Origin of the sequence: Shewanella carassii (assembly GCF_002777975.1) — a bacterium.
Classification (GTDB): Bacteria; Pseudomonadota; Gammaproteobacteria; order Enterobacterales; family Shewanellaceae; genus Shewanella; species Shewanella carassii.
This window is the reverse complement of record NZ_NGVS01000006.1, coordinates 1-115,343: the sequence shown is the minus strand read 5'-3', so window position 1 is coordinate 115,343 and position 115,343 is coordinate 1. Positions and strand designations below refer to the sequence as shown.

The window sequence follows — 115,343 nt, the reverse complement described above, 5'->3', positions numbered from 1 at the left end:
TGACGTGCCAGACTTGGCAATGGTACCCAGATGCTCGATAACGCCGTCACGGGTCATACCAATACCATTATCTTCAATGGTAATAGTGCCCTTTTCCTTATCGGTACTGATACGTACCCTGAGCTCGCCATCACCCTCATAAAGCGCATCGTTGGTAAGCGCCAGATAACGCAGTTTGTCGGCGGCATCGGCGGCATTGGATACCAATTCACGCAAGAAAATCTCTTTGTTGGAGTACAAAGAGTGGATCATCAAATGCAAAAGTTGTTTGACTTCAGTTTGAAAACCATGAGTTTCTTGATGTGACATGAATAGCTTCCCTTGTTTATCGCAATAGGTTAAACCAACTTGAGTTGCTTAACTAAATGGGGATGCGATTTTCAAATTCAAGGGCAAAAATAGACAGACTGATCATAGTCGTAGAAAAAATAGCCCCGCATAAGCGGGGCCGGTATTCACAGAAGGCTTATTCAACCTAGCTTCAGAGCGGCATTCGCCCATTGAACGACAATGCCAGGGTAGTGCTGTCGACATATTCCAGCTCACCGCCTACCGGAACCCCATGAGCGATACGGCTCACCTTGACTTGGTAGCGATGGGCGATATCGGCAATAAAATGCGCCGTAGCATCGCCTTCCACTGTCGGGTTGGTGGCCAAGATAAGCTCAGCAATCTCACCTTTGGCCAGATGCTCTTCCAGTAGCGCCAGTCCCAGCTCCTCAGGTCCGACACCATCGAGCGGCGATAGATGCCCCAGCAGCACAAAGTAACGACCACTGTAATGCCCACCGGCTTCGATAGCCAACACATCGGCCGGCGTTTCAACCACGCAGATGGTATCGGCATTGCCGCGCCGCGGACTAGCGCAGATGGGACAAAGCGTTTCCTCGGTGAAGGTGCGGCAAGACTGACAATGCCCCACCTCTTTCATGGCCCGCTCCAACGCTTCAGCCAACTTGAGCCCGGCTTTACGCTCGCGCTCAAGCAGTTGAAACGCCATCCGCTGTGCCGACTTAGGGCCGACACCGGGCAAACAGCGCAGCGACTGGATCAATTCATCAACCAATGGGCTGAATTTCATCTGTTATTCCGACTCAGAATGGCATCTTCATGCCAGGAGGCAATTGCATGCCACCTGTCACTTCGGCCATCTTGGACTTTTGGTTCTCTTCAACACGACGGGCCGCATCGTTACAGGCCGCGGCGATCAGATCTTCCAGCATCTCTTTGTCGTCTTCCAGCAGGCTGGGATCTATCTCGACTTTGCGAACATTGTGGCTGCCGGTCATGGTGACTTTCACCAAGCCTGCGCCTGACTCACCTGTGACTTCCATGCGGGCGATCTCTTCCTGCATTTTGGCCATTTTTTCTTGCATCATCTGGGCTTGCTTCATCAGGTTGCCCATACCGCCTTTTCCAAACATAACTTTATCTCTTCAATTCAAGTTGTGAGTAACAGGTCAAAGTTGGCTAATGTTACTGAAATAAACCCGCTTGGCAATCCAAGAGTCGCATTGAACGGCAATCTTATGAAGCGGGTAACATCCACCGGCCCTAGGGCGCCTTGTCTGCAATCAAATTAGCCCGTTGACTGAGCAGCTCAGGGGGATAGCCGAGAGTATCCTGATCCAGTTCGGCCCCCATATGACTAACAAGCCATTGAATATTTTCGTCATTCATCAATGAAGCATGAGCCCCGCTCAGGAGTTCCTGATGAAAACGATGACGAATTTCCAACGGCGTTTCCCTTTGGTCATCTACTCCTACGACAATCTCTGTGCGGCAAGGTTTCCCAAACAGTTTGGAAAGCGCCTCTTCGAGCTGTTTGATGGCCGAGTCTGCCGCCAAGTGCTTCTGATCCGGCTTGAGCAGCAAGGGCAGCGGTTCAGCTATCCGCTCACAGACTGAGTTTACCGCCAGTTGCCGCACCCGGCCGCCAATCTCCAGCGCGGACATCAATTTATACCAATAGAGATCCTGTGGATGGCCGCTGGGCAGAGCATGGGCAAAGACATCCGCGGCCCCTGGGTCTAGTGCTAAGCCCGGTTCGGGAGCGGGCCGAGCCTCGGCGTTTGCCACAATGTTTTGACTTGGCGGTTGCCTAATCGCTTTTGCAGGTTCTTGTACCGGCTCTTCTATCGTCTGTGGTGCAGCGTCCTGTACTGTCTGCGGCGCGGGATGTTGTGCTTGTGGCTCAGGCACAGACTCAGGTTCAGCTTGTGAGAAAGCCGCATTTTGAACCGTTTCACTGTCTTCCATCACCTCGCGACCCGCTGCAACCGCACCCTCTGGGGCCTCTTCCCATGGCGGCCTATCTTCCTTGAGCGCCGCGACATGACTTGGGCCAGATCCAAAAGGCATTTCCCCGGCGACAGGAGTTTGCGTTTCTGCTTGGGAGGGCTCAGAGCTGTTTCCTTGCTCAAGACCATTATGCCGCTCAGGGTTGTTTTCTGACTCTGCTTCCGCTTCAGGCTGAGTAGCCGCTACAGCATCGGACTCAGGAGCTGCGGCCGCGCTGCGGCGCTCCAGCAAAGGCTTTTTTTCTTCACCGTCCTTGGGGCTGGCCGCCTCTATATCGCTGAGCAGCAAATCCCGGGTGGCAAGCACCTGATCGAGCAGATCATCACCCAAGATGTCATCGCTGGCAGATTCTATGTTGGCATCGGCAGGCACTGACTCGCTTGATGGCTTACTTGGCAGCGATACTTCGGAGGCACTCTTGTCGGCAGCGGATGGCATCTGACCGTCCATCGACATCTGCTGCTGATAAAAATCCAGGCTGCTATCCTGCCCTTCACCTTGTTGTGAGTAGCTCATGGCAGCGTAGAAGTCATCCTGGGACTGCTGCTCATCGCTAATAACCGAGGTTTCAGCTTGTGACACTGGCTGGTGAGGCTGAGCTGCAGCCGGTTGCTCTGCTGGCTGAGACTCGGCCACTTTAACAGGCTCAGAGGCCTCATTCCCAAAGCCCATGCTACCGGCCTGGGATAACAGCAGCGCTTGTTCGGCCAATAAGGCCTGTTCGTCTGCATCTTCGCCCTCATCGGCAGCCATCTGTGAGTCAACACTGCTCGCCTGCGTCTCAGCCACCGAGCTTACCTGTGTTGGCATCTTGGCAGCTTGCGGCTTCTCGACTTGCGCTTCGACAACCCGGCTTGTAACAGATTGAGCAGAGGCGGCTTGAGGTTTTATCTCATCGGCGTTATTGCTTGCCACAGCTTGATTCATCGCCCCTGCAGCTGCGGGGGCACTATTGCTGTGTTCCAAGGTGGATAGATCGGCGACTTCGCCCCTTTGCCAACGTTTGGGTGGTGTTTCCGGCACAAAGGCAACGGCTCTGAGTAACGCCATCTCCAGCCCTGACTTGGGATCCGGTGCATAAGGCAGCTCTTTACGACCGCTGAGCAGCAACTGGTAATAGAGCTGCACCTGCTCGGGGGCGAGGTTTTCAGCATAATGGGTAATTTGGGGGCCGAACAGCGACAGATTGGCCGCCGCCGGTGCAAACTGACTCAGGGTTATCTGATGCAAGAGCTCCAGCAGGCTGCGCAGCACTTCGGCAGCATCGGCGCCAAATGCCAGCACCTTGGCCACCTCCTGCATCATTTTGGCGATATCACCTGTAAGGAGCGCATCAAACAGCGCCAGCACCTGGCGCTCATCTATGGCGCCGAGCATGGTTTGGACCTGCTCCAGCATCACCTGCCCGGCCCCAAAGGCGATGGCCTGATCGGTCAGACTCAGGGCATCACGCATACTGCCGTTGGCGGCTCGCGCCAGAAGCGTCAGCGCAGAGGTTTCAAACTTGAGGCCTTCGCTTTGCAAAATATGCTGCAGCTGACCAGCCATCTCAGTCTGATCCAGGCTCTTTAGGTTAAATTGCAAGCAGCGGGAAAGCACTGTCACCGGCAGCTTTTGCGGATCTGTGGTGGCCAGCAGGAATTTGACGTGCTCTGGAGGTTCTTCCAGTGTCTTGAGCAGCGCATTGAAACTGCTGCGGGACAACATGTGCACTTCGTCTATCAGGTAAACCTTGAACCGCCCCCGGGTCGGACGATACTGAACATTGTCAAGCAGTTCGCGGGTATCGTCTACCTTGGTACGGGAAGCGGCATCAACTTCGATAAGGTCGACAAATCGCCCCTGGGCAATTTCCTGACAGGCGCTGCATTGGCCACATGGCTTGGCGGTGATCCCGGTTTCACAATTGAGCCCTTTGGCGAACAGGCGCGCCAAACTGGTCTTGCCGACGCCGCGGGTACCGGTAAACAGATAAGCATGGTGCAGTCGTTGCTGACTCAGGGCATTGGTCAATGCATGCAATACATGTGATTGGCCGACTACCTGATCAAAACTGGCAGGCCGCCATTTCCTGGCTAGTACCTGATAGGACATGAAACTCCCCAAAATCCATAAAAATATCTTTGCGGGAGCAAGCTCCGCGGATCGTAAAACAATAACATGAGGTATGACTTCATGCTACCGAGATGACCCGCAAAGCGGCAGGGCTGAGCTTTTATTCGCCTTCAAACTCGCACAGTTTGACTAACTCAAGCCCATGTTCGGTCAGGCGTTGTTCACCACCCAGATCAGGCAGAGAAATGATAAACGCTGCATGTTTGGCCTCGCCTCCCAAACGACGGATAAGCTTAACCGTAGCTTCAATGGTGCCACCGGTTGCCAGCAAGTCATCAATAACCAGTACCTTGTCACCCGGTACTATGGCATCGACATGCATTTCCAGGGTGTCGTGACCATATTCCAGCTCATAGCTCTCGGCTATGGTTTCTCTTGGCAGTTTGCCGGGCTTACGCACAGGAACAAAGCCCACACCTAGTTCCAGCGCCAGAGGGGCCCCAAAGAGGAAACCACGGGCTTCGGTACCGACAACCTTGGTAAAACCATGATCTTTATAATGATCCACCAGCAAGCGAATGCTCAATTGGTAGGCAACCGGGTCTTCAAGCAGACTGGTCACATCGCGGAACAGGATCCCGGCTTTTGGATAATCCGGAATGGTTTTAATGCTTTGCTTAATCAGGCTTAAGCTGTCGGAGTTCATTGCCATAGTCTCAATACTTAGTTTCCAGACACTGGGCCCGGCTCTTTACAACAAAAAAGTCCACGCAAAGGTGGACTGCATTTCAAAAATCCGGCTAAAGCTTAAGCCGCTTTAATCCGCCATGCAACAATCTCTGTTGATAAGTGATCCAGGAGTTGTTGCTTTGTGTCACAGTTCAACGGTTTTCTCCAAAAGCCGCTGACTTGTGACATATCCATACTGGCGGCGACCTTCTCTTGGCTATGGGTACTGAGTACCACCACAGGCAGCTTGGCATAACCATCGAGTTGCCTGAGCAGCGGGATGAAGTGCGGCCCGTCGAGCAAAGGCATGTAAAAACCGCTGATCACGGCATCAAAAGTTTGCCGTTCGGCGCAGACCAGCCCCTGCATGCCATTGGTGGCCAGCGTACAGTGCCAACCTTGGCTCTGGAACAATTCCGCCAAAGCCTGTTGGCTGATGTTATTATCATCAACAAGCAAAATATTGAAACTCATGAAGTTTCCCTGGTAGTTTCAAGGCGCGCCAAGGCTACCCCAACTGAATGACAAAATCACGACAAGTCGGCGTTTTTGTCTACAGGATCACTCACTATCTTCCAGCTCAGGAATTTGCCACAGAAATAACAACAAGCAGATGCCGCAAACGGCCAGCAAGAGCTTAACCCACCCAAGCGGCACTAAGGCAATACTGAGGGAAAAACTGGCGCCCGTTATCAATAAAGCCTTTCTTTTTAATTTCTTACGCATGGCCTTTCGAGCATGCCAGTCGCTGAGAGGCTGGGCGAACCAAGGATGGCGATGCAGCCAGTCGTGCAATCTTTCACTGGAGCGGGCAAAGCAGAAGGCGGCCAATAAAATAAAGGGAACTGTCGGCAACACAGGTAAGACGATGCCGAGCAACCCCATGCACAAGCTCAGGATCCCCGAGATTAAAAAGAAGCCCCTTTTGATAACCATCCGCTTTCCTTTGGAAAATCGATCGCTCCTAAACAAAAGCCACCGCTGAGGGTGGCCATTGTAGCAAAAGCGGGATCTTACTGCTTCAGATCAATCCCACATGCTTCAGCCAAGAAAGACTGGCGGGCAATGTAGGTAACAGCATTACCAGAATAAAACCAAGAAAATACAATATGTTGAATGGGTCTTTAAACGGCTGACTCATGACAGCTCCTCTACTTCCAGGGCTAGTTTGGCAGTGATCTTAATCACAAAACCGCGCCATTCTAGCCCTTTATCACGCCGATAAAAACCATGTTTTTTCAATGGGATTAGCCAAAAAACCACAACCTGGCGTTTTACAGGCACTTTGCCCCATACCTGAACCCCAGGAATAACATCATGAGTCCTCCCCTGCTCGGGCTATAGTCGACACATATAATAGGCCTCAAGGTGGGTATTCAGTGTCTGGTTATATAGCCGCAGCCACTCGTTTACGAATAATACCCAGCGCCGCCAATTCCATTAGCGTCGTGAGCGCCCCTTGATAAAGCTGCTGCCCAGGGAATGAGGGAAATGTCTCTACGAGCCAGGAAAGCAACCGGCTAAAACTCATTGGCGTTTGCTGCAATTTGGCCAGCAACTGCGCCGTCATGGGGTTGAGCCTTAAAAAGCACACCTCCTCTTCCCGATCACGATAAACACAGAAAAATACCGGGGTGGCCACCACCGAATCCGGGCGGAAATCAGGGCTAATTCTATCTACCTCAAACTGATATTGCGCCACTCTGGCGGTGGCTGCCAGCTGCAATTTTGTGGTTAGCTGTTCAAGCGCCTGAATGTCAGCCTGCTTGAGCCAAGGCGCCGAATCATCTTCGGCCACAGAGACCTGCAGTTCCAAGAGCTCGTAGTGTGCCAATTCCAGCATAAAAGGCATGACATCCAATGCACTTGCCTGCTCACGGCACAGATAGTCGAGAAACTCGGCGGCGATATCGATAAACAGCGGACTTTGACATTCATGGCGGGCAAAAAAATCCTTTACCAACGCCAACCACTGCGCCTCAGTGTGCAGCGACTTGAGAACCGGATAAGCATTGGAGACAAAGCCATTGACATTATTGAAAAAAAGCTCGCGATATACCTGCATATGCCGTTCATCGGTGCCGGCCGGCAAAGGCATATCTTCCTGCCGCAAATAGGCCACAAAAGCCTGCTGTAACTGGGCCAAGGCCATTAAGCTCTCCTCTGTTGCGCAAAAGCATCCAAGGCCTGACGTTGTAGCGAGTCTATCTGCCTCAACTCCTGGCACAAGACTCGGGTTTCGGGAATATTAAAGTCCCGCTCCAGCAAGGTAGGATGCACCCCGTGCAATCGATAACACTCTGCCAGCAGTTGCCAGACAGGATCGATAATATCGGCGCCATGGGTATCGATAATCAGATCTCTATCCTGTTGATAATGGCCGGCAATATGCAGGTAAGCGATGCGCTCACTGGGCATCGCCGCCAGAAAAGCTGCAGGATCATAGCCATGATTAACCGAGTTGACATAGATATTATTAACATCCAGCAACAGACGACAATCCGCCTCTTCCAACACGGCGCAGACAAACTCTTGCTCTGTCATCTCGGCGCCCGGCGCGGCATAAAAGGACACGTTTTCCAGAATCAATGGCCGCTCTAGAATCGTTTCAACCTGTTTGACCCTGGCACTAACATGTCGCACAGCTTCATAGGTAAAAGGGATTGGCATCAAATCGTACATATGCCCATCGGCGGAGCAATAACTTAAGTGCTCTGAATAGACATCTATCTGGTGCAAATCGAGAAACCGCTTAATCTCCTCGATAAACGCCAAATCCAGCGGATCCGGGCTACCGATGGAGAGACTGAGCCCATGGCAATAAAAGGAATGCTTTTCGGTCAATTGTCGAAACTGTTTGCCAAACTTACCGCCAAGACGCATCCAGTTTTCCGGCGCGACTTCAAAAAAGTCGGCCTCCCTCGGTGCTGCCTGACAAAACTCGGCCAACATCTCCCGCCTAAGCCCCAAACCGACACTGTTATTCATAAATAATTACCGCCTTGTGGTTTCAGACAGGGCGCAATGCGCCCTGCACTATTCAGCTTCAGTGGTTACTACCGCACTTGCCTTCCTTGACTTTGTTGGCTTCTGCCTTGGCTTTATTCTCTTCGGCTTTAGCTTTGCCTTCGGCTGAGTGCATCATGCCTTCACCGCACTTACCTTCACCGCACTTACCCTCAACGGCCTTATTCACGCCCTCACCACACTTGCCTTCGGCAGCCTTATTCATCCCCTCACCACACTTGCCTTCACCGCATTTGCCCTCACGGCTTTTTTGTTCGGCTTCTTTGACTTTCTTATCGCCACATTTGCCTTCGCCACACTTACCTTCATTACCAACCAATTGATAACCGGCTTCCATAGCCTGAAAACCAAAAGGATTGGCTTGAGCTTCTGCCGCGACGGCGCTGCCGGCGATAACCATACCCAAAGCGGCTGCTACTGTCGTTGTCTTGACTGTCTTCATTATCTTTCCTGCCTTTGCTCATAGAGTTGTTACGAGTGACCGGCCTCAATGACCGGCTTGCACTATCAGACCCGAGGACAGCAGAATCTATTTCACATTTTCAATCACGGATCACAGTTTTTATCCAAACGCCTTGATAGGACGAGATTCAGTAAAATAGTAAATCAAGATAAAATCAAGCGGTTAACCGGAACAAATCTCAAACAGGTCTTGGCCTTTCAAGCCATGGATTGGTGACGAATGGGATTTAAGGTAGAATGCGCCACTTTCTATTTCAGTCAGGCCTTAAACACGTGCGTATTATTCTCGCCCCTATGGAGGGGGTTGTTGACAATCTGATGCGGGAGCTACTCTCGGCGATCAACCCATATGATCTGATGGTCACTGAGTTTGTACGTGTAGTCGATCAGCTGTTGCCAGATAAAGTCTTCCATCGCCTTTGTCCCGAACTATTGCAAGGCGGCATGACCCTCAGCGGTACGCCGGTCAGGGTACAACTTTTAGGGCAAGAGCCTGGTTGGATGGCCGAAAACGCCTTGAGGGCCATTGAACTGGGCTCCCAAGGGGTAGATGCCAACTTTGGTTGTCCGGCCAAGATGGTTAACCGCAGCAAGGGCGGTGCCGTATTGCTGCAATACCCGGAACAAATTCACAAGATAGTCAAAGCCATGCGCCAGGCGGTTCCTGCGCCCCATGAGGTCACAGCCAAAATTCGTTTGGGATTTGAAGACAAGAGTCTGTTTATGGAAAATGCGCTGGCGATTTATGAAGCCGGCGCCACTGAGTTAGCCGTCCATGCCCGCAGTAAAAAAGACGGTTACCGTCCACCGGCTTACTGGGAATATATCACTGAAATTAGAGAAAAATTACCCATCCCGGTGATCGCTAACGGCGAAATATGGAACCGGGAAGATGCCCTGCGCTGCATGGAAGTAACGGGTTGCGACAGTATCATGGTGGGCCGCGGTGCCATCTCTCTGCCCAATTTGGCGGATCACATCAAAAACGATGCCCCACAATATAGCTGGCAGCAAACTCTGGCTCTGCTGATGAGTTATAGCCAAAAAGAGCTCAGCGGTCGCAAGAGTTGTTACTATCCAGCACGAATAAAGCAGTGGTTCAGTTATCTTAATCGCCAGTATCCACAAGCCGATGCTTTATTCAGAGAACTGAGGGTACACAAGCAAACCGATGACATAGTGGCCACGCTAAGTCAGGCTTACCGGGAAATAGATGACAAGATGTGAGCGATTCTGACAATTTTGTCGCTGAAGACAGAAAATGTCGCCCTGAATTGATCTTTATCATAGTGACATTGACTCGGCTGTTTAGACTGAATGACCGTAGACTCTATCTTTTACAGGCAATTATCAGTGAGTAGCTCCCATATCAGACAAGCATTGTCGGCGTTAGAAATCGATCTCAGGAAAGAGATAATGGCGCTCGGACCTCATTGGGATCCTGAAATATCTCTCAGTGATCTGATTGAAACCATGACCCAAGCCGATCTTTGCAAACACCCACTCTATCACAAGCTGTTGCGACTGGATGCCGCGTTGTGCCAACTGGATTTAGGACTTTACGGTCTTTGCGCAGACTGTGAAGCAGAAATCGAGTCACATCGACTCGTTAAAGATCCGACCGAGCAGCGCTGTGAACGTTGCCACGAGCAATATAAACATGAACACAGACAAGAGTTGAGATTGAACCACTGATTGACATCAGGCGTAATGAAGGCAACCCAAGAGGTTGCTTTTTTGTGTTTGTGTGTTTTTTACTGCCCCATTAAAGCACTGCGGCCCCATCGGCCCACGGTGAAGCATAAAAATGCCCCGCCAAAATGGCGGGGCTAAGCCGTAAGGGAGGATCGGCGTTTTATCAGAACTTCTGATTGATGGTCACAAACCAGGTGCGGCCCAGTACGTCGTACAAACCTGTGTTAACGTCACGGAAACCATCATAGCTATACCAGGTGGGTGCCTCTTCATCGAACAGATTGTTGACACCCAGGGTAATAGAGCCATTCCAGTCGTGGGCATAACTTACCTGGAGGTTGTGCTTAAAGTAACTTGAGATATCAACAAGATCAGGATTCTTATAGATCTCTGCGCCCGAGTCTTGACTACCTATGTAATAGACGGCCCAGGCAGCTCCCCACTTGTCATAGCTCCAGTTGACAGATGCACTGCCTCGCCATTGAGGAAGATCCTGCAAACCCGCTTCATCAAAGAAGTCCGAGGTAGCATCGGCCTTGGTCTTGTACTCCAATACATGAGTCATTTCCAGCTTCATGCGGAAGTCACCCACACCAGTGGCCAAATTGTAATTGGTAACAAAATCAACCCCTGAGGTTTCCAGCGCACTCAGATTACGGTATTGAGTATGAATGGTCTCAATCTTGCCGTCACTGCCACGAACTATGTACTGAGAACCACCGTTGGCGATTTCTTCACGGATGAGATCATCAACGTCCACCACTTCAATCTTGTTGTCATAACTGATGTCGTAGTAGGAGGTTTCGATACTCCAATCGTCGGTCACGTTCCAGACAAAGCCCAGTGTCAGAGATTCACCCTCTTCCGCTTCCAAGTTGGGGTTACCACCGTAGAAGGTTTTATGCTGCTGGTTATTGGCACAGTAGTTTTCATCTGAATTTTCGGCGCACCACAGGGTATCTAAAGCATATTCAAAACTCAGTGCTTCACCAGCAAACATTTCACCCATGTTAGGAGCACGGAAAGACTCACCCCAGCTGGCACGCAGCAACAGAGAGTCTATCGGACGCCAACTGGCAGAAAGCTTGGGCACGACAGAATCAAAAGTCGAAGACACATGGCCAGAAGCTATGTTGCCTTCCTGCTCATAACGCTCATAACGCAGCGCGGCAGACAAGTCGATATTGTAAGGCAATGAAGATTGCAGCTCTACGTAACCCGAACTACGGTCACGAGTAGCATCCACATCATCGCCACCCGAACCACCAGAGATAATACCGGCGGCAGATTGCGGATCGCTCAGCTGCGTAAACTCGATCATTTCATACTCGGCACCGACAACGGCCGCCAGCGTAATGCCATTGCTGTCATACAACATGCCGGATAACAAACCATCAAATTGAGTGCTGTTGAACTGGGCCTGATATACACCGGTATGAGCGGCTTGACGATAGAGATCTGACATCTGCGCATTCCAAGCTTCATAACTCATGCCTGTCGTATTGAAGATATCGTACTCACCTGTATCGATCAGATCTTGAACTATGTTGTCGTTGATCAGATTGTAATTAAACGAGTCTGTAGTAGAACGAGTATGCTGAGCATTGATTTCCCAATCGATACCATTACCCACATCCCAGTACCCCACCAAGCCGGCCAGGAAGTCGATAGAATTGGTTTCGGTAGTGGTATCTCGCGGCCCTATCTGCGCAGAACGCATATAAACCGTCAGATCCTTATCTACCGGATTCATCACGTTATCGGCTGCCATCACGGGCAGATTGGTTGAGACCGGTGTACCAGCATAACGGGTATTGGTTTCACTAAAACTGGCAGAGGCGCGACCACGGAACTGGATATCTTCACTCAACTGATAGTTGAAGTTAGACAAGATACTGTTACGGTTAACGTTACCAAATAGCTTGGTCACTGAACCAGGATCATACAGACAACGTGAAGCGGCTTCCTGAGTCGCCCCGACCTGAGCGCAAGTTTCCGAGTTATAGTAAAAGTCGTAAATCTCCTCCCCTTTCTCATCCAACAAGCCGGTGTTGTATAAACCGTTTGGTGAAGGACTGAAAGTACTGCCGTTGTTCAAGAACCAATCGGCACCACCTTCATCCCACAGATCACTGTCATATACGGAAGTGGTGTCATAGTGCTCAAATGTCACCGTAATATTGCCTTTTTCGGTGCTGTAACCCGCCGCTACCGAAAAGCGTGAAGCATCGCCGCCTTCTACATCCGGGGATTCACCAGTGTAGTTAAGCTCGACCCCTTCAAAGTCTTTCTTGGTAATAATGTTTATTACCCCGGCAACCGCATCTGAGCCGTAAACCGCAGAGGCTCCGTCGCGCAGGATCTCGATTCGCTCAACAATGGCCATTGGAATGCTGGAAGTATCGGCAACGGTTCCAGAGCTTGAACTGGTGCCAGGCATACGGCGACCATCAAGCAGAATAAGCGTGGCCTGAGAACCCAGACCACGCAGGTTAACATCGCTGGTTGCACTGGCACCGGCACCATAACCGGACATACCACGCCACGAACCAAAACTGTTGATACTGGCGTTATTCAATACGTCGGCAACAGAGGTCTCACCGGTGACTTTAAGATCGGCGGCAGTAATAACGGTCACAGGTGAAGCCGTTTCCATATCCACTTGCTTGATACGCGAACCCGTCACTTCAATACGTTCGACCTTTTTACTATCGACCTCTTCGGCAACTGCATAATTACTGAATGCAACTCCCGTAACTGCCGCAGCAAGTAAACCGCGACGAACTGCCTTCGCAGTTAGACTAATGGAATTCATATTTGTCTCCCGGATGTTTCCTTCACATGAAATATCTGATTATTTTTGTTTTGAAAGTCGTAAACAATCACAACTCTATTAACAATATTCCGTAAACAAAACATTTAGGTCAACACTATTTATAAACAAATTCCCAACAAGTTACCATTTGATACACAAGCACCAACAGAGGAACACGGTGAAATCAATAATACGAATAAAATCAGCTGGATATATCAACAGTAGACACCGGATACAAAGAGATAATACATGTATAAAAATAGTTAAATATATTTCAAATAGTAAACAGTAAAATAAATTTAACCCAAAAAAACCAATAAAAACTTTCTAGATAAAAATGTATCGATATGCATCCATCTACAGATTCCAAAAAATCAATCTAAATCCATACGTAAAGCACAAAAAAAGCCGGCTTATTAGCCGGCTTTGAAACACAACACAAATACTATTTAATTCGAACAAACATAGTTCCGCACTGATGTAGTCTTAAACTACATCAAGACGCCAAAATTAGAACTTTTGATTATACCGAATATAATATTCTCTACCCATTGGGTCATACAAATCAGTGTTATAACCTGGGAAGCCCATGCGCTCAGTAAAGGCAGGCTCTTCATCAAACAGGTTGCGAATACCGAGACTAACCTTACCATTCCAAGGTAAATGGTAACCGGCCTGAGCATCAACTATCCATTGGCTATCGGTTTTGCCATATGAAGAGTCTTCTTGACCATCTGTGTACCTTGCAAACAGTGACGCATCCCACTCGTTGTATGTCCAGGTGTTGCTTAAATTGACTCGGAATTCTGGCTGACCAGTTTCTCCAACAACATCTTTCATTGGAGCCGATGGTCCCTCTTTCTCTTCCCATTTGAGAACGTAATTGGTCTCAGCCTTGAAAACAAAGTCACCCACTCCAGTCTCGAGTAAGTACCTGATATTGAAGTCAAGGCCTGAAGTTTTCAAGGTGCCCAAGTTCATCTTCTTCAGAACCATGTAATCGATTTCACCGTTGGCATTCCGATACAGCATACCGCTTACATCATAGCCGTCACGTTCGAGGTTCAGTACATCTTGAGAAGACATAGTTGTGATAACGTCATCTATTTCGATGTCATAATATGAAAGCTCAAAATCCAGTGAGTCGGTGACATTCCATACGACGCCAAGAGATAAAGAGGTGGACTCTTCAGGATCCAACTCCTCATTTCCTTGGTATTGTGCACGATATTGAGCTTCACCACACTCAGCGACACCAGCACTACATCCCACCCAGTCGGTTGCCCAAAGATAAGTTTCAGATGCAGTCGCATACATGTCATCAAAGGTAGGTGCTCTAAAGCCAGTGCCGTAGGACGCACGAAGCAACAGAGAGTCAACAGGACGATAACTCAGTCCAACTTTTGGATTAAAAGTACTGCCAAAGTCACTGTAGTCATCGAATCTTGCCGATAACTCCAGATCCATATTGTCCATCAGCGGCAACATAGACTCCATGGAAATTGAGGTTACTTCACGACTCTTTCCACGAATGTTATCGCCCCCAGAAGTACCGATAATATTGCCTAAATTAGAGCCAGCATCATTGAACTTATCATATTCAGTTCGCATGAACTCTACGCCAAGAGCCAAAGGAACTGTCCCCGCGGGCATGTCAAAAAGATCAAAGCTGATACTACCGTCTACACCATAGGTTTGGACTCGGCCGGTAAAAATACCGGTATGAGCAGCCTGCTGTAATGCCTTCTCATTATCACCTTCCTGGTAACCGGCTCCCGCAGCAAAATAATCCAAAGTACCATTGTCGAGCATTTCTTGGATCATCTTGGCATTGGCCAATCCGGTTTGGACAGTGTTTACATCAGAGCGAATCCATTGAGCACCTAGGCTCCAATTCATTCCGTCTAAAACATCACTATAACCTTCCAAAGAAGTCAGTACGTTAATATCTGTATCTTCAATTTTAGTAATACGGGGACCGAGTGGCACAGTTCTCATCCGGAGGCTAATATCATCACCACCGATCAACTTACCATCAGCATCGTACTTTAACTGTCCTTTCAGGTAATCATTACCATATTGATTTACGGTAGCTTCGTAGATATCACTATTAGCCTCGGTCCACTTCAACACCGGGTTATAACTGTTGGGTGCAGCAGCATATTGGCCTTCAGTCCAAACTCTGCTCATCATCACTCGACTAATCCAGTTGATATCTTCGGCAACTTGATGGTCAACTTTCAAGAACGTAGAAAAACGCTCCTGCGATGCCATAGTTGCAGATTCTGCAGCAGCATTATAAGCGCAGACGTCACCAACTAAAGCCGAGTTACCTTCTCCACATCGACTATCGGCAAAACTCACACGTTCATAGGCACCAGTAGGCTTGCCATCATCATCGAGTATTGGCTTGGTCTTATCGATATAAGAACCTGTGCCTGGCCAACCATAAGGACTATATAGAGTTTCTGAATAGCTGCGATCAGCATCGTACAAAGGGGAACGGTTAAAATATTCGACTGATGCTACGATGTTGGTTTTTTCGCCAGAAGCCCCAAAAGTCATACGAACACTTGAGTTATCTGCACCACCGTGTTCAGTTGTACCAAATTCGGTGTCAACCTCGACCCCTTCATATTCTTTTTTCGTGATGATATTGATTACACCAGCAACAGCATCTGAACCATAAACGGCCGATGCTCCATCACGTAAAACTTCGATTCGCTCGACTGCGGCCATGGGAACCACGTTGAGGTTTTGAGTTCCGCCACCAAAAGCGACCGAAGACCCCATTCTACGCCCATCGATCAAAACCAGAGTTCTGGATGCACCTAACCCCCGCATACTCACTGTTGACTGAGATGACTGACCAGAGCCGAAACCGGACGCATCTCGAAATGAACCAAAGCTATTCTGAGAGAGATTGCGAACGAAATCTGAAACCGTTGCCATACCGGAAGCATCAATGTCAGCCTTACTGATCACGGTAACAGGTGAAGAAGTTTCCATATCGGTACGCTGAATCCGAGATCCAGTGATCTCAATACGCTCTACTTTCTCAGTAACCTGGGCATCATCGGCGGCGTAAGCCATTGTAGGGATTGATGTGGAAACAAAAGCAAACAGACTAAAGCGGATAGCCTTAGCGACTGCAGTCTGCGTTGACATATTCTCATTCCTTTTACAAAGCACGGTGGCAGGGAGGGAACACCGTGTTCTTATTCTATGTAATACTCAGCCCCCCAAACGAGAAACATACCAATAACAGCAACATTATCAATAACTTAAATGATAACAGAGTGTTAACCACCGGTTTGAATTGTAAAACACAATCCACTTATCAAGCCTGCGCTAATAATTTATTTACCGTACAGATGCGGATAGTAGAGAACATGTATCACCATGTATCATAACGCATTGTTTACAATGCATTTTTTTTTAATCGATAACCAAGGCGGCAGTTTTAACTGAAAATGTGATCCGGATAAAATTTCACTTCTCACAAAAGCCAAACAAAAAAGGAGCCATAAGGCTCCTTTTTATCTATTGACTGTTAATTAGCGAGTGCGAGGGCACAGCTCATCGGCAGCAAAGAAGTAAGCGATTTCGCGCTCGGCAGATGCCAGAGCATCAGAGCCGTGAACAGCGTTCTCATCGATGCTGTCAGCGAAGTCAGCGCGCAGAGTACCACGGGCAGCTTCAGCTGGGTTGGTCGCACCCATGATTTCGCGGTTAGCCAGAACGGCGTTTTCACCTTCCAGAACTTGAACCATGATAGGACCAGAAGTCATGAAAGAAACCAGAGCACCAAAGAAAGGACGCTCGCTGTGCTCAGCGTAGAAACCTTCGGCTTGTTCTTTGGTCAGGTGAACCATTTTGGCGGCAACAATTTTCAGGCCGGCAGTTTCAAAACGGTTGTAGATAGCACCGATGTGGTTCTTGGCTACCGCATCAGGCTTAATGATAGAAAAAGTACGTTCGATCGCCATGACTAGATTCCTTAATCAGCGAGTTTAAAAATTCGCGCGGATTATACGAAATAATCGCGTCAAATCCTAATCTTATCTCATAAGCCCGTCAGTAAAAGCTGTGATACAAGCCAAGTGATTCTCGGTTCAGTGCCTATGCTTGAGCCACAAATAGCCGGCGCCAAGACAAATAAATAACAGCAACAAAGGCATAAATGGCGGGAAATGATGGAAAAGACCTATGCCACCGTGTCCTGAATGCGCAAGCACGGCCGGGGCAAATAATCCAAAACTACAGGCGAAAATACGTGTCATGACTCACCTCCAGAAAATCAGGGATCAACAATTTATTAACCGGATAAATATAGTTGACTCCTGATGGTGATAATTTGACCGAGATCAGCTTTCAGCCAGCGGGCGCTACTTTTCCTCTATCCAACATTGCTGCACGGCTTCGAGGATTTTTTCGCTGCAGTGTTTGGGATCATCATCGAAGGCTTCCAACGCCAAGATCCACTCGTAAAGCTCAGGAAAATGCAGTTGCTGTGGATCCACATCAGGATGTGCTTCCAGCAGCTCCAAAGCCAAGTCCAATGAATCTATCCACTTGAGTCCCATGGTTACTCCTGCATCAGATAAGAATTGACTTTGAGTATAGCGCTGCAGAAGAAGGCTTTATAGCATTGATTAACACTTTTCTATTGGCAAAATCAGGCTTCACTGGGCGCCTTTCCCTTGTGCCTCTGCTTGGCAATAAACTCTATGATGGCACCGGCAACATCTTTGCCGGTAGCGGCTTCAATCCCTTCGAGTCCAGGGGATGAATTGACCTCCATCACCACGGGGCCGTGGTTGGAGCGTAAAATATCCACACCGGCAACATTCAACCCCATGGTTTTGGCGGCGCGCACCGCGATTGAACGCTCCTCCGGAGACAACTTTACCAGGGTTGCCGTGCCGCCCCTGTGCAGGTTGGAGCGAAATTCTCCCGGCAGAGCCTGGCGTTTCATGGCAGCAATCACCTTGTCACCAAGCACAAAACAGCGGATATCGGCTCCTTGAGCCTCTTTGATATATTCCTGCACCATGATGTTGGCTTTGAGGCCCATAAAGGCCTCAATCACGCTCTCGGCCGCCTTACGGGTTTCGGCCAGTACCACACCTATACCTTGAGTACCTTCCAAGAGTTTAATCACTAAGGGAGCGCCACCGACCATATCGATAAGATCCGGAATATCGCTGGGCTTATTGGCAAAACCTGTCACTGGCAGTCCTATGCCTTTGCGGGACAGTAACTGCATGGAACGCAGCTTATCCCTCGAGCGAGAGATCCCCATGGAGCTATTGAGTGTATAGGTCGACATCATTTCGAACTGACGCACTACAGCCGTGCCGTAGAAGGTAATGCCAGCGCCTATCCTCGGGATCACCGCATCGAAGGGCGGCAATTCAACGCCCCCTATATGGATACTGGACTGCTGCATGCTGATATTCATGTAACATTCCAGCGGATTGATCACCTGCACCTGATAACCCCGTTCTTGGGCGGCCTCCACCAAGCGGCGTGTGGAATATAAGGTTTTGTTCTGTGACAAAATTGCAATCTGCATTCCGGTCAGTATCCCGAAGAGTGAAAAAGACAGCGCATCATACGCCTGCCGTGTTGGAAATCAATCTCTGCATGCCAAGCATAGCAATAAAAAAACCGGCCTCTTGGGACCGGTTTTCAAAAGATGTCAGCACTTAGGGAAGGTGCCTTGAACGCCCATTGCTGTGCCAGCTACTCTCTACAAAAGAGAAGGCCACAAGGACTTGTTCTAACCTTCTCTAGCCTTCACTGACCATGTTGACCGTGTATTTAGGGATTTCCACCACCATATCGGTTTCAACCACCTTGGCCTGACAAGACAGACGGCTTTCTGGTTCCAGGCCCCAGGCCTTGTCCAGCATGTCGTCTTCCAGATCATCGCTGGGCTCGAGATCATCGAAACCTTCACGCACTATCACATGGCAGGTGGTACAGGCACAGGATTTCTCGCAGGCATGCTCTATGTTGATGCCGTTTTTCAGCGCGACATCCAAAATGGATTCACCCACCTCTGCCTCCACCACGGCGCCTTCTGGACACAGTTCTTCATGGGGCAAAAATACTATCTGTGGCATAGTCTCACCTATATGTTATCGACCGACTGACCCTTCAGTGCGGCCCGAATCGAATTGTCCATGCGTCTGGCGGCAAACTCCTGGGTCTGCGCATCCACCGCTTCTATCGCCGCCTTGATGGCATCAACATCACCATTGGCAGCAGTTTCATTCAAGTCAGCCATGGCGCGGTCAACCAGAGCGCGTTCCTCCTGGCTGAGCAGTTCGCCATCTTTCGCCAGCGCCGAGTGCAGCGATTCCAGTACTCTGGCCGCTTCCACTCGTTGCTCGGTGAGCATTCTCAGCTCAATATCCTCTTTGGCATTCTGCATCGAGTCTTTAAGCATTCCAGCAATTTCAGTATCACTCAGGCCGAAGGAAGGTTTAACCTGGATGCTGGATTGCACCCCAGTAGACTTCTCCATAGCAGTGACACTGAGCAAGCCATCGGCATCGACCTGGAAGGTCACCCGAATATGCGCAGCGCCGGCGGCCAATGGTGGAATGCCCTTGAGGGTAAAGCGCGCCAGAGAGCGGCAATCGGCCACCAGCTCGCGTTCACCTTGCACCACATGAAACGCCATGGCGCTCTGACCGTCTTTGAAGGTGGTGAATTCCTGGGCTCTGGCCACCGGAATGGTGGTATTGCGCGGGATCACCTTCTCCACCAAACCGCCCATGGTTTCAATGCCGAGCGACAGCGGGATCACATCCAGCAGCAAGAGATCCGAGTCAGGCTTGTTACCCACCAGGATATCGGCCTGTACCGCAGCACCTATGGCGACCACGCGATCCGGGTCAATCGATGTCAGCGGCGTCTTACCAAAGAAATCACCAACCATTTCCCGCACCAGAGGCACCCGGGTGGAGCCTCCAACCATCACGGTTTCCAGTACCTCGCCGGCATCCACTCCGGCGTCACGCAAAGCCTTGCGGCAACCTTGAATGGTTTTCTTCACCAGTGTGTTGATCAACTGGTCAAACTCACTGCGACTCACCTCGGCTTCACGCTCACTGCCGTCTTGCAGTGTCAGCTTAGCAATAGTGCTGTCGCTATCGGTCAACGCCTCTTTTACCCGCCGGGCTTCCATCAGCAACTGCCGCGCTTCCTGGCTGGAAAGCGACTCCAGCGCCATGCGTTCACGCAGTAAGCCTTGCAGCAGTTCATCAAAGTCATCACCACCCAGGCGCGAGTCGCCGCCGGTCGCCAAGACTTCAAATACGCCGCGGTTGAGACGCAAAATAGAAATATCAAAGGTGCCGCCACCCAAATCATAGACGGCAATAACGCCTTCCTGACCCGAGTCCAGGCCATAGGCGATGGCGGCCGCCGTCGGCTCATTGAGCAGGCGTAAGACCTTGATACCAAGTAAGGCTGCCGCATCTTTGGTTCCCTGACGCTGGGCATCATCAAAATAAGCTGGCACTGTGATAACCACGCCTTCCAATGGTCCACCCAGAGTGGACTCGGCGCGGGCAATCAAGGGGCGCAAAACCTCGGCAGACACCTGAACCGGATTTATTTTACCGGCGCGGGTCACAAACAATGGCAGGCCGTTTTCACTGGCCTCAAACTGATAGGGAAAAGCTTGCTCGCCGCTTTGTACATCGGCTAAAGAGCGGCCCATGAAACGCTTCACCGACACTATGGTGTTTTCAGGATCCTTGGCCGAATCGGCCAGGGCATCGTGACCTACTCGGACGCCCTGCTCGCCATAGTGCACCACAGATGGCAATGAATGCCGACCTTGCTCGTCGGCCAGTGTGCTGGTCTCGCCGCTGCGAACCGCTGCAACCAGGGAGTTGGTGGTACCCAAGTCTATCCCGGCGGCTAATCTGTGTTGATGAGGAGCGGCCATTTGGCCGGGTTCAGCAATCTGCAAAAGTGCCATAGTCTTCCATCTTGTGTTTAAAAAGTTGGCCCAATCAGAAATTGAGCCAACCGTAGGAATATGCTTGAAGGCCGAAAACGGATTTAGTCGAACAGCGCATCCTGGGCCCGCTGCAGTTCATCCTGCAATTTTGCCATAAACTTCAACTTACGGACTTGATCTGCCGCGGCAATTACATCGGCCTCTGTGGAACTGTGAAGTTGGTTGCGCAGCAACTCTGTCACCTGCTTACGATAAGCCACGAATGAAACATCGAGTTCATCGATATCACTCTGGGCATCGCCACTCTGGCCTATCTCCTCCAGCGCTTCACGCCATTCCATCTGCTGCATCAAAAAGGCGGTGTCTTTGACCGTAGTGGTCTCGTGACTGATATCCACACCTTTGAGCGCCAACATATGTTCGGCTCGACGGATAGGATCTTTCAGGGTCTGAAAGGCGTCGTTGATCTGAGCAGTGCGGGAAATGGCCAACAGCTTTTGCTGTTCACTGGCGTTGGCAAACTTGTCGGGATGCACCGCCCGCTGCAGATCGCGATAGCGACTGGCAAGCTCGGCGGTGTCCACATCAAAGGAGGGAGTTAAATCAAACAGCTCGAAATAATTCATATACTCTCAAGGCGGCGGTGAAACTTAAACCGTGAAGCTCTCACCGCAACCACACTCACCTTTGGCATTAGGGTTATTGAATTTAAAGCCTTCGTTGAGTCCTTCCTTGACAAAGTCCAGCTCGATCCCCTGAAGATAGATGAAGCTCTTGGCATCTATGATGATGTTGACACCATCAATGGTGTAAACCTCATCATCTTCATTGAGTTCGTCGACAAATTCCAGAACGTAAGCCATCCCGCTACAGCCTGAAGTCTTGAGCCCCAAACGCAAACCTATGCCCTTTCCTCTGTTGCTCAGGAAAGCACGAACACGCTCGGCAGCTGCAGGCGTCATAGTAATAGCCATCTTAACTCCTGGCGTTATTTAGCTTGCTTGGACTTGTACTCTTCCAGAGCCGCCTTGATGGCGTCTTCGGCCAGAATCGAACAGTGGATCTTCACAGGTGGCAAAGCCAGCTCTTCTGCAATATCCGTGTTCTTGATGGCGGCCGCTTCCTCGATGGACTTGCCTTTAACCCATTCGGTCACCAAAGAGCTAGAGGCGATAGCGCTGCCACAGCCGTAAGTCTTAAAGCGAGCGTCTTCAATGATGCCCTGCTCGTCAATCTTGAGTTGCAGTTTCATCACGTCACCACAGGCGGGCGCCCCCACCATACCGGTTACTACGGATGGGTCGTTCTTGTCGAAAGAACCTACGTTACGCGGGTTCTCGTAATGATCTATCACTTTTTCACTGTAAGCCATGATACTGCTCCAAATTCATCTATCCGCGGGGATCAGTGGTGTGCCCACTGCACCTGGTTGAGGTCCACACCATCTTTGAACATTTCCCAAAGTGGTGACATTTCTCTCAGTTTGCCAATAGAGTTTTTAATGGTTTCGATTGCGTAGTCGATCTCTTCCTCGGAAGTGAAACGACCGATGGAGAAACGGATTGAGCTGTGCGCCATCTCGTCATTCAGTCCCAAGGCACGCAGCACATAGCTGGGCTCAAGACTGGCAGAAGTACAGGCCGAGCCGGAAGATACGGCCAAGTCCTTGAGCGCCATCATCAGCGACTCGCCTTCTACATAGTTAAAGCTGACGTTCAAGCTGCCGCAGGCACGCTGCTCCATATCGCCATTGAGATAGGTTTCTTCGATATCTTTGATACCGTTCCACAGCTTGTCGCGTAGATAGCGAATACGCTCGTTATCTTTTTCCATATCGGCTTTGGCAATGGCTGCCGCTTCACCCATACCCACAATTTGGTGTGTCGCCAGGGTGCCGCTGCGCATACCACGCTCATGACCACCGCCATGCATCTGGGCTTCCAGACGAATACGAGGCTTACGGCGTACATACAGGGCACCAATGCCTTTGGGGCCATACATCTTGTGACCCGAGATAGACATGAGGTCGACCTTGGTCTTTTGAATATCGATAGGCAGTTTACCGGCACTCTGGGCAGCATCCACGTGGAAGATGATGCCTTTGCTGCGGCAAAGTTCGCCGATGGCATCGATATCGTGGATCACACCTATCTCGTTGTTGACATGCATAATGCTGACAAGAATGGTGTCGTCGCGCATAGCCGCTTCCAGGCGTTCCATGGGGATAATACCGTTGGCCGAAGGCTCCAGGTAAGTGACCTCGAAACCTTCACGCTCCAGCTGACGGCAGGTATCCAGTACGGCCTTGTGCTCAGTCTTGCTGGTGATGATGTGCTTGCCCTTCTTCTGGTAGAAGTGGGCAACACCTTTAATAGCCAGGTTGTCGGACTCGGTGGCGCCTGAGGTAAACACAATTTCACGGGGATCGGCATTGATCAGTTCCGCGACTTGGTTACGGGCGATATCCACCGCTTCTTCGGCCTGCCAGCCGTAGCGGTGTGAACGGGATGCGGGGTTACCGAATACACCGTCCATTGTCATGTACTGTACCATTTTGTCTGCAACCCGGGGGTCTACAGGCGTTGTTGCGGCATAATCCAAATAGATAGGAAGCTTCATTACACACTCCGTACTTCGCAGTCTCGGCCGAGGCTACATACAACGTACATTATTCGTTTTTATATCCACCAGAGGATCAGCTCACGCACTGACTCTCTGCTCCTGCTGCATCTGGTCTTGCTTTACCGAGATGAACTGTACATCCCGTTTCTGCATGAGTGCAGCAAGACTGATACCGTTTAAAAAATCAGAAATCTGTTTGCTCAGGTCACCCCAGAGCGAATGCGTCAGACAACGGGTACCGCTCTGACAGTTTCCATGTCCCTGGCAACGAGTGGCATCGACGGATTCATCCACCGCATGTACCACCATGCCCACCGAGATATCACTGGCTTCCAGTCCGAGGCGATAGCCACCACCTGGACCGCGCACACTCGCGACGAGGCCCTGCTTTCTCAGTTTGGCAAAGAGTTGTTCTAGGTAGGAAAGGGAAATCCCCTGGCGCTCGGAAATATCTGCCAGCGGTACCGGCCCCTGCGCCGAATGTATGGCCACGTCGAGCATGGCTGTCACTGCGTAGCGACCCTTGGATGTTAGTTTCATAAAAGCGACCACGGCTCCCAAACAGGTATGTGGGAATTTCAACATACCCGAGCAATTCAGTCAAGTATAAATCCTACTTATTTACTCGGGTATTAGTAGCTCTGAAATCAGGTTGAATACCCAGCCTGCTTAGTGGGGTATTTAACCTTTTTCACCACTATTATTCAATGGCAAAAGCCCACAAATAAGCCATCAAGTATCAGATAATGGGATCAAACTCATCCATTGCTTGTTGGCGCTTTTCCGCCGCTGCAGTTTCAGCATCACTGAACTCGCCCACATCCAATTCGGGCAGACGTTCAGTGCAGACGTTACCACCCATTTTTTCTATAGCCTGACAGACTTCCTGTACTTTGGAGTCCATCAGATGCATATGATCCAACATCTGGCCTATGGCATTGGCTACTGGATCTGGGTTATCCGGTGACACGGCGTAGGCATCAAAACCGTACTTCTTGGCCATGGCACTGCGGCGGGCACTGGTTTCTTTGGATTGAGCCGATGCAACGGTGACGGCCCGGCCAGGGATCCCCACAACCGTGGTATCTTTGGGCACATCTTTAACCACTACAGAGTTGGAACCCACTCGGGCACCATCATGCATAGTAATAGGACCCAGCACCTTGGCACCGGCACCGATCACCACATGATTACCCAAGGTCGGGTGACGCTTCCCGGCTTGCCAGGTGGTCCCCCCCAGAGTCACGCCGTGATAAAGAGTGCAATCGTCACCAATCTCGGCCGTTTCACCGATCACAACCCCCATGCCATGGTCGATAAAGAAACGCCGACCTATGGTTGCGCCCGGATGTATTTCCACTCCGGTAAACCAGCGGGAAAAGGTCGAAAGACAGCGCGCCAAAAAACACCATTTGGCCTTCCACAGTCTATGGCTGATGCGGTGCATCCAAATGGCTTGCATTCCCGGGTAATTGAGTAATATCTCCAGCGCACTTCGTGCAGCAGGATCCCTGTGGTAAATGGACTCTATATCCTCTTTCAACCTGGCTATCACACCCATCTTGATTCCTCAGATTACTCTTCTTTACTGTCGACCTTTTTTTCTATCGATGTCAGGATCCCGCGCAGTATATTCATCTCCTGCGTTTCGATTCTGGCCCGAGTAAACAGGCGCCGCAGCTTGATCATCACTTGTCCCGGATGATTCTTGATAATAAAGCCGGTCTTTTGCAACGTCCGTTCCAAATGTTCAAAGAAACGCTCGTGGTCTTCACTCGAAGGGTACTCAACCAGCTCCTGTTCGGTTTGCTGATGTTTTTCCAGCCATGCCACTCGCGTCTCATAACAGATTAGCTGCACCGCCTGAGCCAGGTTGAGTGAGCTGTATTCAGGGTTGGCGGGGATACACACATGATAGTGGCATTTCTGTAACTCTTCGTTACTCAAGCCATGACTTTCACGGCCAAAGACAATGGCGACTGGCCCTTGGCCGCTCTCGAGTGCTAATTTGCTGCCTGCTTCACGGGGTTCGAGCACAGGCCAGTCGAGAGTGCGACTGCGGGCACTGGTGGCAATCACCAGACTGCAGTCTTTAATCGCCTCTTCCAGGCTATCGACTTTGACCAGATGTTTAAGAATGTCGGAGGCGCCGGCGGCGAGTGCAATAGATTGGCCGTCCGGCTCAACTTTAGGCTCCGCCAGATAAAGGTTAGACAATCCCATTGTTTTCATGGCCCTGGCCACAGAACCTATATTTCCGGGATGAGTAGTCCCAACCAGAACGACACGAATATTGGAAAGCATGGAACAACTTAAAAAAGTAAAAAACAGGGGAAGGATGGTACCACAGGCATATATTTTTGCTTATAGAAAAATCGCCATTTGATATCAGCGTCAACTCGGGTATAATCTGCGCCGAATTTTTCATCCGTTCTTTAACATCCAGGGGATTGCAATGCATCCGATGCTGACTATTGCCGTGCGCGCTGCTCGCGCTGCGGGCCAAACTATTATGCGTGCCTACACCGAACTCGACCGTATTGAAGTCGATGCCAAAGGTGTCAACGATTTTGTGACCAGTGTAGACAAGGAAGCAGAAGCAGCAATTATCTATCAGATCCGCAAATCCTATCCTGACCACAGCATAGTGGGAGAGGAAAATGGTGAAAACCGCGGTACCAACAAAGATTATCTGTGGATTGTTGATCCTCTGGATGGCACCAATAACTTCGTTAAAGGCCTCCCTCACTTCGCCGTATCCATCGCCATGCAGTACAAGGGCAAGACTGAAGTTGCCGTTGTTTATGATCCCGTTCGCGATGAACTGTTCAGTGCCGTTCGTGGTAAAGGGGCCAAGTTGAATGACTTCCGTATCCGGGTAAACAATGTCAATGACTTGAATAGCAGCCTGGTGGCCACAGGTTTCCCCTTCAAGGCTCGTCAGCATACTGAAACCTATATGAAGCTGTTCACAGAAACCTTCTCTGTCTGTGCCGATTTACGCCGTGCAGGCTCTGCTGCACTGGATCTGGCCTATGTGGCCGCCGGTCGTGTAGACGCCTTCTTCGAACTGGGCCTCAAGCCTTGGGATATCGCCGCCGGCGATCTGATTGTTCGTGAAGCCGGTGGTACAGTGACCGACTTCAGTGGTGGCCACAACTACCTGCTCTCTGGCCATATCGTTGCCGGTGCGCCTAAAGCCACCAGCCTTTTGGTCAAGCGCTTTCGCCCTCTATTGAGTGAAGCACTGAAATAAGTTATTAAGCAAGGTGCTTAAATAAATAGAGAAAACCGCCAAATGGCGGTTTTTTTATGCCTGGTGCTCGTGCAGATAAAACCACTCTCCCTCCGGTAATGTCTATCGAGTTAAGCCCGAGTATTCAAGAATGCCCCAGTTGATCCCTATCAGCTCAAACAGATAACTCTTTGGATATATTTACATGCATTAATATTGCACCTTAAAATACCCGAGTATTTTGTTTGGGTATTAAGGCAAGACTATGAGCAAATCCGGCACTCGTCCCCCCCGGGGCGGCATCCTCAACATCGATGAACCGGCCAACAAGCAGTTTCCGTTGGCGCTCTTTCGTTTGGGCTTCAGGCCGTTTTTTCTCGGCGCCAGCCTGTTTGGCTTGTTGTCACTCTTACTCTGGGGAGCCTTGCTCAGTGGTCAACTACCACTGACGCCCCACGCCAATCCTCTGTGGTGGCATGGTCACGAAATGCTGTTCGGCTTCACCGGTGCCGTTATCGCGGGCTTTTTGTTAACAGCAGTGCAAAACTGGACCGGTATCCCAGGTGTCAAAGGCTGGCCATTGCTACTGCTCTGGTGTCTATGGTTGGCTCCCAGACTACTCTTGCTCGATGCCGGCATAGCCCCTTTTACCTGGGTCATGCTGCTGGATTTGGCCTTCTTCCCGATCACGGCACTACTGCTCGGTTTAGCCGTCATTCGAGTCAAACAGTGGCGTAACCTGGTGTTTGTACCACTGCTGCTGTTGCTCTTCGGCGCCAACGTCCTCTCTTATCTCGGCCTTGAACAGCCAGGGTTGGCACAAAAGGCACTGCAGGCCGCAGCCTTGTTGATCGTTATTCTAGTGGCCCTGCTGGGTGGCAGGGTGATCCCCTTCTTTACCGAACGCGCCACAGATTTCAAGCGCGGGGCGCCAAGCCCTGTACTCGAAGCGCTCAGCTTCGCCTCCTTACCCCTGATGCTGATCAGTTTGTTTTTACCCTACCCTTGGCTAACACAAGTACTGGCCTTGCTGGCAGGTGTCTCATTGCTGCTACGCTGGACACGTTGGGGCTGGCGTGCCAGTCTCAAAGTTCCACTGTTGTGGTCATTGCATTTAAGTTATTTGTTTATTCCGCTCGGACTGCTGATTATCGGTGTCAGTGGCCAGATGATGCTGGGATTTCATGCTCTGACGGTTGGCGGCATGGGGGGAATGATCCTGGCTATGATGGCGAGGGTATCATTAGGGCATTCCGGCAGACCGCTACAAATAGCCTGGCCGATGATCCCCGCCTTTGGCTTAATGCTGCTGGCTGCAACCTTGCGGGTCGCGGCAGCCATTGTGCCTCAGGCAAGCCAAATCTTGCTGATGGGCGCGATTTTCTGCTGGCTAGTCGCATTTGCCACTTTTATTCTGCTTTATGCCCCCATCCTTTGCCGCCCAAGACTGGATGGTCGCCCCGGTTAAAGGTTCTGTGAAAGCTGTCACATAGATTTCGCGGCAGCCAGTAAATTTGCTGATACTATTTTAGGAAATGATTTCAGGGAGTTTTCATGGAACTGTATCGCAATTACGGCTCTAAGAGCCTTAAAGCCGTCGAACATCTGGTCTTGTTTGTTATTGCCATAGCCACTGTCGTCGCCATTGGTCAAGAAATAGTGCATATCTTCAAGATGGGCGCGGTGGCTCTTGCCGATCTACTGCTACTGTTTATCTATCTGGAAGTGCTGGCCATGGTGGCTAATTATGCCGAGTCCGGCAAGTTGCCTGTGCGTATGCCACTCTATATCGCGATTGTAGCCCTGGCCCGTTACCTTATTTTGGATATGAAAGCGATGGAAGATTGGCGCATAGTCGCCATCTCAATCTCGACCCTAGTACTGGCGGCAACCGTGATAGTGATCCGCTGGGGGCAGTTGAAAATGCCCTATCCCAAGAATCAGGAATATGACAACTGACCCCATGAGCCCGGCAACTGCCGGGCTCAGTTTTATTTGCTTTAACCAAGCAACCGTAACTATCACCAAATCTATGCTATTTTTAAAACACTTACCTCACTGCGCATTGAGAGCGGGTTCACTCTGCGAGTAAGAAAAGATGCGGCAATACTTGGGGTTTTGGGCACCGACCTTGAGCTGTCACCGCATACCGCTCTGAGTAAAGTAGGCGCGATCAGTAATGAGGTAATTGCAGGCTATCCATTGAACTGAAGGGGATCGACATGGATGAAAATCTGGATGATGTTATCGAGAGACGCGGCTCACTGAGGGTCGATCTGGAGGCCGAGCGGATCCGGCTTCATTGGTTGGATAAAGCGGGCAATGAGCACAATGACGATGGTATCTGTATCGATCTTTCCAGACGGGGAATTTTATTCGAATACAGTCAGCCCTTTGCCTTGGGAGAACTGGTATCTGTGACCTTTCATGCCGGAACCGATGCCCAAAACACCATCAAGGGACAGGTGTGTCGTTGCAGCGAGAGTCATCCAAAGAGTTTTCACATCGCTATGCAACTTATCTAGACTCCGACGTGGTATCCGGGGTGTTCTATACTTTAATTCGACATAAGTACCGAGGACACGGGGAGAAAATTCATGATACTGCTCGTAGGTGGGGAAAAAGGGGGGAGTGGCAAGAGCTGCCTGGCCCAGAATTTGGCTGTACACATTACCCAGAAATATCAGGCCAATGTATTGATGGTCGACTGCGACCCTCAGCGCACCACATCCGACTGGATCCAGGCCCGCAACAATGATCCTTCCCTGCCGGCCATCAACTGTATTCAGCTCTACGGCAAGATCCGCAACGATCTCCTGAGTCTGGATGAACGCTTCGACTATGTGATAGTCGACTGTGGCGGCCAGGATAACTTGGCAATGCGCGCCGCCATGTCGGTTGCCAGCTATGTGGTGATCCCCTTAAGGCCCAAGCGGCGCGATTTGAAAACCTTGCCGCATATGGAAGATATGCTCAGCACCTGTAAGATGGTCAATCCCAAGATGGTGGCAACAATTGTGCTGACTCAATGCCCGGCCCTGCCCTCGCAGTTCAAACGCATTCTGGAAGCTAAAGATGTAGTAAAATCATTCGGTTTGAGGGTACTCGACTCGGTCACCTTCAGCCGTAACATCTACGATGACAGTGAAGAAAAAGGCTCCTCGGTCATCGAAATTGAACCCGATGGAAAAGCCGCCGAGGAAATTCGCAATATTGCCGATGAGCTGCTAGCCATTCCGCCGGAAAACTCTTATGAGCTTAACTGATCTCAAACGAAAAAAGATCAAACCCAAGGCCAAGAAGGTCTCTGTCGATGACTTTATCGAAGACGCCAACAACTATGCTCACGGTAAACCCAGCAAGTTAGCCGGGAGCACCTCATCCAAGTCTGGTGCCGGTCTGGACAAAAAATCTACCCGTCTCTATCGTCATGCCACTTTTACCCTCACCGAAGTCAGTATCAGTCAACTGGACAGCATCGCCCGTAAGACAGGCATTGCCAAGTCCAGGCTGCTGAGGATCTTCATTCGCGACTTTCATAACCTGAGCGAAAAGGCCCAGACCGAAATGATAGCCAGAGACGAGGCAGATGAGACTCAATGACGGCAGATCTTACTCTCAAGAGTGCTCAGCCCCTGAGCTGATTCGATAAATTTACCCTTGGTCGCCAGAAAGTTAAGCAAAGCCTCGGCATCCATCCCTTCGGTGCTGCAGGTATGGTAACGGGCATCTTTACCAAAACGATCCTGCATCATTGCCATGAGTTTGTCCCGCTTAATGGGAGCCGTTTGTTCCAGCAGCAGCTGCAGCACCTGATGGCCATGTATCGATGAATTCATGTATCCTCCACAAAATAATGAGTCGCTGCCGATTTTTAACGGATTTTGCAGTCGCATTCCCTGATTTTGCGCAACTTGTTTGTCATTATGGCGATGGTTTGCTTGTGCAAGAGGAGTTTTCATGTCCCTTATTTTATTGCTGACACAACAGATGAGCCTGTATTTGGTGATCGTTTATCTGGTCAGCAAGACCCCTTTGTTCAAGCTGTTTACCGAAGCATCGACCCGACTGCCCCATAAGATCTTTCTTTATCTGGTGTTTTCTGGTTTTTGTATCATGGCTACCTATTTCGGTGAGCAGACTCATGGCGCCATCGCCAATACCCGCGCGATGGGCGCCGTATTAGGAGGCCTTCTCGGCGGCCCAACCACAGGTTTGCTGGTCGGCCTAACAGGAGGATTGCACAGGTATAGCTTGGGTGGTTTTACCGATCTGGCCTGTGCGGTTTCCACCACCTTGGAAGGTTTTTCGGCCGGGATGATAAGTTACTACCTGCGCCGTCAGGGCAAGGCCGAATTGGTATTCAACCCCATCCTAGTGTGTCTTATCACCTTTTATGCCGAGATGATGCAGATGAGCATTATCCTGTTGCTGGCCGAGCCCTTTGATGAAGCCTGGGAACTGGTGCGCCAGATAGCTCCGCCCATGTTGCTGGTCAACTCCATAGGTGCGGCGCTGTTTATGAGCATGGTACGGGATCAAAAAACCATGTTCGATAAGCTCTCGTCCAGTTTCTCTACCAAGGCGCTGAAAATCGCCGAGCGCAGTGTGGGGCTCTTGAGCTCAGGCTTCAATGAGGAAACCAGCACCCAGGTCGCCAAGATAGTCATAGAGGAAACCAATGTCGGCGCGGTGGCCATCACAGATAGGGAAAAGCTTCTGGCCTTTATCGGCATAGGTGCCGATCACCACTTGCCCGGCACCTTGATATCGTCCCAAATCACCCTAGATGCGATTAAACAGAATAAGGTGATGTTTGCCGACGGAGTAGAGGTTCCCTATGCCTGCTCCATCTCTCCCAGTTGTAAACTGGGTTCAAGTTTGGTGATCCCACTTCGTAGCGACAACGAGGTCATAGGGACCATCAAGCTGTATGAACCCAAGAACAAGCTGTTTCTCAATATCAACCGTACTCTGGGAGAAGGGATCGCCCGCCTGCTGTCGAACCAGATTCTCTACGGCCGTTTCGAGCAACAGCAAAACTTGCTGACCCAGGCGGAGCTCAAGCTGTTGCAGGCTCAGGTCAACCCACATTTTCTATTCAACGCGCTCAATACCATAGGGGCTATCATTCGCCGCGATCCGCCCATGGCCAGGACCTTGCTGCAACAGCTGAGTCAGTTTTTGCGAATTAACCTCAAGCGTACTGCCGGCCTAGTCACCCTAGGAGATGAGCTTGAGCATATCGAAGCCTATCTCACCATAGAAAAGGCCCGCTTCATTGATAAGCTCGAGGTAGATATCGCCATTCCCGAGTCGCTGCTAGCCATCAGGGTACCGGCCTTTACTTTGCAACCCATCATAGAAAACGCAGTCAAACATGGCACTTCGCATCTGATAGACACAGGCCGTATTCAGGTAGAAGGCCGCCGCACCGATGACAGACTCATACTGGAAGTCACAGACAACGCCGGGCTATATCAACCCGCCGAGGAATCCGATGGCCTGGGGATGAACCTGGTGCACAAAAGAATACAGAATCTCTTCGGCACAGATTACGGTGTCAGTGTCGAATGCCAACGCGACAGTTACACTCGAGTCAGCATACATTTACCCATAACGGAAACAGCCCTGTGATTACTTGTCTTATTGTCGATGACGAACCTTTTGCCCGTGAAGAGTTGGCCGAACTACTGCTTCAAGCCGGCGACATTGAAATTCTCGGCCAATGTGGCAACGCCATTGAGGCCATGCAGGCGATAGCCAAACTCAAACCTCAATTGCTGTTCCTGGATATTCAAATGCCAAGGATCAGCGGCATGGAGCTTATCGCCATGCTGGATCCCGACAATATGCCCAGAGTAGTGTTTGTTACCGCCTACGATGAATTTGCCGTCAAGGCCTTTGATAACCATGCCTTCGACTATCTGCTCAAACCCTTGGATGAGAAGCGCCTCAACCAAACCCTGGACAAACTGCGCCGGGATCTCAAACCTCAATCATTTTCGGCCATAGCACCACAACAGCTAGAACACCTACCCTGCTTTAGCGGCAACCGTCTCAAGGTGGTCCCTGTCGCCGAGGTGGAATTTGTCTTCAGCGATCTCGGCGGGGTACATGTGGCAACTGCCAGGGAGAAGGTTCATACCCAACTGACGCTGAAGCTGCTGGAAGAAAAAACTCCGTTGCTCAGATGCCATCGCCAATATTTGGTAGCCCCCAAGGCCATCGCCGAGATAGAACTACTGGAGACAGGCGCCGAGGTCACCACCCGCAGCGGCGCCAAGCTGCCGGTATCTAGGCGCTTTCTTAAACCATTGAAACAACTGTTTGGTTACCAGTAGCGCACAAATACATAACCGCTCAACACCATAGATAACCGCTCACCCCCGGCTTTTGACCGCTGACCCAGATCCCGCTGGGACCTGTAACCAAAGTGTTTACAATTGCGTCAACTCAAATCGGGGAGATAACAACTATGATGTGGTTTTTGCTGTGCGTCGGTCTGTTGATCGGCGGTTACTTCATCTACGGCGCTTTTGTCGAGAAAGTATTCGGTATTAATGATAAAAGACAAACACCTGCTTATGCCCAAACCGATGGCGTGGACTATGTGCCCATGTCCAAGGGTAAAGTTTATCTGATCCAACTGCTGAACATAGCCGGTGTGGGTCCTATCTTCGGCCCTATACTGGGGGCGCTATACGGCCCTGCGGCCATGCTGTGGATTGTGATCGGCTGTATCTTTGCCGGTGCTGTGCACGATTACTTCTCCGGCATGCTGTCGGTGCGTAACGGCGGTCAGTCTGTACCGAACCTGGCGGGTAAATACCTTGGCAAAGGTGCCAAAAACTTTATGAACATCTTCGCCATCATACTGCTGTTGTTGGTGGGTGTGGTGTTTATCTCGGCTCCAGCCGGTTTGCTCGGTAAGCTTACCGGCGGCAGCGTCGGCCTGTTTGTCGGCATCATCTTCGTTTACTACCTGATTGCCACCATAGTACCGGTAGACAAAATTATCGGTCGCCTCTATCCCTTCTTCGGCGCCTTGCTGCTGTTCATGTCTGTCGGTTTGACCATAGCCATCATCTTGTCCAGTGAACATACTCTGTTGCCGGGCTTTGAAGCCGGTGACTTCCTGCAAAACCTGAACCCTAACGATGCCCCATTGTGGCCAGCACTCTTCATCACCATCGCCTGTGGTGCCGTTTCCGGTTTCCATGCAACTCAGTCTCCCTTGATGGCCCGCTGTGTTGAAAATGAATCCAATGGCCGCTTCGTGTTCTACGGCGCCATGATAGGTGAAGGTATCATCGCCCTTATCTGGTGTGCCGTGGCACTGTCTTTCTTCGATGGCGTAGAAGGTCTGAAAGCCGGCATGGACGGCAACCCTGCCAACGTGGTTTACAGCGCCTCAACCGGTCTTCTGGGTGCTGTAGGTGGCTTTATGGCAGTGCTTGGGGTCATCATTCTGCCTATTACCTCCGGCGATACCGCCTTCCGCTCTGCCAGGCTGATCTTGTCGGAGTACTTCAATATGCCTCAGACAGAGCTGCCCAAGCGACTGATGTTGGCAATTCCGCTGTTCATCATAGGGGCCATACTGACCCAGGTGGACTTCGGTGTAATTTGGCGCTACTTCGGGGTCGCCAACCAAGCCACCGCGGTGATGATGTTGTGGACCGCCTCAGCCTACCTGCTACGTCACAACAAGCTGCACTGGATCTGTACCATTCCGGCGATGTTTATGACCACGGTAGTGATAAGCTTCCTGCTCAACTCCACTACCCTGGGTGCCGGTCTGCCAATGACAGTCTCCACCATCAGCGGCATAGTGGTGACCCTGCTGGTAACCGCCCTGGTGATAATAAAGACCAAGGGTCGTAACGAGGTCGATGAGGTGCTCCCCGAAGAGGGTTAAGCTCAGGAAACCTGCATAACCCAAGAGCCGCCCTTTTGAGGCGGCTCTTGTTATTTAAAACAACTCACAGCAACCGAAACAATCACAACGCCAAGGGCTTCAACACCTTGGGCTCCACCATCACACTGGCACTATCGCTGCTCAGGTAAATAATCCCGTCGCTGATATTGCAGCCCAGTTTCATTGAGCGGCTGACCAACTGCGCCATCTCCTTCACTTGCTCTTCGGGTATCTCCCACACCTTGAGGTTGGCATAACGGTTAAAGGCATGTTGATTCTGTTGCCACCATACCGGCACGCTGCGGCCACCATAAGCAAACAGCTGCACTTCGTCGGCACGGCCGCTGGCCTTGCGCAGCCATTTTTCATCGCTCTGGCCAAACTCGACCCACAAACGAATATCACCGTTAAGCTCGCGATCCCAAAGTTCAGGCTCATCATCGACACACAAGCCCTTGCTGAAGGCCAAACTGTCAGTGGCATTGAGCGCAAAGGCCAGCAAGCGCACCATCATACGCTCGTCGGTTTCCGACGGATGCTGGGCAATGGTCAGCTGATGATCCTGATAATAATGCCGGTCCATATCAGCAATACTGAGCTGAACTTTAAAAATACTCGCCTTCAAGGCCATGATAACGTCTCTGTGATAAGGAGGCAGATGCAGCCTCAATAAGGAAATAAAGGTTTAAATAGCGCCGGGGCGCAAATGTTTGGCGAATGGGAATGCCGCCTTGAGCCTGGCGACTTCGTTTGCGTCGGCCAGACGCAGCATCCGCATACCGGCTTGATAGGATGCCAACAGGCCACTGTCTGCCATGGGTGCTGTGCGTGACGCGTCCCGGCGGATAAGCTCCAGTAACTCAGCCGTTGGGGCAGCATCTGTTATCAGGCTGTCTATCCGCTGCAGCATAGGCATCGCGGCCAGTGGCAACAACTGCAGATGGCAATCATCTGCCAACAGCAGTAACTCCCCTTGGGCTTCACCTGAGGCAAAACTCAGCTCGAAACTCTCCCGGGTGCTGGCGTCAAACCTGTCACCATTGAGCTTAAAGAAATGCTCCCAGAAGCGCCGCCGGGCATCCACCGAAGGCAGGCGCTGCTGCACCTCCTCTCTGTGCTCGGCGATAAAATCCAGCAAAGGGCTGAGGCTTGGCGGCAGCAGAGTTTCGAGTTTGGCTCGCAAGTCTCTTGCAAACACAGGCGCGGCGCCTGCTGTGCTGATAGCCATTACCAGTCGCCCTCTATCGACGATGGAGGGCGTGATAAAATCACACTCGGATGGGGTATCGACCACATTGACCCATACACCAAACTCGCGCGCCTTGGCCGCCAGGGTTTGGTTCAGATGACTGTCAGCAGTAGCCAGATAAACCAGCTCTCGCTCGGCAAGATCCCGCTCCTCTGCGCATCGACGCGACAGCCAAATTCGGCCACTGGCCGCATAGGCTTCCACCTCGGCACTCACCTTGGGCGCCACAACATGAATTTCGGCTTGGGTTCTGGCCAAGAGATCCAGTTTGCGGCTGGCCACTTCACCGCCACCGACCAGCAGCACTCTTATCCGTGATGTATCAACAAAAAGGGGAAAATATTGCATTAATCCTGTACCAAAGGCAGTTCGTGGGCACACCAGGCGCGATAACCGCCGGCAAGGGAGGCCACATTTCGGTATCCCAGCTGTTGCAGGCTCAGTGCTGCCAATAAGGCGCGTTGCCCACCGCCACTATAGAGTAACAACGCGGCGGAATTGTCCGGAAATCGCTTGGCAATATCACGCTCCAGTATGCCGCGGGACAAGTGTTTGGCCAGCGGCAGACGATCTTTAAGCCACTCATGATCTTCACGTACATCGATGAGCTGCCAACTGTCATCCTGCTGATACTCTTCAATGCTCAGCTCACGAACCTGGCCTCTTGCCTGTTCGACCAAGGCCATAAAATCAAGACTGTTTGTCATTTGCCACTCTCCGAATGTGCCATCGATAGCTTAATTATGGCACTCACTGCGTTCGGCGCTGCACTGCCAACAGAGCTCAAAACTGGCATCATTGAATTCATGACATTGCAGGCACTGCCACTGGGGTCTATCGGCATTGAGACTGGCCAGCTGTAATTGTGCCTGCTCCCGCTGAGATTCAGGAACCCACAGCTCAACGGTTTGCATATCAACCGGCAACTCTCCCACACCGCCCAGCAGAGCTTCACCACGCAGTTCGACCCTCAATCCTGAGGTCTCAAGCATTCCCTTCCAGGTATGAGCCTGTAGCAAATTACCACCGGCTACCATGACTTTTCGTTCTTCCATGTTTCTTCCTACAACTTTAGGCTCTGCCGCAGCAGAGAAATTAAGGAATGGATCCTGTGGAAGGATCCGCTGCCCATGCTACTGATAAACGCCTGGACTGTCGAGTGACAGCATTAAGTGAATTTACTTTTTGATAACAATGCCGCGAAACTGAGTTAAAAACCCAGAAGCCTATCCCGATTTTGTTGGCTTTTTTCTAGGTAAAGACACAAAAAAGCCACCCGCAGGTGGCTTTCTCAACTTGGGTTTATCAGGGCATCAGCGAGGGCTGATCGGCGCCTTCTTTCTCTACTTCCACCGGCATCATATGCTCGCGATTGATCCCGAGCTTAATTGCCAGGAAACTCGCCACATAGATGGAGGAGTAAGTACCCACCAAAATCCCCATCAGCAATGCCGTGGCAAAGCCGTGGATCAAGGTGCCGCCTTTGAGAAACAGCGCTACCACAGTAATAAGCGTGGTTCCGGTAGTGATAATGGTACGGCTCATGGTCTGGGTGATTGAGGTATTCACCACTTCCACAGGTGTTGCCTTACGCATCTTGAGGAAGTTCTCTCGGATACGGTCAAACACCACGATAGTATCGTTGAGCGAGTAACCCACCACGGTCAGCAAGCCTGCCAGTACCGTCAGGTCGAACTCCAACTGCAGGAAGGAGAACAAGCCTAACGTCACTATCACGTCGTGTGCCAATGCGGCAACCGAGCCCATGGCCAGACGCCACTCGAACCGGAAAGAGACGTAGATAAGAATACAGATAAGCGCAACCAGTACCGCCAGGCCGCCCTGCTCTGCCAATTCCTTACCGACCTGAGGGCCGACAAACTCTACACTCTTTTGCTGCACAGCCGGGTCTTGCTTGGCCGCAGCGGCGAAGACTTCCTTGACCTGAAGGTCACTCTTGATACCTTCTCGCACCTGCAGGCGCACTACCACATCGCGGCTGGAGCCGAAGTTCTGTACCACGGCGCCTGAAGTCAGGTCTGTGTTCAAGGCAAGACGCAGCTCGTCCAGGTTAGCGGGTTTGCTGAATTCCATGATGACAGAGGTGCCACCGGTGAAATCCAGTCCCCAGTTGATCCCCTTGGTTGCCAGGGAAGCCAGGGAAGCTACGACCAGCACTGCCGACATAATACTGATGGGCAGAGCATGACGCAGGAAGTTGATAGAGCCTTTAATTGATAAAATCTGCAACATAATCAGCTTCCTCAGATCGACAGTTTCTTCACGCGCTTGCCGCCCCACATGGCATTTACAATCGCCCGGGTACCAACAATAGCGGTAAACATGGATGTCGCGATACCTATCATCAGGGTCACGGCAAAGCCTTTAATGGCGCCGCTGCCCACTGCGAACAGGATAAGTGCGGTGATGAAGGTGGTAATGTTGGCATCGGCAATAGTAGAGAACGCGTTGCCATAACCTTCATGAATAGCCTGCTGAACACTGCGACCTGCGCGAAGCTCTTCGCGGATACGCTCGTAGATAAGCACGTTGCCATCCACCGCCATACCCACAGTCAGCACCATACCGGCAATACCCGGCAGCGTCAGCACCGCGCCCGGGATCATCGACATCACACCCACGACCATGATCAAGTTGGCACACAGCGCCAGGTTGGCAATAACCCCAAAGGCACGGTAGTAGATCAGCATGAAGATCAATACCACAGCCATGCCCCAGAGCATTGCCTGCATACCATTTTCAATGTTTTCGGCACCTAGGCTTGGGCCTATGGTACGTTCTTCCACTATGGATACAGGGGCTATCAGCGCACCGGCGCGCAGCAGCAGCGCCAGGTTCTGGGCTTCACCGTGAGACAGACCCGTGATAACAAAGTTACGGCCGAGGCGGGCTTGAATGGTCGCGACAGAGATGACTTCCTCTATCTTATCCATCTTCACGCTGCCGTCAGGGTTACGCTTACCACTGTCCTTATACTCGATGAACAGGGTCGCCATCGGCTTGCCGATGTTGTCTTTTGTCACGTTGGAAAAGATATTCCCGCCCTTGGCGTCCAGGCTGATACTCACCTGAGGCCGGCTGTATTGGTCGAAGCTGGGCTGAGCACCGGTAATATGATCACCGGTCAGCATCACTTCTTTCTTCAATACGGCAATACCGCCTTCACGACGTGGATACACCTCGGAGCCGGGTGGCACCCGTCCGGATTGTGCCGCGTTCATGTCGGCTTTCTCATCGACCATATGGAATTCAATGGAAGCGGTCGCCCCGAGGATCTCTTTGGCGCGAGCCGTATCCTGTACCCCAGGCAGTTCAACGATAATGCGCTCGGCGCCTTGACGCTGTACTACGGGTTCAGCAACCCCAAGTTCGTTCACCCGGTTACGGATGGTGGTGATGTTCTGCGACAGAGCGTCTTCTTTCACCTGCTTGAGGTAGACTTCGCTCATAGTCGCCATCAGGACAAAGTTATTGCCCTCGCTGGCATCGCTGAACACCATGTCGTTAGAGCGACTCTTCAGGAAACTCTCGGCCTTGGCCAGGTTCTCGGCATCGCGAAACTTGATCTCTATGCCTTTAGCCGTAGCCTTAACACCCGAGTAGCGGATCCCCTCTTCTCGCAGCTGACTGCGGAAATCGGCGATCTTGGCTTCTTCCATCTTACGAATAGCTTCGCTCATGTCCACTTCCATCAGGAAGTGCACACCACCACGAAGGTCGAGGCCCAGTTTCATCGGTGAACCACCGAGAGACTCGAGCCAAGCCGGTGTTGCCGGTGCTAGGTTCAACGCCACGCTGAACTTGTCACCCAAGGCTTCGGCTATCGCTTCTTTGGCCAACAACTGCTGTTCGGCATTGTTGACTCTGACGAGCAATTGACCGTTTCCCAACTCGGAACGCTTGACACCTATCCCCTTGCTTTGCAGCAAGTCGTTAACTTGTGTCTGGGTAGTGACAGTCACATCCGCACCGCGGGTGCCCACCACTTGTACCGCGTGATCCTCACCAAAAAGGTTAGGCACGGCATAGAAAGCCCCGATGGCGATGATAATGATCACCATCAGGTTCTTCCATAAAGGATACTTATTTAACACGCCTCAGCCCCCTTGGCTTATAGCGACTGGATAGAGCCTTTTGGCAATACCGCCGCGATATAATCTTTTTTGATGGTGATCTGGGTGCTGTCGTTCAGGCTCAGCAGAACATAATCATTCTCATCGCTGATCTTGGCGATTTTGCCTATGATGCCACCACTGGTCAGGACTTCATCGCCCTTACCCAGGGACGCCATCAGATTTTTGTGCTCTTTAACACGCTTGGACTGAGGACGGAAGATCATGAAATAGAAGATCAGACCGAAGATCACCAGCATGAACACCAATTCCATGGTACCGCCAGACTGAGGAGCACCGGCTGCACTAGCATAAGCATTTGAAATAAACATATTTTTCTCTTCTTATCAGCAAATAAAATCAATCCACCAATTCGGGTACTTCACGGCCTTGACGACCATAGAAGTCCTTCACAAAGGCGTCTAATGTACCTGTCTCAATGGCGCCGCGCAAACCTTCCATTAACCTTTGGTAGTAACGCAGGTTATGTATGGTATTGAGACGGGCCCCGAGAATTTCATTACAGCGGTCCAGATGGTACAGATACGCCCGTGAGTAGTTCTTACAGGTGTAGCAGTCACACTCCGGATCCAGCGGTGATGTGTCGTCACGATGCCGCGCGTTGCGGATCTTGATAACACCTTCTGTGACAAACAAGTGGCCGTTGCGGGCATTACGGGTTGGCATCACACAGTCAAACATGTCGATACCGCGACGTACGCCTTCAACCAGATCCTCCGGTTTGCCTACCCCCATCAAATAACGAGGCTTGTCTGTGGGGATCTGCGGGCAAACATGCTCCAGCACTCTGTGCATGTCCGCCTTGGGTTCCCCTACAGCCAAGCCGCCGACGGCATAGCCGTCAAAACCTATTTCCAACAAGCCCTTGAGGCTTTCATCACGCAGATCTTCATAGACACTGCCCTGAATAATCCCAAACAATGAGTTGGGGTTTTCCAGGCGGTCGAACTCGTCCCGCGAACGTTTTGCCCAGCGCAGTGACATCTGCATCGACTTGCGGGCTTCGTCATGAGTGGCAGGATACGGCGTGCACTCATCAAAAATCATCACCACATCCGAGCCGAGCGAATATTGGATCTGCATCGACTTCTCGGCATCCATGAAAATCTTTTCGCCATTGATGGGCGAGCGGAAATGCACCCCTTCTTCGGTGATCTTGCGGATATCACCTAGGCTGAAAACCTGGAAACCACCCGAGTCGGTGAGAATCGGCCGTTGCCAGTTCATGAAATCGTGCAGATCACCATGCTTACGCATGATCTCTTCACCTGGGCGCAGCCAGAGGTGGAAAGTGTTCCCCAGCAGAATATCGGCTCCGGTGGCACGCACTTCTTCCGGGGTCATCCCCTTCACAGTGCCGTATGTTCCAACCGGCATAAAGGCCGGAGTCTCTACCGTACCTCGTTCAAAAATCAATCGGCCCCGGCGCGCGCGGCCATCAGTAGTATCCAATTCAAATTTCATGATTTACCTCGTCAGAGAAACAGTCTGACCTTAATTGCGCGGACTCGGGCCGCAGTGTTTAAACAACAGAGGGTCGAAAAGGCAAAAGGTTCACCCTTAAGACAAAATACCCGCTCATTGAGGCGGGTATTTTAAAGCAAAAGTAGCGTTCAGTGAGCTTTTTTAGTCACAAACATGGCATCACCATAACTGAAAAAGCGGTATTTTTCGGCAATTGCGTGGCGATAGGCGTTCATTACCTCATCAAAGCCAGCAAAAGCACTGACCAGCATGATGAGCGTCGACTCCGGCAGGTGGAAATTAGTGACCATGGCATCCACTACCTGAAACTCATATCCGGGATAGATGAAAATGTCGGTATCCCCTTTGAAGGCCTGCAGTTCGCCTTCACTGGCGCGAGCAGCGCTCTCGAGCGAACGCACGGAGGTTGTGCCCACCGCGATCACCCTTTTTCCGGCCGCCTTGGTGTTATGGATTTTAGCCACTACCTCGGCCGGCACTTCGGCCCACTCCGAGTGCATCTTATGTTCCAGTATGTTGTCGACCCGCACCGGCTGAAAAGTACCGGCGCCAACATGCAGGGTCACAAAGGCAATATCCACGCCTTTGGCTTTCAGCTCGGCCAACATATTGTCATCAAAGTGCAAACCTGCCGTCGGCGCCGCAACCGCGCCCGGAGTTTGGTTATAAACTGTCTGATAGCGCTCTTTGTCGGCATCTTCATCGGGACGGTCGATATAAGGCGGCAATGGCATATGGCCTACCTGCTCCAGCACTTCGAGCACACTCGCACCGGAAACCAGTTCAAGTTCAAACAGCGCGTCGTGCCGGGCCAGCATCAACATTTTGAAGCCGCCATCGAGCAAAATTTCACTGCCTTCCTTCGGCGACTTTGAACTGCGCACATGGGCAAGCACCCGCTTATCATCCAGCATCCGTTCCACCAGGATTTCCAGCTTACCGCCGGTCGCCTTCTGACCGAACAGGCGCGCCGGAATAACCCGGGTATTGTTGAATACCATAAGATCGCCGGGTTGAACCAGGTTCAACAATTCGGTGAAGCGGCAGTCGCTAAGAGCCCCGCTGTTACCATCCAGAGTGAGTAATCTGGACGCACTGCGTTTCTCCATAGGGAACTTGGCGATCAGTTCCTCTGGAAGATCGAAAGAAAAGTCTGCTACACGCATGAATGGGCCTCGGCTTAGCTGGAAACGGCGGCTAGTCTAGGGACTTGAGGCGTTAAGATCAAGGCTCCAGCGGTTCGTTTGCCGTTTCGGCAAGGGGCTTGTTGTCATCGAAGGGCTCGCGCCGATATTCGAGTTGTTCGAACGGAATGTCCACTTCGACCCTGCGCCTCTGGGGCCGGGGTGTTTTGTTGATAAGTTTATTGAACCAGTCCCACATCATCCTTGATCCTCTGCGTCACCGAACGCTAAGCGTAGCATCTTTTTCCACTGAGCAAAAAGAGAACATTCACCAGCGCCAGAGACTATTTTCATTTGCCAGCTTGTCATGGTAACTTGAAGGCGAATTCGACACCCAGTAGCCAATATGAACTTCCTTGCACACCTGCATCTGGCCGATATCAGCCAAACCTCTCTCGGCGCCAATCTCGCCGGCGACTTTGCCAAAGGCAATATTCAACAGTTTCCCAAACATCTGCAACAGGGGCTCTGGCTCCACAGGCAGATAGACAAGTTGACCGACAGCCACGAGTTAACCCGCGAGTTAGTGCGTACTTTTCCCAAGCCGCTTGCCAGAGTGGCGCCTGTGCTGATGGATTTGGCCTTTGACCATATGTTGGCCAAATATTGGGAGGAATATCATCATCAACCCTTGGCCACCTTTTGCAACAAGGCCTACGAGAGCCTGAGGCAAACCCCATCTCTGCCCGAAGGATTAAGCCAATTAGCACCTGTGATGGAGCAGCAGAATTGGCTGTTGAGTTATCAAAGCCGCCAAGGACTCAACAGTGCAGTGACAGGCGTGAGTCGCCGACTTTCAAAGCCTGAGCTGTTCAACGGTGCCCAGCAGGCACTGCAAAAACTCGATACCGAAATCGAAATCGCCTTTCGGACCTTTTACCCGCAGTTGATGGCTTACAGCCGGATATGGGCCAGAAAGACCCCGGTAGAATTTCTCTGATTGAGGCAAAGTGCTAGCTGCCACGTTCGGTGAACCCACAAAGCCACTTTTGCCGGGCCAATGGCTTTGCTAGAATTGCGCCTTCACGAAGGAGAGTTCATGCAAGTTTTTGAGTACCGCCCGCCGGCCCTGCCCTGGCTCGATATCCGCTATCTGGATCGCGATATTATTATCATCAACAAGCCATCCGGGCTATTGTCCAACCCAGGGCGCGCCGCCGTAACCCATGACTGCGCCCTCACCCGCTTGCAACGCCTGTATCCGGAAACCATATTGGTTCACAGGCTGGACTGTGCCACCTCAGGGATCATGGTTTTCGCTCGCAACAAGGCCGCCGAATCCAGTCTCAAGACTCAGTTTCAGGAGCGGCAAAACGATAAGCTGTATGTCGCCGAAGTAGCGGGACATCTCGAACAGCCAGCCGGTGTCATTGACTTACCTCTGGCTGCGGATAAGGCCAATCCACCTCTGCAGCGAGTCTCGGAGCAAGGCAAAAAAGCGATCACTCACTACAAAGTGCTTGAGCAGCGCGAAGATTCCAGCCTGGTGGCATTGCAACCGGAAACTGGCCGGACTCACCAACTCAGAGTCCACATGCTCGCGCTCGGTCATCCCATTTTAGGGGATGATTTTTACGGTGGGCGAGAGATTGAAAACGCCCGTCCGCGGCTCTGCTTGCATGCTGCCAGCCTGGCATTTTGCCACCCTTACTCGGGCGCCGAGATGCACTTTGTCAGCCTGTCACCTTTCTGACCCTTGCAAGGCTTGGTAAAGACAACCTGAGAAAAAACAGCTAAAGAAAACGCCCGCTTAGCGGGCGTTTTCTTTTCAAGACTTAGTCAGACTGCTGCTATCAGGCACTCATCACAGATTTAGGTTCCAGACTGAAGCTATCGCCCCCTTCGGTGCAAAATTGCAGTTGGCCCTCGGCGGTTAAAATAAAGAATTCGCCAAACAGGTTACCGCCCACATCTTCAAGACACAAACCGGCATTGGTCTGTTTGGACTTCATCTCATCCACACTGTGGCAACCATCGCTGAACCAGGTTTCCAAGAATAGCTTATCACCCTCGCGATACAGGGTCAGTTCTTCACCACTGCCGGGGCGGCTATCCTGCCAACAACCAAGAAACTCTCGTTGCTGTTCATGCTGTCGGTGCAGACGCTTGCGCTTTTCTACTCCGGACATATCCATACCCTTAAACCATGTCAGCCCAGCCTCTTCGGCTGCACTCAAATGCATGACATTAAGCATAGAACTCATAGTGCCCCTTGACCCAGTCAAAAGTTATAAAAAAGTAGCCAAAATGATACCAACCCATTAAAAAGCAACGAGTTAGAATTAGGCCTTTCAAATGTGCGCAGTGTAGCCCAGTGAGAAAATAAAATTGTGATCAAGATCGCTTATTGCGGCAATTTTAAGCTATTTATGAAAAGACTCATACAAGATCACTCCAGCAGACAATTTGAACGGCCAAACATTGTCTGTAGCTGTCCATAAAAAAGGGCGACCTTAAGGCCGCCCCATTCTTGCCAATATCATTTTTAGCTAAGCTTACGCTCTTCTGCCTGACAGGCAGCCGCGGTAAACAACACATCGGTGGAGGAGTTCAACGCCGTTTCGGCCGCATCTTGAATGACCCCGATAACAAAACCCACGGCCACTACCTGAATGGCAATATCATCACTGATACCAAACAGGCTGCAAGCCAGAGGGATCAGCAACAGTGAACCACCGGCTACCCCTGAGGCACCACAGGCGGAAATAGCGGCAACCACGCTGAGTAATAACGCCGTTGGCAAGTCGACACTGGTCCCAGTGGTATGTACCGCCGCCAGAGTCAATACCGTGATAGTAATAGCAGCGCCGCCCATATTGATGGTCGCCCCCAAGGGAATAGAGACCGAATAGGTATCCTTATTAAGATTGAGGCGCTCGCACAAGGCCATATTCACTGGAATATTGGCGGCACTCGAGCGGGTAAAGAAGGCGGTAACACCACTCTCCCTGAGACAAGTGAATACCAAGGGATAAGGATTACTGCGCGTCTTGTAAAACACCAAGAGTGGATTCACCACCAGGGCAATAAACGCCATACAACCCAACAAGACACCGAGCAGGCGTGCATAGTTGTACACTTCCTCAAAACCGTTCTCGGCAAATGTCACCGAGACCAAACCAAAGATACCTATAGGTGCCAGACGAATAATAAAGCGCACCATATGCGAGATGCCGTGGCTGACATCGGCAAATACTTGTTTGGTCGAGTCACTGGAATGGTGCAGCGCCAATCCAAGGCCGATACCCCAAGCCAGAATACCGATATAGTTGCCTTCCATCAGGGCATTGACCGGATTATCCACCAGCTTGAACAACAGGGTATTGAGGACTTCCAGAATACCTTGAGGTGGCGTTAACAACTGCTCCGGCGCCCTGAGTTTGAGGGTAGTGGGAAACAGAAAACTCATCACCACGGCCGTGAGTGCCGAGGCAAAAGTACCGAACAGATACAGGCCGATAATTGGCCGCATATTGCTCTTGGTATTTTTCTTCTGATTGGCAATCGATGCTGCCACCAGCAAAAACACCAACACCGGTGCGATTGCCTTCAACGCACCGACAAAAAGATCTCCAAGAAAAGAAACACTCTTTGCCCACTCCGGAGCAAAGTATGCGAGCCCCATACCCGCGATAATCCCCATGAGGATTTGCAGCACTAGACTGCCTTTGGCCAATCGGGCCAAAAGTAAAGAAATTTGGTTCATTGCCTGACCTGTATTTATTATCTTCCCGGCACCAGCGCCACAGGAGAGATACGTTTTTAGCGGATGAAGTCGCTAATGTCTAGCTTTGAAGCCAATTTGTGTTGCCCGGATAACCCTGTGCATGCATTCTGGCAACAGCGATGTCATTTTTTACCATCTTGTGCAATTTGCGCGCCTCTGAGCATGGCATCGATAAGCTCGTGGGCATCAAACTTGGTGAGGGCTTCGTTGGCCCCTACCTGATGTGCCTGGCTGACACTGATCTCACTGGAAAGCGAGGTGTGCAGAATAATGTAAGCGCCGGCGAGTGCCGGTTTGTCTCTTACTTCAAAGGCGAGTTCATAACCGTCCAGACCCGGCATTTCAATATCACTCACCAGGATGTCCACCGGACGGTGTTCGGCGGCGGCCTTTTCCATGATGGCCAAAGCTTGGGCACCATTGGAAGTGACTTCATAGGGGATATTTATCGAGTCCAGCGCATCGGACAGTTGCTTTCTGGCTACCTTGGAGTCGTCCACCAGCAAGATCCGCAGCGGCTTTAACCTCTCCCGCTGCACATCGGTCAATATTGCGGCGCGCTGAGCCGCGATCGGGAAAATCTTCGACAGTAGCAGCTCGACATCCAATAACTGCACCAGTTTGTCGCCATAACGAGTGACTCCGGTCAAATAGGCATTGCGCCCCAGGTTATCCGGTGGCGACTCAATTTCCCGCCAGTTACATTCGAGGATCTTGTCGATACCGCGCACCAGAAAACCTATCTCCATCCGCTGGCAATCTGTGATGATGATAAAGCAACTCTTGCGCTCCTCGGCTGTCACCGGGCGATAACCAACGGCTGCGGCCATATCGACCACGGGGATGGTATGCCCCCTGAAGTTGGCCGCGCCGATAATGGCCGGGTGAGATTGAGGGAGTTGATTCAGTGGCATATAAGGCACCAACTCACGGATCTTCAAGGTGCCGATGGCAAACAGTTGGCTCGCCGACAGATTAAACAACAGCAACCCCTGAGATTGATTGGCCTTACTCTTCATAACAACACCATAACAGACAATAAGTTAAACGATTCAGGATAACACAGGCTCAGACCGATGGCGGCCTACGGTGCGTCACAATTGCGACTCAATAGGCAAAAGGCTGAGAATGTCGGCACTGAAACGGCGCCAGAAACCGGCGGCAGGCTCGTTATAAAACAGCTCTTGTTTGGCATCGTCATGCCACACCAGTTCATCACCTTCCAGTGCCAATCGGTACGCATTGCGCTGCAGTGCCCCGCCCAGCTGCTGTTGAATGTGCACCGCCAATGTTGGTTGGTGCAATAAGATCCCCATTTCAGTATTGATCCAGGCAGAGCGGGGATCAAAGTTGAACGAGCCAACGAACACCTCTTCATTGTCCAATACGAAAGTTTTGGCATGTAGGCTGGTGCGAGAACTGCCACGCCAGGCAGATGGCTTATGAGCGGGATCGGCCTTCACCTCATAGAGGCGAACACCGGCCTCCAGCAGTTGCCGACGATACTTCTTGTAACCAGCATGAACGGCCACCACATCTGTGGCTGCCAGACTATTGGTCACGACTGTGACCTCAATGCCATTGGCTACCGCCTGCGCCAGCGCATCGGCCCCTTTGGCTGTGGGCACAAAATAGGGCGAGATGATCAGTATGTTGTTCTCAACCTGGGATAGAAAACGACCGATATCCGCCAGCATCCAGCTCTCAGGCTCGGCGCTGCGAAGCTTATCGGGCGGGTCAAACAACACCTTGGCTTCACCCCAATACCAATCGAGTTGCTGCTGCTCCATGTTGGTTATCAGCTGGCTCTGCAACAGGCGTTGATAATAGGGATGATCCTGCATCGCCTGCTGCTCCTGCCGCATCTTGGCATCGGCCTGCAGCAATTTTTCCCGGGTCAGCCGCTTAGGCAGCAGCTGCTCAAGCGGAATGGTCAGCGGCGCATTCCAGTAGAGATCAAACTGCTCAGAGATGGTCGGCACGGCTTCGCCTATGGCGAGCAAGTCAAAATCACCGAACTCAAGTTCATCGTTGGCGGAAAAGTATTCATTGCCTATGTTACGTCCACCTACTACTGAGACCATGTTGTCCACTGTCAGCGACTTATTGTGCATTCTGTGGTTCAAGCGCGTGAAGCCAAATAACCAGGACAGTCCACGGAAGGTGCGAGAATAGACCGGGTTATAGAGGCGAACCTGAATATTGGGATGATGATTCAATGCCGCCAATCCGGATTCGAGCGGCGCACTGGTGGTATCATCCAATAGCAACCTTACCCGCACGCCACGCTCGGCGGCTTCCAATAGTTGCCAAACCAAGGTTTTACCGGTTTCATCGGCCCGATAGATGTAGTACTGCAGATCGATACTGCTCTGGGCACTGCGGATAAGCGCCAACCTGGCAATAAAGGCATCGACACCTTCGGCCAACGGCAGCACGCCCGTCTGCGATGGGTGGACGGACAATTGAGGTTCCAGATAATCCAGCAAGACAGAACTCTCCGGCGTTGCCAGATAGCTGGAGTCGCTGTAAGCGGGATCCCTTGTCGGCACCGAACTGCAAGCACTCAGCAAGGACAAGAGGATCAACAGTATTCCAAACTGTGGCAACATTCTGAATATTCTTCGAAATAATGAAGAGTATTCAAACATTAATTCGTTTCGGGATCCAGCATTCCCGCCTCCGGCTTTAGTTTGCTAATCCTGTAAAGCATAGAGCACATCGAATACAAACTGATCCCAACCATGGGAGCCAAATGCAGCATCGGCCACCGCACGAATACGGGCAACCGCATGTAGCGGCGCCACACCATGCTCCATCAGATAGTAGGCCAGCAACAGACAGGTTCGGTTTTGCCCAGACTCGCAATGTACCAGCACCCCTAACCCAGCTTCGCGCTGACGCTGGATAAAGTCGAGAGCCTTGGGTAACTGTTCGACGCAGCGCCGTAAATCGGCATCCGATGGGGCTTCTCCGCTCGGTAAAGGGATACAGGCAAACTCAAATGGCGACTGAGGCCAATCGGCCGCCACATTATCAGCTAGGGAAAGAATCGCGCCTATCCCGGAGCGCTGCAGCTCATCAAAATCCCAGGTCCGATCAACCGGCCCCCGGCTTCCTGCCAACTCTCCCTCTTCCAACCAAAAGAGTGGTTGCATCTGTGTTTTCCTCAGTAATACGCAACTTTTGCTTGGTTTCAGAATATCCCAAATCGATAGAGAATTTCGTTGATTTATGCCAAAAGATTAACTGCAACGACCGGCTTCCAAGTCAAGCAGTTGTTGTTTCATGGCGAGGCCCCAGGCATAGCCGGTCAACCTGCCATCCTTACCTATGACTCTGTGACAAGGCACGATGATCGCTATCGGGTTGGCGCCATTGGCAGTGCCGACAGCGCGGACCGCTTTCGGGTTATCAATCTTTACGGCCAGCTCGCCATAACTGGTAAAACTGCCGTAGGGCAACCCCACCAACGCCTGCCAAACGGCGCGTTGAAAGCGTGTCCCCTTGGGGGCCAACGGCAGCTCGAAGACCTGTCTGGTGCCGGCAAAATACTCCAAGAGCTGACTCTTGGTCTGCGCCAATATCGCCTCTGCCCGCGCCTTTTGCGCCGTACTCGCGCTCGCCAGCGGGATCCGGCGCTCTCTGTCATCCCCCGTCAAAACCGACAGATGTGACAGCCCATGAGGCCCCGCAGCAAGCCACAGCCTGCCCACAGCCGAATCCATGATAAGCTCCGCCACCGGCAGCAATTCTGCTGCCGGCCACTCTTTACTCAGCGATACGGCCAAGCTCGGTTTATCTTGTGTATTCATAGGATTAACCCCTTGATTTTATGGCTTTTGAATAGGAGTTTGACCCTGATGCTTGTTACCTCTGCAACTCATCTCAGAGCTCTTCATTCATTGCTACTGATAGGTTCTATGCCGAATGCCAAAGTTGCAGAGTAAGATAACTGCCCCAGGGCGACGCCGCTTCAGTGACACCTTGCAGTAATGCTTGGTAATGGCCCGCTCTTTTATTGCCTTTATGCTGAGCAACTGCACCTTGTTTAGCCGAATCCGGGGTAATTTGAGCCAAGTTCCCGTTAACCTCAGTCGAGATTGCCGTTTCACCAAGCAGCGTGAGCAGACGTTTACGGATTATCAAGTCGCCGCCGAGCAACACATCAGGATCCGACAACCCGCGTATTCTGGCGTAAGCTATGGTCCAAGGGCCAATCCCTTTCAAACTGAGCCAAGCCTCGGGCTCGGCATCACCATGCTCAAGCTGAAAACGCGCCAACTCGGCCAGTGCCGTCTTTCTGCTTGCGGGCATTTTCAACTCGTCAAAGTCCGCCGCCAACAGGCTCTCTGGCTCGGGGAAAAAGCTGATTTCGCGCCCTGCGATAACTCGCCTTTCACCTCTGGCTGCCACCAACTGCCCCAACAGTTTGCTGGCTTGGGTGACACTAACCTGCTGGCCCAGAACAGCCCGCACCCCGGCTTCAAACAGAGAGCCTGCTGCCGGCAGCCTCAGCCCCGGCTCCCAACCAAAGGTGGAGTCTGCCAGTATGATAGGTTGCAATACCTGCTCAACCTGCTGCATATCAGCGTCGAGATCCAATATCCTTCTTATCCGATTGACCAATACCGGCAACAAGCTAAGCTCGGCGCCCTCTTCCAATGCTAGGGTAACTGCGACTCTATTTTGCGAGGCCTGCAACTCGGCAAAAAACCAAGCTTTGAACCCGCCTTTGTCGCTGTTGAGTAACAGGCTGCGACCATAGCCCTGGCGGTCATTAAGTTCAAACCACTCCATTCCTGTTACCGCCCGCAGGCGATAGAAATCAAGCAACGCTTGCCAGGCATAAGGCGGCCGGTAACTCAAAAACAGTTGCAGCCTGTTACTGTCGTCCATTTGCGTATCAGCGCTACGTCTGAGCGCCGACGGGGTAAGCTGCAGCTGACTCTGAAACACTTCGTTGAAACGGCGAATACTTGTGTATCCCGCAGCCAAGGCCACCTGCGTGATAGGGAGCCGGGTTTGGTGCAGCAACTGCTTGGCAAACATCAATTGCTGAAACGCAGCGTATTGCTTGGGAGACAGGCCCAACGCTTCGACAAACAGCTTGCGCAGATAACGACTGCTGATCCCGAGGCGCTGTGCCAAGTGCTCGACACCTTTCGCCGACTCGCCGCTCAAGGCGCCCTGCTCTATTAGAGTTACCGCCCGCTCCAGCGTGGTTCTCGTGCCTTTCCAGGCACAGGAGCCGGGCGCGCTTTCCGGCCGACAGCGCAAACAGGGGCGCAAACCGTGATTTGCCGCGGCGGCGGCCGAGAAAAAGTAATCGACATTTTCCTCTTTCGGCGCCACCGCCGGACAGATAGGCCGGCAATAGATCCCCGTCGTCTTCACCCCGATAAAGAAACGGCCATCAAACCTGGGATCGCGACTGAGTCTCGCTCGGCGACAGGTGTCGGTGCTGAGCACGGTAAAAATCGTCATCATCTGTTTCGCTATCGTCTATAACCTGGATGCAGATTACCCCGCGAACACGGGGGAAACCAGCGGAAAACGGAACTGAACCCCGAGACTAAACCCAAACTATTGATCCGGAATAATAGCTGCCCTGCCGGTGAAAATTGGGTATGCTGGAACAGCTTGAATAAAAATCACTCCAGATCCGCAAGGCCCGATGTCTGCCCGCATAACCGGGCAAGAATCATTCTTTGCCAAGAGATAAATCGCCCATAACAGTTTGCCAAGAGAAGGCCATGATAAAGAAGTTGTTTTCCCGCTTTGAACACTGGACGGATCCACTGCCGGATATAGATCCATCTCCGCCGCCCAAAGGGCTCTATGCTTTTTGCCGCCACTACACCAAAGGTTTCGAGCGACCGCTGATATTGATGTCAATATTGACCGCGATTCTGGCCATGCTGGAAGTGTCGCTGTTTGGCTTTATGGGCCAATTGGTTGACTGGCTGGTAGACAAGGATCCACAAACCCTGCTGCAGGATGAAGGACTCAAGTTACTCGGCATGACCTTGCTGGTACTCGTGCTCTTGCCTGTACTCATCTTGTTGCACGCCTTGATTGTCTACCAAAGTCTCTTGGGCAACTATCCGATGGCCATCCGCTGGCTGGCACACAAATACCTGTTGAAACAGAGTGTTTCCTTCTATCAGGACGACTTTGCCGGCCGCATAGCCACCAAGGTGATGCAAACTTCTCTGGCGGTGCGGGAAACCGTGATGAAACTCCTGGACGTGCTGGTCTACATAATGGTGTATTTCACCTCCATGTTGGTGATGATAGCCAGTGCCGATATGCGCTTGATGCTGCCCATGTTGGCATGGCTTGCCATCTATATCGGCCTGCAGTGGTATTTCGTGCCCAAGCTGAAAGCCGTGTCTACTGAGCAGGCCGATGCTCGCTCAACCATGACGGGTCGAATCGTCGACAGCTACACCAATATTGCCACGGTCAAACTCTTCTCCCACACCCAGCAGGAAGCCGAATACGCTCAGTCGAGCATGAAAACCTTCCTGGATACCGTGCACCGGCAGATGCGTCTGGTCACCGGAATTAACGTCAGTGTGCAGCTACTGAACTATTTCCTGGCCTTTAACGTGGCAGCCGTATCCATCTGGCTCTGGAGCGACAGTGCCATCAGTGTCGGCGCCATAGCGATTGCCGTCAGCCTGGCGCTGCGCCTTAACGGCATGTCGCAATGGATAATGTGGGAAATCAGCTCACTGTTTGAAAATATAGGGACTGTGGCCGATGGTATGAGCACCCTGTCCAAACCCACCCGCATTCTGGATGCCGAAGACGCCAAAGCCATTTTGGTTGAGCAAGGGCAAATCGATTTCGATAAGGTCAGCTTTCACTATGGAGAACAGAGCGGCGTGCTGGAAGGGCTGGATTTGCAGATCAAGCCAGGTGAAAAAGTCGGTCTGGTGGGTCGTTCGGGTGCCGGTAAGTCCACCTTGGTCAATCTGCTGATGCGTTTTCATGATGTGGAAAAGGGAAAAATTCTGATAGATGGTCAGGATATCCGTAAAGTCACCCAGGATTCGCTGCGCTCACAGATAGGCATGGTGACTCAGGATACCTCCTTGCTGCACAGATCCATCAGAGAAAATATTCTTTATGGTCGTCCCGATGCCACGGAAGAGGAACTGGAGCAAGCGATCATCAAGGCCCAGGCCAGTGAGTTTATCGCCTCTTTGACAGATCCGTTGGGGAATACCGGGCTGGATGCCCAGGTGGGTGAACGGGGTGTCAAATTATCCGGCGGTCAAAGGCAGCGTATTGCCATCGCCAGAGTGCTATTGAAAGATGCGCCAATCCTGATCCTGGATGAAGCCACCTCGGCACTCGACTCGGAAGTGGAAGCGGCAATTCAGGAAAGCCTCTATCAACTGATGGAAGGAAAAACCGTTATCGCTATCGCTCACAGGCTATCAACCATAGCCGCCATGGATAGATTGATAGTGCTGGATCAGGGCAAAGTGGTCGAACAAGGCAACCATCAGGAACTGATCCGTAACCAAGGGATCTACGCCCAGCTGTGGGCCCACCAGACAGGTGGCTTTATTGGCGCCGATTAACACTCTATCTATTGCGGCCAGTTCTTTAAGCTGTTTGAGGGCAAAACCACCGGCGATAAACAGTCAGATCACAGTATGACTTAGTCTATCGACACAAACTGTTTACCTGGTTGAATGAGAACTGTACCGCAGTAACGATAGGATGCCCAAGGCCTTACTTTGGCCAAAGCCGCTGTGCTAGCCTGAAGGCCAACTTAGGTTATTTAAGGGAGTAAACCATGAATAAGTCGACTGTTTTTGCATTATTGATGACAAGTGGCATGGCACTAAGCCTAACGGCTTGCCAAGACCAGGAGACACAATCTCCGGCCACTAACAGCCAAACGGAAACGGCTACAGCCTCCACTGAGCAAACAGCGCAAGTACCAGTGGGTGATACCAGCCAAAATGCACTGGACTGGGAAGGGAGTTATAAAGGGCTGCTGCCCTGCGCAGATTGCTCAGGAATAGAAACCACGCTGACGCTCAAAGGAGACAACAGCTATCGCCTGCAGCAAGTCTACCAAGGTAAGGACGAGAGCATATTCAGCGAAAGCGGCAAGTTCAGCTGGGATGCCAGCGGCGGCAAAATCACCCTCGAGGATGGCAGTAAATACCTCGTAGGGGAAAATCAGCTGTTTATGCTGGATAGAGAAGGCAACCGCATCACCGGCAGCCTGGCAGATAACTACAGGCTAGCTAAAGAGAACTAATCGGCAAAGCCGTTTTCTGACACCGGAAATAAGAGGAGCGCCCATGCAGGCGCTCTTCTTATTCTCAGTAAATCTGTTCACGGTTTGCTTTGAGTCAGTTTACAGGCTTTCCCGCATAATATCGCTAAGGCCAGCAGCAAACTCCTTTCCAAGCTTGGGATCGCGCAGCCCATACTCGACAAAGGCTTTCATATAGCCAAGCTTGTCACCGCAATCATGAGACTTACCACTCATATGGAAAGCTTCCACCTGCTCCTGGGCGAGCAGCATATCAATGGCGTCGGTCAACTGAATTTCATCTCCGGCACCAGCGGGAGTCTTGGCCAGCAATGGCCAGATGTTTTTGGAGAGCACATAACGGCCTACCACGGCCAGATTGGAAGGGGCCTCATCAACAGCGGGTTTTTCGACCATCCGCAGAATGGCTTTGGAATCACCGGGAGATAGCTCGGCACCATTACAATCTGCAATGCCATACTTGTCTACCTCCTGAGCCGGCACTGGAGCCACCATGATTTGACTCGCTTGGTGCTGCTCAAAATGCGCCTTCATCGCCGCCAAATTTTCAGTTGTCTGATCCGCAGAGTATTCATCCAAGATCACATCTGGAAGCACTACAGCAAAAGGATTATCACCAATAACGGGTTTAGCGCAAAGCACTGCATGACCAAGCCCTTTTGCCTCACCTTGGCGCACATGCATTATGGTAACCCCTTTGGGGCAAATACTCTGAACCTCATCAAGCAGCTGGCGTTTTACCCTTTTCTCGAGTTGTGCTTCCAACTCATATGATGTGTCAAAGTGGTTTTCAATCGAGTTCTTACTGGCATGAGTCACCAAAACTATCTCTTTAAAACCGGCTCTGGCACATTCATTCACTATGTACTGTATTAGTGGCTTATCAACCAGAGGTAACATCTCTTTGGGAATGGCCTTAGTGGCGGGTAACATCCGGGTTCCCAACCCGGCAACGGGAATCACTGCTTTCATATTCTACTTTTTGTAATAACGCTTGAACCAATCAGCGAAAGCTTTGACTCCTTCACTGACTCCAACTTGTGGTTTGTAAGCCACAGCTTTAAATAAATCTTCGGTATCTGCCCAAGTGGCCTGGACATCACCATCTTGCATAGGCAGCATGATTTTTTCGGCCTTTTGCCCGAGTGCCGCTTCAAGCTCATGGATAAAATCCAACAAACGAACCGGGCTACCATTGCCAATATTGTAAACACGATATGGAGCGCTACTCGTTGCCGGAGAGCCCTGCTCTACCGTCCAATCACTTTGTGCCTTAGGCACCTTATCGGCCACTCTGATAATGCCTTCGACAATATCATCAATAAAGGTGAAGTCACGGCTCATATCTCCCTGATTAAACACCTTGATGGGCCTGCCGGAAGTAATGGCATCGGCAAATAGCATAGGCGCCATATCCGGGCGCCCCCATGGGCCATAGACAGTGAAAAACCTCAGTCCTGTCGTTGGCAGGCCATACAGATGGGCATAACTATGAGCCATCATCTCATTGGCTTTCTTGGTCGCCGCATAAAAAGAGACAGGATGATCAACCGAGTCAGCCGTCGCAAACGGCATCTTCTTGTTCAGGCCATAAACAGAGCTGGAAGAGGCGTACACCAAATGCTCTATGCCATGATGGCGGCAACCTTCCAACACGGTAAGAGTGCCAACAAGATTACTGTCTGCATAAGCAAAGGGGTTTTCAATCGAATAGCGGACGCCGGCTTGGGCCCCCAAATGGATAACCCGTTTGAAACTACCTTTGGCAAAGAGTTCAGCCATGGCTTCCCGGTCGGCAAGATCAAGCTTTTGGAACTGGAAATGGTTAAAGCCAGCCAGCTTTTGCAACCTAGCCTGTTTTAAGCTGACATCGTAGTAATCATTGAGATTATCGATACCAACCACTTCGCACCCTGCCTCACAAAGCCGTTCGCAAACTCGGGCACCGATAAAGCCGGCTGCGCCGGTCACCAGATATTTCATTTATTGGTCTCATTCCAAAGTAATGTAATGCGCCGTCACATCAATCATTGCCAAACAGATCCCGGGTATAGACTTTATCGGCAACATCCCTTAGCTCATCGACCATGCGATTGGAAATAATCACATCAGAGAGCAGTTTAAACTCAGCCAAGTCGCTTATCACTCGCGAACGGAAAAACTCATTCTCCTCAAGTACCGGCTCGTAAACCACCACTTCAATCCCTTTGGCCTTTATCCGCTTCATCACACCTTGCACTGCAGAAGCGCGGAAGTTATCTGAGCCAGACTTCATTATCAGCCGATACACCCCAACCACTTTGGGTTTTCTGGCAATGATGGAATCAGCGATAAAATCCTTACGGGTTCTATTGGCATCCACTATGGCCGCAATCAGATTGTTGGGAACTTGGTTGTAGTTAGCCAGCAGTTGCTTGGTATCTTTCGGCAGACAATAGCCACCATAACCAAATGATGGATTGTTGTAGTGACTCCCAATCCTGGGGTCCAAACAAACACCGTCGATTATCTGCCGGGTATCAAGCCCATGAGTTTCAGCATAGGTATCAAGTTCATTGAAATAAGCCACCCGCATGGCCAAGTAAGTGTTGGCAAATAGCTTAATGGCTTCGGCTTCTGTGCTACCGGTAAAGAGTAGCGGAATATCTTCCTTTAATGCGGCTTCAGCGAGCAGATGAGCAAAATGCTCTGCCCGCTCAGAACGTTCACCGACAATGATCCTCGATGGATAGAGGTTATCGTATAAGGCTTTGCCTTCTCTCAAAAACTCAGGTGAAAATATGATATTGGCTGAGTTGTATTTCTCACGTAATGCTCTGGTGAAACCAACGGGAACGGTTGACTTAATTACAATGCAAGCAGAGGGATTAATGGCAACAATGTCCCGCGTCACCTCATCGACGGTGCTGGTATCGAAGTAGTTAGTCTTGGGGTCGTAATCCGTTGGTGTTGCAATGATGACATAATCTGCACCACGATAGACTTCTTTGTCCGTTGTTGCAGTTAACTGCAACTTATTGCTCACCAAGTGTTGCTCAATAAGCTCATCGGCGATGGGCGAGCGCCCGGCATTGACCATTGCCACCCTCTCAGAGGAAACATCGAACGCCCACACTTGGTTATGTTGTGCCAACAACACCGCATTTGACAAGCCCACATAACCCGTACCAACAACCACTATCTTCATTCTATTCCCCAATGGCTTATGCTGCGCGCTAACTTAGCACAGGAGAAAATCAACGGATACTCAATATGAACTTATGAAACAAGCAAAGTACGGAGGTAGTCAGCATATTCATTGTCCCCCAAAGACTTCACATGTTGCCGAAGCTGTTCTTTAGAAATCCAATCTTGTCGCCAAGCTATTTCCTCAAGACAAGCAATCTTTACTTGCTGAAGTGTTTGAATACTCTGTACAAAACATGCAGCTTGGTGGAGTGACTCTACGGTACCGGTATCGAGCCAGGCGAATCCTCTTCCCAAACGTTCTACATCCAGCGAGCTTTCCGCCAAATAGTGATTGATAAGGTCTACTATCTCGAGTTCGCCTCGGGCAGATGGTTGCAAACTCTTGGCAATATCTGATGCCCTTCCATCTAAAAAATACAACCCAGTCTGCACCCAATTAGATTTAGGCTTCAAAGGCTTTTCTTCAATCGAAAGTGGTGCTGCTGAATCATCAAATGCAATGACCCCAAAGCGCTGAGGATTTTTCACTTGGCAAGCAAAAACAGTTGCGCCTATATCTCGGGCACGTTTAGTCATTACACTATTTAACTGACCTGTGAACCCTTGGCCGTAAAAAATGTTGTCCCCGAGAATTAAACAACAAGGTTGCTGCTTCAAAAAATCATCGGCCAAAATCAGCGCTTGAGCAATCCCTTTGGGCTCATGCTGAACCAAGTACTCAAGTCTAACCCCATAAGCACTGCCATCACCAAGTAAACGCTCAAATACGATCCGATCCTGAGGAGTGGTTATGATGAGAACCTCACGAATACCCGCCAACATCAGTACCGATAAAGGATAATAAATCATCGGCTTATCAAATACGGGCAATAGCTGCTTGGATATCCCACGAGTAGTAGGAAACAAACGGCTACCTGTACCGCCAGCTAATACAATACCTTTCATGACTACCTTTTTATCTGCTGAAACCGTTCCAGCACACACGTTACGGTCACAATATTACTGTCCACCACTTTTACGACGATTGACATACCAAGCAACTGTTTTACGTAAACCTGATTCAAAAGACTCATAAGGTTGCCAACCTAATTCTGTTTGAATCTTGTTGGCGTCTATAGCGTAGCGCATATCATGACCAGGCCTATCTGCAACATAACTAATAAGTTGTTCAAACTGTGTCACCCCCTGCGGCTTAATAGGAACCAATTCGTCCAAAAGTGCACAAATAGCCCTAACGACATCAATATTTCGCCGCTCACTCTGCCCGCCTATGTTATAGGTTTCACCGGGACGCCCTTGAGTTAGAACGCTATACAAAGCTCGTACATGGTCTTCAACATAAAGCCAATCCCGTACTTGCTCGCCTTTCCCATATATTGGTAAGCGGGTACCGGTCAATGCACAAGATATCATCCGCGGGATCAACTTTTCTGAATGCTGATAGGGGCCATAATTGTTAGAACAATTGGTAATAAGAACAGGCAACCCGTAAGTACGATACCAAGCTCTAACCAAATGATCACTGGAAGCTTTAGATGCTGAATATGGGCTACTAGGTGCATATCGACTGCTTTCATTAAACGGCGAGTCAAGCAAATCTAGGTCACCATAAACTTCATCCGTGGAAACGTGGAGAAAACGGAAACCAGCCTTCTCAACACTACTCAGATTAAGCCAATAACTACGCGCAGCCTCGAGTAAATTGTAAGTACCAACTATATTAGTTTGTATAAAATCAGCAGGACCATCGATAGAACGATCAACATGGCTTTCCGCAGCCAGATGCATAACAACATCTGGCTTAAAACAGGAAAACAACTTGTCTACAGTACTTTTATTGCAAATATCTCCTTGAATAAATTGGTACTGAGTGGAACCGCTTGTATTTTTATCAACCCCTTGATTCGCCGCATAAGTAACTTTATCCAAGTTCAAAACACTGTGACTTGTTTGCGTCAACAGATATCGAATCAAAGATGTACCGATAAAACCGCAGCCACCTGTAATTAGGATTTTCATTCTCTATATCACTTATAACAATACGAAGTAACGAGTCCACCTTCCTTGTCCATAAATCTGACTTTGGTTATCCGTTAAAATGTTATGCTCATACTACTATACACCACAGTAAAAGCGAGACTCCGGGGGACAAGTTAACGGTCAATTAGCTGAATCGCTCAAGGCGATAGCGCACTAACATAAGAAATGAACAATTCAGGCGAAAGGTCCGACTTTGTACCAAAATCACTTATAAACCGGATTTAAACCGAGTGCAATTTAATCAAATCTCATCTGTTTTATGAGTAAAGAAGGTATTTATTATTTGATTTGAAAAAGTATGCTCCAGCCCTGTTAAGTCATTGCCTTGGAGACTGTAATTTAGATGAAATACTGCATTGCAACAAAAATAATCAGGAGGCAATAGCTTTAGCGTATAAATAGTATCTGAATGCCTAGGAAACATTGATTGGTACAACATTTGATTTGGAAGATGTAGATTGTCTTCCTAACCAAACCAAGTCGCAAATACCATCTGTAGGATTAAATCCAGTTGGTGCTTTGAGCAACAAATCTCGAATCGCTTCGTGGTCAAAGTCATGACATGCCTTATCCAATCTATCAAGAATTGGCTTGAGCTCATCCCAGGTTAAAAATACCTCATTGGCAGTCATTATTCGTTCGTGCCCTGTACCTTCTACATTTTCGCCAATGAGGAGCTCTTCGTAGAGTTTTTCCCCTGGTCGAAGACCAGAAAAGAGTATTTCAATATCACCGCCGGGATTGTGTTCGTCTTTAACCTCAAAGCCACTTAAACGAATCATCTTTCTGGCTAGATCAACGATCTTGACGGATTTCCCCATATCCAATACGAAAACATCACCACCTTTTCCCATAGCGCCAGCTTGGATAACCAATTGAGAGGCTTCCGGTATTGTCATGAAAAAACGTGTTATCTCCGCATGAGTAACGGTAACCGGCCCACCATTTGCTATCTGCTTTCGGAATAATGGAACAACCGAGCCACTAGAACCCAATACATTACCAAAACGCACCATGCAAAAACGAGTCGAGCTATCTTTATGGGATAAGGCTTGCAAAGCCAGTTCAGCCATTCGTTTAGTCGTACCCATTACATTGGTAGGACGAACCGCTTTATCAGTTGAAATAAGGACGAAAGTTTCTACGCCCGTAGCAATAGCCGCTTGTGCCGTATATAAGGTTCCAAATACATTATTACGCACGCCTTCAACCACATTATGCTCAACCAAAGGTACATGTTTGTAGGCCGCAGCATGATAGACAGTTTGCACTTTAAAGGCTTCCATTACAGCTTGAACCCTATTCTGACGCTGAACAGAGCCCAGCATAGGATAAATCTCTACTGAGAGCCCTAGTTCATTTTTAATCGCCAGCAATTCTCTTTCAATAGAGTAGAGCCCAAATTCTGAAAGTTCAAAAAGAACTAGTTTTGATGGCAACTGCCGCAAAATTTGCCTACAAAGCTCAGAACCAATTGAACCTCCGGCTCCGGTTACCATCACTACTTTTCCTGATATATTCGCTGCCATTAAATCTGTTCTTGGAGCAACTGGGTCACGTCCCAAGAGATCTTCAATTTCAACTTCCTTAACATCAGTAAATAATTTATCGCCACTAACCAGATCGGCCATAGCAGGCAAAGTTAAGACTTTAACGCTTAGTTGTTCCAGTGATTGAATAATTTCTTGCCGTCTAGCCCTACTAGCACTAGGAAGCGCCAACAAAACTTTAGTGGCTTGTTTTTGCCTTATTAATTTACGGAGAATAGACGGTGAATGAACATACAGTCCTTGCATATTAATGCCATGCAAAGAAGTATCGTCGTCTACAAAAGCCACTGGATGATATTCATGACTTTGTGCCAAAGCGATAGCCGTCTGACGACCACTGACACCCGCACCATAAATAATCACCGGCTCACCACGCCTACTGAGACCACTTCCAACCATTGTCCGCATTAAAGCTCTTGCACCACCAACAAAAACCAAAGCAAATGCAGCATAAATAAAAGGTACTGTACGAGGAATATTAATATTTAAGAAGTAAGCCAAACTAATTAATGTTAAAGTACTAACAATCACACCAAGTACTATGGCAGTCAGAGCCTGTGTTCCTAGGTACCTTAATACAGCACGATAAAGACCTAGTTTAATAAAAGCCAAAATGCTAACTGGACAAACCAATGTTATCAGTTGCCAATATTGAACCTGCTTTAAACTATCTACTGAATCGAGTCTAACCAGTAAAGCAAACCAAAAAGAAAGAGCAAGAAATATAGTATCAATAGCCACGCTAACAATACGTTTTTGAGACCGTTTAAGCGAGAATAAAAACTGAAAAAAATTCATTTGCAAACCCAATCAAGCCAACTAAATGTTAATATTTTACCCTATCGCCCTGACCGCGCCCAGAAATCGTCATAAAAATGTACCTAAAGTAACTACGAAGTGACATTTCAGCTATCATATTAGCGTCTGTTTCAGCAAGTAACTTAGGTGTTGACATGTCAATTTCTGAGACTTGTGCTAACCCCGTAATCCCAGGTCGCACATTATATACTCCAAGCACCTCACGCTCGGCAATTAGTTCATCTTGATTGAATAAATTTGGGCGAGGCCCCACCAAACTCATTTCCCCTTTCAAGACATTCCACAACTGCGGTAACTCATCAATTTTAGTCTTTCGTAAGAAAACACCAACTTTAGTAATTGAACTTGTACTAGCCAGATGTGACGCCACTGATTGAGTATCAATTGACATAGTGCGAAATTTAACAAGCTTAAACGGTTTTTTGTGCCGCCCCACTCGCTCTTGGACAAAAATGGGGGAACCTGTGTCAAAATAGCCAATTACTGTAACTAGTAGTAAAATAGGGCACAAAAAAAACAGGCCGAAAACAGCTGCAAGGAAATCTATTAGACGAATCATATAATTTACTCTAGTGTCTCAATGATGCCATGGCTTGCTCCATTGTTAATGGAGGTTCCCAACCAAGTACTTGTTGAATATTTGACGAATCAACCTCTAAGTTCCCAAAAAGCTGCTCTATCATCCTAGACTTGCCAGTCAATCTTCCTGTAAAACGCATTAAACTCACTGGAATAGGCAATTGGATTACATTTTTACCCAGTCCTTTAGCCATAGCATTGGTAAAGTCTTTCGTCGATACAGTCTCTCCATCTGATGCTAAAAAAGTCTGACCTGCAGCAGACTTATGTTTAGCACAAGTGACAAGAAGATCGGCGAGATTTTGAACCGCTATAAAATCACGTCGATTATTCGCCAACCCAAAAGGAAGTAGTGGTAGTTTTTTGACTAATTTTGTTAACATCCCAAAGTTACCTGGAGCATTTTGACCATATACTAGTGTAGGCCTTACTATGACCAACTCTAAACCTGTTTCACTAGAAATTTTTTTTAGTCCTAACTCTGCTTCATACTTTGACTCCGCATAAGCGTTTTGGGGTCGCTCTGGCGTATCGTTTGAAAATGGCTGACTTTGAGTTGATATTCCATTTACTCCAATAGAACTAACAAAAACAAAACGTTTAACTCCTGAATTCGCGGCAGCTCTTGCTAAACAAAGAGACCCTTCGACATTCACTTTTTTGTAATCTAGACGTGAGTATGACTCGGAGTGAGCAAGGCCTGCTAAGTGTATAACGGAGTCCACATTATCGAATGCTCCTATCCAATTGGTTGTGCCATTGATTGTATCGACTATAAAAGGCGATTCAAAGTTATGAACTTCGCCTTTACGCACAACTTGTCTATAGGTAGTGAATTTAGAAGTGATATGTTGCCCTACAAATCCGGTACAACCCGTCAGTAAGATATTCAAGATTGAATCCCCCCCATCACTACTTTCGAAATTGCTTCTAATGCCATATTCTCCGAAAAATTTTCTTCTAAAATTACTCTTGGATTAACTTCCACTTTTTTAGTTTTTTTCATAAATTGCTCTGCGATTTTATCGAGCATTTTTGCCAATTTCTTCGGATTATCACCCTCACAATACCAACCAACATTATGTTCAGCTATTAACAACTCAAGCTCAGACCCCTTATCCCCGACATATAAAATTGGTTTATCTGCCGCCATTGAAAAATACGCTTTACTTGGAACACCTAGACCAAACATATCCGAGGACAAGGTAACTAAAGCTATATCGCAGGCGTTAAGACCTACATTATTCTTTTCTAAGCTCAACACTCCATAGTAATGAAAAAAGTCGTAACCACGACTATCATTTAAAGATCTGGAAAACTCTTTTACGCAGTTGCTTTCTGAACCACTCCCAATAAACAAAAATCTCGAACCAGGATGCTTAGTAAGCTCAATCGCCTTGAGTAAATTAGGCAACCCTTGAAGTCGCCCCATATTACCAAAAAATTGAAAAACAATATTATCTTCCCAGCCCAACTCAGAGATGATTTCATTATCTTTTTTACACTGTGGTTTAACAATATCTGTAGATGCCCAATTAGGAACAATCGATATATTGTCAATTCCAGTTTTTTCTCTGAGCAACACTTGCATATCACGTCCAATACAAATCATATTGTCTGGTGATGAGTATACTTTCCTTGACCAAGATGTTAACACTCGATAAAGAAAGCTTGAGCTTTCGAGGATTTTAGCAGGAATTAAATTGTTAGGGAAAACGTCATGAACTAACACCAACCACTTAAAAGGTTTAAGGTATTTAAAAAATGCCATAAAAAACATGGTAAATATAGGGTTCGTCCCGGAAAGGACCAAGTCTACTCCTTGAGCCCGAGGGTAGATAGCACGAAGAAAGTGACTAGTTTGCCTCAACTGTCCTAACAATCTAGAAAATAAACCATTCTTATCATGTGCTACGAATTTTACATATTTTGTAGATACGCAGTATTTTTCAGAAAATTCTTTTACGTATTTTGTTTCAGGCGCAACCAATGTTACTTCAAAGTTTTTCTGAAGACATTTAACTATTTGCGCCCAATAGTAAGCAGTCGAATTGTGAGTTTCCCCAATATATTCAGTGACAACTAAGACCTTTTTTCTTTTCACATTAATACTCTTTCCAAACAACACGCTTAACATAATCGGTATAAGAATGAATAATACGTACAATTTTATCTGAAACGTTAGGCATCGAATAATCATAAACCTGACGTAACAAGCGTTCATCACCATTAGGTTGTGATTCTAATACCTTCAACCCCTGCATTACGCGCTCAACACTAAGCCCGACCATCATCACAGATGCTTCTTCCATTCCTTCTGGACGCTCATGAGCCTCGCGTAGATTCAATGCAGGAAAGTTCATAATAGATGATTCTTCATTGATGGTTCCACTATCAGAGAGTACCGCTTTGGCAGTCTTTTGCAAATGGTTATAATCGTGGAACCCCAGTGGCTTCAACAACTGAATATTGGGATGAAATGACAGCCCCTGCGTTTCAATGCGGTTACGTGTCCGAGGGTGAGTCGACACTATAACCGGCAGGCCGTAATGTTCTCCTACCGTATTTAATATTTCGGCCAACCTAGCAAACTGCTTAGGAGAATCAACATTCTCTTCTCGATGAGCGCTGACAACAAAAAACTCCCCCTGAGTTAATCCGAGGCGTGCCAATACATCCGAACCATCTATTTGCGGCATGTAGTGGTTCAACACTTCAAACATAGGACTGCCCGTTTTTATTACGCGATCAGCCGGCAGCCCCTCCGCCAATAAATAATCTCGAGCAATCGTACTGTAAGTTAGATTGATGTCTGCAGTATGATCTACAATACGACGATTAGTTTCCTCTGGGACACGCTGATCGAAACACCGATTACCCGCTTCCATATGAAAAATAGGCACCTTACGACGCTTGGCAGGTAAGGCAGATATACACGAATTGGTATCCCCTAACACTAGCATGGCTTCAGGTTGGACCTCTTCCAGCACTTGGTCCACTTTAATAATCACTTGACCTATGGTTTCTGCTGCATTTTTACCTGCCGCATTTAAGAAGTAGTCAGGTTTGCGCACACCTAAATCATTAAAGAATACTTCGTTCAACTCAAAATCGTAGTTTTGACCTGTATGAACTAAAATATGTTCACAATACTCATCCAACTTCGCTAGCACACGTGATAAACGAATAATCTCGGGACGAGTACCCACCACTGACATCACTTTAATTTTATTCATTGTATTACTTCTCTTTAATAACTATAGAGGACGCGCTATTGTATCCGGCTCATCTCGGTCAAAAATCTCATTTGCCCATAACATCACTATCAATTCATCGTCGCCAACATTAGTAATATCATGCGACCAACCCGGAACAGTTTCAACAATTTGGGGAGTATTACCATTAGTACATAACTCATGGCGATCACCCGTTACAATATGTTCGAATTTAAATAGTGCTTGTCCTTTCAACACTAGAAATTTCTCATTTTTACTGTGATGGTAATGGCCTCCACGAGTAATACCTGGATGAGCAGTGAAGAAAGAAAACTGGCCAGAATGTTTGGTCTTCAACATTTCACTAAATACGCCACGCTCATCGCCATAGCTCGGAATGGTATAACTGAATTGAGAGGGGGTCATGTAACTAAGATACGTAGCGTATAGTGCTCTAGTCAGACCCGAGCCCACATCCTCTGTTACCAAGTTATCCCGGCTATCTTTAAAGGCACGGAGCATTTCAGCGACCTCGCCCACCGTAGTCGAATATTCAGGTTCAACCTGCCGATAACCTATCTCAGTTTGTCCTTGCAAGAGACTAATTAAACTGCGACACACATCGTCAATGTAAACCAAGGTTACAGGTGCACTGGGATCATGGACAGTAATATCTTGGTTATTCAGAATGTTATAACAAAAGGTTGCTACAAAAGAGTTATAATTCGGCCGACACCATTTTCCAAACACATTGGGGAAACGGTAAATATAATAAGGAGCGGAAGTGCGCTCGCCATATTCTGCAACAATTTTCTCTGCAGCCTGTTTGCTACGTCCATACGGATTATCAAGCTTAGCTTGTATAGAAGAAGTCACTACAAGTGGCACTTTTTTACTAAAAGTGCCTAAATGCTCGGTAATGAACTGTGTGAGGTCTGTATTACCAGTTATAAATTCAGCTTCGTTTTTCGGTCGGTTAATTCCTGCGAGGTGAAAAACAAAGTCGGCATTAGCTAGAAAAACAGCTAACTCTTCAAGCGTGGTTTCACGATCCGCTTCAACCACATTGTGATAGCCGTGTTCTTTCAACATCACACACAAGTTTTTGCCAATAAATCCTTTTGCACCGGTTACAACAATATTCATATCTGTACCCATTTGTTATACACCTTCTGGCACAACAACGCTTCCAGCTTGAATATCAGCAATAAAATCTAGTTTATGCAGCAACTTGACCATACCGCTTACATCTAAGCGCTCTGTATTATGGGAGTTGTAATCCTCAATACTCGATAAGATTTTCTCGCCTTCCTCATTATATTTTGAGTAATTTAAATCCCGGTTATCACAAGGGATTCGATAGTAACCACCTTGGTCTTCTGCAACAAACATCTCTTCACGACTACACAAAGCTTCATACAGTTTCTCTCCGTGACGAGTACCAATAATATTCACGGGATGCTCGTGTTTATCAGTAATTTGAAGTAGCGCTTTAACCAATACATCAATAGTAGCTGCAGGTGCCTTTTGCACAAAAATGTCACCATTGGTACCATTTTCAAATGCATGAAGTACCAAATCCACCGCATCATTGAGTGTCATCATGAAGCGCGTCATATTAGGGTCAGTAATAGTAATCGGCTGCCCCCCCATAATCTGACGTAAAAACAGAGGAATTACAGAACCACGAGAAGCCATAACATTACCGTAGCGAGTTGCTGAAATCACTGTTTTTTTAGGATCTACATTACGTGATTTTGCAACTATAACTTTTTCCATCATAGCTTTTGAGATCCCCATAGCATTGATTGGATAAACAGCTTTATCTGTACTAAGGCAAACAACTCGTTTTACTTCATTTTGAATGGCTGATTCTAAAACATTTTCAGTACCCAACACATTAGTTTTCACCGCTTCCATCGGGTAAAATTCACACGAGGGTACTTGTTTTAAGGCTGCCGCATGATAAATATAATCTACACCTCTAGTAGCATTCAATATGCTATTATAATCTCTCACATCACCGATATAAAATTTAAGCTTACTGTTATTGTATTTTTTCCTCATATCATCTTGTTTCTTTTCATCTCTGGAAAAAATCCTAATTTCTTTTATATCCGTTTCCAGAAAACGGTCGAGAACTGCGTTTCCAAATGAACCTGTGCCACCAGTAATCAACAATATTTTATTCTTAAACATAATAACCCTTTAAAGCATTATCTATAATTGACAAATACATGCTAGCTCTTTGCTTTGCCGTAAAACCACTTTCAACCAGACGACTACCAGCGTAGACTTTATTTTTAGTTTCTTCTTCATTAACAACGACTCTAACTATTGACTTAGCGATATCATCCGCACTGTTTGGATCAAAGTATGTCGCCGCATCATGACATATGTCAGTCACAAATGGTAAATCTGACGCGATAAGAGGAACTCTCATGTACATAGCTTCCAACGGTGTTGCGGAAAAGCATTCCAATAAACTAGGAAATATTAATGCATCGATGGCATTATAAAAACTAGGGCATAGCTGTGAATTTATAGCACCATATGAATAAAAGTTGTCTAACAGAGAAAAACCGTGTTCGTTCATTTCTTCTGTAGTCAATGTAAAAACAAAGTTACATTTAATATTATACTTGACCTTCAAAAGCTTATCTACGTCCAACAATATCTTCAAATTCTTGTGCGGATACCCTCGCCCAAGAAACCCAATATTAAAATCCTGTTCGGCCCCAAATCTATTCAGTTTATTATGAGTCAAACAATCTGACTCCAAAAAATATGAGGAAACAGAGTTATTAACTATTGAGATTTTATTTTTATTAAAACCAAGCTCTACCAATTTACGTTTAACCAAATCGTGTTCAACTATAAGAACATCCGCACTCTGGAAGAAAACCTTTTGGATGTAAAACTTTAACTTTGTTTTAAGGAATATTAGTTTAGACATCGACGAATAAAGACTATTATCTGGATAAATAATCCAAGGCTGAGCAAAGCCAACTATATTAAATCGACACCCGTTAACAATATAGTTAGGCCCAAAAACCGTCAAGCATAAGTCAAATGAAGAAAAAAGACGTCGAAATTTCAACGTTCCAACTGAAACTCCAAATATGTTCTCCTCGATCACATTTTCAAACACATTCCAATTTATATCCTTAGGTATTGAATTTTTAACCTCCGAAGACAAAATAACTGTAAAATCAGTTTCAGTAGTTGAACATAGAAAGTGAAGCTCATATATAAAAGATGCGGCAACTTGAACCCCACCACCATGATGTAAATTTGAGGCGTTAATTAGTACTTTCGCCATAGAAAACCATATCCATTAAAGCTTTTCAAAAAAACAGAAGAACCAATACTAAAATTATAATAATTTATAAAATAGCCGCTCAACAACTTGATAGAAAAAGTAACAGAAATTACAAACATAAGTAATGCAAGTATGAACCATTGGACAAATTTGTTGGGTGAAAAATAACCCGCAATAGTATAACCAACATTGTTAAATATGGAAAAATAAAACAAAAAACATAAGACATAAATAGAAGACACCATAATTATGATACTAAAAAAATCAATTTTAAATGGTTTATAAAAACCACCAAGCATCACAACTAAAGTTAGGCTAGCTATCAGAAATGATAATGGTAAGAGACTAAGCCCATATACGGGAACATAGAGGTAATTAAAAGTTATATTTAGCGATATTGAAATAATGGATAACATTATTGGTATCCAAGTAATTTGGCTAACATAATACATTTTAAAAAAAATAGCTTTAATTGCTATTAAAGGTATGGATATAGCATAGAGAAAAAGCAGTTCAGATGTAACCACAGTATCCCCCTCTTGAAAGCTACCTCTTTCAAAGAGTAATTGCACAATATTTTGGGAGCCAGAAGCCATCAAAATAGATGCTGGAATAACTATAATCATGCTAACAAAAAGCAATTCATAAACAATATTTGAGTAACTTTCAACACTTTCTTCATTATAAGAAAAAGACATCTTAGTATAAAAGACGGCAATTATGGTGGAAAGAAAAACCGCTTCTACCACAGAGTTTACCCTTGTGGCATAACTTACTATTGATATAGCTCCCTCCATAACAGTAGATGCAATACTTCTATCAAAGATATAACTCATCTGATTAATGAGAACACCAAACATTACAGGTAGAGAAAGAAATATCACTTTGCCAACTTCAGGACTATATTTAATTCTTGCCTTTAGTAAGTCATCTCGAAGAACTGTACTAAAAAGAAGAAGCATTTGAAATAAAGAACCAACTAAAAATCCTAACGGCATCAATATAGTAGTTCCAGTTTTAGCAGCAAAATATATACCCAAAATAGAGCAGACACTTAATGGTAAACCTATAAATGCCGGGGTTAAAAATTTATTGTTAGCCTGAAGAAAGCAAGTGATTAGAGTGTTAAAAAGAATAACAACTATAACAACAGAAGTTATCTGAAGCATTTTAGATGATAAACTCAACGCTTCAGATGAAAAGCCAACGGCCATTAAGTTAACTATCCTATCCGCATAAATGAAGCATGTTATACAAAGAAGAAGACCTAACGCAATCAAGAATGCCAAAAAGGTTACAGTAAAATTAAGCGCACTGTTCCTATCTCTTGTAGCTAGCTTTGCATAAGCTGGAATAAAAGTTGAGGTTACGCCGGAAGCTATGAAGCCAGCAACCAGTCCAGGCGTGACAACTGATATAATGTAAGCATCACTAATCTCAGTCGCGCCAAAAAAAAAATGCAAGTATAGACTCTCTAAGAAAGCCTATTATTTGAGACATTATCGAAATAATAATTAGAATTAATGCTAGTCTTGACATGCTTCAATTTCTCTTAGCATTAAATCACCAACATAACCGGGAGTACAATCAAAAAAATTTCTTGATACTAAATGAAATGGTAACCTCTCACCTTTAATATCAGTGAGAAATTTTAGTATAGCGTCAAATGTTTCAGCATTCTCACATTTATTGTAATCAACAGACATAGATAGAGGATACTTTTGAAGATAGCTTAAGTATTGATCTTTACTATTCTGAAAAAAATGGATAATTGGTTTACCTGTAGACACGCAATCAAATAGTTTGCTGGGGAAGATGTCAACCTCTTTATTCCCTATCGTAACAATGAAGTCAGCATCATTGATTTTACTATTCAAGACTTTAGGTTCTACCGTTTTATTTAACCTTATATTATCACTAGTTTTTTTTACAAACTTCTCGTTAAATTCAAAACCATAAGAGTATATATCTAAATCAACGCCAATTTTGCAATTCAACTGTTGAATTAGTCTAACCAATGCCATAGGATTTCGCTGGTGCTTACTAAGCCCCCCAGCATAAATCAATTTAATCCGTTTCGAATGAGTTTTATGCGATGTATGGTAGCTTCTATCAACAACCATAGGATGCTCCAACTCAAAGAAATCTAATTTTGCAGAATCATATACTGATTTAACTATTGGCAAGCAAAAAACTTTAGAAACAGATTTTGATATATACTGTATTTTTTTTAAATTATAATTTGACTGCAATTTTTTTATAAATTTTAACTTTGCAGGTTCCGATAGTTTTTCCAATAAAAAACAAAACTTTCTATTTTTTTCTATATTAGCACGACACAAAGCCATGACTTCTTCATACGTTATCGCAATGACAAAATCAAAGCGCTCTCTTTCATCAAGTTCAACAATAGCCTTTTGCATAATGTTACTGAGCTTCACATTCTCAGTAGAACGGCTTAAATTTCTACTAATTATAGACATTACACGTTCGAAATAGCCAATCTTGGGAGCCATAACTCTATGTACTTGAATTCCATCTATTATACCAGTTCCACATTTACTATTACTCTTAGTAAAACATAATACAGAAACTTGAGCATGAAGCTTTAAATACTCGATTAAAGGTTTTACTAAATTTCCAGAGGCCGATATTTCAGGATTGTACCCTCTTACAACAAATAATATTTTTTTTCACTTAGAAACCAGCACTCTATTAAACAAAAAGAATAAACAATTCAAAGCCACAAACGACATAAATACAGTCGGATTTCCACTAACTATACTATTTGCAGGAATAAAAATAATAATCAATAGGTATAAAGATAACAATATCATTGAAACTGAATTCCTATTTAAAACAGCATCGCGCAAGACCAGAGAAAATAACCAACCAAAAATACACATAACAATGGAAACGCCCCAAAAACCCACATCGTTAGCTAACCATAAATAAGCCGTATGCCATTGGATAGCAGGGTCCCAAACAGCATCCATTTTTGCTTGGTATGTTAACGACCAAATGTTAGCGTCATAGATCCAAGCCAATTTATCGATAATAAATCTTCCACTCCCGAATCCCATTGTTGATGTATAATTATAATCAAAGGCCAATGAAAAGCCGTAGTAGCCTTGTGATATATAAGAGGAAGCTGCAGTTATAGCAAAACCAACTGAAGGTGGAAATATAGAAAATAATATATTATTTTTATTAATGGGGATCCCAAAAAGTGTATTGGGAACATAATCTATTCCCAGCCTAGTTGACAAATTATAGACAAAGTAAAACAAAAACAAACAACTGAATAATACAGCGATTCTTTTACCTGTACGATTTACACTGCCATTTCCACACTCAGACTTAAGAAGATATTTAACAATGGCAATAGGAAAGAGTACTAAAAATATACCAAAATTAGTGCCCTTCAGCATATAACTGACTATCTGCAAGCTCATAGCAATTATTAAAATAATTTTTGAAGAGAACTTCAACTTAGGCCATAAAATAACACCAAATGGAACACAACAATAGATAAACGGAGATAGTAAAGTATTCAGTTGAGTGACTATATTACTAGTTTTTTCTGTTTTTAGGTTTTGCTCGTAGAGTTCTCCTGGACTTGAGAGCGAGAGCATTAAAGTAGAAAAAAAGTCCCCTTTGATCAGGAGTTTAATAGTTAAAACAGAAAATAATATAGAAAGTATCCCTATTAAGTTAAAAAAACTAACTTCATTAAATTTTAGATTTATTCGTTTGCCAACCCGAAAGTACCTACTCGATACGACATAACCGAATAAAAAACTCACGTAATAAAGTAAAATGAAAAATGTCGTTTGTTCAATGTTAACTTTTGGATATGAGAGAGGGCCGAAAAGGTATACTAGCACACTCAAAATCAAGTATACACTAATATAGCTTAACAGCCTACTTTCGGTGTTTTTTATTAAGTGAATTGTTTTTTCCAAGATTCGATTTCTCTTTCCGGAATTTTTATTTTGGTTATAATCTCCCCATCGATTACTTTCTTCAGTTCTGAGATTTCTTCTCGCTCTATAATAGGAAGATTAAACGATTGACTTTTTTCTTTTGCCCTATTATCAATAGATATGATTAATGTCCTACAAGATTTCTGCAATGCTCTTATTCCGCCATGAAGTCTTGTACCAACAAAATCCACACCCTTCTTATCTAGTATGGAATCAAAGGCTTCAAGCGTTGGAGCTATCGTGCTAATTTTATTAAAATCGACTTTAAGTGTTCTGAAGTACTCATAGTCACCTATTCCCTGTGGCCAGAAATATACATTTTCATAAGAATCAATTAAGGTTTTTATTAAAAACGTGTCCAATTTAGGCGACTTATTATAATCAGTTATAGTAAAAATGACTGATGGTGCCTTCTCTTTTGGAATGCTTTCACAATGTGCTTCTGTTAAAGACCACATTGTTGGGCATGATGTATTAACAACATTTTTAATACCTATTGACTCCAACATCTGCTTTGTGTATTCATCTCTAACGCTATGGATATGATTTTTTGACAAAACCAATTTAAGGAGAATTTTCGTATATAAGTTTGGCTTATTATTATACTGCCACCAACCAGCACCTACTAATATACAAGGCCCGGTAAAATAGCTCTTCCATATAGCTATGTGCCATTGGCGCTTAAATCCAAAGAATGTTGATTTAAGTAAATTACTTCCTAAAACAAACTTGTAACAGCTATCTTTGAGATGTCTGATGTATCTAATATTGTGAGGTGTATGAGTTGGTATTTCAACAATAAAGTTTCCGTCTAAAACTTCTTTTAACTGCTTTTTAGCTGAATCAGCAATGATCTTATCTCCGATATTATAGGTGGCTAATCCAGGGCTATAAAGAGTAATTTTTTTCACAGCTTACCTCTGTTAGAGAAAATAAATTTAATCAAAGTAACAACAACACCCAAAAGGAATCCAATCAATGAGAATGTTAATACAATAAAAGTTCTTTTTGGAGCGAACTTTAACTCTGGAACAATCGCTTTATCAATTGTTTTAAAAGCATATTCATTCCGAACTTCAGAGAACATAATTGTTTTTGTTTGTTCCTCTACAAGCTTATATAATATCGCTCGTATATCCGCAACATTGGTCTGATTTATCTGTTGATTAAGATAATCTGTACTTTTTAAAGCCTCTGAAACATCCCTATCTTTCATCACGTTATTTATGTCATCAATTAACCAATCAACCCACTTTTTTGCTATAAAGGGGGACTGGTGCTCAATGGAAATTGTTACCATACCGCTTTCTTTATCTTTGTTGACAGAAAAAATCTTCAAGAATTCTTTGTAAGCTTCTTGTAACGATGGCTTGGGTTGAAATGGGAGTTTCACATCACGCACCCAAGTTTTACTCTCTTGAACATAAACATTCGGGTCAAATGATAAGGTGTTGTCGACCATATTCCATTTATCGACAGCCATCAATTCAGGCAATATTTGATGCTTTTCAATAAAGTCACCGATAAATTGGCGTGACTTAAGAACTTCGATAGCCAGTTGCGTCTTGTCAGAGCCACCACTACCACCTAAGTTAATCCCGGCCATACTGGCAAGGCCACCAAACTGGGAAGCAAGCCCGGCTAGTCCGCCAGCCCCCTGCTCTTCTGATGCGGGGGCCAGTAATGCTTCTGACTTATAAATATTCGGCATCATCAGCGCAATAACAGCAGACGAGACAGCAAACACCAGAGTGACTCCGGTAATTAACCATTTTCCTTGCCAAATGACAGCAAAGAGTTCACGGAGATCGATTTCATCATCTCTCATCGTATTCGCAGAAAACTGCGCATCCGGATGTTGTTGAGGAGTAATTTGTGAATTCATATTTTTATCTAATGATACTTTTATAGGATGTGCCCTAAAGTGAATAAATCGATGCTTTAGGGCACAGTTTTATATTTGAAATTACAACCCAGAAATGGTTGCCACCGCCACTGCAGTGTTGTAAATGATCTGAGTCACTTGGCTCCAGAGTGTCAGGTTATCCTTATACTCTGTATCCAGTGGGACGATAATGGTATCACCAGGCTGCAGATTATCTTCGCTGCTAAACCACATAGAACGTTTAGGCATCAACACAGAGCCATCGGCCTTAATGACATAGGTTCTGTCTTCATCTGCGCGCTTACGAGCACCGCCGGACATCTCCAGATATTGGTCGATAGTCAGACCTTCTTTATATCTATGAGTCGACGCGTGCTGAACCTCACCCATAACAGCAATGGTCTGTTTGGTAGAGGGTATATACAAAATGTCCTGGTCTTCGAGTTGCAAGTCAGCTTGGGTAATACCAACCGAGATAGCAGGTAAGTCGACAACCAGTCGGCCCACAGCCTTAATGCCTTCAAGATCTTTGAGCATCAACTGAGCATCGGCATAGTTGACCACATTGCCGTCCTTGGATACGCCGCGGGTAGCAATATCCCGACGAAGTTGATCTGCCAGTTTTTTGATTTCCATCTGCTCTTGCTTGCGAACAGATTCACGCACAAACACGGCCGATGGCAAGTAAGCATATTCGGTGAAGCCACCGGCTCGTTGGATAACATCCTGCAATGTTTCGCCGCGGCGAATGTTATAAACCCCGGGGAATTTAACTTCACCGCGGATTTCAACTGTTTGATGTTCTTGCCAATCGGGGGTTGTCATCACGGTCAGTATGTCTCGCCCTTCGAGTGAGATATCTGCCGTCTTGTTTCCTTGAATAGCCGATGCCAAATCCACTGTCTTATGCACAATGGAAGAACCCGCAACGTCGGTAATAGTACGAGTAAGCTCAGCCCGCGCTGTATATGCTCCTTCTTTAAGGCCCCCCGCCGCTTCAATCAGAGAACTCACTGAGGCATTAACACTCAACGGATACATGCCTTCGTGGCGTACCTTGCCAGTAACGGCGACTATCTTGACGCTGCTACCTGCACGAGCCTGGGCGTTAAGTTTACTGATAACCGGATACAGGAGTTCACTGCGGTTCATCATGTAACTGAACTTGATCAAGTCTCGATCATCAAACAGGTTGCTGAGCATCTTGCTCACTTCAGCGGTAACAGCTTCCTGCTCCATTTTCTGAGCTTCGTCCAGTTCATCTTCGCCTTCAGTACCATCGTTGACGACCACCCCGGCAAGCTCAGTACGCTTGTTGAGTCGTTTATTTTGCAAGTCATTAAAACCTGCTTTAAACAGGTCTGAACCCAACAAGGAGTCACCAGTAAGTGAAGTCACTTTAGCAACTCGGTCTTTAACCAGTTTGTTTAGCTCATATCGATTAATACTATCGTCGCTGAAATTGAAAACGATAAGCTTATCTCTCGGACGTAACTCCAGATTTTCATTGGTATCTTGCTGCAGAATGGCCTTCCCAGGCGCAAACTGGTATACATCAATATTGCCGTAATCATCAACTTCACGAAGCAGGATGGCATAATCTAAATCTGCAGAAATCTGTAAATCGGACCAAATTGATCTAAGAATGTCATTAACCTTCAGGCCTTGATGCCATTGATACTTTCCAGGCCTTACAACGGCACCGACAAGCGTTATTGCATTGTCGTATTGACCCGAAGTGCCTTTAACCCGGACCACATCCCCCGTCTTGGCCAAGGTTTTCTGGCCCTTGGCTGAGGTGAGATCGATTGTTAAAAGCGACTTTAACCCTTGGTCATTATATCGTTCAACCGTACTGCTTTTGGGGTAAGATCCCGGCTTCACACCTGCAGCCATGGTGATAACATCGGCAAAGGTCTCTCCGCCTTTCAGTTCATAAATGGCTGGACGTCGGACCTCGCCGGCCACACTAACCAAGCCGCCAACGGGAGGAATAAAGACTACGTCACCGGACTGCAATCTAAGATCACCGGAAGCATCGCCGCGCATTAGTAAGTCATACAAATCCAAAGTGCCAATTAATTTTCCGTTACGCTTAAGTTGCACTTTACGCAATGAACCAATTTCGTTGACACCGCCGGAGACAAACAGCGCCTGTGTCATGGTCGATAAGCTGGATACAGTATAAGAGCCCGGTTTATAAGCATCCCCAGCGACAAAAATGCGAATCGAGCGCAGTTCTCCCATAGTGATATTGGATTCAATCCCTATCATTTGGTGCTTGATGCGCTTTTGCAGCGTGTCTTTGGTTTCAGCAAAGCTCAACCCCGCCACACTGATTGGGCCAAGCTCAGGAAATTGCACGGTACCGTCACGGTTGACAGTAAGAGTAAACTCCCTATTGTCCTTACCGAAGAGTTGTATATTCAGAGTGTCTCCAGGCCCCATCAAGTATTCACTTGGAACAGGGACATCTGACACTGGTGCAAAAGTGCTCGGTTCCCCTTCAAACAAGGAATAGCCAAATCGTTTAAGCTCCGCCTTGTCTGCTGCGGCCGTAAAATCTAGCTGATGTTTGTCTTGGTTTCGGCGGTGACTCCGTTCAAGTCCCTGACCATTTTGATATTGCCAACTGTCCTGTTCTGCACCAGGGAAACTCTGTTGTCCTCGCGGATATACCAACTGCGGATTTTCTAACTTCTGATCACTGGCACTTCCGCTACCGCTCAACATGGCAGGGTCTATACCATATTGTTTTGCTAACCTTTCCTGCTCAGCACGAGGCAAGTTTTTAAATTGTTCTATCATTTGAGGAGATGGCGTAATCGCTTGGACTTGCGAGCCAAGCAAAGCCAATACCCCGAGACCCGCTATGATGAGTTTTTTGGTTTTCTGTAACACCAGTTGTCTCCGTTATGGTGAGTAACACTAAAAATCAAATGGCCAGCAAGTAACACTGGCCCCGTGCGAACCGACAACCGGTTCAGGGGCCAGTGTCTTCTAATCCAACTCTCTTACCTTAAGTGGTCAACTCGAATTTTGCTTAAATTACTAAACAGTTATGAGTTAGTCACCGTCCCCACCGACTTACAACAAGACGGCGAAATCATTCGTATTCTTGTGCTCCAGACACGCTACCGCCCATGGATTGCGGCCTCCAAAATGCCCTTTGCTATGCAAAAATCTAATTTTTTAGTTACATAGAGCTCGAACACTCTATGACACCATTACAACTATCTATGCCTATCAGACGGGGGATTATACCCCACTCATAGGTAAACCTCAGGTTAAAAACCCTTTGCTCTTATGTATTCAGAACAATTGCTCAGCCAGATGATGAAAATCACCGCTCAACAGGTAAGGATTCTTTCTAAACAATTGATATTTAAGAATAGATAATTGCAGCAGATAACTGAATAAATCCTGAATTATTACCATAATGGCAAATATCTTACACATGCCATGGGCTTTTACGCACATACTGCCCTGATGGCGCTTTGCTCAACGGTAATGCACTTATGTTGCCCTAGAAAAGTGAATAATACCTTGCAGCGAGTATCACCACACGTCTCTGCGAAAATTCCGTCAAAATCAGCAAAAGGTCCTTCGGTGAACTGTATTTTATCACCAGCTTGCAGGGGCTTTTCTGTAATCAAAGGCGTTGCTAACTCACGTTGTTTGAGCTGAATGATCAGGCGTTCATCTATCGGTAGCAGCTTTTCTCGGCAGTTAACCAAATCAGCCACGCCTCGAGTTGACTTCAGTTGCCGCACACTCGTCTGCTCAGGGTCAAACTTGATGAATAAATAATTGGGGAACAAAGGTTGCTTACGGACGACAGTCTTGTTTTTCTCTTTCTTTTCGCTTCGCACCATAGGCAAATAGGTCTCCAATTGTTGGAGGGTCAAGTTCTGTTGTGCCCTCACTTCATTGCGAGGTTTACAGTATAAAAGGTACCAGGCCTTCATGGTGTTCTCACTACTTGGTTTCTGTCGGGTGACTTCCTATCACGGTCGGCAATCATATCAGACATAAGTTTACGATTAAAAGCGAATTTCAGAGTCCGCCCTCCCCCCCACCAAAGTCTAATTGATATTGATAATCACCCCCAATAAAACCTTGTTACGCCATTGCCTCAAGTAGCTCACAAAGCCCCCACAATTTGGCATGCAAATTGACTTTAGTAATGGATCAAGGGTATATAAGGTGGGCTTTGTTGATTTTGATAAGCAGATTACAGAACACAAAACCAAAGCCTCAGTCACAGCACATTAAAAAATATGCCATAGCACTTTACCAATTGTGTGATGTTAACGGCAAAACAGCTGGGATAAAAAAACAGTCACTTTCCGTGTTGACCCTTGTCACACGACCAACTAACAAATTTAAGGTGGAAGATTTCATGAGCTTAGCAAAACCCAAAGGGACAGTGCTCGGGCACCCCAAGGGATTGTTCCTGCTGTTTACAACAGAGCTTTGGGAACGATTCAGTTACTACGCGATGCGAGCCATTCTGGTACTGTATCTTGTTGATCAGGTTAACTCTCAAGGCGGAGGCCTGGGCTGGACTCAGGCAGATGCCCTTTCTCTTTACGGTACCTTCACTGCTTTAGTTTACCTCACCCCCCTCATTGGTGGCTGGCTTGCGGATAACTACCTTGGCCAACGGAAAGCAATTTACATTGGCGGTGCGCTGATGGCGATAGGTCAGTTTACCTTGGCCACGCCCCACAGCATGACTCCAGGTCTTGAAACCATGGTGTTTTATATAGGCCTGGGAACCCTTATCATAGGTAACGGTCTGTTTAAGCCCAACATATCAACCATGGTGGGTGATCTGTACGAAGAAGGCGATCATCGCCGCGATGGCGCCTTCACCATTTTCTACATGGGGATCAACTTGGGCGCAGCCCTCTCCGGTTTTGTAGTAGCTTGGGCCTATACCAGCTTTGGTCATACTGAAGTAATAGATGGTATGGAGGTTACCATCAATAACTGGCAAGCAGGTTTTATGTGTGCCGGTATCGGTATGGTATTGTCACTGATCATCCAATTCCTCTTCGCCCAAAAGTTGTTGGGCGACATAGGTACTGTGCCTTCAGCCAAACTTGAACGCGAAAAAGATTTGGCCCGCGGACAAGTGCGAAAAGAACCACTGACCAAAGTGGAACGCGATCGCATTAAGGTGATCATGGTAATGGGTCTATTTACCATTATCTTCTGGGCAGGGTTTGAGCAGGCCGGCGGTCTGATGAACCTGTTTACCAATGAGTTCACTGACCGTTTTATCGGCACTTGGGAAGTACCCACCACCTATTTCCAGTCACTTAATGCCATCTTCATCGTTGTCTTTGCTCCGGTTGTGGCATCTATCTGGATCCGCTTAGGGGATAAAGAACCCAACTCACCGGTAAAATTTGCACTTGGCCTGTTTCTGCTGGCAATCGGCTTCCTGTTTATGATTGGCGCCGTAATGGAAATGGGTGGCGATGCCTCTGCCAAATCCAGCATGTGGTGGTTGGTGGGAGCCTACTTCTTCCACACCATGGGTGAGCTTTGTTTATCACCTATTGGTCTGTCTATGGTTACCAAATTAGCCCCCCTGCGTATCGTTTCATTGATGATGGGCGCCTGGTTCCTGTTTATCGCTATGGCCAACAAAATTGCCGGTATTGTCGGCTCCTTTATCGGTCACGGCGGCGAGAAAGAAGAACAATTGGCCAATGCCATGTCCATCTTCTCTGGCATTGCTATTACAGCAGCTATTTCCGGTGTCATTCTTTACTTTATGGCCGATAAACTGGTCGACTGGATGCACGGTGCAGAGAATAAAATACACGATCACTCCGAAGAAGAAGCGTTGGAGCAAGAAATCGCGGTAACTGGCGATCATGAAGCCATTAAGCGCTAATGACTATTCCGTTGTTTAACAGAAAGGCTGCATTATGCAGCCTTTCTTGTCAGCGTGTTCGAGTGTGCTTGCCGACTCTATTTCATTGAGTTTTTCTACACTACAACATACTGCCGATATCCTCGCCCCAAACAAATGCTTACAGTGACAATTGAACAAAGCCACCTTGAGGAACCCGAGGATTAAAGGTCAGCCCCAAAAACCTGTCTTGTTGCAATAATTGCCTATGTTCCGGCTCATTGGTAATGATACAAAGACTCTCACCGGGCAATATACTACGGAAATGAGTTGCCGGGCGCCCCCACTCCAACAATCCCAATTGCAATGAGTCAGCCAACGCCAGCGGTGTGATGCCATCCAGGTTACGTATATAGCACCTCAATCCTCTACCCGCCTGAGCGATAGCCGCCCGGTAACTATCGAGCTCAATCGCGATATAGATCATGTCGCAATATAGGTCCAGCCCAGACTTGACCAAACGGTCATTCAAGTAACTGAGCATATTGAAAGGTTCCAACACTACGGAACTGATGCCGTTACGATTCAATTTCAGCTTCTGATTGACGAAACTGCGCATCAACACACTGGCAAAGGCGGCTCTATTGTCCTCTGGATGGAAATGTGCCATGTACATAATGAGATGATTAGTCCCTACCATGGCCGAATCGATAAAGTAAGGACTTACTTGCTCATGTTTAAACAGGCTGTAATCCAATCTAGCCTTAGGGTATTCAATGCGGCTTGCTGGGAATAACTGTTGTTGCACACATTTGGCCGCTTCCGCATTTTGCTCCAATAAGGCCAAATTTTCATTGAGCTCCATAAAAGAAAGCTCTTCCAAATCTTTATTGAGAGAGCACTGCTCATGTTCAGGAGTCAGCAAGCACTGATTAATGGCATGCTCGATACTGTAGAGATCCGATACGGGCTTAACCAAATAATCGCAAGCTCCAATTCTCAGAGCTTCAACGACATCGGCCATGACCTGGTTTCCAGAAATTACAATGGAGGGAATAGCTGGATTAATGCGCGACATGGCCTTGAGCATCTCTAACCCCCCCATTCTGGGCATTGAGAGATCAGCTACCACCACATCATATTTATGATTTTTAAAACTTTGTAGTCCTTGCTCGCCATCCTCGGCTTCAACAACATTGGCGCCACGCCCACTGAGAAAGGCGGCGACAATATTGCGAAAGACGGGGTCATCCTCAACCAGCAGTACATTGAGACTGTTTAGCGCCATGGTAATTCCCCGCAGGTATCAATCGCCGGTAACGAGTGACCTTATCAACCACCTGCGATAAGCAAACAGATGGCGGGTTACTCCAGTTCCTGCATATATTCATCAAGCAACTCGTCTTCGTCCTCATTCGAAGGCACATTGCCATCGTACACTTTATAATCCATGTGCTGTATGTAAGCATCTTTGACGAAAGTGTATGGATCGAGCGCGTTGTCTACTAATCTTTCTTGATCTATGGCAACAGAACGGGCATGAAGATTCTTAAGGCCCCACTTGATCACCGACTGCCACATAGTGAGCTCTGATAACGGAAAGTATAGACCATCCACCCAATCTGAAGCGAGTTCACGGGTAACATAAGGGCCAAAGAATGGCGCCATAAAATAGGGACCATTCGGCACGCCATAGTAACCCAGCACTTCGTTAAAATCGTCCTGTTTTCGAGGCATTCCCATCATGTCTGCCACATCAATCAAACCAAGCAGACCAACGGTTGAGTTGACAGTAAAGCGGCCTCCGGCATTCAACGCCCAGCCCCACTTGCCCTGTAAGCTGTTGTTGACCAAACTTTGAGGTTCTTCGAGGTTAAGCACAAAGTTGTTGAGACCTGACTTGACCGGCATGGGTACATAGTCATTGTAACCATGAGCGACGGGGCGATAGAGAAATCTATCCAGATACAAATAGTTGAAGTCCCACATGACACGGTTGAACCCTTCGATCGGATCCCTTGGGTCATTGTAACTGATGCGCACATCCTGTGTTTTGTTGCTTGCGCTACTCCCTGCAGCCACTGCCGAATGTGCACTCAGCGCAGCTGCAACCATCAGAATCCATTTAAACTTCATATTACTCTCTTTGTATAAGAACCGCGGTAATCCAACCGAAAAACTGTTAAAGCTTTGATTACCATGGGCCGATAACCAATTATACCTACAGCAACAGTCAACTTTCTGCCAATGTCGATTTGGACGGATAAGGATACTTCGCTGTAGAAATAGATCAAATTTAAATTTACGATTGCTTACTGATAAAACAACTCGAGGAGCGGGGTTTGCAACAATGGATCCAGTGAACGGTACAATTCCCTCTTCAAGGCCGGGTCCTTCGCCTCAAACAAACACATCTATCCCGCTGTTACCGGTAACCACTATGGAGGTTAGCAGCGAGATCAGGTTGCAAATTCAAAATGCACAATATCAACTGCAGTTTGTTGAGCAAGAAAGCACCGCTCAAGCCAAGGCCCTTCTTTATCAAGCCAATACTACCCTACTGGAGCTGACTCGCCCCTTACCGGAAATCATCCAAGGTAAAAACACTCAACTGCTTTTGTTGGCAAACGAAGTACAGATAAAACTGCCGGACGCTTTGATGCAGTTAGCGGCAAAGAATGGCATCAGTCAAACAACATTGCAGCAATTGGCAACCAGACCGCAAGGCTACCCTTTGCCCATGGTGACCGTCTCGCAAGGCGAAATGCGCTTTGCCAATGGTACCAGCATCGCCTTCCCACCACAGTTACAACTCCCCGCCGGAGAATACGTAGCCAAGGTTGTCGGCAACAATCAGGAACTGCTGCTGCAATTAACGCCCATCAATGCCAGGCTGGAGGTAAGGCTGACCCCCTTATCAAACCCGCCAACAATTGACTCAGGTAAAACAAATGAGCAGTTGATAACCAAACCAGAAGTTGCCCAAACCTACGCCAGGTTAATCAAGTTGCTGGAGCAGCAACCTCAATCCCAGGTGCAACAACTCCAGAATAAAGGGGAGCAAGCATCACTGAAAGAGTCTACCTTAGCCGCCAAATCTGGTTTGCCTCAGGCCACTGACAGTAAAGTGGCCGCGTCTGTATTACCGCAGTCAAAAAATACTCTTATGCCGGGAACAGATAAAGCCAGTGTTCCCCCGCCCCAATCCGTCTCTCCCCCCCTTACTGGTAAACCAACTGACGTAAGCACAGCTAATAAAGTTGCCGGCGAAACCAGCAAAATACCAGAGCTGAACTTCCTTCAGCGTGCCTTTAATAAGGCCGGCGCGATGCCAAGAGCCGAGGCCATGGCCCTTGAAGTCAAACACAACCTGGCCACTGAACTGCTCAAGCAATTGCCCTCGTTATCCCCGGTGCCTCTGAGTGAATTGACAGAGCCATCACAGCTTAGAGGTGAACTGCTAGGACTCTCTGGGCTACAGCTGACCAGTCAACAAACACAGTCACAGGCCCCAACTCAAGCAAGTGCGATTACTACTTTATTTCAGTTGCTACTTGGTGTCAGGGCGAGCAACCAGAACCTCAGCGTCCCTCAGCGTTTGAGGCAATACCTGGAGGGGCTGCAAAACCAGTCAGGCCTGCAAAATCACCAGTTAGCTTCACTGGAAAAAAACGGCACTTTAGACGCACTGCAACAGATGTCCCAGGCAGTCGCGCTTTATCAACAAGCCAATATTGATAATAACGGCCAATGCTGGTACTTCATGTTGCCTTACTATCTCAACCAGAGAAACGAGCAATTGGAGGGCAAATTTGAGCACAATGACCAGGATAAGGACGCTGACAAAGACAGAGCCTGGCAACTGCAACTCAAATTTAATCTGGGGATGGGGTCTTTGCTGATCAAGGCGAAGGTTAAAGATGATAAGGTCGATCTGCAATTTATTGGTAGCACCCAGGCGTTGATAAGCCGGGTCAGTAATTTCTTACCCCCCCTGTCGCAAAAACTGCTTCAGTTAGGACTCACTCCCAACGAACTGAAGGCACACGTTGCCCCTGTGCCTGCGACCCTATTGCCCGGCGATCACTATCTGGTGCAACTGAAAGCCTGAGGAAAAACTATGTCCATGGATTCAAACGACAAGCAAGCCAAACCTCGTCAGGCCGTGGCCCTGAGTTATGATGGCAAAACGGCGCCCAAGATAACAGCCAAGGGCCAAGATCTGTTGGCGGAAGAGATCATTGCGTTAGCGCAAGAGGCCGGGATCCATATTCATCAAGACCCTTACCTGAGTGACTTTCTGCAAATGTTGGAACTGGGAGAAGAGATCCCCAAGGAACTCTACCAGCTGATCGCCGAACTGATCGCCTTTGTCTATATGTTGGATGGCAAATTCCCAGAGCAATGGAATAACCTACATCAAAGGATTGTCGATAAGGCTTAATCCAAAAGCGGATAATGTTGGCAAACGGCTAAGCTAGACGCCAAAAACGCTTTCAGACTGATTACATGGCAGAAATAGAAAGAGCGCATCTTAGCGCTCTTTAGGAACTACGGCAAAAGTTCAGGCTCTGGCTGTCTTGCCGTGTAAACGGATAAGGAGTTCAGCTTCGGCCTTGGGCAATTCACACTCGCGAATAAGTTCTTCAACCCCTGCTCCCAGTTGTACCATTTTCATGGCCCGACTATAGAGCTTGGCTTGCGGATCCTGCTGCATCGACTCATCCAAGCGGGCATTTTGCTCAACCAGGAGTTTCTCCAGCTCCAACACCCGACGCCCGACCCCTATGGTTCCACTGCGGAGCTCCTGCAGTTCCCGCTTTAACGCTTCCCTTTGCTTGTCGCTTTCCTTGACCAAAACGGTTAAGGCTTCAACCTTGCTTCTGAGCTTATTGTTTTGTTTTTGCAGGTACAGTACCAGCCCAAGACAGGCAACAACGTATACCAGCGCAGCGATCAAAAAGCCATCGCCCATCATGGGTTAAAACTCCTTTTCCCTGCAAACTTCAATCAGATTTGCGCCAACTCGGCCCATTCATCATCAGAAAGCAACTTATCCAAATCCACCAGGATCAACAGCTCGTCTCCACGGTTGCTGACACCCTGAATAAACTTGGCGCTTTCTTCGGTACCTACATTAGGCGCATTATCGATTTCAGAGCGACGCAGATAGACCACCTCTGCCACGCTATCGACCAAGATGCCTATTACCTGCTTTTCTGCTTCAATAATCACGATTCGGGTAGAATCGTCCACTTCAGCCGAAGGTAAACCAAATCGTGAACGGGTGTCGATCACTGTCACCACATTGCCGCGCAAGTTTATAATCCCCAGCACGTAGTGAGGGGCTCCGGGTACAGGGGCAATCTCGGTATAACGCAATACTTCCTGAACCTGCATCACATTGATGCCATAGGTTTCGTTATCCAGTCTGAAGGTCACCCATTGGAGAACGGCATCGTCCTTTCCCGCAGATACCGCTGCTACATTTCTTGAATCTGTCATATTTACCTCAGTCTATCGGATCCTGACAACCTAACCCGGCATTGAGCATTTCGATCAATGCCTGTACATGCAAAATGCCACACATTTGTTCTTTCACTACTCCAGCCAACCAGGGACGCTTGCCTTCGCTGCCTCGCCAGTTGACCTGCGACTTGTCAATCTTGACCGCATTGACCAAAGACTCACAAGCCAAACCCCAATTACTGTTCTCTAATACTACAAGATATTGATAATTTACGGATTGCGCCAGTTTATCGTCATATTTTTCCGGCATAACCCAGGCGCAGGTATCAACAATATTCAGTTGCGACTCTCGATACCCCTGCACCCCCATAAACCATCCCGGACGCCCAAATATATGATTGATACGTTCAATTCTGACTATACCGCCCAAGCTGATCAGAGGCACGGCCAGCGTCAGCCCTGCCACCTTAAAGAACAGCACCTGAAACTCATCTTCCAGTTGTTCTTTAAGTGGTTCTATCGGCGAAACCGGCGCGCCGACTTGCGTTTCGAGTTGAACCGTCTCCTGCAATTCTGGTTCGCTCTTTGCGACACCTGTCTCAATCTCAGCCTGCTCTACAACTGCCTCGCTGGATAACTCAAGCTTTGCGGCAGTGGCCAAGACGGTCTCGGTCTGAGTTCCGCTGGTCGGGGTTTCGGTTAGCGGCTCTCTAAACACAGGAGCCAGTAACTGCTCCAGTGCACTACGATCGAGCCTCGGCTTCTCGGGTTCAACCTGATAGCGTTTAGCTGTACTCTGCGGCTGAAAAAGAGGCGCTACCTTAGGTTCAGTATCAAGTACATTATCGACTGGCGCGGCAATGTTATTCTCCAGTAGCGGCTCAGCCTTTTGAACCGGCTCAATACTCACCACCACTTTCGCTTCCGGCTTCAGCCCAGGTTTAGCCTTGGGAGCTGGCTCGGTCAGCAGCAAACTGAAATAATCAAAAACAGTCTCATCAACCGATTTTGACATGGTCAAACTCCCCGGCCAGCAAATAATCGAGCAAACGCTCATAAGCCTTCACCCCCCGAGAATTAGGGGCGTAATGGGATGCCGGCAGATGGGCTAAACTGGCATCGCGAAACTTGGTGTCCACAGGGATAACATCCGGCCATAAGGTATCGCCATATACTTCGCCAAGATGTTGCAAGGCTGCCGGAGAAGCCTTGGTACGCCTATCGTACATTGTAGGCACTATGGAGTAACTGTAACGGGTCTTTTTCGAGCGACCCATTAGCTCCATAGTCTTGATCATTCTATCCAAACCTTTGATCGCCAGAAATTCAGTTTGAACCGGGATCACTATGTGTTGACTGGCAGCCAAGGCGTTGACCATCAACACTCCCAATACAGGGGGACAATCAACCAAGGCGACATCATAGTCCTCCTCGACTGACTTAAGAATATTCCGCAAAACCAAGCCCATTCCCTCTTGGTGACCCAAGGCTCGGTCCAGTGTGGCTAAAGCCATTGTTGCCGCAATAAGATCAACACCTTCTACCGATGTTGGAACAGCATGCTGTTTAACCAAAGTGGGTTCAATGTTGTTGTGAGCCAGGAAAAGATCATACAAGGACCCGGGAACTTCTTCCGAATCGATCCCCAGATAATACCCCAGTGAAGCATGGGGGTCTGTGTCTATCATCAAAACCCGTTGACCGCGTTTGGCCAAAGCGCCCGCCAAACTGGCTACTGTCGTGGTTTTGCCCACCCCGCCTTTTTGGTTTGCAATGGTCCAGACTTTCACTTTCCGCCCCTTATTTTTGCCATATCGGCCAAGCTTATCTAATGAACCACTATTATTATCTTTCTTATGCTGAACGGCTACTCAGAACCCTCTTCTCGAGTCGTGACGCGGATCCCACCGTGAGGTAAACGTATCACTTTGACGCCATTTTCCAGCTCAGTTTCCGGCACCTGCTGTGGTATCTCTGTATCCGCAACATCGCCAGGCTTGATGACCTCACCTGACACCAAAGTCTGGGATGTTTGCGTATGAGGCGAAACCGCTGTCGTCACATCGATACCGGAGGCGACCTTAGGTTTTATCACGTCCAGTAAGGATGCCGTCTGTTGAGGATGACGACTCATCCAATCGGCAATAATCGCCGCTTGTTCATCCGGCACCATTAACAGAACCTGAGACGACTCGAGCTGGGTCACTTGCTCACTCAGCTGGCGGTTCTTCTGCCGTAAGTCCCAGTACAGCGCCGTCACTAGGATCAGAAGAATGAAAAACAAAAACAGCGCCAGCCGGTATCCCAGCAGACGCGTTTCTTTGTCAACCACGAGCAGATTCTCTCAGTATCGCCTCGGCCATATTATCCAATGAGATAGATTGGCTGGAGATACCTGCCGCCGTAACAGCCTGTGGCATACCATAGACCACGCAGGAGGCTTCATCCTGAGCCCAGATGGTGGCACCAACGCCTTTGAGCATACGAGCCCCTTCTCTGCCATCGGCTCCCATTCCCGTCAGGATAACCGCCAACACATCACCACCGAAAGCCTTGGAAGCCGAAGCAAAAGTGATATCGACGCAGGGCTTGTAGTTCATGTCTTCATTGCCGGCGAGGACTTTAATTCGGCCTGTGGCGCCCGAACGCTCGAGCATCATCTGCATGCCACCTGGCGCCAAATAGGCACAACCGGGCCGGAGCATATCACCGTTGGCCGCCTCTTTAACCTCAATCTTACACAAGCCATTAAGCCTACTGGCAAAGGCCGGGGTAAAAGCTGCCGGCATATGTTGTACCAGCAGGATAGGATGCGGATAGTCGGCCGGGAACTGGGTCAAAATCCGTTGCAATGCCACGGGACCACCTGTGGATGTACCTATCAGTAACAACTTGTACTGCTTACCACTGGCTCTGGCTGGCACCGCACCGCTGGCGCGCCTCACCGGCTGGCGATTGGTTGCTGCGCTGTCAGCAGTAACAGTTTGCCGCGGCGAACTGCTTGGCGCAACAGGTCGACTGGGAGCACTTGCCTGAGGTTGCGGCGTACTCGGACGAACTATAGGACGGAATAAACGCCTGCGCCCCAAAGCCTTAACTCTTTGTTGCAGCAGACGAATAGCCTCATCCTTGTTGGTAGCTATATCCTCAAAACGCTTAGGCAGAAAATCCAGAGCCCCGGCATCCAAGGCATCCAAGGTTGCTCTCGCACCATCATGGGTCAAAGAGGAAAACATCAGGATAGGTGTCGGATGAGTGGCCATGATCTGCCGCACAGCCGTTATGCCATCCATGACCGGCATCTCGATATCCATGGTGATAACCTGAGGCTTGAGTTCGGCGGCTAATTTAACGGCTTCGGCACCGTTATTGGCCATCCCTATAACTTCAAGCTCAGGATCCTGATTGACTATCTCGCTGACACGTCGTCGAAAAAAGCTAGAGTCATCGACAACCAAAACTTTAATGGTCATTTAAATCCTTATACGGCACTTCAACGCTTGGACTTGGCGTAGTGCTTCAGCAATCCTGGTACATCGAGGATCAGCGCTATACCGCCGTCTGATGTAATAGTCGCCCCGGCCATTCCCGGAGTACCATGTAACATAGAGCCCAGTGGTTTAATCACCACCTCTTCCTGGCCTATCAGAGCATCCACCACAAAACCTATTTGCATGGTACCAAGCTGGACTATGACAACATGCCCCAGTTTTTTATCCCCATGCTGGAAGCTCATGGCTTTACGGCTGAGCCAACGCTCGAGATAGAATAGCGGTACGGCCTTATCGCGAACGATCACTGTCAATTGTCCATCGACGATATTGGTCTTGGTCAAATCCAGATGGAAAATCTCATTCACGCTGGAGAGCGGTAGTGCAAACACCTGTTTAGCCACTTCCACCATAAGGGTCGGCATAATCGCCAAGGTTAAAGGTACTTTGATCTCCAGGCGGGTGCCTTTACCCTTGACCGAGTCGATATGCACTGAGCCGTTGAGCTGAGTAATACGGGTCTTGACCACATCCATCCCAACACCTCGGCCGGAAATATCGGAAATTTCCACCTTGGTTGAGAACCCTGGGGCAAAGATCAGGTTATAGGCCTCCTGATCGGACATTCGCGCAGCGCTGTCTTCATCCAACACTCCGCGATTGATGGCAATCTCTTTGAGTTTGGCAGCATCCATACCGGCGCCATCATCCTCAATTTTAAGCAGAATATGGTCCCCTTCCTGACTGGCTGCCAAGGTAATCACCCCGGTTCTTGGCTTGCCATTAGCCTCACGCACATCCGGCATTTCAATACCGTGATCCACTGAGTTACGCACCAAGTGCACCAGGGGATCGGCAAGGGCTTCGACCAGGTTCTTATCCAGATCTGTGTCTTCACCTATCATCCGCAGATCTATCTCTTTATTGAGACTGCGGGCCAAGTCGCGAACCACCCGAGGGAAACGACCGAATACTTTCTTAATCGGCTGCATTCGGGTCTTCATCACGGCGCCCTGCAGATCGGAAGTCACCAGATCCAGGTTGGCCAGCGCCTTGGACATCTCTTCATCTTCGCGGGAGATACCGAGGCTGACCAAACGGTTACGCACCAATACCAACTCACCAACCATATTCATGATCTCATCCAGGCGAGCCGTATCTACCCGAACCGTGGTTTCCCCTTGCGGTACACTGGTCGCAGCCTTGGCCGGAGCCGAGTCTTTGGCAACAGCCGGAGCCTTGGCCTGAGGTTTGGCAGTCGCTTTAGGTGCCTCAACTTTGGCCACTGAGGGAGCCGTCTTTGCTGCAGGCGCTTTAGGTGCGGCTACTTGAGATGCAGAGGGTTGAGATACAGCAGGCGCTTTGGCACTGGCGTTACTCGCTGCAGGCTCTGAACCACTGGTGTTAGCACCTGGACCGGCACCTTTGCCATGCAATTCATCGAGCAGCTTTTCAAACTCATCATCGGAAATTTCATCGGCATCGACGCTGGCTGATGGAGCTTGCTCAACCACCGCAGAGTTTTCCGCAGGTGCAGCAGCAAATTGCCCCTTGCCGTGTAACTCATCGAGTAGCTTTTCAAATTCATCATCAGTGATATCGTCCGAAGCAGAACTTGCAGATACACTGTCGCTGGTTGAAGGCGCACCAACATTGGCCGCCGAAGAATGACTCGCAGAAGGCCCCTTGCCTGAACCATGTAGCGCATCCAACAAGGCTTCAAACTCAGCCTCATCAATGTCATCTATACTGCCTTCAGTACCTTGGACCAATGCTTTGGACTCATCCTCGGAGATTGTTTCATTTGGCGCGTCAAACAACTCCACCCCGGCACTGTCCAACATACCATCGAACAGTTCATCAACGTTTTCATCGTTGGTTTCATCAACCGCGGGAGTTTCTTCCTGAGCCAGCTCAGACGGCAGAGGCGCCCCAGAGCTAAGCAATTTCAGTTTTTCCAACAACAGTTCATCTGCCGGTTCTTGCTCCTGACCGGACTGAGTTTGGCCGAACATAGTATTTATGCTGTCAAGCGCCTGCAAAATGATGTCCATCAATTCGGAGCTGACACTACGCTTGCCGGTACGCAACAAGTCAAAGGTGTTTTCTGCTTCGTGGCATACATCCACCATGGGAGCCAAGCCCAGGAATCCTGCACCACCCTTGACCGTGTGAAATCCCCTGAAGATGGCGTTGAGCAAATCAGTGTCTTCCGGATTATTCTCCAACGACACCAACTGCTCCTGCAACAGCTCTAGGATCTCGCCTGCTTCAATCAAAAAATCCTGGAGTATCTCTTCATCAACATCAAAGGCCATTAAATTGACTCCTATTAGAAACCCAGACTAGAAAGCAGATCATCTACTTCATCCTGACCGTTCACCACATCTTCGCGTTGCTCGGCGTTCAGTATGGGCCCTTCAGCCTCGATGCTTTTCTCATCAGCGCCGCTCATCTCATCTAGAGGTTGCTCACCAAACACAGTCAGCATAGAGACCAAACTGTTCTCAACTTCCCTTACCAGTTCAATGACCCGACGTATCATCTGTCCGGTCAAATCCTGAAAATCCTGAGCCATCAGTATTTGATTCAGCAAATCACGTAGTCGACAGGCATCGGCTTCACTCTGCTGCATAAAATGTTGTACATCATGACAAAGGCTCTTAAATTCATGCAATGCTAAGTCGCGACGCATCAATTTGTCCCAGGCAGGCTTAACATTTTGCAGATTGGTGCTTAGAGCATCAGACAACGGCAAACACTCTTCCACCGCATCCATGGTCTTGTTAGCAGCTTGCTCAGTCATATCTATGACATAGGTAAGACGTTCTTTGGCATCGGGTATTTCAGTATTGGCTAGCTCGACCAAACGACTGTCGACTTGGAAATCGACCAGTGCGTTATGTAACTGGCGAGTCAACTTACCAACTTCTTCAAACAGTTCCCGTTGCAGGGGGGCTGCCAGCTCCCTCAGCATATCATCAGCTTTATCTTGTTCGCCCTGTGTAAGCAAGTTCACTAACTGCTGAGCTTGCTCAAGCGTAATCAGCCCGGATGTTTCTGCTTTCATCGCATCACCCCGCTCAACCGAGCCGTTCGAAAATCTTATCCAACTTCTCTTTCAGCGTTGCGGCTGTAAAAGGTTTAACGACATAACCGTTCACACCAGCCTGGGCGGCTGCGATAATCTGCTCGCGTTTAGCCTCAGCAGTTACCATCAATACAGGGATATGCTTGAGGTGCTCATCGGCACGTATCGCCTTGAGCAGATCGATCCCTTGCATTCCCGGCATGTTCCAGTCGGTTACAACGAAATCAAAGTCGCCCTTTTGCAGCATAGGCAGGGCTGTTGAACCATCATCTGCTTCCTGGGTGTTGTTAAACCCCAAGTCTCGCAACAAGTTCTTAATGATCCGTCTCATCGTTGAAAAGTCATCAACGATGAGAATCTTCATATTCTTGTCCAAGGTTTCCTCCGGTGAGCTGACATACTTAAAATTGCTCAGTCATTAATTACGCTTGTGTCCAATGCTTGAGTTTGGCTTTTAGCCTCAGCATAGCCTGACTGTGGATCTGGCTTACCCGAGACTCACTTACCTCAAGAATGGCACCAATCTCTTTTAAATTCAGTGCTTCATCATAATATAGCGACAAAACCAAGGCGTCGCGCTCAGGCAAGCGCTTAATCGCATCGGTCAAAGCTGATTGGAACTGACTTTGGGCCAACTCTTCAAAAGAGTCATCCGCCGGCATATCTTCCGACATCAACACATCCGGCGCAACGCCAAGGTCTTCTATACCTATGATTTTGCCTGTAGAAACATCATTGAGAATATGATGATATTCATCTAGTGACATCTCAAGCCGCTCGGCGATTTCGGTATCGCGGGCATCCCGCCCCAGCTCTTGTTCAAGTTCATCCATCACCTGCGCCACACGCCGATTGTTACGATGAACAGAACGTGGCACCCAATCGCCGCGGCGTATTTCATCTATCATGGCACCGCGGATGCGGATCCCGGCAAAGGTTTCAAACTTAGCACCTTTGCTGCCATCGAATTTGGATGAGGCTTCCAGTAAGCCCATCATGCCGGCCTGCAGCAGATCATCGAGTTGAACCGATGCAGGCAGCCGCGCGAGCAGATGATGGGCGATGCGTTTTACCAGCGGTGCATAATGCTCAACGATCTTTGTCTTATCGTTTAGACCTGTGTATGCAGCCGCTTTATTCACTCGCGCTTTCCTCCTGATATTCCGTTCTCTGTACCAAGCGCTCAACAAAGAACTCGAGATGACCGCCCGGTTGTTGAGGAATTGGCCAACTCATAATCTTATTAGCCAGTCCATGATAGGCAATACTGGCCGGTGACTTGGGATAGGCTTCCACTATCAATTTCTGTTTCCGTACCGACTTGCGTAAGTTCTCATCGAACGGAATAGTTGCCACAAGTTCCAGTGCTACATCCAGAAATCTGTCAGTTACTTTACTGAGCTTAGCAAATAACTCCATACCTTCCCGCAAACTACGTACCATATTTGCGACAATTTTGAAGCGGAACACACCATGCTCGCGGCTGAGTATCTTAATCAGCGCATAAGCGTCGGTAATTGAGGTAGGTTCATCACAGACAACCACGAGAACATCCTGTGATGCACGAGAGAAGCTCAGCACCATATCCGAAATCCCGGCGGCCGTATCCACCACCAAGATATCGAACTGAGTTTTCATCTCACTGAAAGCGCGAATAAGTCCAGCATGCTGGGCTGCGGTCAGCTCAACCATGGCTTGAGTACCAGAGGTGGCGGGAATAATGCCAATTCCTTTCGGGCCACGAACGATAATATCATCAAGCTCCGATTCACCAGAAAGTACGTGAGATAGATTGCGTTCTGCACGCAATCCTAACATCACATCCACGTTGGCTAACCCAAGGTCAGCATCCAACACCAGGACGCGTTTGCCTTTTTCCGCCAAAGCGACCGCAGTATTGATGGAGACACTGGTTTTACCCACCCCACCCTTGCCTCCGGTCACGGCAATTACTTTTACTTTTTCGTTATTTGGTTGATTCATCATTCGTAAACCGCTCGCTTGGTCCCGGGTCATAGCTTTACTCAAATGCATAGGTCATCTCTTCCGACCTGGCTTTATTAAAATCGTTTGTTTCTGTTTTGTTTAAAATGGCCAAAGCCTGCTTGGCCAAGGTCAAGGTATCTGCAACCTGCATATCCTCAGGAACCCTTTGACCGTCAGTAATATAACTTAATGATAATCCACTTTGGATCAACACGCTCAGCGCTGCCCCTAAAGAGACAGATTCGTCAAGTTTAGTTAAAACCGCTCCAGAAAGGTCAATTCGCTGGAAATGACTTACCGCCTCTTCAAGCACCCGGCGTTGGCCGGTCGCCGAGAGCACTAGATAGCTACGAATAGGCAAACGAGTATTGGCGGCAAGATTATCCAGCTGTTGGTACAGGCGCATGTCTCTCTGCCCCATACCTGCGGTATCGATTAAAACCAGTTTCCGGTTGCGGAATTGATACAGTATCTGCTCCAATTCATTGAGATCTTGAGCTTGCTTTACCGGGCATCCCATTATTTTGCCATAAGTTGCCAGTTGCTCAAAGGCTCCGATGCGATAATGGTCCATAGTGATCAACAATACCGAGTCTGAACCGTGGTGAGCGATAAAACGGGCTGCAAGTTTAGCCAATGTGGTGGTTTTGCCTACACCGGTAGGACCAACCAGAGCCACTATGCCGCCCTGACGCATTAAATCATCACCTTGGTTGTCCAACAGGTTTGCCAGACTTTGTGGCAAAGCTCGGCCCAACTCCGCGGGTTGGTAATGTTGGCTAAGTGATGCCAATCTCGCCGCAACGGCAGGCGAAAACTCAGCTTCCAGCAGCTTACGCTCCAGCATGGCACCAACAGGATCGGTACGGCTGCGCTGATCCGACATCAGACTGGACAACTGATGAGTCAACAACCCCCGAAGAGATGCCAGCTCTTCGCGCATGGCCTCCATCTCTTGCTGTTGTTTGGCGCTGTTGCCTTTGTTCGCCCGCTCGGGCGTTTTTTCTCGCAGTTGAGGTGCGGGTTTATGTTCTTCGGCAAGCCCCTTTGCCCAAGCAGGCATATCCAGTTCTTTGGCGCTATGCTGCTGCCCCAGTTGTTCATTCAATCGGCTCTGTTGCCTTTCAAGCAAGGCTTGTAACGAGTCGGCCACAGGCTCTGGATTGGGTTTACTGTTACTACGCACATGACCACTGCCGAGAGAAACCTTATCCTCACCTAACTCCATAAACGGAGAAGCCGGTGCGACAACGGGTTTGGGATCATCGTAATCAACGGCCGCCACTATCTCTATGCCGCCGGTAACCTTCTTGTTGGACATGATCACGGCATCTGCACCCAGGGTTTCTTTCACCTGAGCCAAAGCTGTGCGCATATCTTTGGCAAAAAAACGTTTAATCTTCACTTTAGGTTACCCCTGTTGGCCTACGGCTGACACTATACGTATCTGCTTCTCGTCCGGTACCTCCTGATAAGAGATCACCCGCAGATTAGGAATAGTGTGCTTAACAAAACGTGACAGTGTAGAACGCAGCATACCGGATGTCAGCAATATTGCGGGCTGACCGACCATTTCTTGCTTCTGGGCCGCACCGGCCAGTGACTGTTGCATACGTTCCGCCAATCCCGGCTCAATATTGGGTCCCTCACCACCTGTCGCTTGCATAGACTGATGCAACATCTGTTCCAACTCTGGCGCCAAAGTAATGACGGGAATTTCCGGCTCAGGTCCAGCGATCTCTTGCACTATCATGCGCTTGAGGGCAATACGCACCGCGGCAGTCAACACCTCGGTATCATTACTCTTTGGCCCATACTCCAGCAACGTCTGGACTATGGTGCGCAGATCCCGAATCGATACCCCTTCATTGAGTAGGTTCTGCATCACCTTGACCACATTACCCAAGGTCATCACATCGGGAATAAAGCCATCCACCAACTTGGGTGAATGCTTGGCCAACATATCCAGCAGCTGTTGCACCTCTTCATAGCCCAGCAGTTTGGAGGCGTTGTTGGTCAGAAGTTGGCTCAGATGAGTAGCCACAACAGTGGCGGCATCGACAACCGTATACCCCAGCGTCTGGGCGTGTTCTCTGAGCTCTGGTGCAATCCACACCGCATCCAGACCAAAGGCCGGATCTTTGGTTTCGATACCATCCAACTTACCGAACACTTGCCCTGGGTTGATCGCCAGTTCGCAATCATGGCGCACTTCGGCTTCACCACTTGCCACCCCCATCAAGGAGATACGATAGGCATTGGGAGAAAGGTCAAGGTTATCGCGGATATGCACCGCTGGCACCAGGAAACCCAGCTCCTGAGACAGCTTCTTACGCACCCCTTTGATGCGTCCAAGAAGCTCACCGCCCTGACCTTTATCCACCAAAGGAATAAGGCGATAGCCCACTTCCAAGCCGATGGTGTCCACGTGACGAACATCATCCCAACTGAGTTCTTTGGGCTCATTGATACTCTTCTCGGTAGGTCCTTTCTTGGCGAGCTCCAGCGCTTGCTGTTTGTTCTTTTCGTTTCGTTTGTAGATAAAGAAGGCGCCCACAGCAGTCAGCAAGGCGAACGTCAAAAACGCCAGATGTGGCATGCCTGGTACTATACCCATCACAAAGAGTACCGCAGAGGCAATCATCAAGGATTTAGGATTGTCGAACATCTGCTGCACGACTTGTTGTCCCATATCGCCGGATTCATTCTGCCGGGTCACCATCAATGCAGCAGCGATGGACAACAATAGTCCAGGGATCTGCGCCACCAAACCGTCACCTATGGTCAGCAGGGTATAGATCTCTACCGCTTGGGAAAAACTCAACCCGTGCTGGACTATCCCTATGATGAAACCACCGAGAATATTGATCACCAGGATCAAAATACCGGCAATCGCGTCCCCTTTCACAAATTTGGAGGCACCGTCCATAGAGCCGTAGAAGTCGGCCTCGCGAGTAACCTCTTCGCGACGAACCCTGGCCTGCTCCTGATTGAGGATCCCGGCGTTGAGGTCAGCATCAATCGCCATCTGTTTACCCGGCATGGCATCCAAGGTAAAGCGAGCACTGACTTCAGAGATACGCCCGGCACCCTTGGTAACCACGGCGAAGTTGATGATAATCAGAATGAGGAACACCACCAGACCCACGGCATAGTTACCGCCGATCACCACAGAGCCGAAGGCCTCAATCACTTTACCGGCGGCATCACCGCCGTTGTGACCTTCTAACAAAACGACCCGAGTCGAGGCAACGTTAAGCGCCAGTCTAAGCAGGGTGGCAACCAGCAACACTGTTGGGAAAGCAGCAAAATCCAGTGGTCTTTTGGTGTAAACGGCCACCAGTAGCACCACCAACGCCAGGGCAATATTAAAAGAAAACAGGATATCCAACAGAAAGGCCGGCATAGGCAACACTATCATGGCCAGCGTTGCCAGCACCAAAAGCGGCGTACCCACGCCCTTGAAGTTTGCCGGTTTTACTTGCCTCAGTTGCCCGAGCGTTGCTTTAACATCCATTCACTATTAGCCTGAAGTTTGACACTTTGCTCTGATTAAGCAAATATCACGCCAATTTAAACATGATTTAGTAGCGTTTATACTCATCAGGAATGGGTTGATTGAGTGGAATAGGTTTAGGCCGGGTGCCCTTGCCTTTCTGATATTGCCTGAGCTGAAATACATAGGCGAGAACCTGGGCCACTGCGGTAAACAGACCCTCCGGGATCTGCTGATTGAGCTTGGTGGTATGGTAAATCGCCCGAGCCAGAGGTGGAGCCGATACGATTGCCACTTGGTGTTCTCTGGCGATTTCACGAATTTTAAAGGCCACATCATCGACGCCTTTAGCCAGCACGAAAGGCGCCGGTGACTTGTCGACATCGTATTTTATCGCCACTGCAAAGTGTTCTGGGTTAACCACTATCACATCGGCATTGGGCACTTCGCTCATCATTCGCCGCTGAGCCATCTCCCTCTGTAACTGACGAATACGCCCCTTGACCTCGGGCTTACCCTCGGTGTCTTTGTACTCGTCTTTGACTTCCTGTTTGGTCATCCGCAGTTGTTTGGCGTGATTCCAGATCTGGAACGGCACATCGATCACCACTATCACTAAGGTGGAAGCACAGAGCAGAATAAAGATCCACACTAGGAGATCCAAAGCATGACGAATATTGCCCGGCAGGTGATCCTGCGACAACCTTAAGATGTCATCAAAGTAGAAGCTCAGCAGCAGATAGGCTGACAGCGCTACCACGGAAAACTTGGCTATCCCCTTGGCCAACTCCACCAGCGCCTGTACCCCGAACATCCGCTTAAAGCCGGTTAACGGGTTCATTTTACTGCCTTTGGGCATAAATGCCTGGGTCGAAAAACTGATACCGCCAAGAACAATATTACCGACAAAGGCCACGAAACCGAGAAACAGAATAAAACCGGCCATAGGCCAACCCAGCTCGGCGGCAACTATCCCCCAGACATTGAACATGCTGTTGGTATCGAATATCTGATCCCGCTGCATGGAAAAAATGCGGCTCATGACGTTGGCAAGACTGGCGGCCAGACTTGGTCCAAGCATGGCAAAACCCAGGGCTGCGGCCAACAATACCGCCGAAGTGCCCAACTCTTTTGACCTTGCAACCTGCCCCTTCTCTCTGGCCTGTTGCAAGCGCCTGGAGGTCGCCTCCTCGCTTTTTTCCTGCCCGTCTTCGTTCTCTGCCATCAGGGGACTCCATCCAGATTACAGGTCAGTTCCAGCATGTCACACAGCAGCAGCTGCGCCGCATGCCAAACTTCGTCGAAGTGAGCCATCACAGGCCCCAGTGTCAGCCAGAGAATAATCAGGCCACCTATCATGGTGACAGGAAAACCTATGGCAAAAATATTCAGTTGGGGCGCCGCCCGGGTCATCACCCCGAAAGAGAGGTTAACGGTAAGCAGTGCCACAATGGCCGAGATAGACATGGTCAACGCGGCGCCGAACATATAACTGCCCCACTCGGCCAGGGTGCGATAGTTGGCGATTTTGATCCCTTCATTGGATACCGGCAAAGTTTCAAAGCTTGTCACCAGCATGCGTATCATCACCAAGTGACCATCAATCGCCAGAAAGATCATGGTGGTCAGCAGCAAAAAGAAGTTACCTATCACGGGCGTCTGCTGCCCTGAGCTGGGATCCACCATAGAGGCAAAACCCAAGCTGGTCTGCATGCCGATTATTTGCCCGGTCAACACAAAGGTTTGCATGATAAGCAAGGTGACAAATCCCATGGCTGTGCCGATAAGAACTTGTTGAGTCGTAATAAAAACCGCTGCCAGGGAGAATAGCTCCACCTCTGGCATAGGTGGCAAGACAGGCGCTATGGCGACAGTCAAGGCCAGTGCCAGCAGTAAACGCACTCTGGCCGGCGTGGTATTGGCGCCGAAAACCGCCATCACCATTAACATGCTGGCCACTCGAAACAATGGCCAGAGGTAAGCGGCCAGAGTCTGTTGGATGCTGTCGAACAGTATCTCCATGGCTCAGCCCACCACTTGCGGGATCCTGTGAACCATCTCGATAAAGAAATCCATCATGGTGCGCACCAGCCAGTGACCGATAAACATCAGTGCGAACAAGGTCATCAATAGCCGGGGCAAAAAACTCAGAGTCTGTTCGTTAATGGAGGTGGCCGCTTGGAACACAGCCACAATCAAGCCGATGATCAACCCGGGTACCACTATGGCCGAAACCATCATCACGATCACCGCCAAGGCTTCGCGGAAAATGTCGATCAGTGATTCGGGGGTCATCTACACCTCCTATAAACCGAAGCTGCCGGCGAGCGTGCCCATCACCAGGGTCCAGCCATCGACCAGTACAAACAGCATGATCTTAAACGGTAAGGAAACAATCATGGGAGACAACATCATCATACCCATGGCCATCAGAATACTGGCCACCACCAAGTCCAACACCAGAAACGGCACGAACAGCATGAAACCTATCTGAAATGCTGTCTTGAGTTCACTGGTGATAAAGGCCGGGATCACCACTGTCATAGGAGCATCTTCAGGATTGTTGATATTCTGGTAACCGGAGATCTCAATAAAGGAGTTGAGATCCGTGGTGCGGGTTTGTGACAACATAAATTTTTTCAGCGGCGATTGTCCGGCATCGAATGCTTGCTGCAATGTCATGCTGTCATTCATGTACGGCTGCACCGCATCATCATAGATACGGTCAAACACAGGCGCCATGATAAAGAAGGTCATAAACAGGCTCATACCGATAAGAACCTGATTGGAGGGCGTTTGTTGCAGGCCTATAGCCTGCCGCAAGATAGACAAGACCACTATGATACGGGTGAAAGAGGTCAGCATGATCACCATGGCAGGCAAGAAGCTCATGGCGGTCATCAGCAGCAGGATCTGCATGGTCACCGAATACTGGGTCGCGCCATCCGGGCCAGTCGTCACTGTCACTGCCGGAAACAGCGCATCCTGAGCCTGGGCCAAGCCCGGCAGTAACATCAGAGGCAACAGCAGCATTGGCCAATATTTCATGATGGTTTTACCCTGGCCTGCCTGAGCTTGGCGGCAAAGCTCTCGTTGTCTATGGTCACCGGCCGCTCCAACTTATCAACCAGGGAGACTTGCGCCGCGGTAACCCCCAGTAGGTATTGCTGTCCATCCAGCTCCACCAATACCAGCTTCTCTTTCTGCCCCAGCGGAGTAACCGCCAGCGTCTTGATAGCCGATTGGCTGCCGGGAACAAGATTGAGACGTTTCACCAGATAAGCCAGCACAAAAATCAGTGCCAGCACCAGGATAAGTCCGCCCATCATACTGGCCATGGTCGCCAGGCCGTTACCGCCATCGTGAGTCAAGGCGGTTGCCGCCTGGGTCGTTGTTTGTGTCATGGGCACCGGCTTATTTCAGTTTCTTGATACGTTCGGTCTGGCTGATGACATCCGTCAGACGGATACCGAACTTGTCGTTGACCACCACCACTTCACCGTGGGCAATCAAGGTGCCATTGACCATCACATCCAGAGGTTCACCGGCAACCCTATCCAGCTCCACTACCGAGCCCTGGTTGAGCTGCAATAGGTTGCGGATGCTGATAAAACTGCGTCCCACCTCCATAGAGATAGTCACCGGGATATCCAAAATGGTATCCAATTTAGCGGCTTCCTCTTCGGACAAGGGTCTGGCATCGCTTTTCAGCTCATCCAAATCAACCGCCTTGGCCTCTTCTTCTGCCTGTTCGGCCATGGCGGCAGCCCAATCGTCCATCTCTTCAGTACTCATTCTCTATCACCTTATATTTCCGAGATATCCTTGGATTTACCCTTACGGGTTACCAGCTGCAGTTCGGTCTTGACCGTTTCCGGACGCGGAATCTTGTCACAGATCTTCAGCGCCAGATTTTCCCTGACCCGCCCCAGTTTACATCTGTAAGTGGGCAAGTCTTCTATCTTCATAACGATATGCTCTGGCAATTCAACCGGGATCACATCACCGGCCTTGAATTCCATCACGTCTCTCAGTGTTATCTGTTTTTCAACAAGGCGTGCATCGAACCCGACCTCAACGTCCATGATCTCGTCTTTCAGCGCCTGAGACCAACGCATATCGGTATCTTGTTTGTCGCTTTGAACCCCGGCATCCAGCAGTTCACGAATGGGTTCTATCATGGAGTAAGGCATGGTGATGTGGAAATCGCCACCACCGCCATCCACTTCAATATGGAAAGAGTTGACCACCACCACTTCGGTCGGGCTGACAATATTGGCCATCGCCGGGTTAACTTCCGAGTCCAGATAGTCGAACTCAACATCCATCACCGGCGCCCAGGCATCTTTGTAATCTTCAAAGATAATCTTCAACAGCAACTGCACTATGCGCCGCTCTGTCGGAGTAAACTCCCGCCCCTCAATCTTGGCGTGAAAACGGCCATCACCACCAAAGAAATTGTCCACCAGAATAAATACCAATCTGGCTTCCATGGTGATCAGCGCCGTACCCTTGAGCGGACTAAAGCGCACCATATTCAAACTGGTAGGCACAAACAGAGTATGCACATACTCGCCAAACTTGAGCATTTGTACGCCATTAATCGAGACTTCTGCAGCCCGGCGCATCATGTTGAACATGCTGATCCGCAGGTGACGGGCAAAACGTTCGTTGACGATTTCCAGAGTCGGCATTCGACCACGAACGATACGATCCTGAGACGAAAAGTCATAGGATTGAGCCTCAAATGCCGACTCCTCCGTATCCTCTTCTTCGACGTCATCCACACCATGAAGCAGCGCATCAATTTCGTCTTGGCTTAATAAATCACTCACGATATTGCCTTCGCCTCTTAGTCCCTGTTACTGCATCACAAAGCCGGTAAATAACACTTTTTCAACGACTTTACGGCCGGTAACCGGTTGCAGTGTATTTTGTACATTGAGCAGCGCCAACTGCCTGAGTTCATCTTTACCCGCCTGGCTGCTGAGCTTTTCAACATCGGCGCCGCTGAAGGTAGTCAGCAGTGCATCTTCAATCAAGGGAATATGCTTCTTGAGCGTGACGTCATCATCACTCCCTCGCACCATGAGTTGTACCTTGATCTCTACCAGCCTGGAACGGTTGGCTCCCGGCAGATTGAACAGAAATGGTCTTGGCATGGCCACATAAAAAGCTTCTCGACTATTATTGGCCTGCACTTCCTCGGTTTGTGTCTCACTACTCTCTTCCTGAGTAACCGCTTCATCTGAACTGCCCAGAAAAAACCACAGGCCAACACCAACCAACAGCAAGACCGCGAAACCTATGCCACCGAAGATAAAGAGTTTCTTTTTACTTTTGGGCGCCTGCGCCTCTTGCAGTTCAAGCTCTTCTTGTTCTGCCATGTTTTGTCCTATCCCTTAATCTACCGCACTGCCCGCGGAAAAATGCCATCCCTATAGGTTACCTGTTCAGGCGTAATAATCTATACCCGAGCCATAACTTGTTGTGCGATTTGCGCTTTGTGTTGTTTCTTCGGCGGAAATTTCACCTTCTACGCCATCTTGAGCAAAGCCACCGCCATTACCACCTTGCGGCTCACCCTGCTCGCGCCCCCCCTGAGAGATATGGCTATCGGCCAGATTCATTCCTTGTTCCTGCAGCATTTCCCTCAGTCTGGGCATCGCCTGTTCCAACATATCTCGAGTTTGCGCTTGAGTGACGTGGAACTGAACTTGAGTCTGATCACCGTGCACCTGAACCCTAACCATCATGGCTCCAAGTTCCGGAGGGTCGAGACGAATTTCGGCTTGCTGCACCCCATTGCTGACCATGGCAATCAACTGCTGCCGCATCACAGGGGCAAAACGTTGCACCATATCGGCGGTCTGCACTGACTGTTCCATCCCCTGTCTCAAAGACAACTGAAACTGGGCCATCTCGCCACGCTGCGCAGGTTGTAATCCTTGTTGATGCAGCTGTTGTTGGAATGGACTGATATCTGTTTGTGTCGAAGCGGCATCGCCCTTGAGTGCCTGATGTATAGCATCACTGACAGGGCTGCGCACCTCTGTGCCCACCTGAGCACCTTTCATCTCGGTCTTCAACAAACTGGCGAGGACCTCTTTGGTGGCCGTTTTGTCACCCTGGCTATCAGCACTGGCAGTGGTGGCTGCGGCGGCGACCTCCGTCCCCAATTTGCCGGAGGCATCCAGTTTGGCCTTATCAACAACGGCCGAAGGCGCCAAGATATTGTCACTCTTACCACCATCAGTATTGAGATTTCCCTCTCGAGCCAATGCCGCCATACCATCAAGGGGCGCCGCCTTTGTTACAGGCTTGCCGCCATCTGGCCACCCCATCTGTTGTTCAGGGCTTTCCAATGGACCGGCGTTGTTCGTCTTAGCGCTGGCCTTATCGGCAGCAAACAAAGATGGGTTCTGTGTGTCGGCACCTTGACTCGTTTCATCAAGCATCGGCTCAAGCGTATCTGACTCTGCAGCTTCGCTATCTCCCTCTTTATCAAGGGCCCCCTCCAAACCATCACTGGTCGATTCCTGCGCCAATTTCAAGGTCGCTAACAACTCAGCTTGTTCCTCTGGGGATAGGGCGTTGAATTCATCTTCATCAAGCCCCGTCAGGGCAGCAATCTGTTCCTGCAGGCCAGCGGCCTCCGACAAAGAGGCTTCACTGTCTGCGTCTACCGGCAACTTTTTGCCCATGGCAATCTGACCTAAGATCAATGACACATCGACCAGGGCCTCTTCTTCCGCATTATCCGCAGTGAGGCGCGGTTCAGAGAATTCCCGCTTGGGACCTTGAGGCTCGAGCGAAAACTTAGCTTTTGCATGTTGGAACTCGGAAAGAAATGCCTCATTATCAGATGGTTGCAATGCATCTTTGGCAGTAACTTCCTTACTGCTGGCACCACCGATAAAGATATTGGATAACTGCTGCATGCCTTCCTCCAGCATACTGACCCACTCAGGCAAAACCGGGCCAGCTCAGAATAATTGTCTCTACTTAAAATAAAGCAAAATTCACGCCAATTAGAAAGGAACTATTGAATTTAAAGGAAATCGTAGTCAAACACTCAGTGGTTAAGCTTACGCCGATAAAATTGCTGCGAAGCAAACTCATCAATGAGCTTTTGTTCTTGTTTGGCGGCTTTGGCTTCCGCTTGCTGGGCTTTTTTCTCTAGCAACATCTCCACCGCCTTACGCTTTTGTTGCTTTTCCAACCAATGTTGCTGCCGATAGCCACGCTGCTTATCGGCCTCGGCAACCACGGCGAGTTGTTGTCCGATGGCATCATCTACCTGACGCACAAATCGATGAAACTGTTGGTAATAGGAGGCGCCAATACTCTGCCCCTGCTGGGCATCGAGCTGCTTCATATAGTCGAGCCGGTATTCCCGTAATGATTGCAATTGAGACTGACGCCTCTGACACTCCATTTGCGCAGCTTTAAGTTGCAGTGCCGCCTGCTCTTCGGCTTCGACCGCCAGTTTCAACACTGTGTGCAAAGGATCGGATTTAGCCATCTAACGTACTGTTCCTTAAAATTGCTTGCCTTGTGGGTCTTAACTCGGATCTCAATCGAACTCAGGCCCCTATTGTCACTGCATTTTTTTGTCGAGCACCGGCACTCAATGGCGTTACACCTTGCACTGGGCTGCGAGCTGCCCCAACATCTGCTGACAATCGCTGAAACTGATCGCATCGCGCATCCCCTGTCGTAAAAAGGCGTTCATGGCAGGCTGTAAACGAATAGCATTGTCGATACGCGGATCCGAACCTTGGGAATAGGCACCAATGGAGATCAGATCCCGGTTTTGCTGGTAGAGCGAATAAACTTGCTTGACCCGCCGCATCGCTTCCAGGTGCGCCTCGCTTATCACCATAGGTGCCACCCGACTGATGGACGCTTCAATGTCTATCGCCGGATAATGCCCTGAGTCGGCCAAGGCCCGTGACAACACTATGTGACCGTCCAAAATGGCCCGTGAGGCATCGGCAATGGGGTCTTGCTGATCGTCCCCTTCGGTAAGCACTGTATAAAAGGCGGTAATCGAGCCCTGCCCTTCACCGCCATTGCCGGCGCGCTCGACCAAACGGGGTAACTTGGCAAATACTGAAGGCGGATAGCCCTTGGTTGCCGGTGGCTCACCGACCGCCAGGGCAATTTCCCGCTGTGCCTGGGCGTAACGGGTCAGGCTATCCATTAATAACAGGACGTCATAGCCGAGATCACGAAAATACTCGGCTATTCGAGTCGAGGTTTCGCAGGCACGAAGGCGCATCAAGGGGGAGGTATCGGCCGGTGCGGCTATGACCACAGAGCGGACCCGCCCCTCTGCGCCCAAGATCTCTTCGATAAATTCTTTCACCTCCCGGCCCCGTTCCCCCACCAGGCCAACTACGATAATGTCGGCCGTGGTGCCTCGAGTCATCATGCCAAGGAGCACACTCTTACCGACGCCGGAGCCAGCAAAGAGTCCCATACGTTGGCCCTTACCCACGGTAAGCATAGCATTGATGGCTCTGACGCCTACATCGAGCGGTTCGGTAATTGCCCTTCTGGATAGAGGGTTAATGGCGGGGCTGTGGCGCGAGGCTTGTTCATCTGTGTGTAGGGCGCCCATACCATCGAGCGGCTGGCCGTTACCGTCCAGCACCCGGCCAAGGAGACTCAAACCGACGCTGAGCCCAGTTTGTTCACCGAGCGGCATCACCTTGGCGCCGGGAAGCACGCCCCTGAGTTCTTCAACCGGCATCAGATACAATAGCTCATCATCAAAACCTATCACCTCGGCGATAAGCTTTCCCGCCATAGTATCTATGGCGCAGAGACTGCCGACAGGTGCCCGGCAACCACTGGCTTCCAGCGTCAGACCAACCACCCGTACCAGCTGGCCGCTGGCAACCGCTTGAAACGGTGACTGTTTTTCAGCCAAGTGTTTGAGTTCACTCAGCAGTTGGCTTCGGCGCTGCTGTATCATGAGTGTCTCCTTCGCTGGGCTGTTCGCCCTCTTGGCTTGCAATCTCTGCCTTATCGTTTATCGCGGCAGTTTGTTCATCGGCAAGCGATTGCCCCTGTTCGCTGTCTTGCGCTGGGGTCAATCTATCATCTATTACGGCCTGCTGCTGAGCTGCCCTTTTCGCCAACATGGATTGTTCGGCTTCAAGATTGGCAAACACCCCTTCCAGGCGGGTTTCCAGACGCATATCCACTTGCGAGCGTTGGCTATCCACCACACAATCGCCCCGGTTGAGGCCGGGATCGGCTTCCAGTGTCCAGCGGTTACGTGCCAGTTGCTCTTCACCGTAGAGCTCTTTCACCAAAGCCATATCTTCGGGATGCAGGCGCAGATTCACTTTCTGCTCTTTGAGTGGCAGGGCATCTATCCCTTGCCTGAGCGCCGCCAGTATATGTTCCGGATGGGTTTTCAATTCATGGGCTATGAGGTTGCGCGCCAAAGTACCGACCAGCGTCAGCAATGATTCTTCTATCTGGGTATCCAGCAGCGCCAGCGGCGCCTCGAACTGAGCGAGCAAGGCGTCGAAACGCGCCAACATGGTAGCGGCCTGTTGCAATCCTTCTTCCCGCCCTTGCTCTAGGCCCTGGGAAAAACCTTCACTGTGTCCCTGCTCTAAGCCTTGAAGACGTCCCTCCTCCAAGCCTTTGGCTATCCCTTGTTCCTTGCCTTCGGCAAAACCTTCCTGCTCGGCCTGCTCGCGAATTGATTCAATTTCGGCCATCGTTGGCGGCGACACCGGCTCTTCAGCCTCTTTAGCCTCCATCACCCCGGGCTTATGACCAAAGAGGTTACTGGGCTTCAGTGGCAAGGCATCACCCACATCGGGCAGTTGCCAATGGGCAAACTCTCCGGCTTGATCCGGTGGCACTATGTTGTGGGACACCTTTTTGTCACTCATTTAAATTCACCTGTCAGAGGAACTCTTCACTGCCACTTCCCCCCAGCATAATCTCACCGGCATCGGACAAGCGACGGGCAATAGACAATATCTCTTTTTGCGCCACTTCCACTTCGCTGATACGAATTGGCCCCATGGCTTCGAGATCGTCACGCAGCAATTCTGCCGCCCGTTTGGACATATTGCCGAGGATCTTTTCCTTCAGCGGCTCGTCGGCCCCCTTGAGCGCCTTCATCAGCACATCCTGTTGCACTTCCCGCAGCAGCGTCTGGATGCCACGGTCGTCGACATCGATGAGGTTTTCGAACACGAACATCAAGTCCTGGATCTGCTGTGCCATCTCTTCGTCGGACTCGCGCAGGGTTTCCATCAGTTGGCTCTCTACCCCGGTATCCAGGTAGTTCATGATGTTGGCTGCGGCCTTCAAACCACCCATCTTGGCGGCTTGGGCGCCACCCTGACCGGCAAACTGTTTCTCCATAATGTCATTCAGCTCTTGCAGTGCGGCCGGTTGCACCTCTTCGAGGTTGGCGATACGCATCATCAAATCGAGACGAGTGTTTTCCGGGAACTGGGCAAAGATTTCCGCCGCCTGATCCGGTTCAAGATAGGACAGTACAATGGTTTGGATCTGCGGGTGTTCATTCTGGATAATAGTCGCCACCTGTCTGGCATCCATCCATTTGAGCGAGTCGAGGCCTTTGGCGCCACTGCCCATGACAATCTGCTCGATAAGGTTACCGGCCTTGTCTTCACCCAATGCGGTAGTCAGTGCCTTACGCACAAACTCTTCGCTGTTAAAGCCTATGGAGGAGTATTTCTGGATATCATCCAGAAACAGCTTGTGAACCGCAACCACCTTCTCCTGGCCAAACTCCTGCATGGCTGCCATCGCCATCCCCACCTTCTGAACCTGCTTGGGTTCCAGATGTTTGAGGATAGAGGCCGCATCGGCTTCACTGAGACTCAACAACAAAATGGCGGTCTTCTCAATCCCGTTGAGATTCTTGACATCGAAGCCGCGCTCGGCTGGTTTATCCGCTTTTTTTTCAGGCATCTTCTTGCAACCAGTTCTTCACCACTTGGGTGGACAGTTCAGGTTCATTGGCCACCAAAGCACGTATGGCCTTAATCATATCATCATCTTTGTGCAGATCCGGTATCAGAATCGAACCATCATCGGCATAACTGTATTCACTTTCTGGTCGGTTGAGCATGCCCAGAGTGTCGGCAGCATACTGATCTTCTATGTCTGCCAGTTCATGTCCCAGCGCCGGCTCGTCAGGCAGATTTTGGCCATCAGGGTAGATAAGACGCTTAAGCATGGGGCGCACGACAAACAGGATAAGAACCAAAATCACCAAGGCACCGATGGCAAGCTTCATCGCCCGCCAGAACCATGGCTGCTCCCACAGTGGAGGCTCGGGCAGGTCTTCAACCAGCTGATCCATAAAGGGCACTGTCACCACTTCTATCATGTCGCCCCGTTGGCTGTTAAAGCCAACCGCACCTTCCAGTAAGCGGCGGATATTCGCCATCTCTTCACCAGTGCGAGGCACTCTGGCGACCTGACCGTTTTCACCGGCCGCTCCTGTCTTGTAGTCGACCGCCACGGAGACACTGACCCGGCGTACCACGCCTATCTGCTGACGGGTATGACTGATGGTGGTATCCAGCTCGAAGTTGCGAGTCGCCTCTCTATGACTGTTGCCACTGGTAACGCTACTGTCTGTCGCCTCACTGGCTTGTTCAGGAATGTTGGATTCCATCGGCGGCTGGTTGGAAAGTGCGCCAGGAATACCGCCTGTTGTGCCACCGATACTATTGTTTTCTATCGTCATTTCACTGCGAAGTGACGGCAGATCCGGGTTGTAACGCTTGGCTGTTTGCTCGACCGCGGTAAAATCCATGCTGACATCCACCTGAGAGGTGAAGTTTTCCGGACCGAGAATGGGCATCAGAATCGAGTCAATCTTGGTGCGGTATTCGTTTTCCTTTTGTTGCACCAGCTCAAGCTCGCGTCTGGCGCGGGCAGATACCCCATCTTGACTGCCTGAGTTCAGCAAACGGCCGTTGGAGTCAGTTACTGTGACTCGACTGGGTTCCATGCCATGAACCGCCGAGGCAACGATATCCACTATCGAATCGACCTCTTCCTGACCCAGCCCCCCCCTGCGAGTATTGACCACCACTGTGGCGCTGGGCTTGGCACGATTGCGGGCAAACACATTCTCTTTGGGCAATGCCAGGATCACTTTGGCACGAGTAACACTGTTAAGCTCTTCAATCGCCCGAGCCAGATTCATCTCCTGACTCTGCTTCAACCTGGCTTGTTCCATCCGCTGGCTGACACCAAAGCCGGTATCCTGACTCAGGTAATCTTTGGCTTCGGCGCTGGAGTCTATACCGGCACGACTCAACATCATCTTCACGTCCTGATACTTGTCTTCAGGCACAGTGATCACATCGACGTCTATCTTGTAAGGCACCCGGTTCTTATCCAAAACATCGAGCACCTGCACCATCTCTTGGGTTTCCATCTTGCCCAGAGGTCGGTATTCCGGTTCCTGAGCCCAGATCATCACAAATACCGCCAGTGCCAGACAGATAGCCAATGCCAGGATCATGGTGATCTGCCGCAGCATATCAACGCCCCCGAGGGAGCCCAATACACCCGACTTATTTTCCTGTTGGACCCCATCCAGCGTTGTTCCACCGGCGGGAACATTGGATCCTGCTACTAATTCTGTGCTCACGGCGCGTTCCTGTTATCCGGGATCTTTGATGTGAGCAAGCCTTAAACCGGCATGCTCATAATCTCTTTGTAGGCTTCGACCAGCTTGTTACGCACCTGCACTGTGGCCTCGAATGCGACGCTGGCTTTCTCACGGGCAATGACAGTGTCAGATAAGGACACTGTGGTGTCACCCATTTCCAGCCTGGTGGCTAAGTTAGATGATGTGCTTTGCAACTCACTGACATTGCCAACCGCCTGGGCCAACAACTGGCCGAAATCGGCTCCTGTGGTGTTGCCCACCTGACGGACAGGCGAAGACTGAAATCCCGTTGGGGCAATTTCACCTTTCAGTGATTGCATTTCTTGCAATAAAGAATTGGCACCTATTTGCATCTTCTCACTCCTGTCGTCAGTGAATTGACGATAAACCTGCGTTAAACAGGTTTATGCAATTAGTTTGCCAAAAAAAATTGAAGCCCTGAAATAAATATCAGGGTTCTGTGTCATATATCAAGAATAGAATTGTAAAAAGCGGCTGGAACGCCGCTTTAGGAGAGCTTAGGCTGGTACTTCGATACCCATTTCACGCATACGAGCCATCTTGTATCTAAGAGTACGGGCACTAATCCCGAGTTTCTCGGCCACCAGCTTGCGACTGCCCTGACACTGGGCCAGAGTCTCGAGAATAATCACATGTTCCTGGGCCTTAAGTTCATCACCAAGCGCCTCAGGCATTTCCGGGACCGTGGCATCTCCCAGGGTGACATCCTGCAGATCGATAATAATATCGCCCGCTTCTATCTGCCCTTGGCTCAAGATCAATGCACGCTGGATCACGTTATCCAGTTCTCGGACATTCCCCGGCCAACGGTGGGCCAGCAAACGCCGCACCGCAGCATCACTGAGAGTCGGAACTGGGTTAATCGCCGCATTTTCGGCATGGCGAGCCAACAGATGCTTGGCCAACGGGATAATATCCGCCGGTCTTTGATTCAGTGCCGGCCAGGCAAGCGGAAACACATTGATCCTATAATAAAGGTCTTCACGAAACTCGCCCTTGGCCACCATCTGTTTCAAATCCCGGTTCGAAGTTGCCAGTACCCTGACATCGAGCTTAATAGTCTTGCGGCCGCCCAAGCGTTCAACCTCACGCTCCTGCAACACCCGTAGCAGCTTGGCCTGCAATGCCAGCTCCATCTCGGAAATTTCATCGAGTAACAGGGTGCCGCCATGAGCCTGTTCAAACTTACCGGGACACGCCTGATAAGCCCCGGTAAAGGCACCTTTCTCGTAGCCAAACAAGGTGGCTTCCAGCATATTTTCCGGGATGGCGGCGCAGTTAATCGCCACAAAAGGCCCTTCAGGCCGTTGACTATGTTGATGAATGTAACGCGCCAGCACCTCTTTCCCCGAACCACTGGGACCAGTGATCATCACAGAAGCTTCAGAAGCAGCCACCCGCTGCGCCAGTGCCAGTAAGGCCAGACTCTTTTCATCGGCCACCACGGGGCCGCCGTTAACCACCTTGGGGCGTAAGTAACGGCTGACCTGATTGAGTAGTACCTGGGGGGCAAACGGCTTGGCGAGATAATCCACCGCTCCCAATTTGATTGCGCTGACGGCATTGTCGATAGTGGCATAAGCAGTCATCAACAGGATGGGCAACTGCGGATGTTGTTGACGCAGATAATCAAGCAACCCCATACCGCCGATCCCTTCCATCTGCACATCGCTGATCACCATATCAAAACGATTGCCTTTCAAGGCCGTTATCGCTTCTTCGGCACTGGCGACATCGACACACTCATAGCTGGCCAGCAACAAGGTATCGAGCAGCGCCTCCCGAAGCGCGGCATCGTCTTCCACCAACAAAATTTTTGCTTCGCTCATGCCACGCCTCCTTGAGAGTCTGTCGTCAGCGGGAATGTCAGCGTGACGGTACAACCTGCGCCCAACTTACAGCTGAGGTCCAATTTACCGCCGTGGCTGCGCACCACTGACTGCACCACAGCCAACCCAAGGCCGGTGCCTTGACGCTTGGTGGTGAAGAAAGGCTCCAACACCTGCTTTTGCATCTTGCTATCTAGCCCCTTGCCGTTATCTATCACATCGAGGCGCAGTGCCTGTTCGCAGCTCAGGCGCAGAATGACTCTGGTGGCACCGGCTTCCAGGCTATTGATCACCAGATTATTGATCGCGGAACTCAGACCGTGCAGATTGACCAGCATTTCGCTATCGCCTTCGAGTTGCAGACTCAACTCGACATTTTGCCTAGCGGCGATGGGCTCACAGTTGGCCATCACTTTTTCCAACACTGCCGAAAAAGGCACTCTGTCGCAGGCTTCTTCTTGCTTGCCTTTAGCGATCAGCAACATGTCATTGACCTGCTGCTCCAGCTCGGAAAGCCTGTCGAGCAATTTGCCCTGAAAACGCTCTCTGGAGCCGGCATCTAGCCTCGGGCTGCCCAAATTGGCGGCATAGAGTAAAGCGGCAGAAAGAGGAGTACGTATTTGATGCGCCAGAGTGGCAACCATTTTCCCCAATGCAGACAAACGTTCGAGGTGGGAAAGGTTTTGCTGCAATAGCCGGGTTTCGGTGAGATCGGTCAGCATAATCAGCTGGCCCTGCTCCGGCGTCAGAGGTGTAATCGCCAGCTTCACTCGGCGACCATTGCGCAAGGAAACTTCATGACCATCGTCTTTTTGCGGCGCGAAGGCACGATTAATGATAGTCAGCCAGCGCTGGCCGACCAGGGGCAAGCCCAACAGGGATTCAGCAACCGGGTTGGCCTCACTGACCAAGCCGTCACCATTGAGAATAACAACGCCCGAAGGCATGGCCTGCAGAATATGTTCCATACGATTGGACATATTGGCGGCTTCCCTTACCGGGATCCATTCGCGGCCATGATGAGAAATGGTTTCGAGCTGAGCCAATGGGCTTGCAGACATATTAACCCCGTCAAAAATACGATGCTGACAGGGTTAATGCAGACTTTATGCCAACTTAAAAATCCAAATTATCAGGACGTTAGTCTTTACTCATGCCGTATTTGCGCATTTTCTCCACCAAGGTGGTGCGGCGAATACCCAACATTTCAGCGGCGCGGGCAACGACATTGTCCTGTTGATCCAGCGCTTGGCGGATCATATCGATTTCCAACTCGGCCAACAGATCCTTGAGATTGACCCCTTCCGGAGGCAGTTCACTGGGAAAACGAGTTTCAGGCAGATCGACCGGCTCTTCGTCATTGAAGATAGATGCCAAGGCATCACGCTCCAGTTGTTCTTCACTGACTTCAACTGAATATTCGGGCACATCGATATGCCGATACTTGACCGGCAGGTCGTTGACATCGACCAGACCACCCGGATAGAGGATAGTCAAACGTTCGACCAGATTGGATAATTCGCGGACGTTGCCGGACCAAGCGTGCTCCTTGAGCGAGTCGATGGCGCGCTGGGTAAAGCGCACTCGCCCCTTGCCTTCGTTGAATACCCTACTGACTAACTCCTGCAGCAGCAGCGGGATATCATCCCGGCGCTCGCACAGAGGAGGCATTTCAATAGGGAATACATTGAGACGATAGTAGAGATCTTCACGGAACTCACCATTTTCAATCATGGTTTCCAGATCTCTGTGAGTCGCGGCCACGACCCTTACATCGGCGCTGGAGGATCCCCTCATAATTCGGGTCTCCCAGAGGTGTTAACCAGTTTAAGAAATTCACCCCAAGCCCAGCGAAA

General features: G+C 49.0%; 112 protein-coding genes and 1 pseudogene (1 of these 113 running past the window's edge). 18 read left to right on the top strand and 95 right to left on the bottom strand.

All coding sequences use genetic code 11. The annotated features are described in order from the left end of the window. The 10 genes from htpG to CBE72_RS03540 form a co-directional block, all read right to left on the bottom strand. Positions 1-309, bottom strand: the start of a protein-coding gene (gene htpG / locus CBE72_RS03590; RefSeq protein WP_100142353.1) for a molecular chaperone HtpG. Its footprint begins 1,605 nt before the window's first position; the window shows 309 of its 1,914 coding nt (coding positions 1-309); it begins with the start codon at positions 307-309; its stop codon lies off the left edge, out of view. 172 nt (positions 310-481) lie between these two features. After that, entirely contained in the window at positions 482-1,081 is a 600-nt protein-coding gene (gene recR, locus CBE72_RS03585; RefSeq protein WP_100142352.1) for a recombination mediator RecR, read from the bottom strand. A gap of 13 nt (positions 1,082-1,094) precedes the next feature. Continuing rightward, complete coding sequence (locus CBE72_RS03580) at positions 1,095-1,424, bottom strand: YbaB/EbfC family nucleoid-associated protein (RefSeq protein ID WP_025011505.1); 330 nt, start codon at positions 1,422-1,424, stop codon at positions 1,095-1,097. A 130-nt stretch (positions 1,425-1,554) separates the two neighbouring features. Beyond that, a complete protein-coding gene (gene dnaX, locus CBE72_RS03575) occupies positions 1,555-4,395 on the bottom strand; it encodes a DNA polymerase III subunit gamma/tau (RefSeq protein ID WP_100142351.1) in 2,841 nt (946 codons plus the stop codon). A 121-nt stretch (positions 4,396-4,516) separates the two neighbouring features. Further along, positions 4,517-5,068: an adenine phosphoribosyltransferase gene (gene apt / locus CBE72_RS03570; RefSeq protein WP_100142350.1), complete on the bottom strand. Its 552-nt coding sequence runs from the start codon at positions 5,066-5,068 to the stop codon at positions 4,517-4,519. 95 nt (positions 5,069-5,163) lie between these two features. After that, positions 5,164-5,559, bottom strand: a complete 396-nt coding sequence (locus CBE72_RS03565) for a response regulator (protein WP_100142349.1) — start codon at positions 5,557-5,559, stop codon at positions 5,164-5,166. An 87-nt stretch (positions 5,560-5,646) separates the two neighbouring features. Continuing rightward, positions 5,647-6,021 (bottom strand): YbaN family protein, encoded by a 375-nt coding sequence (locus CBE72_RS03560; protein WP_100142348.1) that lies wholly within the window; start codon positions 6,019-6,021, stop codon positions 5,647-5,649. 451 nt (positions 6,022-6,472) lie between these two features. Further along, positions 6,473-7,237: an HvfC family RiPP maturation protein gene (locus CBE72_RS03550; RefSeq protein WP_100142346.1), complete on the bottom strand. Its 765-nt coding sequence runs from the start codon at positions 7,235-7,237 to the stop codon at positions 6,473-6,475. Next, complete coding sequence (locus CBE72_RS03545) at positions 7,237-8,073, bottom strand: HvfB family MNIO-type RiPP peptide maturase (RefSeq protein ID WP_100142345.1); 837 nt, start codon at positions 8,071-8,073, stop codon at positions 7,237-7,239. Before CBE72_RS03545 ends, CBE72_RS03550 begins: the two co-directional genes overlap by 1 nt. Positions 8,074-8,131: 58 nt before the next feature. Beyond that, a complete protein-coding gene (locus CBE72_RS03540; protein ID WP_100142344.1) occupies positions 8,132-8,554 on the bottom strand; it encodes an HvfA family oxazolone/thioamide-modified RiPP metallophore in 423 nt (140 codons plus the stop codon). Positions 8,555-8,847: 293 nt separating this feature from the next. Here CBE72_RS03540 and dusC point away from each other — a divergent pair, with 293 nt between their 5' ends. Then, positions 8,848-9,801 (top strand): tRNA dihydrouridine(16) synthase DusC, encoded by a 954-nt coding sequence (gene dusC, locus CBE72_RS03535; protein ID WP_100142631.1) that lies wholly within the window; start codon positions 8,848-8,850, stop codon positions 9,799-9,801. Positions 9,802-9,927: 126 nt separating this feature from the next. Beyond that, entirely contained in the window at positions 9,928-10,269 is a 342-nt protein-coding gene (locus CBE72_RS03530; protein WP_100142343.1) for a TraR/DksA C4-type zinc finger protein, read from the top strand. Positions 10,270-10,432: 163 nt separating this feature from the next. Here the strand turns inward: CBE72_RS03530 and CBE72_RS03525 are convergent, their stop codons facing one another. The 14 genes from CBE72_RS03525 to trmJ all read right to left on the bottom strand — a co-directional run bounded on the left by CBE72_RS03525 (position 10,433) and on the right by trmJ (position 25,994). After that, positions 10,433-13,084, bottom strand: coding sequence for a TonB-dependent receptor (locus tag CBE72_RS03525; RefSeq protein ID WP_100142342.1), 2,652 nt, complete (start codon positions 13,082-13,084; stop codon positions 10,433-10,435). A 510-nt stretch (positions 13,085-13,594) separates the two neighbouring features. Beyond that, entirely contained in the window at positions 13,595-16,252 is a 2,658-nt protein-coding gene (locus CBE72_RS03520) for a TonB-dependent receptor plug domain-containing protein (RefSeq protein WP_100142341.1), read from the bottom strand. A gap of 389 nt (positions 16,253-16,641) precedes the next feature. After that, positions 16,642-17,073, bottom strand: a complete 432-nt coding sequence (ndk, locus tag CBE72_RS03515; protein WP_025011497.1) for a nucleoside-diphosphate kinase — start codon at positions 17,071-17,073, stop codon at positions 16,642-16,644. A gap of 399 nt (positions 17,074-17,472) precedes the next feature. Next, positions 17,473-17,670, bottom strand: a complete 198-nt coding sequence (gene iscX, locus CBE72_RS03510; RefSeq protein WP_100142340.1) for a Fe-S cluster assembly protein IscX — start codon at positions 17,668-17,670, stop codon at positions 17,473-17,475. 92 nt (positions 17,671-17,762) lie between these two features. Beyond that, a complete protein-coding gene (rimK, locus tag CBE72_RS03505) occupies positions 17,763-18,662 on the bottom strand; it encodes a 30S ribosomal protein S6--L-glutamate ligase (protein WP_100142339.1) in 900 nt (299 codons plus the stop codon). Positions 18,663-18,879: 217 nt separating this feature from the next. Beyond that, positions 18,880-19,215, bottom strand: coding sequence for an ISC system 2Fe-2S type ferredoxin (fdx, locus tag CBE72_RS03500; protein ID WP_039033844.1), 336 nt, complete (start codon positions 19,213-19,215; stop codon positions 18,880-18,882). A gap of 8 nt (positions 19,216-19,223) precedes the next feature. Next, positions 19,224-21,086: a Fe-S protein assembly chaperone HscA gene (hscA, locus tag CBE72_RS03495; RefSeq protein ID WP_100142338.1), complete on the bottom strand. Its 1,863-nt coding sequence runs from the start codon at positions 21,084-21,086 to the stop codon at positions 19,224-19,226. A gap of 83 nt (positions 21,087-21,169) precedes the next feature. Continuing rightward, positions 21,170-21,694, bottom strand: coding sequence for a co-chaperone HscB (gene hscB, locus CBE72_RS03490; RefSeq protein ID WP_100142337.1), 525 nt, complete (start codon positions 21,692-21,694; stop codon positions 21,170-21,172). A gap of 24 nt (positions 21,695-21,718) precedes the next feature. Further along, positions 21,719-22,042 carry an iron-sulfur cluster assembly protein IscA gene (gene iscA / locus CBE72_RS03485; protein WP_100142336.1) on the bottom strand — a complete coding sequence of 108 codons (324 nt, stop codon included), beginning with the start codon at positions 22,040-22,042 and terminating at the stop codon, positions 21,719-21,721. Between the two features lie 14 nt (positions 22,043-22,056). Further along, positions 22,057-22,440: a Fe-S cluster assembly scaffold IscU gene (gene iscU, locus CBE72_RS03480; RefSeq protein WP_039033841.1), complete on the bottom strand. Its 384-nt coding sequence runs from the start codon at positions 22,438-22,440 to the stop codon at positions 22,057-22,059. A 32-nt stretch (positions 22,441-22,472) separates the two neighbouring features. Further along, entirely contained in the window at positions 22,473-23,687 is a 1,215-nt protein-coding gene (locus tag CBE72_RS03475; RefSeq protein WP_100142335.1) for an IscS subfamily cysteine desulfurase, read from the bottom strand. A gap of 81 nt (positions 23,688-23,768) precedes the next feature. After that, entirely contained in the window at positions 23,769-24,230 is a 462-nt protein-coding gene (gene iscR / locus CBE72_RS03470; protein ID WP_100142630.1) for a Fe-S cluster assembly transcriptional regulator IscR, read from the bottom strand. Between the two features lie 199 nt (positions 24,231-24,429). After that, positions 24,430-25,251 (bottom strand): serine O-acetyltransferase, encoded by an 822-nt coding sequence (gene cysE, locus CBE72_RS03465; protein ID WP_100142334.1) that lies wholly within the window; start codon positions 25,249-25,251, stop codon positions 24,430-24,432. Between the two features lie 14 nt (positions 25,252-25,265). Further along, complete coding sequence (gene trmJ, locus CBE72_RS03460) at positions 25,266-25,994, bottom strand: tRNA (cytosine(32)/uridine(32)-2'-O)-methyltransferase TrmJ (protein WP_100142333.1); 729 nt, start codon at positions 25,992-25,994, stop codon at positions 25,266-25,268. A gap of 151 nt (positions 25,995-26,145) precedes the next feature. On the opposite strand from trmJ, the gene suhB reads away from it, so the two are divergent. The 6 genes from suhB (at position 26,146) to CBE72_RS03430 (ending at position 30,528) form a co-directional block, all read left to right on the top strand. After that, positions 26,146-26,946: an inositol-1-monophosphatase gene (suhB, locus tag CBE72_RS03455; protein ID WP_100142332.1), complete on the top strand. Its 801-nt coding sequence runs from the start codon at positions 26,146-26,148 to the stop codon at positions 26,944-26,946. A gap of 280 nt (positions 26,947-27,226) precedes the next feature. Then, complete coding sequence (locus tag CBE72_RS03450) at positions 27,227-28,393, top strand: NnrS family protein (protein WP_167387640.1); 1,167 nt, start codon at positions 27,227-27,229, stop codon at positions 28,391-28,393. A gap of 86 nt (positions 28,394-28,479) precedes the next feature. Beyond that, the gene (locus CBE72_RS03445) at positions 28,480-28,884 is read left to right on the top strand and encodes a phosphate-starvation-inducible protein PsiE (RefSeq protein WP_100142330.1); all 405 of its coding nucleotides are present in this window, start codon (positions 28,480-28,482) and stop codon (positions 28,882-28,884) included. A gap of 263 nt (positions 28,885-29,147) precedes the next feature. Continuing rightward, positions 29,148-29,450 carry a PilZ domain-containing protein gene (locus tag CBE72_RS03440; RefSeq protein WP_100142329.1) on the top strand — a complete coding sequence of 101 codons (303 nt, stop codon included), beginning with the start codon at positions 29,148-29,150 and terminating at the stop codon, positions 29,448-29,450. A gap of 72 nt (positions 29,451-29,522) precedes the next feature. Beyond that, the gene (locus CBE72_RS03435; RefSeq protein WP_100142328.1) at positions 29,523-30,191 is read left to right on the top strand and encodes an AAA family ATPase; all 669 of its coding nucleotides are present in this window, start codon (positions 29,523-29,525) and stop codon (positions 30,189-30,191) included. Next, positions 30,178-30,528, top strand: coding sequence for a replication protein RepA (locus CBE72_RS03430; protein WP_100142327.1), 351 nt, complete (start codon positions 30,178-30,180; stop codon positions 30,526-30,528). The genes CBE72_RS03435 and CBE72_RS03430 overlap by 14 nt, the downstream gene beginning before the upstream one ends. Here CBE72_RS03430 and CBE72_RS03425 read toward each other — a convergent pair. After that, the gene (locus tag CBE72_RS03425) at positions 30,522-30,764 is read right to left on the bottom strand and encodes a YecH family metal-binding protein (RefSeq protein ID WP_100142326.1); all 243 of its coding nucleotides are present in this window, start codon (positions 30,762-30,764) and stop codon (positions 30,522-30,524) included. The two genes, CBE72_RS03430 and CBE72_RS03425, sit on opposite strands and share 7 nt — an antisense overlap. A 121-nt stretch (positions 30,765-30,885) precedes the next feature. On the opposite strand from CBE72_RS03425, the gene CBE72_RS03420 reads away from it, so the two are divergent. The 3 genes from CBE72_RS03420 to CBE72_RS03410 all read left to right on the top strand — a co-directional run bounded on the left by CBE72_RS03420 (position 30,886) and on the right by CBE72_RS03410 (position 34,846). Further along, positions 30,886-32,562, top strand: coding sequence for a sensor histidine kinase (locus CBE72_RS03420; RefSeq protein WP_100142325.1), 1,677 nt, complete (start codon positions 30,886-30,888; stop codon positions 32,560-32,562). Beyond that, a complete protein-coding gene (gene btsR / locus CBE72_RS03415; protein WP_100142324.1) occupies positions 32,559-33,269 on the top strand; it encodes a two-component system response regulator BtsR in 711 nt (236 codons plus the stop codon). Before CBE72_RS03420 ends, btsR begins: the two co-directional genes overlap by 4 nt. Before the next feature lie 134 nt (positions 33,270-33,403). Continuing rightward, positions 33,404-34,846 (top strand): carbon starvation CstA family protein, encoded by a 1,443-nt coding sequence (locus CBE72_RS03410; protein WP_100142323.1) that lies wholly within the window; start codon positions 33,404-33,406, stop codon positions 34,844-34,846. 82 nt (positions 34,847-34,928) lie between these two features. On the opposite strand, the gene CBE72_RS03405 is transcribed toward CBE72_RS03410, so the two are convergent. From CBE72_RS03405 to CBE72_RS20050, 10 genes are all read right to left on the bottom strand, one after another. After that, positions 34,929-35,477, bottom strand: coding sequence for a YaeQ family protein (locus CBE72_RS03405; protein ID WP_100142322.1), 549 nt, complete (start codon positions 35,475-35,477; stop codon positions 34,929-34,931). A 54-nt stretch (positions 35,478-35,531) separates the two neighbouring features. Next, complete coding sequence (locus CBE72_RS03400) at positions 35,532-36,443, bottom strand: precorrin-2 dehydrogenase/sirohydrochlorin ferrochelatase family protein (RefSeq protein WP_100142321.1); 912 nt, start codon at positions 36,441-36,443, stop codon at positions 35,532-35,534. Next, positions 36,443-36,802, bottom strand: a complete 360-nt coding sequence (locus tag CBE72_RS03395) for a rhodanese-like domain-containing protein (RefSeq protein ID WP_100142320.1) — start codon at positions 36,800-36,802, stop codon at positions 36,443-36,445. The genes CBE72_RS03400 and CBE72_RS03395 overlap by 1 nt, the downstream gene beginning before the upstream one ends. A 30-nt stretch (positions 36,803-36,832) precedes the next feature. After that, positions 36,833-37,150, bottom strand: a complete 318-nt coding sequence (locus tag CBE72_RS03390; protein WP_100142319.1) for a putative signal transducing protein — start codon at positions 37,148-37,150, stop codon at positions 36,833-36,835. 250 nt (positions 37,151-37,400) lie between these two features. Next, positions 37,401-38,348, bottom strand: a complete 948-nt coding sequence (gene secF / locus CBE72_RS03385) for a protein translocase subunit SecF (RefSeq protein WP_100142318.1) — start codon at positions 38,346-38,348, stop codon at positions 37,401-37,403. A gap of 11 nt (positions 38,349-38,359) precedes the next feature. After that, entirely contained in the window at positions 38,360-40,210 is a 1,851-nt protein-coding gene (gene secD / locus CBE72_RS03380) for a protein translocase subunit SecD (protein ID WP_100142317.1), read from the bottom strand. A gap of 17 nt (positions 40,211-40,227) precedes the next feature. Beyond that, positions 40,228-40,560: a preprotein translocase subunit YajC gene (gene yajC / locus CBE72_RS03375; protein ID WP_025011473.1), complete on the bottom strand. Its 333-nt coding sequence runs from the start codon at positions 40,558-40,560 to the stop codon at positions 40,228-40,230. A gap of 28 nt (positions 40,561-40,588) precedes the next feature. After that, entirely contained in the window at positions 40,589-41,713 is a 1,125-nt protein-coding gene (gene tgt, locus CBE72_RS03370) for a tRNA guanosine(34) transglycosylase Tgt (protein ID WP_071476480.1), read from the bottom strand. 149 nt (positions 41,714-41,862) lie between these two features. Continuing rightward, a complete protein-coding gene (gene queA / locus CBE72_RS03365; protein WP_100142316.1) occupies positions 41,863-42,900 on the bottom strand; it encodes a tRNA preQ1(34) S-adenosylmethionine ribosyltransferase-isomerase QueA in 1,038 nt (345 codons plus the stop codon). A 58-nt stretch (positions 42,901-42,958) separates the two neighbouring features. Further along, positions 42,959-43,120: a hypothetical protein gene (locus CBE72_RS20050; protein WP_156029248.1), complete on the bottom strand. Its 162-nt coding sequence runs from the start codon at positions 43,118-43,120 to the stop codon at positions 42,959-42,961. Between the two features lie 144 nt (positions 43,121-43,264). Here CBE72_RS20050 and CBE72_RS03360 point away from each other — a divergent pair, with 144 nt between their 5' ends. Together CBE72_RS03360 and CBE72_RS03355 are read left to right on the top strand one after the other, a co-directional pair. Beyond that, on the top strand, positions 43,265-43,858 hold the full coding sequence (locus CBE72_RS03360) for an acyl carrier protein phosphodiesterase (protein ID WP_100142315.1): 594 nt from the start codon (positions 43,265-43,267) through the stop codon (positions 43,856-43,858). 99 nt (positions 43,859-43,957) lie between these two features. Next, entirely contained in the window at positions 43,958-44,611 is a 654-nt protein-coding gene (locus CBE72_RS03355) for an RluA family pseudouridine synthase (RefSeq protein ID WP_100142314.1), read from the top strand. A 100-nt stretch (positions 44,612-44,711) separates the two neighbouring features. On the opposite strand, the gene CBE72_RS03350 is transcribed toward CBE72_RS03355, so the two are convergent. The 7 genes from CBE72_RS03350 to CBE72_RS03320 all read right to left on the bottom strand — a co-directional run bounded on the left by CBE72_RS03350 (position 44,712) and on the right by CBE72_RS03320 (position 52,135). Next, positions 44,712-45,122 (bottom strand): hypothetical protein, encoded by a 411-nt coding sequence (locus tag CBE72_RS03350; protein ID WP_167387635.1) that lies wholly within the window; start codon positions 45,120-45,122, stop codon positions 44,712-44,714. A 281-nt stretch (positions 45,123-45,403) separates the two neighbouring features. Further along, on the bottom strand, positions 45,404-46,624 hold the full coding sequence (gene sstT, locus CBE72_RS03345) for a serine/threonine transporter SstT (RefSeq protein WP_100142313.1): 1,221 nt from the start codon (positions 46,622-46,624) through the stop codon (positions 45,404-45,406). A 143-nt stretch (positions 46,625-46,767) separates the two neighbouring features. Then, positions 46,768-47,664, bottom strand: a complete 897-nt coding sequence (locus CBE72_RS03340) for a chemotaxis protein CheV (protein WP_100142312.1) — start codon at positions 47,662-47,664, stop codon at positions 46,768-46,770. A 75-nt stretch (positions 47,665-47,739) separates the two neighbouring features. Further along, positions 47,740-49,257, bottom strand: coding sequence for a phospholipase D family protein (locus CBE72_RS03335; RefSeq protein WP_100142311.1), 1,518 nt, complete (start codon positions 49,255-49,257; stop codon positions 47,740-47,742). An 84-nt stretch (positions 49,258-49,341) separates the two neighbouring features. Continuing rightward, entirely contained in the window at positions 49,342-49,803 is a 462-nt protein-coding gene (locus tag CBE72_RS03330; protein WP_100142310.1) for a dual specificity protein phosphatase family protein, read from the bottom strand. Between the two features lie 87 nt (positions 49,804-49,890). Next, on the bottom strand, positions 49,891-50,460 hold the full coding sequence (locus CBE72_RS03325; protein ID WP_373289220.1) for a methylated-DNA--[protein]-cysteine S-methyltransferase: 570 nt from the start codon (positions 50,458-50,460) through the stop codon (positions 49,891-49,893). A 106-nt stretch (positions 50,461-50,566) separates the two neighbouring features. Next, complete coding sequence (locus CBE72_RS03320) at positions 50,567-52,135, bottom strand: DNA-3-methyladenine glycosylase 2 family protein (RefSeq protein WP_100142309.1); 1,569 nt, start codon at positions 52,133-52,135, stop codon at positions 50,567-50,569. 278 nt (positions 52,136-52,413) lie between these two features. Between CBE72_RS03320 and CBE72_RS03315 the strand changes: the two genes are divergently transcribed. Both CBE72_RS03315 and CBE72_RS03310 read left to right on the top strand, forming a co-directional pair. Next, positions 52,414-54,243 (top strand): ABC transporter ATP-binding protein, encoded by a 1,830-nt coding sequence (locus CBE72_RS03315; protein ID WP_100142627.1) that lies wholly within the window; start codon positions 52,414-52,416, stop codon positions 54,241-54,243. Positions 54,244-54,461: 218 nt separating this feature from the next. After that, positions 54,462-54,935, top strand: coding sequence for a copper resistance protein NlpE (locus tag CBE72_RS03310; RefSeq protein ID WP_100142308.1), 474 nt, complete (start codon positions 54,462-54,464; stop codon positions 54,933-54,935). A gap of 99 nt (positions 54,936-55,034) precedes the next feature. Here CBE72_RS03310 and galU read toward each other — a convergent pair whose 3' ends face one another. The 20 genes from galU to rfaH form a co-directional block, all read right to left on the bottom strand. Beyond that, complete coding sequence (galU, locus tag CBE72_RS03305) at positions 55,035-55,925, bottom strand: UTP--glucose-1-phosphate uridylyltransferase GalU (RefSeq protein WP_100142307.1); 891 nt, start codon at positions 55,923-55,925, stop codon at positions 55,035-55,037. A gap of 3 nt (positions 55,926-55,928) precedes the next feature. Beyond that, the gene (locus CBE72_RS03300; RefSeq protein ID WP_100142306.1) at positions 55,929-56,936 is read right to left on the bottom strand and encodes an NAD-dependent epimerase; all 1,008 of its coding nucleotides are present in this window, start codon (positions 56,934-56,936) and stop codon (positions 55,929-55,931) included. Between the two features lie 40 nt (positions 56,937-56,976). After that, positions 56,977-58,140, bottom strand: a complete 1,164-nt coding sequence (locus CBE72_RS03295) for a nucleotide sugar dehydrogenase (protein WP_100142305.1) — start codon at positions 58,138-58,140, stop codon at positions 56,977-56,979. A 71-nt stretch (positions 58,141-58,211) separates the two neighbouring features. Next, positions 58,212-59,087: a glucose-1-phosphate thymidylyltransferase RfbA gene (gene rfbA, locus CBE72_RS03290; RefSeq protein ID WP_100142304.1), complete on the bottom strand. Its 876-nt coding sequence runs from the start codon at positions 59,085-59,087 to the stop codon at positions 58,212-58,214. A gap of 54 nt (positions 59,088-59,141) precedes the next feature. After that, positions 59,142-60,161 carry a dTDP-glucose 4,6-dehydratase gene (rfbB, locus tag CBE72_RS03285; protein WP_100142303.1) on the bottom strand — a complete coding sequence of 340 codons (1,020 nt, stop codon included), beginning with the start codon at positions 60,159-60,161 and terminating at the stop codon, positions 59,142-59,144. Between the two features lie 434 nt (positions 60,162-60,595). Beyond that, positions 60,596-62,530, bottom strand: coding sequence for a nucleoside-diphosphate sugar epimerase/dehydratase (locus tag CBE72_RS03280; RefSeq protein WP_100142302.1), 1,935 nt, complete (start codon positions 62,528-62,530; stop codon positions 60,596-60,598). Between the two features lie 28 nt (positions 62,531-62,558). Continuing rightward, positions 62,559-63,110, bottom strand: coding sequence for a sugar transferase (locus tag CBE72_RS03275; RefSeq protein ID WP_100142301.1), 552 nt, complete (start codon positions 63,108-63,110; stop codon positions 62,559-62,561). A gap of 10 nt (positions 63,111-63,120) precedes the next feature. After that, the gene (locus CBE72_RS03270) at positions 63,121-64,023 is read right to left on the bottom strand and encodes an NAD-dependent epimerase/dehydratase family protein (RefSeq protein WP_100142300.1); all 903 of its coding nucleotides are present in this window, start codon (positions 64,021-64,023) and stop codon (positions 63,121-63,123) included. Beyond that, the gene (locus tag CBE72_RS03265; protein WP_167387634.1) at positions 64,020-65,234 is read right to left on the bottom strand and encodes a glycosyltransferase family 4 protein; all 1,215 of its coding nucleotides are present in this window, start codon (positions 65,232-65,234) and stop codon (positions 64,020-64,022) included. Before CBE72_RS03265 ends, CBE72_RS03270 begins: the two co-directional genes overlap by 4 nt. A gap of 1 nt (position 65,235) precedes the next feature. Next, positions 65,236-66,366, bottom strand: coding sequence for a non-hydrolyzing UDP-N-acetylglucosamine 2-epimerase (gene wecB / locus CBE72_RS03260; protein WP_100142298.1), 1,131 nt, complete (start codon positions 66,364-66,366; stop codon positions 65,236-65,238). 21 nt (positions 66,367-66,387) lie between these two features. Further along, positions 66,388-67,503: a UDP-2-acetamido-2,6-beta-L-arabino-hexul-4-ose reductase gene (gene wbjC / locus CBE72_RS03255; protein WP_229671813.1), complete on the bottom strand. Its 1,116-nt coding sequence runs from the start codon at positions 67,501-67,503 to the stop codon at positions 66,388-66,390. Between the two features lie 3 nt (positions 67,504-67,506). Beyond that, positions 67,507-68,544 carry a polysaccharide biosynthesis protein gene (locus CBE72_RS03250; RefSeq protein ID WP_100142297.1) on the bottom strand — a complete coding sequence of 346 codons (1,038 nt, stop codon included), beginning with the start codon at positions 68,542-68,544 and terminating at the stop codon, positions 67,507-67,509. After that, positions 68,537-69,667, bottom strand: a complete 1,131-nt coding sequence (locus CBE72_RS03245; protein ID WP_100142296.1) for a glycosyltransferase — start codon at positions 69,665-69,667, stop codon at positions 68,537-68,539. Before CBE72_RS03245 ends, CBE72_RS03250 begins: the two co-directional genes overlap by 8 nt. Further along, a complete protein-coding gene (locus CBE72_RS03240; RefSeq protein ID WP_100142295.1) occupies positions 69,652-71,130 on the bottom strand; it encodes a lipid II flippase MurJ in 1,479 nt (492 codons plus the stop codon). Before CBE72_RS03240 ends, CBE72_RS03245 begins: the two co-directional genes overlap by 16 nt. A 63-nt stretch (positions 71,131-71,193) precedes the next feature. Beyond that, entirely contained in the window at positions 71,194-72,183 is a 990-nt protein-coding gene (locus CBE72_RS03235) for a glycosyltransferase family protein (protein WP_100142294.1), read from the bottom strand. 177 nt (positions 72,184-72,360) lie between these two features. Next, on the bottom strand, positions 72,361-73,632 hold the full coding sequence (locus tag CBE72_RS03230; protein ID WP_100142293.1) for an O-antigen polymerase: 1,272 nt from the start codon (positions 73,630-73,632) through the stop codon (positions 72,361-72,363). Then, positions 73,611-74,564 carry a polysaccharide pyruvyl transferase family protein gene (locus tag CBE72_RS03225; protein ID WP_100142292.1) on the bottom strand — a complete coding sequence of 318 codons (954 nt, stop codon included), beginning with the start codon at positions 74,562-74,564 and terminating at the stop codon, positions 73,611-73,613. Before CBE72_RS03225 ends, CBE72_RS03230 begins: the two co-directional genes overlap by 22 nt. Beyond that, positions 74,561-75,538, bottom strand: coding sequence for a Wzz/FepE/Etk N-terminal domain-containing protein (locus CBE72_RS03220; RefSeq protein WP_100142291.1), 978 nt, complete (start codon positions 75,536-75,538; stop codon positions 74,561-74,563). Before CBE72_RS03220 ends, CBE72_RS03225 begins: the two co-directional genes overlap by 4 nt. Positions 75,539-75,619: 81 nt before the next feature. Further along, on the bottom strand, positions 75,620-78,439 hold the full coding sequence (locus CBE72_RS03215) for an SLBB domain-containing protein (protein WP_100142290.1): 2,820 nt from the start codon (positions 78,437-78,439) through the stop codon (positions 75,620-75,622). A gap of 569 nt (positions 78,440-79,008) precedes the next feature. Beyond that, positions 79,009-79,506 carry a transcription/translation regulatory transformer protein RfaH gene (gene rfaH, locus CBE72_RS03210; RefSeq protein ID WP_100142289.1) on the bottom strand — a complete coding sequence of 166 codons (498 nt, stop codon included), beginning with the start codon at positions 79,504-79,506 and terminating at the stop codon, positions 79,009-79,011. A gap of 434 nt (positions 79,507-79,940) precedes the next feature. Between rfaH and CBE72_RS03205 the strand changes: the two genes are divergently transcribed. Then, positions 79,941-81,449, top strand: coding sequence for a peptide MFS transporter (locus CBE72_RS03205; protein ID WP_100142288.1), 1,509 nt, complete (start codon positions 79,941-79,943; stop codon positions 81,447-81,449). 139 nt (positions 81,450-81,588) lie between these two features. On the opposite strand, the gene CBE72_RS03200 is transcribed toward CBE72_RS03205, so the two are convergent. Together CBE72_RS03200 and CBE72_RS03195 are read right to left on the bottom strand one after the other, a co-directional pair. Beyond that, positions 81,589-82,695, bottom strand: coding sequence for a response regulator (locus CBE72_RS03200; RefSeq protein WP_100142287.1), 1,107 nt, complete (start codon positions 82,693-82,695; stop codon positions 81,589-81,591). Positions 82,696-82,772: 77 nt separating this feature from the next. Next, positions 82,773-83,543: an MlaA family lipoprotein gene (locus CBE72_RS03195; RefSeq protein WP_100142286.1), complete on the bottom strand. Its 771-nt coding sequence runs from the start codon at positions 83,541-83,543 to the stop codon at positions 82,773-82,775. A 304-nt stretch (positions 83,544-83,847) separates the two neighbouring features. On the opposite strand from CBE72_RS03195, the gene CBE72_RS03190 reads away from it, so the two are divergent. Together CBE72_RS03190 and CBE72_RS03185 are read left to right on the top strand one after the other, a co-directional pair. Beyond that, positions 83,848-85,518, top strand: coding sequence for a hypothetical protein (locus CBE72_RS03190; protein ID WP_100142285.1), 1,671 nt, complete (start codon positions 83,848-83,850; stop codon positions 85,516-85,518). A gap of 9 nt (positions 85,519-85,527) precedes the next feature. Beyond that, positions 85,528-85,851 (top strand): EscU/YscU/HrcU family type III secretion system export apparatus switch protein, encoded by a 324-nt coding sequence (locus tag CBE72_RS03185; protein ID WP_229671814.1) that lies wholly within the window; start codon positions 85,528-85,530, stop codon positions 85,849-85,851. A gap of 120 nt (positions 85,852-85,971) precedes the next feature. Here the strand turns inward: CBE72_RS03185 and CBE72_RS03180 are convergent, their stop codons facing one another. The 31 genes and pseudogenes from CBE72_RS03180 to CBE72_RS03030 all read right to left on the bottom strand — a co-directional run. Continuing rightward, entirely contained in the window at positions 85,972-86,382 is a 411-nt protein-coding gene (locus CBE72_RS03180; RefSeq protein WP_100142624.1) for a DUF2802 domain-containing protein, read from the bottom strand. Between the two features lie 35 nt (positions 86,383-86,417). Beyond that, complete coding sequence (locus CBE72_RS03175) at positions 86,418-86,912, bottom strand: chemotaxis protein CheW (protein WP_100142284.1); 495 nt, start codon at positions 86,910-86,912, stop codon at positions 86,418-86,420. A 7-nt stretch (positions 86,913-86,919) separates the two neighbouring features. Beyond that, positions 86,920-87,891: a chemotaxis protein CheW gene (locus CBE72_RS03170; protein ID WP_100142283.1), complete on the bottom strand. Its 972-nt coding sequence runs from the start codon at positions 87,889-87,891 to the stop codon at positions 86,920-86,922. Next, positions 87,875-88,666 carry a ParA family protein gene (locus CBE72_RS03165; protein WP_100142282.1) on the bottom strand — a complete coding sequence of 264 codons (792 nt, stop codon included), beginning with the start codon at positions 88,664-88,666 and terminating at the stop codon, positions 87,875-87,877. Before CBE72_RS03165 ends, CBE72_RS03170 begins: the two co-directional genes overlap by 17 nt. 77 nt (positions 88,667-88,743) lie before the next feature. Beyond that, on the bottom strand, positions 88,744-89,208 hold the full coding sequence (locus CBE72_RS03160) for a membrane anchored protein in chemotaxis locus (protein WP_100142281.1): 465 nt from the start codon (positions 89,206-89,208) through the stop codon (positions 88,744-88,746). Then, positions 89,201-90,349 (bottom strand): protein-glutamate methylesterase/protein-glutamine glutaminase, encoded by a 1,149-nt coding sequence (locus CBE72_RS03155; RefSeq protein WP_100142280.1) that lies wholly within the window; start codon positions 90,347-90,349, stop codon positions 89,201-89,203. Before CBE72_RS03155 ends, CBE72_RS03160 begins: the two co-directional genes overlap by 8 nt. A gap of 20 nt (positions 90,350-90,369) precedes the next feature. Next, positions 90,370-92,685 carry a chemotaxis protein CheA gene (locus tag CBE72_RS03150; RefSeq protein WP_100142279.1) on the bottom strand — a complete coding sequence of 772 codons (2,316 nt, stop codon included), beginning with the start codon at positions 92,683-92,685 and terminating at the stop codon, positions 90,370-90,372. Between the two features lie 14 nt (positions 92,686-92,699). Continuing rightward, positions 92,700-93,437 (bottom strand): protein phosphatase CheZ, encoded by a 738-nt coding sequence (locus CBE72_RS03145; RefSeq protein WP_100142278.1) that lies wholly within the window; start codon positions 93,435-93,437, stop codon positions 92,700-92,702. A gap of 13 nt (positions 93,438-93,450) precedes the next feature. After that, positions 93,451-93,834, bottom strand: a complete 384-nt coding sequence (gene cheY / locus CBE72_RS03140) for a chemotaxis response regulator CheY (protein ID WP_025011074.1) — start codon at positions 93,832-93,834, stop codon at positions 93,451-93,453. 46 nt (positions 93,835-93,880) lie between these two features. Further along, entirely contained in the window at positions 93,881-94,600 is a 720-nt protein-coding gene (locus tag CBE72_RS03135; RefSeq protein ID WP_100142277.1) for an RNA polymerase sigma factor FliA, read from the bottom strand. Then, a complete protein-coding gene (locus CBE72_RS03130) occupies positions 94,593-95,474 on the bottom strand; it encodes a MinD/ParA family protein (RefSeq protein WP_100142623.1) in 882 nt (293 codons plus the stop codon). The genes CBE72_RS03135 and CBE72_RS03130 overlap by 8 nt, the downstream gene beginning before the upstream one ends. A 4-nt stretch (positions 95,475-95,478) precedes the next feature. Continuing rightward, entirely contained in the window at positions 95,479-96,849 is a 1,371-nt protein-coding gene (gene flhF, locus CBE72_RS03125) for a flagellar biosynthesis GTPase FlhF (protein ID WP_100142276.1), read from the bottom strand. 6 nt (positions 96,850-96,855) lie between these two features. After that, positions 96,856-98,961: a flagellar biosynthesis protein FlhA gene (gene flhA / locus CBE72_RS03120; RefSeq protein WP_100142275.1), complete on the bottom strand. Its 2,106-nt coding sequence runs from the start codon at positions 98,959-98,961 to the stop codon at positions 96,856-96,858. Between the two features lie 67 nt (positions 98,962-99,028). Then, on the bottom strand, positions 99,029-100,165 hold the full coding sequence (gene flhB, locus CBE72_RS03115; RefSeq protein WP_100142274.1) for a flagellar biosynthesis protein FlhB: 1,137 nt from the start codon (positions 100,163-100,165) through the stop codon (positions 99,029-99,031). Then, complete coding sequence (fliR, locus tag CBE72_RS03110) at positions 100,165-100,962, bottom strand: flagellar biosynthetic protein FliR (RefSeq protein ID WP_100142273.1); 798 nt, start codon at positions 100,960-100,962, stop codon at positions 100,165-100,167. The genes flhB and fliR overlap by 1 nt, the downstream gene beginning before the upstream one ends. Positions 100,963-100,965: 3 nt before the next feature. Further along, entirely contained in the window at positions 100,966-101,235 is a 270-nt protein-coding gene (gene fliQ / locus CBE72_RS03105; RefSeq protein ID WP_025887440.1) for a flagellar biosynthesis protein FliQ, read from the bottom strand. 9 nt (positions 101,236-101,244) lie between these two features. Beyond that, complete coding sequence (fliP, locus tag CBE72_RS03100) at positions 101,245-101,973, bottom strand: flagellar type III secretion system pore protein FliP (protein WP_229671839.1); 729 nt, start codon at positions 101,971-101,973, stop codon at positions 101,245-101,247. 11 nt (positions 101,974-101,984) lie between these two features. Then, positions 101,985-102,344: a flagellar biosynthetic protein FliO gene (gene fliO, locus CBE72_RS03095; RefSeq protein ID WP_100142271.1), complete on the bottom strand. Its 360-nt coding sequence runs from the start codon at positions 102,342-102,344 to the stop codon at positions 101,985-101,987. Positions 102,345-102,354: 10 nt separating this feature from the next. Next, complete coding sequence (fliN, locus tag CBE72_RS03090; protein ID WP_100142270.1) at positions 102,355-102,735, bottom strand: flagellar motor switch protein FliN; 381 nt, start codon at positions 102,733-102,735, stop codon at positions 102,355-102,357. 11 nt (positions 102,736-102,746) lie between these two features. Further along, a complete protein-coding gene (gene fliM, locus CBE72_RS03085; protein ID WP_100142269.1) occupies positions 102,747-103,775 on the bottom strand; it encodes a flagellar motor switch protein FliM in 1,029 nt (342 codons plus the stop codon). 27 nt (positions 103,776-103,802) lie between these two features. Next, the gene (fliL, locus tag CBE72_RS03080; protein WP_100142268.1) at positions 103,803-104,327 is read right to left on the bottom strand and encodes a flagellar basal body-associated protein FliL; all 525 of its coding nucleotides are present in this window, start codon (positions 104,325-104,327) and stop codon (positions 103,803-103,805) included. Positions 104,328-104,393: 66 nt separating this feature from the next. Then, positions 104,394-105,881, bottom strand: coding sequence for a flagellar hook-length control protein FliK (locus CBE72_RS03075; protein ID WP_229671816.1), 1,488 nt, complete (start codon positions 105,879-105,881; stop codon positions 104,394-104,396). A gap of 134 nt (positions 105,882-106,015) precedes the next feature. Continuing rightward, positions 106,016-106,465 carry a flagellar export protein FliJ gene (gene fliJ, locus CBE72_RS03070; protein WP_100142266.1) on the bottom strand — a complete coding sequence of 150 codons (450 nt, stop codon included), beginning with the start codon at positions 106,463-106,465 and terminating at the stop codon, positions 106,016-106,018. 114 nt (positions 106,466-106,579) lie between these two features. Continuing rightward, positions 106,580-107,920 (bottom strand): flagellar protein export ATPase FliI, encoded by a 1,341-nt coding sequence (gene fliI / locus CBE72_RS03065; protein ID WP_100142622.1) that lies wholly within the window; start codon positions 107,918-107,920, stop codon positions 106,580-106,582. Then, positions 107,889-108,860, bottom strand: coding sequence for a flagellar assembly protein FliH (gene fliH / locus CBE72_RS03060; RefSeq protein WP_100142265.1), 972 nt, complete (start codon positions 108,858-108,860; stop codon positions 107,889-107,891). Before fliH ends, fliI begins: the two co-directional genes overlap by 32 nt. A 13-nt stretch (positions 108,861-108,873) precedes the next feature. Then, entirely contained in the window at positions 108,874-109,917 is a 1,044-nt protein-coding gene (fliG, locus tag CBE72_RS03055) for a flagellar motor switch protein FliG (protein WP_100142264.1), read from the bottom strand. Further along, entirely contained in the window at positions 109,910-111,616 is a 1,707-nt protein-coding gene (gene fliF, locus CBE72_RS03050) for a flagellar basal-body MS-ring/collar protein FliF (protein ID WP_100142263.1), read from the bottom strand. The genes fliG and fliF overlap by 8 nt, the downstream gene beginning before the upstream one ends. Before the next feature lie 41 nt (positions 111,617-111,657). Beyond that, on the bottom strand, positions 111,658-111,990 hold the full coding sequence (gene fliE / locus CBE72_RS03045) for a flagellar hook-basal body complex protein FliE (RefSeq protein ID WP_100142262.1): 333 nt from the start codon (positions 111,988-111,990) through the stop codon (positions 111,658-111,660). A gap of 165 nt (positions 111,991-112,155) precedes the next feature. After that, complete coding sequence (locus CBE72_RS03040) at positions 112,156-113,487, bottom strand: sigma-54-dependent transcriptional regulator (protein WP_100142261.1); 1,332 nt, start codon at positions 113,485-113,487, stop codon at positions 112,156-112,158. Beyond that, positions 113,484-114,548 carry a sensor histidine kinase gene (locus tag CBE72_RS03035; protein WP_100142260.1) on the bottom strand — a complete coding sequence of 355 codons (1,065 nt, stop codon included), beginning with the start codon at positions 114,546-114,548 and terminating at the stop codon, positions 113,484-113,486. The genes CBE72_RS03040 and CBE72_RS03035 overlap by 4 nt, the downstream gene beginning before the upstream one ends. A 79-nt stretch (positions 114,549-114,627) precedes the next feature. Further along, a pseudogene (locus tag CBE72_RS03030) lies at positions 114,628-115,269 on the bottom strand (AAA-type ATPase lid domain-containing protein); the annotation flags it as partial. Positions 115,270-115,343: the final 74 nt, after the last annotated feature.

Bases quoted from the DNA above. Each gene is read 5' to 3' on its own strand.
- CBE72_RS03325 (WP_373289220.1), bottom strand. From the start codon at position 50,460: ATGAATACACAAGATAAACCGAGCTTGGCCGTATCGCTGAGTAAAGAG.
- CBE72_RS03040 (WP_100142261.1), bottom strand. From the start codon at position 113,487: ATGAGCGAAGCAAAAATTTTGTTGGTGGAAGACGATGCCGCGCTTCGG.
- CBE72_RS03185 (WP_229671814.1), top strand. From the start codon at position 85,528: ATGTCCATGGATTCAAACGACAAGCAAGCCAAACCTCGTCAGGCCGTG.
- CBE72_RS03295 (WP_100142305.1), bottom strand. From the start codon at position 58,140: ATGAAGATAGTGGTTGTTGGTACGGGTTATGTGGGCTTGTCAAATGCG.
- CBE72_RS03250 (WP_100142297.1), bottom strand. From the start codon at position 68,544: ATGTTTAAGAATAAAATATTGTTGATTACTGGTGGCACAGGTTCATTT.
- CBE72_RS03425 (WP_100142326.1), bottom strand. From the start codon at position 30,764: ATGAATTCATCGATACATGGCCATCAGGTGCTGCAGCTGCTGCTGGAA.
- CBE72_RS03300 (WP_100142306.1), bottom strand. From the start codon at position 56,936: ATGAAATATCTGGTGACCGGCGCAGCCGGCTTTATCGGTGCCCGAGTT.
- fliG (WP_100142264.1), bottom strand. From the start codon at position 109,917: ATGCCTGAAAAAAAAGCGGATAAACCAGCCGAGCGCGGCTTCGATGTC.
- sstT (WP_100142313.1), bottom strand. From the start codon at position 46,624: ATGAACCAAATTTCTTTACTTTTGGCCCGATTGGCCAAAGGCAGTCTA.
- iscX (WP_100142340.1), bottom strand. From the start codon at position 17,670: ATGGGACTCAAGTGGATAGATTCATTGGACTTGGCTTTGGAGCTGCTG.
- fliO (WP_100142271.1), bottom strand. From the start codon at position 102,344: ATGACACAAACAACGACCCAGGCGGCAACCGCCTTGACTCACGATGGC.
- suhB (WP_100142332.1), top strand. From the start codon at position 26,146: ATGCATCCGATGCTGACTATTGCCGTGCGCGCTGCTCGCGCTGCGGGC.
- CBE72_RS03190 (WP_100142285.1), top strand. From the start codon at position 83,848: ATGGAGGTTAGCAGCGAGATCAGGTTGCAAATTCAAAATGCACAATAT.
- fliE (WP_100142262.1), bottom strand. From the start codon at position 111,990: ATGCAAATAGGTGCCAATTCTTTATTGCAAGAAATGCAATCACTGAAA.
- CBE72_RS20050 (WP_156029248.1), bottom strand. From the start codon at position 43,120: ATGATGTGGGACTGGTTCAATAAACTTATCAACAAAACACCCCGGCCC.
- CBE72_RS03440 (WP_100142329.1), top strand. From the start codon at position 29,148: ATGGATGAAAATCTGGATGATGTTATCGAGAGACGCGGCTCACTGAGG.
- CBE72_RS03275 (WP_100142301.1), bottom strand. From the start codon at position 63,110: ATGATTCGTCTAATAGATTTCCTTGCAGCTGTTTTCGGCCTGTTTTTT.
- secF (WP_100142318.1), bottom strand. From the start codon at position 38,348: ATGTTGCAGATTTTATCAATTAAAGGCTCTATCAACTTCCTGCGTCAT.
- CBE72_RS03445 (WP_100142330.1), top strand. From the start codon at position 28,480: ATGGAACTGTATCGCAATTACGGCTCTAAGAGCCTTAAAGCCGTCGAA.
- CBE72_RS03580 (WP_025011505.1), bottom strand. From the start codon at position 1,424: ATGTTTGGAAAAGGCGGTATGGGCAACCTGATGAAGCAAGCCCAGATG.
- dnaX (WP_100142351.1), bottom strand. From the start codon at position 4,395: ATGTCCTATCAGGTACTAGCCAGGAAATGGCGGCCTGCCAGTTTTGAT.
- CBE72_RS03395 (WP_100142320.1), bottom strand. From the start codon at position 36,802: ATGACAAACAGTCTTGATTTTATGGCCTTGGTCGAACAGGCAAGAGGC.
- rfbB (WP_100142303.1), bottom strand. From the start codon at position 60,161: ATGAAAATCCTAATTACAGGTGGCTGCGGTTTTATCGGTACATCTTTG.
- CBE72_RS03195 (WP_100142286.1), bottom strand. From the start codon at position 83,543: ATGAAGTTTAAATGGATTCTGATGGTTGCAGCTGCGCTGAGTGCACAT.
- CBE72_RS03200 (WP_100142287.1), bottom strand. From the start codon at position 82,695: ATGGCGCTAAACAGTCTCAATGTACTGCTGGTTGAGGATGACCCCGTC.
- CBE72_RS03235 (WP_100142294.1), bottom strand. From the start codon at position 72,183: ATGGCTCCCAAGATTGGCTATTTCGAACGTGTAATGTCTATAATTAGT.
- CBE72_RS03540 (WP_100142344.1), bottom strand. From the start codon at position 8,554: ATGAAGACAGTCAAGACAACGACAGTAGCAGCCGCTTTGGGTATGGTT.
- ndk (WP_025011497.1), bottom strand. From the start codon at position 17,073: ATGGCGATCGAACGTACTTTTTCTATCATTAAGCCTGATGCGGTAGCC.
- CBE72_RS03330 (WP_100142310.1), bottom strand. From the start codon at position 49,803: ATGCAACCACTCTTTTGGTTGGAAGAGGGAGAGTTGGCAGGAAGCCGG.
- tgt (WP_071476480.1), bottom strand. From the start codon at position 41,713: ATGAAATTTGAATTGGATACTACTGATGGCCGCGCGCGCCGGGGCCGA.
- rfaH (WP_100142289.1), bottom strand. From the start codon at position 79,506: ATGAAGGCCTGGTACCTTTTATACTGTAAACCTCGCAATGAAGTGAGG.
- CBE72_RS03130 (WP_100142623.1), bottom strand. From the start codon at position 95,474: ATGACCCGGGACCAAGCGAGCGGTTTACGAATGATGAATCAACCAAAT.
- CBE72_RS03360 (WP_100142315.1), top strand. From the start codon at position 43,265: ATGAACTTCCTTGCACACCTGCATCTGGCCGATATCAGCCAAACCTCT.
- fliL (WP_100142268.1), bottom strand. From the start codon at position 104,327: ATGGCAGAACAAGAAGAGCTTGAACTGCAAGAGGCGCAGGCGCCCAAA.
- fliH (WP_100142265.1), bottom strand. From the start codon at position 108,860: ATGAGTGACAAAAAGGTGTCCCACAACATAGTGCCACCGGATCAAGCC.
- CBE72_RS03245 (WP_100142296.1), bottom strand. From the start codon at position 69,667: ATGGCGAAAGTACTAATTAACGCCTCAAATTTACATCATGGTGGTGGG.
- CBE72_RS03525 (WP_100142342.1), bottom strand. From the start codon at position 13,084: ATGAATTCCATTAGTCTAACTGCGAAGGCAGTTCGTCGCGGTTTACTT.
- CBE72_RS03350 (WP_167387635.1), bottom strand. From the start codon at position 45,122: ATGAGTTCTATGCTTAATGTCATGCATTTGAGTGCAGCCGAAGAGGCT.
- galU (WP_100142307.1), bottom strand. From the start codon at position 55,925: ATGAAAGCAGTGATTCCCGTTGCCGGGTTGGGAACCCGGATGTTACCC.
- flhA (WP_100142275.1), bottom strand. From the start codon at position 98,961: ATGGATGTTAAAGCAACGCTCGGGCAACTGAGGCAAGTAAAACCGGCA.
- queA (WP_100142316.1), bottom strand. From the start codon at position 42,900: ATGCGTGTAGCAGACTTTTCTTTCGATCTTCCAGAGGAACTGATCGCC.
- CBE72_RS03035 (WP_100142260.1), bottom strand. From the start codon at position 114,548: ATGTCTGCAAGCCCATTGGCTCAGCTCGAAACCATTTCTCATCATGGC.
- iscU (WP_039033841.1), bottom strand. From the start codon at position 22,440: ATGGCTTACAGTGAAAAAGTGATAGATCATTACGAGAACCCGCGTAAC.
- CBE72_RS03280 (WP_100142302.1), bottom strand. From the start codon at position 62,530: ATGAATTTTTTTCAGTTTTTATTCTCGCTTAAACGGTCTCAAAAACGT.
- CBE72_RS03520 (WP_100142341.1), bottom strand. From the start codon at position 16,252: ATGTCAACGCAGACTGCAGTCGCTAAGGCTATCCGCTTTAGTCTGTTT.
- CBE72_RS03145 (WP_100142278.1), bottom strand. From the start codon at position 93,437: ATGAAAGCAGAAACATCCGGGCTGATTACGCTTGAGCAAGCTCAGCAG.
- CBE72_RS03310 (WP_100142308.1), top strand. From the start codon at position 54,462: ATGAATAAGTCGACTGTTTTTGCATTATTGATGACAAGTGGCATGGCA.
- CBE72_RS03420 (WP_100142325.1), top strand. From the start codon at position 30,886: ATGTCCCTTATTTTATTGCTGACACAACAGATGAGCCTGTATTTGGTG.
- fliQ (WP_025887440.1), bottom strand. From the start codon at position 101,235: ATGACCCCCGAATCACTGATCGACATTTTCCGCGAAGCCTTGGCGGTG.
- CBE72_RS03565 (WP_100142349.1), bottom strand. From the start codon at position 5,559: ATGAGTTTCAATATTTTGCTTGTTGATGATAATAACATCAGCCAACAG.
- iscA (WP_100142336.1), bottom strand. From the start codon at position 22,042: ATGGCTATTACTATGACGCCTGCAGCTGCCGAGCGTGTTCGTGCTTTC.
- CBE72_RS03475 (WP_100142335.1), bottom strand. From the start codon at position 23,687: ATGAAGCTTCCTATCTATTTGGATTATGCCGCAACAACGCCTGTAGAC.
- CBE72_RS03180 (WP_100142624.1), bottom strand. From the start codon at position 86,382: ATGGGCGATGGCTTTTTGATCGCTGCGCTGGTATACGTTGTTGCCTGT.
- rimK (WP_100142339.1), bottom strand. From the start codon at position 18,662: ATGCAGATTGCAATTTTGTCACAGAACAAAACCTTATATTCCACACGC.
- CBE72_RS03075 (WP_229671816.1), bottom strand. From the start codon at position 105,881: ATGCAGCAGTTATCCAATATCTTTATCGGTGGTGCCAGCAGTAAGGAA.
- recR (WP_100142352.1), bottom strand. From the start codon at position 1,081: ATGAAATTCAGCCCATTGGTTGATGAATTGATCCAGTCGCTGCGCTGT.
- yajC (WP_025011473.1), bottom strand. From the start codon at position 40,560: ATGTTTATTTCAAATGCTTATGCTAGTGCAGCCGGTGCTCCTCAGTCT.
- trmJ (WP_100142333.1), bottom strand. From the start codon at position 25,994: ATGCTTTCCAATATTCGTGTCGTTCTGGTTGGGACTACTCATCCCGGA.
- CBE72_RS03175 (WP_100142284.1), bottom strand. From the start codon at position 86,912: ATGACAGATTCAAGAAATGTAGCAGCGGTATCTGCGGGAAAGGACGAT.
- CBE72_RS03335 (WP_100142311.1), bottom strand. From the start codon at position 49,257: ATGTTGCCACAGTTTGGAATACTGTTGATCCTCTTGTCCTTGCTGAGT.
- iscR (WP_100142630.1), bottom strand. From the start codon at position 24,230: ATGAAACTAACATCCAAGGGTCGCTACGCAGTGACAGCCATGCTCGAC.
- wecB (WP_100142298.1), bottom strand. From the start codon at position 66,366: ATGAATAAAATTAAAGTGATGTCAGTGGTGGGTACTCGTCCCGAGATT.
- CBE72_RS03545 (WP_100142345.1), bottom strand. From the start codon at position 8,073: ATGAATAACAGTGTCGGTTTGGGGCTTAGGCGGGAGATGTTGGCCGAG.
- CBE72_RS03400 (WP_100142321.1), bottom strand. From the start codon at position 36,443: ATGCAATATTTTCCCCTTTTTGTTGATACATCACGGATAAGAGTGCTG.
- fdx (WP_039033844.1), bottom strand. From the start codon at position 19,215: ATGCCACAGATAGTATTTTTGCCCCATGAAGAACTGTGTCCAGAAGGC.
- rfbA (WP_100142304.1), bottom strand. From the start codon at position 59,087: ATGAAAGGTATTGTATTAGCTGGCGGTACAGGTAGCCGTTTGTTTCCT.
- CBE72_RS03220 (WP_100142291.1), bottom strand. From the start codon at position 75,538: ATGAATTCACAAATTACTCCTCAACAACATCCGGATGCGCAGTTTTCT.
- CBE72_RS03405 (WP_100142322.1), bottom strand. From the start codon at position 35,477: ATGGCCTTGAAGGCGAGTATTTTTAAAGTTCAGCTCAGTATTGCTGAT.
- fliJ (WP_100142266.1), bottom strand. From the start codon at position 106,465: ATGGCTAAATCCGATCCTTTGCACACAGTGTTGAAACTGGCGGTCGAA.
- apt (WP_100142350.1), bottom strand. From the start codon at position 5,068: ATGGCAATGAACTCCGACAGCTTAAGCCTGATTAAGCAAAGCATTAAA.
- CBE72_RS03550 (WP_100142346.1), bottom strand. From the start codon at position 7,237: ATGGCCTTGGCCCAGTTACAGCAGGCTTTTGTGGCCTATTTGCGGCAG.
- CBE72_RS03155 (WP_100142280.1), bottom strand. From the start codon at position 90,349: ATGACCATTAAAGTTTTGGTTGTCGATGACTCTAGCTTTTTTCGACGA.
- CBE72_RS03340 (WP_100142312.1), bottom strand. From the start codon at position 47,664: ATGAAGAGTAAGGCCAATCAATCTCAGGGGTTGCTGTTGTTTAATCTG.
- hscB (WP_100142337.1), bottom strand. From the start codon at position 21,694: ATGAATTATTTCGAGCTGTTTGATTTAACTCCCTCCTTTGATGTGGAC.
- CBE72_RS03410 (WP_100142323.1), top strand. From the start codon at position 33,404: ATGATGTGGTTTTTGCTGTGCGTCGGTCTGTTGATCGGCGGTTACTTC.
- wbjC (WP_229671813.1), bottom strand. From the start codon at position 67,503: ATGGGTACAGATATGAATATTGTTGTAACCGGTGCAAAAGGATTTATT.
- CBE72_RS03430 (WP_100142327.1), top strand. From the start codon at position 30,178: ATGAGCTTAACTGATCTCAAACGAAAAAAGATCAAACCCAAGGCCAAG.
- CBE72_RS03320 (WP_100142309.1), bottom strand. From the start codon at position 52,135: ATGATGACGATTTTTACCGTGCTCAGCACCGACACCTGTCGCCGAGCG.
- hscA (WP_100142338.1), bottom strand. From the start codon at position 21,086: ATGGCACTTTTGCAGATTGCTGAACCCGGCCAAATGGCCGCTCCTCAT.
- fliP (WP_229671839.1), bottom strand. From the start codon at position 101,973: ATGCTGCTGTTGCCTCTGATGTTACTGCCGGGCTTGGCCCAGGCTCAG.
- CBE72_RS03355 (WP_100142314.1), top strand. From the start codon at position 43,958: ATGCAAGTTTTTGAGTACCGCCCGCCGGCCCTGCCCTGGCTCGATATC.
- CBE72_RS03560 (WP_100142348.1), bottom strand. From the start codon at position 6,021: ATGGTTATCAAAAGGGGCTTCTTTTTAATCTCGGGGATCCTGAGCTTG.
- CBE72_RS03205 (WP_100142288.1), top strand. From the start codon at position 79,941: ATGAGCTTAGCAAAACCCAAAGGGACAGTGCTCGGGCACCCCAAGGGA.
- cysE (WP_100142334.1), bottom strand. From the start codon at position 25,251: ATGGGTGTGATAGCCAGGTTGAAAGAGGATATAGAGTCCATTTACCAC.
- CBE72_RS03435 (WP_100142328.1), top strand. From the start codon at position 29,523: ATGATACTGCTCGTAGGTGGGGAAAAAGGGGGGAGTGGCAAGAGCTGC.
- flhB (WP_100142274.1), bottom strand. From the start codon at position 100,165: ATGGCAGAGAACGAAGACGGGCAGGAAAAAAGCGAGGAGGCGACCTCC.
- CBE72_RS03390 (WP_100142319.1), bottom strand. From the start codon at position 37,150: ATGGAAGAACGAAAAGTCATGGTAGCCGGTGGTAATTTGCTACAGGCT.
- fliN (WP_100142270.1), bottom strand. From the start codon at position 102,735: ATGAGTACTGAAGAGATGGACGATTGGGCTGCCGCCATGGCCGAACAG.
- fliR (WP_100142273.1), bottom strand. From the start codon at position 100,962: ATGGAGATACTGTTCGACAGCATCCAACAGACTCTGGCCGCTTACCTC.
- CBE72_RS03150 (WP_100142279.1), bottom strand. From the start codon at position 92,685: ATGGCCTTTGATGTTGATGAAGAGATACTCCAGGATTTTTTGATTGAA.
- CBE72_RS03170 (WP_100142283.1), bottom strand. From the start codon at position 87,891: ATGTCAAAATCGGTTGATGAGACTGTTTTTGATTATTTCAGTTTGCTG.